This window comes from Amycolatopsis samaneae (assembly GCF_039541975.1).
Taxonomy (GTDB): domain Bacteria; phylum Actinomycetota; class Actinomycetes; order Mycobacteriales; family Pseudonocardiaceae; genus Amycolatopsis; species Amycolatopsis samaneae.
The window spans coordinates 57,081-152,693 of sequence record NZ_BAABHG010000021.1 but is presented as its reverse complement, the minus strand read 5'-3'; the positions used below and the strand labels follow the sequence as shown (position 1 = coordinate 152,693).

Genomic DNA, 95,613 nt, shown 5'->3' with positions numbered 1-95,613 from the left:
CGCCGCGCCCACCGCCGGAGCGTCTCGCGTTCCTCATCGGTCAACACCACAGCGGCCACCGGCCGACCCCTACCCGCCATCCGTCAACCCTACAATTAATCAACGAACTTCAGACGCAGGACACTAGGCATGTGGTTCGACCACGAAAAAGAGGCCGTCAGTGCGACGACCTCATTGCGAGTGAATAGTGCTGGTGTCCGAGGGGGGGATCGAACACCTCTTCGTCGCATCCATGCACAGGATGCGTATTCATGCGATAAACAGTAGCTCGGGCTGATATTGAGGCGCAAGGGTGTGGCGTACGAACCGCCTCGAGGCGGTTCGTACAGAATCCATACGGCCTAGTGCGGGACTGTGCAGTTGGTGTTTCCGGCCTGACACGCCGCACCAGCTGTCGCTCGCCGCGTTAGGGTGGGCAGCTTGCTGGTATCGACGGGTCTCGATGGTCGGGCCAGGTGGTCCTGAAGTCGGGCGTGGCGGAACTGGTAGGTGGCGTCTGCCTGGCGTAGCACGCCACGCTGGTGGGCGTCGTCCAGGAAATAATCCCGACGCTGCGGGTCGCTAGGACCCCGGGCGAGTTCAGGATCCCGTAGCCCAGACCACAGACCAGTCCAAGCACGGCACCCGCCACCAGGAACTGGAAGGTCACCGTTGTCCGATCAACGCGCTGTTCGTCTACGTGCCGATGGCCCTGTTCGTGTTGTTGATCATCCTGTTCTGGGCCTACCGCCTGGAACGGATCTACCCGGCCGTGGAACGGGACCTTGCCGCGCGGCGAGCCGCGGCCGCGGACCGGAGTTCCCTTCCCCTCGGCGACTAAACACACCTCATGCTCTGAAGGCCACCTTGAGGGACTCCAAGTCCCTCAAGGTGGCCTTCAGAGACTTTGTGGATCGCATGGTGGTGCGGTGACAGTGTACGTCCGCCGTCTCTCACCGTTCACTTACCTGGCTTCCAGGTAACACACACAAAGGCGCTCTACGGTCGCTGGGGTGTCAGCAGAATCGGAAGTCGTCGCCCTCGACGAGAATCGGAAGCGAACGCTCCGCCGCACGGGACTGGTGGCCGCCGCGGTCGTGCTCGCGGTCGCGGCCAGGGTCGCCCTCTTCGACCACGAGTCCTTCGACTACAAGGTGTTCTTCAAGAACTGGTACGAGTTCATTTCCGCGCATGGCGGGTTCAGTGCGCTCAAGTACCGCTTTTCGGACTACAACGTCCCCTACTTGTACCTGATCACGATCCTGACCTACCTGCCGATACCCGCGCTCGCCGGCGTCAAGATCATCTCGGTGCTGTTCGACCTGGTGCTGGCGTATTTCACCTACCGCATCGTCGCACTGCGCCATCCCGGCGGCCGGTTGCCACCGCTGGCGGCGCTGATCGTCCTGTTCCTCCCCACCGTGGCCACCAACAGCGGGATGTGGGGGCAGGCCGATTCCCTCTACGCCGCGTTCGGGCTCGGCGGCGTGTATTTCGCCCTCCGCAGGCGGCCGTGGCTCAGCGCCGTTTTCTTCGGGCTGTCACTGGCCTTCAAGTTGCAGGCGGTCTTCCTGTTCCCGCTGCTCCTGGTGCTACTCCTGAAAAGGTGGCTACCGTGGCGGGTGCTCCCGGTCGTGCCCGGCGTCGTCCTGCTGCTCGACGTGCCGGCGCTGCTGGCCGGAGCGCCCCTGGGACAGTTGCTGTCGGTCTACGTACAGCAGACGAGCTCGTATCCCGAGCTGTCCCTGCGCGCGCCGTCGATCTACCAGTTCTTCCCGGCGAGTGCCGACGCGGCGGTGATCCGGCCCATCGGTGTGGCCGTCACCGGGCTGGTGGTGCTCGGGTTGTGCCTCGGCGTTCTGCTCAGCCGAGTCCGGCTGACGACGACGAAGATCGTGCTCATGGGAGCGGCTTCGGCCCTTCTGGTGCCGTTTCTCCTGCCGTCGATGCACGAGCGCTATTTCTATCTGGCCGAGGTACTCACCGTGATCGCCGCGTTCCACCTGCCGCGCCGCCTCTGGTACGTGCCCGTGCTCGTGCAGGTGGCTTCGTTTCTGGCCTATCTCGAGGTGCTGGTCCCGGCGATGGGGCCGCGGTCTCCCGGCGGCGGACCGGGCGTGATCATCGGCGGGCCGCCGCCGGACGGCAGCGTCTTTCCCCTGCCGGGTGGCCGTCCCCCGCCAGGGGCCATGACGGACCTGATGTCGAACCTGTACGCGCCCACGCTGGAATTCCGGCTCCTCGCGGCGCTCATGGCCGTCGCGGTCGTATCCGTGCTGTGGACGACGATTCGCGAGTTCCGGCGGGACCCCGCGGCCGGGGCAGGGCCGTCCGTCGCTTCGCGTGTTCACCAGGGAAGCGAGCTGCCGTCGTAGTTGAAGCCGTCGAGGTCTTCGCCGGCTTCGGAGAGCCAGAGCCGACAGCTGCCCGGAAGGGTGTCCTTTCGGGCAGTTCTCGGCGCACCCGGGCCGGCCGCGGTGCCGCACACCGGCGGCCTCGGCACGCCACCTCGGCGCACCACGCGATCGGCTGGCGGCGACGTCCACGATCCTCGCGCGCGGTTCCCGTTGCACCGCCGGGAGCACCGGCCTGCGGAAACTCCACAAAGGACAGTCCGGCCGCATGCGGCACCGACCGCCGGGTCACCCGATAGCGCGGGGCCCCGGGACGAGTGCGGCGTCTGGCGGCTACACCGCACCGCGGGCCGCGGGTAGCCTCCTCGGTCGGGCCGCCACCTCGGCATGCGGGAAACCGGTGCGGCCACCGGAAAATCCGGGCGACAGGAGCGGCAGATGAGCGACAGTGAGCAATCCCCGTCCGCGAACGCTCCACGATCGCCGGACGAGCCGCCGGAACGCCGTGAGTTCGGCCGAAGACCGATCCTCGGTCTGTTGGCGTTCGGCAGCGGCGCCGCGCTGCTCGGCGCGGTCTCGGAGATGAACCCCGCCGGTGTCGTCGGCGACTTCCTCGGCGTCCTGCTCGGCGCCGGCGACCCCGCCGCTCCCCCGGCACCGCTGCTCGCGGTCCGCCCCGACGACGGCCTGTTCGCGACGCTGTCGTTCACGAACCTCGACGTCAAGACCAGCCTCGGACAGCCGCCGCGGCTGGCGTTGCGCGACGCGGCGTCCGACGGCCTGATCATCCTCGGCCTCACCCCGCAGAGTGTGTTCGAACAGACCACCTTCGACAACGGAACCGGCGCGCCCACACCGTCGCAGCCGATCCCGGCGCTGGTGTCCGGGCCGAGCCGGATAGTGCTACGGGTGCCCGCCGGGACCGCGCCGTTCCCCTACGACCTGCCGACACTGCTCGACCTCGCGCGCTATCCGCTCGCGGTGAGCCCGTCCGCCGACGGCACCGCCCCGCCCGCCGCGCCCCGGCCCGGCGAGACGGCGATCGAGGCGCCGTTCCGGCTCTTCCTCTCCCCGCCGTCCGCCGCGCTGTTCGCCGCGGCGAAGAACCCGGTGACCCGCAACGGCCGCACCGAGCTCTGGCACGCGAGGGCTGTTCCCCGCCTGCCCGGCGGCGGCCCGCAGCAGGACCCCACGCCCGTCCCGGTCCGCGCGATCTGGACGCCCGACATGCTTCTCCCGCCGGTCGACCTGCCCGACTGGGCGAAGGACCAGGCCAAGGTTTCGCTGCTCCCGCAGGACCGGCACGACATCGTCGTCAAGACGGCCGAAGCGCCGGCGCAGTCGGCCCTGCTGCTCGTCTCCCCGATGGGCGCGTCGCTCGACGTCGACGGGCGATGGACCTCGAACGGGCTGATCGGGTGGCGCCACCGGTCCTGGCTGGGCCGGGACACCTACGTCCGCGTCGAGCGCGCCGGATACCTGTTCCCGTTCGGCTTCCCCGCCGAGGCCGTCGACATCACCGAGCGGGTCATCCAGGACGGCGTCGCGTTCCTGCGCAAACGGCAGTTCGTCGTCGTGCGGCGGCCCCACGTCGACTACGCGCAGAGCACCGATCCCGCGATCAACCCGCAGCCGTTCTTCGGACGCAACCAGCCCTTCACCCGTGCCACGACCTCGACGCTCGTTTCGCCGCCACTGGCCAAACTCATCACCAGCGGCGACTTCGTCCAGATCGCCGGCCAGGACGGGAAGGCCACCGACCTCCGGTACCAGGTCACGTTGACCACCAAGGACGGCAGGACGGTCACCAGCGACGTCCCGTTGGTGTTCCTGTTCGACTCCGACGCGCTCACCATGAACGCCATCAAGCCGTTCGTCGCCAAGTACAGCGACGACACCCAGACGCCCGTGGCCCGCCGCACCCTCGCACTCGGCGGGCAGAAGGTCGCCTACGTCCCGCCCGCGCCACCGGCGGACCACTCGCTGCCCACCACCTCGATCGTGCTCGCCGCGGACCTCGCCACGAGGAATCGCGACGCCGCCGGCACCGACAAGGAACAGGCCGCGTTCCCGGTACTGAAGTTCGCCGACGTACGGGTCGAGGAACTCGACGCTCTCGGCGGTCCGCAGCAGGGCACCCGACTGTCCTATGAGGACAAGATTTACCTCGGGAACGGCCTCGGCGGCACGGCCAACAGTGGTGAGGTGTGGGCGAAACTCAGGCCCGTGCCCGCCGCGGCGACGAGCGGAACGCCGGCGGCCGGGCCCGGTGACGAAACGCTGAGGTTCGCGCTGTCCCAGGCGACCGGCGGCGGGATGGCCGCGCCGAGGTTCGCGGTGGATGCGCTGTCCCGGGTCCACGGGACGATCACCGACCTCGAGAACATCGCCACCAACCACTTCGACCCGCGGGCGTACTTCCAGGACGAGGCGATCAAGCTGTTCGGCGCGATCCCGCTCAGCAAGGTGATCGAGCCCGACAAGCTCACCGACATCATCCCGCCCACCGACGAGAACATCCCGAAGATCAAGACCAACCGGACCGGCGACCGGGTCGAAACGGTCGTCACCTGGAACCCGAAGCTCAAGCAGTTCCCCGACGGCGCGGGGAACCTGTTCACCTTCGTCCCGGCGACGACCGACCCGGACCGCCGGCTGCGCCTCGAAGTCCGCTTCACCACCACGCGTGACGGCGTGACCTCGTCGGTGGTGCGCGGGGAACTGCGCAACGCCTCGCTGGTGTTCCTCGACATGATCGCTCAGCCGATCGAGCGGTTGACCTTCGAAAGCCACAACGGAGCCAAACCGGCCATCGATCTCAAGCTCGGGCTCCCGAACTTCCGCGGCGACCTGCGTTTCCTCACCAAGCTCCAGGAGTTCCTGCCCGCGCTGCCCGGCGGGGTGAAGATCGACCGGCTGCCCACCGGGGTCAAGGCCGGGATGACCCTCGCGGTGCCCTCGGTGCCGATCGGCGTGGTGCTGGTACAGAACCTGTCCGTCGGTGTCCTGCTCGACCTGCCGTTCACCGGTGCCCCGGCGACGCTGAACTTCTCCTTCGGCACCCGCGAGCACCCGTTCCGGTGCACGGTGATGGCGCTGGGCGGTGGCGGGTTCCTGACCATCGGGCTGAGCACCGCGGGCGGTCCGCCCATGATCGAGGGCTCGCTCGAGTTCGGCGCCGCCGTCGCCCTCGACCTCGGCGTCGCCAGCGGATCGGTGTCGATCATGGCCGGGATCTACCTCGCCTACGGCCCGCGCCCGAGCGACCAGGGCCCGCCCGGCCCCAGCACGATCGTGATCACCGGCTACGTCCGGGCGATCGGCGAGCTTTCCGTGCTCGGCCTGATCCACGCGTCGCTGGAGTTCTACCTCGGGCTCACCTTCGAGAAGCAGGGCGGTGCCGAGGGCAGGGTCCAGGGCGAGGCGACGCTGCGGGTCCGCGTCGAGGTGTTCCTGTTCAGCACCACGGTCTCGGTGACCCTCCGCAAGGAGATCGGGTCCGGGGTCGACCCCAGCTTCGGCGACCAGATCTCCGCCGCCGACTGGTCCGCCTACTGCGCCGCGTTCGCCTGAGGGAGCCCGAACCATGCCGAAGTACTACGAAACCTTCCTCTGCACGGCCGTGCCGGAGTCGGCCGAGAGCACGAAGCTGCGGCTCGCCGTCGTCGTCAGCCCACGCCTCAGCGCCGAACCGGACGTCCCCGGCGGCGCCCCGGTCACCTCCGACCAGCTCGGGAAATGGCCGGACGCGCTGAACTGGGCGGCGATACTGCCGACCTGGACGGTCACGGTCACCCAGGGCACCACCACGGTGACCAGGCCCGCGCAGGAGATCGGCGGGCCCTACGACGTCCAGACGTGGAACGCGATCTTCCCGGCGACGATGGCCACGACGCCCTACGTCCCGCCCGTAGCCGAGGACGCGGGCACCAACCCCCGTGCCCTCCCCGGTGTCGCGACCTTCCCGGTCGGCGCGGTCCGGGACGCGGTCAAGAAGCTGCACGTCACCGTGCTGCGCGAGCATCGCACGGAGTTCCCGCCCGCGGCCCAGCTCGGCAACCTCGCCGAGTTCACCCCGATCAGGAACGCGCTGGCGCCGCCGCTGGTCCAGGAGGTACTGGACACCCAGCTGACCGGCGGCGTCGTCGGCACCGCCCTCGACAGGGTGTTCGCGCAGCTCGACCTCTTCCACGGCGCCCGCCCGGGATCGGCGCTCCCGCCCGCCACGATCACCGCCGTCGCCCCGCCGACCGGCTCGCCCTCGGGCGGCACGGCGGTGGCGCTCACCGGGACGTCGTTCGTCCAGAACGGTTCCGAGGTCTTCTTCGGCGGCAAGGCGGCGGGCTCGGTGCGCGTCGTGAGCCCGACGTCGATCACCTGCACCACGCCGCCCGGCACCTTCGGCGCCCAGGTCGACGTCCTGGTGCGGACTCCCGGCGGGATCAGCGCGGTCTCGCCCGCCGCGAGGTTCACCTACCTCGACCCACCCACGGTGTCCACAGTGGACAAGAACCGCGGGCCGTCGGCGGGCGGGACGACGGTCACCGTCACCGGCACGAACTTCGTCGCGGGCAACGGCCCCGACGGCAAGCCCAACACGAGCGTGAAGTTCGGCGACGCGGACGCCACCGCCGTCTCCGTCGGGAGCGACCCGACCTCGCTGACCTGCGTCACTCCCCCGGCCGGTACGGATCCGACCGTCGACGTCGTCGTGACCACGAAGGGCGGTTCGAGCGCGAAGACCGCCGCGAGCAGGTACACCTACGTCCCGCTCCCGGCGGTCACCGGCCTCACCCCGGCCAGCGGCCCGGTCGCGGGTGGGCAGGCGGTCACCGTCACCGGGACGCACCTGGCCGCGGCCACCGAGGTCCACTTCGGACCCGCGCGGGTCTCGCCCGCCCCCGGCGGTACCGACACGTCGCTCACCTGCACGAGCCCGGCGGGCACCGCGGGCGTCGTCGACGTCACCGTGGTGACCGACGGCGGCACGAGCGTCCGGTCGGACGCGGACCGGTACACCTACCTGGCCCGGCCGACCGTCACCGCGCTCACCCCGGCGAAGGGACCGGCCGCCGGGGGCACGACGGTGACCGTGACCGGCACGAACATGACCGGCGCCACCTCGGTCACCTTCGGCGGCGTCCCCGGGACGTCGCTCACCGGGGTCACCCCGACCTCGCTGACCGTCACCTCGCCCGCGGGCACCGCGGGCGGCTCCGTGCACGTCGTCGTCCACACGGCACCGGCCGGGGACAGCACCGAATCCGCCGCCGACCTGTTCACCTACACGGGATAAGCCATGGAACAGCCGAAGTTCGACCTGCACACCGCGCTCGCGGCGATGGCCGACTACCCGGTCATGCTGCGACGGCTCGGCGCGATCCGGATCGTCGAGATCGACCTCGCGGGCACCGGCATCGACCTGTCCGCCGCGGGGACGGTGACCGTCAGCGCCACGCCCGCCTGGACGGCGCGGATCGCGCCCAATCCCGGCGAAGAACCCGGCAAGAACCTCCGCGTGGCACCGGTCGCCGTCCCCGTGCACCTGGCACCCAGCCGGTTTTCCCTGCTGGCGAACGGACATCTCGACGCCGCGGTCGAAGGGCTCGGGATCGCCGAGATCGATGTCGACCACGCCGCGTCCCGCCTGCTCGGCCTCGCCCGGCAACTCGTCGGCGCGCCGCCACCCGGCGAATCCGCCGCACCGGGGGCGGGAGCACCGCTGCCCGAACGGCTTTCCCTGCCCTCGCTGCGCAACGCCGGGCTGAGCCTCACCCAGACCGACCGCGCGAGCAAGATGCGAGAGCGGCTCAAGACGGCGGGAAAGGTGTTCTCGGCAACGGAAGCCACGAAACTCGACGACCCCGGCCACGCGGTCAAGGGCTACCTCGTCGACGTCTGGGACGACCGGACGCAACGGTGGCACACGCTCTGCGCGCGGCGCGGCACCTACCGCCTCCCCGGCGGGCGGTCGTTCACCGCCGACGACGAGGGCGCCGTCTCCTCGGCCGCCACCGCGAGACCCGACGCGGGCACGGGCGCCATGATGTACCTGCACGAGTCGATGGCGCGCTGGCACGGCTGGAGCCTGGTGGCCCCGCCGGTCGGGAAGCCGGTGATCACCGAGCCCGAAGGCAGCAGACCGCGGCCTGCCACCACCCCCGCCCTGCCCGGGTTCGACGTCACCTTCGTCCCGCGGCCGGGGACGCTGCCGGTGCTGCGTTTCGGCCGCGGGTACCGGTTCCGGCTGCGCGCCGTCGACGTCGCGGGCCACGCCGACCCGTTCGACCCGGCGTCGACCGACTTCGGCGGCGCCGTCCCCGCCGCCGGCTCACCACCCGCGAAACACCTCCGGTTCGACCCGGTGCTGGCCCCGGTCATCGTGCCGACCGCGCCGATGACCGAGGGCGAGTCGATCGACACCCTCGTGGTACGTCCGGACCCGGGCCCCGGCGACGTCGTCTCGAACCTGCTCGCGCCGATCCTGGGCACCCAGCCCGCCCGGCATCTCGCCCCGCCGAAGGTCAGCGTCGCGCTGGTCGAAGAACACGGCATGGTGGACACCCCCTCCGGGAAACCCGATCCCGCGAAGTATCCGATGTTGGCCGAACGCGACCGTGCCGATCTGTCCACTGTGGGCACACCCGACCCGCGTCAGCCGAACCAGCGGTACGTCGGCGGCGGCCTGCGCGTCAGCTGGCTGCCGGATCCGATCTGCCGGGGCGCGGTGATCACCGGACTGCCCGGCGGCCCGGCGAAGTCCCGCTTCGACCCACCGTTGCTGGGATCCTGGCCCGACGTCCAGCCCACCCGCGTCCAGCTCGCCGACGGGGCCGCGGGCTGGAACCTGTTCCTCGGTGTGCTCACGCTTTTCGTGCCACGCGGGGAAACCAGGACCGTCCGGCTGTCGAGCTTCGTCGACGCCGACGACGTCGGACTGCTCGGACACGTCAGCTGGCTGACCGAGGCCGGCGCCTCGTCCACCGACCTCGCGGCGGCCTCCGCCGACGCCCAGGACGGGCAGGCGTGGCAGATGACGCCGCCACGGACCCTGACGCTGGTGAACGCCGTCCGCACGCCGACGACGGCGCCGTCGCTGCTGACCATCGGCAATGACTCCGCCCATCCGCGGGCCCTCGGCTCGACGACGCACAGTCTGGTGGGCAACGCCGAGGTCCACCGGCCCAGTACCGGGCTGCTCGCGCTCGCCGCGACGCGCACCGATCCGGTCGACGATCCGGCGGCGCCCGCGCCCACGACCGTCACCACGATCACCCGGCCACCGCTGCGGGAGAACTCCACCACCAGTACCGGGCAGTCCCCGGCCATCCCGGTCGGCTACGCCCCCGACCCGGTGACCGGGAGTCAGGTCAGCTTCGTGGCGAGTCACCTGCTCGGTGACACACGGCGCCATCAGGTGAGCTACACGGCCGAGGCGACCACGCGGTATCTGGAGCACTTCGTGCAGCGCGGCAAGGTCACCTTCACCGGGGTGACGCCGTTGCCGCTGTCCAGCGCCGGCATCGTCCCCGGCACCGCCGCCGTGCGGTCGCTGGACGGGAAGATCGCGTACCGGCCGGACACCGACTTCGTCGTCGACACCCAGGCCGGCACGATCACCCGCACCGCCGCGGGCGCGATCCCGGACGGGCAACCGGTCGAAGCGGCGATCGTCGCCCCGCCGGTCACGAGGACGGGCAACGCGGTCACCCTCGACCTGCCGAGCACCGCCCGCCCGGCACCGCCGCGGGTCGCCTGGGTGGTGCCGACCTTCGGCTGGACCGACGAGACCTCCGACCTCGGCCTGCGGCGGACCCGCACCCGCGGTGGCAGCGGGCTGCGGGTGTTCCTCGAACGACCGTGGTACTCCTCGGGCACCGGGGAGCAGCTCGCCGTCATCCTGGCCTCCGCGCCGGTCGCGGCCGGGGACTCCCAGCTCCTCGACCTGGTCACGCAACTCGGCACCGACCCGGTCGTCAAGACCGAAGCACTCCCGGCGACGTTCCCGGCGATCGGGCAGTTCCCGCTCGCCAAGGACAACAGGCAGGGCCTGACCGTGCCCGAGCTGGCCGCGCGCGGCACCGCGGGCGTGGTCGCCGCCGCGATCCACGACGTCGTGTGGGACGCCGAGCGCAGACGCTGGACGTGTGACATCGTGCTGCCGCCCGGTCGCGTGTACCAGCCGTTCGCCCACCTCGCGCTGGCCCGCTACCAGCCCAACTCCCTGGCAGGCGTGGAACTTTCGGCCGTCGCCCCGCTCGAATGGGCGCAGCTCGCCCCCGACCGCGCCGCCACGGTTCTGCTCGACGTGCTCGACCTGACCAAGGTCACCGTCACCGTCGCGGGCTGGTCTCCCTCGGGCACCGACAGCGCGAAGAACCGGCCGAACACGGTGTCGGTCATCCTGCAGACGACGTCGTCACTCCTCCCCGGCGATCTCGACTGGACGACCGTCGGCCCGGCCGACGGCCAGGAACTGACCGCCACCGGCCGCCCCGACGGCACCACCGCCTGGACCGGCGTCCTGCGGCTGCCGAAACCACGGCTGCTCACGCCGTTCCGGCTCGTGATCACCGAACGAGAGCTGTACGGCGCAGGTGGCAGGCTGGTCTACAGCGACGTCATCCGCATCTGACCGCCCCCGACATTCGCCGCGCTATCGGCACGGAGGGCGGTAGGGGGATTGGCCGAACCGTGCCGCCCATTCGGCTGTGGTGATCGTGGGTGCGGTCGAGTCGCAGATGTGGCGGGTGGCGTGGTCGGTGCTGGTTTCCCAGAGGTGGATGGCGCGGTCGCGGCCCGCGGAGGCCAGGGTGTGGCCGTCGGGGTGGAACGCCAGGGCGTAGATGAGATCGGTGTGTCCGGTGAGGATCGCCTGGGTCTGCGGTGTGTCGGGGTGACCGACGTCCCAGAGGCGGATGGTGGCGTCGTCACCGGCAGTGGCCAGGGTTCGACCGTCGGGGCTGAAGGCGGCGATGTTGACCTGACCGGTGTGTCCGGTGAGGGTGGCCAGTTCGCGAGGCTGGCGGTTGCTGGTGGTGTCCCAGAGCCGGGTCGTGCGGTCCCAGCTGCTCGTGGCCAGCGTACGGCCGTCCGGGCTGAAGGTCACCGCGCGGACCGCGTGAGCATGGCCGGTGAGCACGGCGGCCGGGATGGGGTGACGAAGGTCGGCGGTGTCCCAAAGCCGGGTCGTGCGGTCGTAGCTGGCGGTGGCCAGGGTGCGCCCGTCCGGGCTGAACGCCACGGCCATCACCCGGTCGGCGTGACCATCCATAGTAGACAGTCCGGCCGGCGCCCCGGGGTCGGTGACGTCCCAAAGTCGTGCGGTGTGGTCCTCGCCGCCGGAGAGCAGGGTGCGGCCGTCGGGGCTGAACGCGACCGAGCGCACCCAACCGGTATGGCCGGAGAGTTTCCCGAGGGGAACGGGCCGTGCCGGGTCGGTCAGGTTCCACAGGTGGATCCGGCCATCGCTGTCGGCCACGGCCAGAACGCGGCCATCCGGGCGCAGTGCGAGGGAGCGGAGCTTCGTCGCGTGGGGCAGGGTGGCGAGTACTGCGGGGTGGCTGAGGTCGGCGGTGTTCCAGATCCGCACGGTGCCGTCCCCGCCGGCCGAGGCCAGGACGCGGCCGTCGGGGCTGAGGGTCACCGACAGCACCAGCTCGGTGTGGCCGGTCAGGATCGGTCCTGGTAGCGGCCAGATCCGGGCGGAGTTGTCATAGCTGCCGGTGACCAGGGTGTGGCCGTCCGGGGCGAACGCGACCGCCTCGACGCTGTCGGTGTGTCCGGTTTGCCGGGCCAGCAGGCCGGGTTCGCGGAGGTTGGTGACGTCCCACAGGGCGGTGGTCCGATCAGCGCTGGCGGTGGCGACGGTGTGACCGTCGGGGCCGAATGCCACCGCGTAGAGCCGGTCGGTGTGCACAGTGAGAACCGACAACGGGCCCGGGTGGTGTGGCGTAGTGAGGTCCCACAGGCGAGCGGTGTTCTCCGTACCACCGGAGAGCAGGGTATGGCCGTCGGGGCTGAACGCGATCGTGCTGATGCCTTGTCCCTCACCCAGACCGGCCAATGGCCGGGCGTGGCCGGTGTCGGTGAGGTCCCACAGCCGAACGGTGCCGTCGGCGGTGGCGACGGTGTGTGCGTCGGCGAAGACCACCGCGGTCACCGGGCCGGTGTGCCCCTCCAACGTCCCTGTCGGACTCGGGCGTGCGGGATCGGCGACGTTCCACATCCTCGCGACGCGATCGTCGCCGCCGGCTACCAGAACGGCTCCGTCCCGGCTGAATGTCACCGACCGCACCGGTCCGCCCGCGCGCAGGACCGTAGGTGGGTTCCTCCTCGCGGCCAGGTCCCACAGCCGGATCGTGCCGTCCTCGCTGCCGGTGGCAAGCCATCTTCCGTCGCGGTGGAAGGCGGCGGAGGTCACGACCCCGGTGTGCCCGGCCAACAGCTCCGGATCGGCGAGCGTGGCGGTGTTCCACAAGCGGACCTGGCGATCGTCGTTGGTGGTGACCAACCAGTGTCCGTCCGGGCTGAACCCGGCCGAGGTGATCGTGTCCGGGTGCTCCAACCGAGTGAACCGGGGCCGGGCCACGGTGCTGAGCAGTCCGCTGCGGGTTTCGTTGTTGGGTACCAGTTGGTAGGCGGCCAGCACCAGTTGGGCCGCCAGGCCGGGGTTCGCCTCGTGCAACGCCGGCGCCTCGGCAACAACCTTCTGTGCGAGCGCGAGGTCACGCTGCTCTCGTTCACGTGCCTGGGCCCAGAACGCCGCACCCGCGGCGACACCGGCCAGCAGCGCGAGCACCGCGAACGCCGCGACGAGCCGCCGCAACCGACGGGTACCGCGGTGGGCCTCGCGGGTGCTGGCGGCGAGGAACTCGTGCTCGATCCCGGCGAGCTCACCGGGATGCTGGGTGGCCCATTCCCGCGTGTTCGCCAACGTGGCACCCCGATAGACCAGGTCGTTGCCCCGGCCCTGCCGATCCCATGTCTCGGCCGCGTCTGTCATCCGCTGGCGGGCCCGTAGCCCGCTACGGTCGGTTTCGACCCAGTCCCGCAGCCGTGGCCAGGCGCTCAACAACGCCTCGTGGGTGATCTCCACGGTGTCCCGGTCGAGGGTGAGCAGCCGGGCTTCGACCAGTGCTCGCAGCGCGACCGCGCCCGGCTTCCGGTCGTCCTCGCCGGCCAGAAGCCGGGCCCGGTCGACCCGTCGCCGGGTGTCCTCACCGTCTGCGCCGACCCGGACCAACCGCAGCAACAGGCGGCGGACGGCGTCCCTGGCCACCTCGTCCAGTGCGAGATACACCTGTTCGGCCGTGGTCGCCACAGCCCCGTGGATGCCGCCGGTGGCTTGGTACCCCGAGAGCGTCAGTGCGCTGTCGTGACGCTGCTGCCACGTGGTCAGCAATGCGTGCGACAACAGCGGCAGCGCACCCGGCTCGTAACCACGGCCGGTGGGGCCCATACCGAGGTCACGGAGCAGGACCTCGACCAGCCCGGGTTCGAGGGCGAGTTTCGCGGCGCGGGCGGGCTCGGTGATGGCCGTGACCAGTTCTTCGCGGCTCATCGCGCCGACGGCGAACTGGTTGTGCCGCACGGCGTACAACAGTTCCGGGTAGGCGAGGCAATGTCCGTAGTAGTCGGCCCGTACGCCGAGCAGCACCAGCGTGACAGCCGGAGCGCTGTCGTGCTCCGGCCGGGCCAGCGCGCACAGCTCCGTGATGAAGGCGTGTCGTTCGGCATCGTCCTCGCACAGCGTGAAAAGTTCTTCGAACTGGTCGACGATCAGCACCAGCCTGCGCTCGCCGTCTCCGAGGGCGGTTCGCAGCGCCGTGGTGAACCGCCCCGTTCGCCGGTCCTCGGGAGGCACCCCGGTGACGGTGGAGATCCCTTCGGTCAACGCGGTGATCGGACGCGCGGTCGGAGTGAGGGCCAGCACGGGCCACTTGGCCGCCGCTGGTGACAACGCGCCCCGGACCAACGCGGGACGCAGTCCTGCCGACAGTAACGAGGACTTGCCTGCTCCCGACGCGCCGAACACCATCAACGGGACATCGCGGTGCACCGTCGCGGCGACGCGGTCCAACAGTTCGGCGGTGAGCCGCTCCCGTCCGAAGAACCACTCGGCGTCCTCCGGGCGGAACGCCGCCAGACCGCGGTAGGGACACCGGGGTCGCTCGGACGCGGCGGCCAGGGCGATCAGTTCGCCGCCCGCCTCGAGTGCCTCATCGAGGCGCTGCGCCAAGTCCGCCGTCGCCGGCTTGCGCCCGTTCTCGACGTTGCTCAGGTATCCCTTGCTATAGTGCGCCATCGCGGACAGATCGGCCAGCGACAGACCCCGGTCCTGGCGCAAACGGCGCAACTCCGCCGCGAAACCCCGGCCCTCGTCCACCCCGATTTCCCCTGTTCAACGACCGTATCCCGATTTCCCGCCGAGTAAAGGATACCGCGCACCCCTATCGACACAGGTGGCGTCCGCACACACTTCTCCCATCGGTTGTCGGGGCCACGCACGAACGTGTAGCCGCCAGGGCGAGAATTGGGGACGGTAGTACGCGCGAGTCGGTCAAGACGACAGGCACCGGGTGCGCGGTCGCCGCGACGACGGGGTCTCCCCGGCCACGCACACCGCACCTGCCGCCCTGGTGGCGGAACAACCCCGCTCACCCCTCCCGCGGGCGCGGGACTGCGGCACACCGCGCACAGCGAAAGCCGAAGAACGACAAGGAGACGGAGCGAATCATGCGCAAACTCCTGGCAGCGACAGCCCTGCTCGCGGGCTGTCTCGCCATCGGGGCGGCACCGGCGAACGCCACCCCGGCCCGCACGACGGCGCTGGCGGACTGCCAAGTCGCGAACGTGCAGTTGACGTTCGACAACTGGGGCTCCACCGGTGGCTTCCACGCCTACTGCGGGCAGCCCCGGCATGTCTGGGCCGTCACCGCGTTCTATGACTCCGCCGGAGCACAGGTCGCGGGAGGCGGCGGCTCCAGCCTGGTCGCCGCCGACCACCAGTGGCACTGGTTGCACGCCGACACCGGTTGGGGCGGCGCCTGGAAACCGGTGTACCGCGGATGCGTCTCGATCACCCAGGACAGCCCCTCCCCCGGCGGCATATTTCTGTACAACTACTGCAAGAACAAATAGCAGAAGGTGACACTCGAAAACAGGAAAGGAAAAGCTATGCGCACCATGACAAGATCGGCGTTCGTAACCGGTTTCGCCGCACTTTCGATGCTCTGCGTCGGGACCATCGCCGAATCGGCACCGAACCCGGCCACGAACACGCGACCGGCGTCGACTCCGACGGCCGCGGACTGGAAATTCTACGATTACTACCCCAAAAAGGTGCAGTGCGTCGACGCTGGGGAAAACGGCAAGGCCATCGGCCTGTGGAACGAATATGAATGCCGGTTCGTCCTGATCGGATACAACTTGTACTACCGGTGACGCCGGCCGTCGGTACCGGCGAACACACCCGGTGTGAAGGCCACGCTGTCGCGCCTCGTGGTCTGCGCCACCCCCGACCGCCGGGGGTGGCGCAGCCCTTCGGACCACACGGCGCAGGTGCCGTCTCGACCGGGATACGTGGTCGCCGTGATGTCAGGGTTCTCCTCGAGCGACGCGTCGACCACTTCAAGCATCTCGCCGCCGCTCAGCTGGGAAAGGGTGTTCATGCGAATGACGTCTGCCGACCCCGCGAGCCTCCGGTGACCACGGTCCTCGCCGACTCGGGTGTCCTCCGCGCGCGGTTGCGGAGCGCGGGGTTCACCGTCGTCGAGCAGCGCCAGGACCGGCCGGACGTGGTCGCGGCCGACTTCCGCGAACGTGCCGAGATGGCGTCCGGCGCGCGGGTACTGGCCTGGGTGATCGCCGAGTCGTTTCCCGCCGCGATCCGCTCGGGCGCACGAGGATTCCTCCAGGAAGAAGTTCCCGTCGAGACCCTGCGGTGCGCGGTGCTGACGGTCGCCGCAGGCGGCGTGTTCTTCGGGCCGGGACTGCTCGGCACGGCACTGGAAACGACCGCGAGCGGACTGACCAGGCGGGAACACGAAATCCTGGGTTTGCTCGCGGCGGGCCGAACGACCGCGGACATGGCCCGGCACCTCGGGCTGGCGCCGAAAACCATCCGCAACCACCTCGCCACGATCGGCGCCAAGCTCGGCCTGCGCGGCCGGACAGAACTCGCCGTCTTCGCCCGCACGGAACGCGCGACCGGCACGCCACGCCTTAGCCCCGCCGGGGCCACACGCTCAGTGACATGGTGACGCCGGGACTGTGCGAGGCGACGATGAGCCCGCGTTGCCACAAGTTTCGCACTCCACAGCCGGGTCGTGCCCTCGACGTGATCAAGGTGTGGCCTATCCGGGCTACCGCACCACCTATGAGCTTCCCCGGTCGTCCGGAGATCCTGGCGTTGTGTGCCTGGCATGAGCCCATATGGGACATGTCATGCCAGACCCTCGCCGAGGCCGCACGCGAAGCCATCCCGGCACGGGCCGCCACCGAGTGATCGTGCGCCCCGCGACTGCCAGCACTTCGGCCGCAGAAGACCGCCCGCACAAGCCGATGTGCGGGCGTGTCTGGTTGTCGTGATCGCCCGTCCGACGCGAAGCCTGTTCCTGTCGCGATCTGCCGCCGCCACGGTTGTGCCGGGCCGCGATGGGTGTTGCGGAGACGATCATCTTGCTTGCTCATGTTTGAGTAATCACGTATGAATTACTCGTGAGCTCAGCAAGACTTTTCGTCCTTGGCGAACTGGCACGCCGCGGCCCCATGCACGGCCACCAGATCCGGCGAGTCGCGCAGCTCGACCACGTCGATCGGTGGACGAATATCAAGCCCGGATCGCTCTATGGCGCGCTGCAGCGGATGGAGACCGAAGGCCTCGTCCGCAGGGTCTGCACGGAGCAGGAAGGCGGCCGACCGCCACGCACGGTGTACGAAATCACCAAGGAAGGCCGGCACGAGCTGGTGGTTCAGCGCATGTCGGCCCTGCGCGAGGCGCGGCTGAGTCCGGATCCGATCGACCTCGCGCTCGGCCACGTCGCCGACATGACCGAGGACGCGGTCCGCTCGGCCCTCGAGGACCGCCGAGCGTCGCTCACCCATCAACACCAGGAGATGTGCCACCTTCGCGAGGAAGCCGACCCGTACCTCACCGCGATGGAAAAAATGATCTTCGAACACACCTTGCGCAGGCTGCGTCTCGAAATCGACTGGCACGACGAACTCCTCGACCAGCTGCCCACGCTGGTGGCCGCCCCGTCCCGCACCGCCGAGGAGTGAGCGATGACCGAACACGTCGTCATGACCGGTGCGACCGGACTCCTCGGTCAAGCCGTTGCCTCGGCGTTGATCGCCCGCCGCCACGAAGTCGTGGTGCTGGCCAGAGACCCGGAACGTGCTCGGGTCCTCGTGCCGGGCGCAGCCGGATACCTCGCCTACCGACAAGGTGAGAGCGGCGGCTGGGAGTCCGCGCTCGCCGGCACGGACCATGTCGTGAACCTGGCGGGTGCTCCCCTGTTCAAACCCTTCACCGGCCGAAGGTACCTGCGGAAGGTCACCGTCCAGCGCATCGAGGGTGCCCGGCAACTCGTCAGCGCGATCCACCGCGCGTCGCGGGGTCCCCGGACTCTGATCAGCGCGTCCTCCGTCGGTGTCTACGGGTTCGGCACGCCCTCGGCTGGGCAAGTCGACGAACACACCAGCCCTCTTCCCGGTGAGCACGCGGAAGGGTCACGTGCGTGGGAGGCCGCCGCGATCGCGGAGCCGAAGGCACGAACCGTGCTCCTGCGTCTCGGATTCGTGCTGGCCGCCAAGGGTGGCGGCGTGCGGTGGCAGCTCGAGCAGGCCCGCAAGGGCAAGGCCTCGTACTTCGCGCCAGGTTCGCAGTGGCTGCCGTGGATCCACCTCGACGACGTCGTCGCGTTCATCCTGCGGGTGATGGACGAGGACGGCTGGAACGGTGCCTACAACCTGGTCGCACCCGAGCAGGTCCGGAGCCGGGAGTTCGCCGAAACGCTGGCACACGTGGCCGGCGCCGATCGACCGCGCGCGTCCCGGACACTGCTCGCTCGGCTCTTCCTCGGCGCGGGCGCCGACATCGTGCTCGGCGGCCGCCGCGTCGCACCGGCCCGTCTGATCGAGGCCGGTTTCGCATTCCGGTATCCCCACCTCGCGGGCGCCCTCCAGGAGTGCGCCGGGGGAACGGAATGAGCCGAGACCGCGTCACCGCCTGGAAGTTCGAGCTCCAGACGATCCACCACCGCCTCGAGCGCGAACTCAAACGCGCCCGCAGAGCCACGAAAACGGCCTCCCTGTCCGACGATCTCCTCGCGCACTGCTACGGATTCTGCTCGGCACTGACCGACCACCACGTACGCGAAGACAAGGGCCTCTTCATACGCCTGCTCGCCGAGCACCCCGATCTGAAACCCACGATCGAACAACTCAAAGCCGACCACCTCGTCCTCGCCGGCCTGATCACCGAATTCGAACAGGCCCTCGACGCCTGCTCGGCAAGCGGTCGAACGACAAACGACGACCTCCACGCACACCTCGACCAGCTACACCTGCGTATGAGCGAACACTTCGGCCGGGAAGAAGCCACGCTCAACGCCGCGCTGGACAAGCTCGTGACCACCCGCGACGAGGCCCACGAACTAGTCGGCGATGGACAACCCAGACCACGGCGAACATCCCCCGGCACAGGACAGCAGCTCGAATAGCCACCTCACGATCAACGGGGAAAGCAGATCCCGTCACGTCATCTGAGGTTCCCCCGGTTGTCCGGACACCTTGGCGTTGCGCTACAAACGCAAAGGCGAACACTTCCTGGCCGTGCTCGGACAGGCGAGGCGCTGTTGCGCGGCGCGGTCGTCGAACCCGGCCAGGTGCTCGTAGTAGGTGGCGAACTGGGCCAGCTGGGCGCGCTGCTCGTCGGGGATCTTCGCGCCGAACGCGTCCAGTTCCACATCGGCCAGGAGGCGGCTGTAGCGCAGCATCTCCTGGTACGGGCCGCCTAGTGGCGGGAAACCGGTCACCGCCAGCGCCGTGACGCGGTCGGTGCGCAGTGCCAGCTGGAGTCCGACCACACCGCCCCACGAGTAGCCCCACCAGGCGAAGTCGTCGGCTCCGGCGGCGTCGGCGATGCGGCAAGCCCGCTCGGCGCAGACGGTTCACTTCATGCGTACTCGGCCAGGGTGAGGGTATTGCCGTTCCCAGGTATGGATAACGGGTGGTCAGCACCTTCGCCGGACAAAGCAGCATCGCCCTGCCTTCGGCGGGCCACCAACCGCCGCGGTGGCGGTGCCGGAATTCCTTCCATGTAAGGCAGGGAAACTACGGTAGCGGCGGTGATCAGAATTGAGGCCGCCACCGCTACCATGGATCTTTTTTTGGTTCCCAAGACGGCACACCCTTCAGGAAATCAACGAGGTAGTAGGAACCAGTTTGCCAGTCAGGAGCGCAGGGCTATCACCTCCTCGTGCGGCCACGTGTGCGCGCGGTTGTGCAGTTCGAGGCGGAACAGAACTGGCGCTACAACGAACGCGCCAGCCAGGAGGCGGTTATTTGATCGAAGCGAGCCGAGAGGCCAGATCGACGATGAAATCCGTGTCAGGCAGAGAACTCTTCAGTCGTTCGCCGCCCTTCCAGAACATCGACGAGCGTTGCTCAACGACGTCGGTGACGTGAACAGAGACAACTTGCGTGCGGTCCGGGCGGTACAACTCCACCATGACGATGCCCACGTCAGGAGACGGCTTGGCCCGGTGATCCATGATCACGGCCGTGCCACCCGGAACATCCTTGGTGTCACACGGCTTCATGTAGTCCGCACACTCGGCTTCAGCGCTGGTGATCGGGGGGTCATCGATGCGAACGGACACCGAGCCGTACCCACCACCATCACCTTTGATCAGGCCGGATGCCTGGTAACTGATCGACCTCCCCTGCGGGAGTCCCCGAGAAGCGACCTCCGCGACACGTGCTCCGCGCAAGCCTGTATCGACCGAGCGAAGCGCGGACTCCATACGCCGCAACCGGGCATCAGGTTGCGCCTCCTGTGCGACACGCTCCACAGTGGCCGGACGACTTGCCCGCGGCGCGGTCGTGCTCGGCGCGTGTCCACTGGCGTGCTCCGCCGGTGGCGAGCACGACACGACTATGACAGCGGAGGAAAGTGACAAACCGAGCGCACCGCGTCTCATTTCCTTGCCTCGTGCCGACACCACTTCCCCCTTCTGCTCAGCCCCTGAACCCCGTTCGTGGCCCCGCGGCGTTCATTACGCACGACAACCGGTTGCTGTGCAAGAGATTGCTGAGCCTATGCGCTCGCTCGCAGCCCTACCGAGGTGCGATCCGTACTCCCATCGTCGAAGCTACCAGGTCCGATTTGTATCGCATCGGGCCAAACAGGCGAAAGCATCAAGGTCGCTCGACAGTCGGTGGATCATTTACGACCTGCGGTGTGACGTGCGAACAACCAGCATCATCGATGGCCGCTACGGTTCCTCGTCCCGTAGAGACCGTCGATGTGCAGTCATCGTATCGAAGCAGCCAGGACTATGCGGTTTTCGGTTTGCTGTAACGACTTCGAGGGCATCGGAAGGGAGAGTTCATCGGTACGGCCGCGACGCCTCGGCGATCCAGTACTCACCGTCCCGGTTCCGGTGAGCGGCTTGCTGGCGTTGCAGCTCGGTTTCGGGGCCGTGCCCGTACTGGCCGGTCTCCAGGGCACGGCCGATCGCGGCCAGTTCCTGCCCGTAGAGGTAGGGGCGGGCGTTCGCGGCGACCCCGCTCGCGGCGGTGACGGTGGTTATGCGCTCGTCACCTCCATGACCCGGCCGGCGGGGTCCGGTCCGGGCTCGGGTGCCCAGCGGCCGGGGTGGTCGCGGTACCAGTCCACGGTCCCCGCGAGGCTGTCCGCGACCCTCCTCGTGGGCTGGAACCCGAGTTCGGCGATCTTGGTCCACTCCATCGCGTAGCGGATGTCGTTGGCGGTGCGGTCCGGGACGAAGGTGACCGCGTCCCAGTCGGCGCCGACCTCGGCCAGCAGGAGGCTGGTCAGCGCGGTGGTGGTCAGATCGGTGCTACCGCCGATGTTGTAGATCTCGCCGGGCACACCGGCGCGCAGCACCAGCTCGATGGCGCGGCAGTTGTCCTCGACGTGCGGCCGGAATCGGTGGGGATGAGGGTGCCGTCCAGGATGACGTGGGTGTCGCCCCGGGCGTGACGGTCGGCGAGGACCTGGTGCAGGTCGGGGGCGTGGGCGGCGAGCGCGGTGATGCCTTCGTGCAGGTAGCGGTAGGCGGTGGCGATGCTGATCTTGTGGTCGGTGGCGAGCCGGTGGACGGGGATGGCGTCGCGGAACCAGCGCAGCACCAGCACCGCCTGCCGAAACGGCGTTAAGACCCGCCGGTTTCGGCGGGTCTTGCGGCGACGGCGTTCGGTGCGTAGCACACCGGCGACGAACAGGGTCAACTCGCGCGCCACGTCAAGGGTGGCATCATGGGTAATCACGTGGGGCCCTCTGGATCCTCGGACTTGATCTTCGCAAATCCAGTCCTACCAGGGGCCCCACGCCCCAACCCAACACACCCCCACCCCACCACTACTGAGAAAACCTCAATGAGGCATTCACGGGTCTACTCGACGGCAAGCGCCGGGGACGCTGAGCGTCGCGAACGTGTCGTGTCGTTCAGGACGACCACTGTTCGGTCATCAGCCGGGCGAGGCTCGCCGGGCGCATATCCGTCCAATTCTCGGTGATGTACTCGAGGCAGGCCGCTCTGGTCCCGACACCGCGGGCTATCGTCCAGCCCACCGGAATATCCGCGAACTCCGGCCACAGTGAATGTTGTCCCTCGTTGTTCACGAGGACGAGATAGCTGCCTTCTTCGTTTTCGAACGGATTGCTCATGATCACCTCTTCGACCGAAGGTGGAATGCGCGACCTGACGGCGGGACACCGCCTCGCCGGGTCCGTCAGCAACACCCCCGCCTCGCAGTGTAGACCGGACACCCCTTTTGTGCCAACGAAATGACGTCGTCCGTCGCCGGGCAGCCGAATGGCCTTACTTGCCACGGGCCGCCGGGAGCGGTACCGTTTCCCCATATTCTGCGGAAAATGATCACGTTGGCACACCACTTTCGCAACCGTTGTCACGCGCGGCAGTAACGCTGAGAACAAGCACGCTGGGAATAGGATGCCATGACATATGAAGTTGGTTTGCTACGCACACCGGAAAGCCGCGAAAGCCCCGACGGCACGGCCACCCTCGCCGAACTGTGGGAGCGGACGGTACGAGCCTATCCCGACAACACCGCGATCGTGTCGGACGAGGAAACGCTCACCTACGCGGAGGCGAACGAGCGGGCGAACCGGCTCGCCCGGCTGCTGATCGGGCGCGGCGCCGGCCCGGAGCGTCTCGTGGCATTGGCGCTGCCCCGCTCGGTCCACATGGTGGTGAGCGTGCTCGCCGTCGCGAAGGCCGGGGCGGCCTTCCTGCCCGTCGACGTCCGATATCCGGCCGAGCGGATCAACGCGATGGTGTCCGATGCCGCGCCGGCCCTGTTGTGCACCAACACGTACTCCGCCGCCACGACCCTGCCCGCCGACACGCCGGTTCCCCGGGTCGTACTGGACTCCGCCGAAGCCATCGCCGAACTCGACACGCTGGAGGGCGGTGACATCCCCGCCCGCACCCCGTCGACGGCCAACCTCGCCTACGTCATCTACACGTCCGGGTCTACCGGCCGACCGAAAGGCGTTGCGGTCACGCATGCCGGCCTGCACGGGCTCGCGGCGGTGAAGGTCTCGACTATGCAGGTCACCCCGGACAGCCGGGTGTTGCAGTTCATGTCGCCGAGCTTCGACGCTTTCCTGACCGAGTTCCTGGGGACCTTCGCGGCAGGGGCGGCCCTCGTCATCCCTCCTGGCGCCACGTTGGTCGGCGAACCGCTGGCCAAAGCCTTGCGGGACAACGCCATCAGCCACGCCGTGCTGCCACCGGCCGCGGCCTCGACGGTGACCCCCTCGGCTGCGCCCGGTCTCCGGACGCTGGTGCTCGCCGGCGAAGCGTGCCCGCCCGATCTGCTCGCCCGCTGGGCGAAGGGGCGCCGGGTGCTCAACTCGTACGGCCCGACCGAGGCCACCGTGTGCGCGGCCTCGAGCGACGCTCTCAACGGCGACGACGAGATCACCATCGGCCACCCGATACCGGGTGCCTCGGTGTACATTCTCGACGAAGCCCTGCGCCCGGTGCCCCGCGGTGAACTCGGCGAGCTGTACATCGGCGGCGCAGGACTGGCCCGCGGTTACCTCGGCCAGCCGGGCCGAACCGCGGAACGGTTCGTGGCGAACCCGTTCGACGGGGAGGGCACCCGGATGTACCGCACCGGCGATCTCGCCGCGTGGCGGCCGGACGGCTCGATTCTTTTCCACGGCAGGCTGGACAACCAGGTCAAGCTGCGCGGCTACCGGATCGAACTCGGCGAGGTGGAGGCCGTGCTCGGCGCGCATCCGGACGTCGGCCACGCAGTGGCCGTTGTGCGCACCGAACAGGGCAGCACCAACGCCCAGCTGATGGCCTACGTCGTACCGATAAACGGCGCCACCCCGGCGCCGGACGATTTGCGCGATCATGCCGTCGAGCATCTTCCCGGATTCATGGTTCCCTCGACCTATACGACGATCGACGCCGTTCCCCTGACCCCGAACGGAAAGGTAGATCGCACCGCATTGCCCGATCCGGTGGTGCCCGCACCGCGGTCAGGCAGGCCGCCAGGCAACCCGGCGGAAGAAGCGTTGTGCGCGATTTTCCGTGAACTGTTTGACGACGCCGAAATCACCGTGGAGAGCAATTTCTACGAACTCGGCGGAACCAGTATTCGCGCCATGGATCTCATTCAGCGTGCTAAGGAAACCGCCGGGCTCAAGATACTGCCGTGCGCGGTGGTTCGGCACCCGACCGTTGAGGGCCTTGCCGAAGTCGCCACGCCGGTGGAAGACGCCTGACTTCTCCCCACGGCCGTGGGCCTGGTGGCGACGACGCCACCAGGCCCACGGCTGAGGAGTGCCCCATGGCTCCGGCTCCGCCGCGACCCTCGGCGGCCAGGAGGGCGATCAGGTGTCGAGCAACTGACAGGCCGCGTCGTCCAGCGTGAGCAGAATCCAGTCGTCAAGACTGTTGTTGACCTGTTCCGCGGCGGCGCGCCAGCGATCAACTCGGGTGCGATCGGCGCTGATCTTCCGCATCACCGGAGTGGCGTCCTCGGCGGCCGTCCCCAGACAACTCGCGTTCTTCACGCACTGCCGCAGCCGGCGCACGGACCAGCGTTCCCGGACGGCGCGATCCAGCCATCGTTCCTGTTCGACATCGGACAGCTTGGCCACCTCCATGTGGTGATAGAAGGTGAGCTTGTCTCGACGTCGAGACAGCGGAAACCGACGAGCGACCCAGGCGAAGTTTCGCAGGGTCTGATAGTTGAGGCCGACGGCTTCCGCTGCCCGCCGGTACTTGTTCTCGAACTGGGCTTCGCCGTAGGCAAGCCAATCTCCCATGTACCAAGCTGAGGAATCAGCCATGCGGGCTATCTTCAGGCCGGCCTGCTGCCACTCGGGAAATCCGATCGGCCGATCGGGGAACTGCAGGCCGAGCCGGGTCGCCCGGATCGAACTTCCGTTGACCGGCGCTACGGACGCCTGACTTGCCAAGGGAGAACTGTCGTCATTGTTCCGATACCTCTCACCCTGATTTTTCATGGAATAATCCCCAAGAACGTTATTAGGGCGGCTTCATCGCCTAGAAATGAACAGCCGCCCTGACCGGGTAAGATCGTTTCCTCCTCAGAACACGATTCACGGACAGGGCTGGTGCGCCGCCAGTCTACTTGGCCAGCACAAACTAACTGCCGGGCACGCATGGGCCACGGCACCGTCGTCCTCACCGAAAGTGGCGAGGCCTGGTCCGATGGGTTGAGGGTGGCTCTGCCAGATCGGTCATGCCCCGGGTCGGCTGCCGCCGCACCGGTCCGCGTCATGACTCAGCGAACCTGAACCAGGATGCTCACGCGTGCTCCGGGTACCCCCGAAGTCAGGAGAAGATGGTCGCCCGGCCGCAAGCCGTCCGCGCGCTGCCGGTCCACGAGGTTCACGATCGGGTCCGCGCTGAAGCAGTGTCCCCGGTTCGCGATGTTCGCGAGAAACAGCTGACCGGGCCGGAATCCCGCCTGGCCTTCGCTCATCCTGACGATCGGCGTGAACAGGTTCGGCGGCAGCACCGCGGCGATCTCCTCCGGACGCACACCGGACCGGCGGGTGATCGCCTCGGCCGCAGCACGGCCCAGCTGCCCGCTGAACCGCCCCGCCGCGTCGAGCGCGGCGGGGTCGAGCGCCGACGCGGTCGCGACAATGGCCAGGTCACCAGGTCGCGACGTGACAAGGCAGCTGGCCGCGCTGTCGCTGAAGATCGCGAACTGCTGGAACCGTTTTTCCTCGTCCTCGACCCGATCGGCCACGACGACAAGGACGTTGTCATAGGTCCCGGACGCCACCAGACGTTCGGCGAGGTGCACCGCGGACAGCAACGTGGTGCACCGCCCCAGTGTCACACCGAGTACGAACGCGTTTCCCAGCTTCAGCGCTTCGAGCACCGTCCGGCAGTACCGGGCATGGCTGTCCACGTCGGCGGGAAACTCCGCGGCGCCAAGGACGACCGCGTCCACGTCCCCACCGGTACATCCCGTCATCGCCAGCGTGCGGCGTGCCGCGGCCACCGCGAGTTCCGCGCGATCGCGTCCCGAGACGAAGAACCGGCCCCAGCCCCAGACCCCGGCCTCGTCCAGCATCTCGTACCGGGCGATCTTCTCCGCGAACCGAGGGGCCTCGCGGTAGCCCGCCTCGTACTCGCCGAGCTCATAGGCCGCCCCTCCCACCGACGCCCGGGCGCTCACGAACCGGCCTTGCTTTCCCCGCACTCGGCCAAAATCGTCCGGAGCCACGCCACCACGTCGGCCACCATGCCGGGAGTGACCTCGTGCGCGCCGCGATATTCGCGATACTCCAGCCGCGCCCCCATACGCGCGAGCGCGTCGCGGGCGTTTCTGCCCCGGTCGATCTTGACGATCGCGTCCGCGACGCCATGCCCGAGGAATACCGGCAGCCGGCCGAGGTCCGGCAGGCGCGGCAGCAGGGCCACCGTTTCGGGAAGGATGCGCCCGTTCACCACCGCGCAGCCGCTGATCAACCCTGGCCGCAGCAACGCGACGCTCAACGCCATCATCCCGCCCTGGCTGTGCCCGACCAGGAACAACGGCCGCTCCGGCTCGTCCCGGCGGCGTTCGTCCAGGTAGGAGAGGAGCGCCTCCCGGCTGCGCTGCTCCTCGTCTTCCGCGATCGCGACGCTGCCGTCCGGAAGGTCCTCGTAGGCAAACCACCGGTAGGCCGCCGGCCCCAGCCGGAAACGCGCCTGGACCGCCGTGACCGACCACTCGGCATCCGATTCCGGCCACAGATCGAGAAGATGGCCGTGATATCGGCCGAAGCCGTGCAGGAGCACGACAGCCGCCACGTGCTCGTTCGCCACCCTGTCGCCGACGCGCTCGACGACGGTCAGCCCGGTGGCCAGCCGCCGGACCCCGTGCGGGATCACTCGTCCCGCTCCGCCAGCATTTGTTCGACGAGGTCCACCACGGCGCCCACCGAACGCAGGTCCGCCTCGGCCACGGCCCGGTCACCGAAGGCGACGCCGAGATCGTCCTCGATCCGCACCAGCGCCTGGAGCATGTTCAGTGAGCTGATTCCCAGGCCGGCGCCGCCGATCGGCGTCTCGTCGTCGACGGTCGCCGCGGTGCCGGGAGGACCGGCCTTGGCCGACAGCAGCGCCGAGACCACCGTGGCGCGGAGGTCCGCCCTGCTCGGGTGTTTCGTCCGTGGTTCCACTATCGCACCGCCTGTCCGTCCAGTTGCGGGAGCTCGGCCAGCGACCGGCGGATGTCCTCTTCGGACACTGGCACGTCCGCCATGGTCCCGTTCAGGTATTCCTCGTACGAGGCGAGGTCGAACAGGCCGTGACCGCTGAGGCAGAACAGGATCGCCGGGGCCGTGCCCGCCTCGTCGGCCCGTTTCGCCGCTTCGATCGCACCGTGCACGGCGTGGGCCGATTCCGGCGCGGGCAGGATGCCCTCGGTCCTGGCGAAGAGCGCGCCGCTGGCGAAGATGTCCGGCTGGGGATAGGCGGCCGCCTCCACCACACCGTGGTGGTGCAGCGCGCTGATGATCTTCGAGCAGGCGTGGTAGCGGAGGCCGCCGATATGCCCGCCCGCCGTGGTGAACCGCGAGCCGAGGGTGTACATCTTCTGCAGCGGCGAAACGCCGGATCCGTCGGTGTAGTCGTAGCAGTACCGGCCACGCGTGAGCTTCGGGCAGCTCTCCGCCTCGACGGCGACGCAGCGCACGTCGGACTCCCCGCGCAGCTTCCGCCCGGCGAACGGCAGGGCGATACCGCCGAAATTGCTGCCGGCGCCGAGCGAGCCGATCACGATGTCGGGCTGGTCCGCCGGGCCCAACTGCTCGGCTGCCTCCAGACCGACCACAGTGGAATGAAGGATGGCGTATGCCTCTCCGCTGCCCACGCTCAGCTGCGTTCCCTCGTGGGTCAACGCGTCCTCGAAGGCCTCGGTCACCGCGAAGGCGATGTTCCCCGCGTGGACCTCGCCCCGGCCGGCGGCACGCCCGGCACGCGGGTCCGGGCTGGGGACGACCTCGGCGCCGTACAACCGCATGATCGTCTTGCGGTAGGGCTTTTCGTGGAAGCTCTTCGCGACCATGTAGACCTTGCAGGCCAGCCCGAACTCCCGGCACGCCACCGCCAGCGCGGTGCCCCACTGGCCGGCGCCCGTGCCGGTCACCAGCCGCCGGGCCCCGGCGGCCGCGTAGCACTGTGCCTGGGCCATCGCCGTGCAGAGCTTGTGACTGCCACTCGCGTTCCCGCCCTCGTACTTGTAGTAGATCCGGGCCCGAGTGCCGAGATGCCGCTCCAGCGCCCGCGCCCGCCGCAACGGTGTCGGGCGCCAGGACAGGTACTTCTCGAACACCGATTCCGGAATGGGAACCAGCGGATCGCGTGTCATACTCTGCCGGACCAGCGCGAGCGGCAGCTGTGGTTTCACCGCTTCCGGCCGGTCGGCGCGTACGGGCTGCGGAATGTCGGGGGGCAACTCGAACGGAATGTCGGCGAGAATGTTGTACCAGTTCTTCGGCACGTGGATCATGCTTGCGGAAGCTGTGATCATATGCGCCCCCACAGTATTGGGATCGGAGTATGGGGATCGGCGAGGATTCTTCGGTTTCCCGATATTCCGGTGCAACCGGCACGCGGGCGACCCAGTGAAGCACACCGCGCCAGCACCGGGCAATCCCGTTGTGCGACCGGCATCTTGGCAACACACCGGCCGCGTGACCCCGCGGCGAATGCCCGGTTCCTTCCGTAACAGTTGCGTGTCGTGGTACAGTCAAATCTCCCGCCCAGAGCGAAGACTCGGGCCGGGGACTGGTGGTATTTCCCTTCCCTTGGGGGATGTGCAGATGTTCACTGAACAATAGTCAGCCATCGAAGTACGCAGCCGAATAGCTTCCGGTGATCCACCGTGGGGCGATCGAGCACGCTCCCGATTGCGCCGCACATCCGGCGATCGGACACCACGAAGAAGCCTGGCGGCCGGGCAGTCCACTGTGGAGCACACCCGAGCCGCCCGCCGGGTTTTCCCAGCAGGTGCAAGTATTTCGTGCCCCGAACTGATCCTGTGAGCAGACCGTGATGGCTCCTCTCCCGACCACGTTCGAGCCCGAGTTGCTCGAACTCCCACTCTTCGACGACGCACATCGGGCGCTGGCCAGGCGGATCGAGCGCTGGTGCGCCGACCGGCACGGCACGCTGGCACCCCCCACGGGTGCCGATCCGGCCGCGCACTGCCGGGCCCTGCGCACCGAACTCGGCCACTCCGGCTGGCTCGGCCACCTCGGTCTCGAACCGGGCGAGGGCACCGATCTCCGCTCGGTGTGCGTCCGACGCCAGGCCCTCGCCTTCCACGAGGATCTCGCCGATTTCGTCTACTCCATCCAGGAACTCAGTGCCTCCGCCATCATCCGCCACGGCTCCGAGGAGCAGCACCGTCGCCACCTTCCCGGCCTCGCCGAGGGCACCCGCGCCGGAGCGCTGGCCTTCTCCGAGCCGGGGGCGGGCTCGGATCTCAGCGCGGTGGCACTCACGGCGACCGAGGACGGGGACGGATTCGTCCTCAACGGCAGCAAGACGTGGATCGCCCAGGGCGATATCGCCGACGTGCTCGTCGTGCTCGCCAGGACCGGGGACGGGCCGGGTCCCTTGGGGCTCACTGCTTTTCTCGTCGACGGCGACGCGGGTGGGCTGAAGGCCACGCCGATCCGCGCGATCGCGCCGCGCTCATGGGCGGAACTGACCTTCACCGACTGCCGGATCGGCCCGGACGCGATGCTCGGCGACCGCGGCCACGGCTACGTGGTCGCGCTGGATGTGCTCGAACGGGCCCGCGTCACCGTCGCGGCCGCCGCACTCGGGTTCGCCCGGCGTGCCTGCGCGTACGCGCTCGAACGGGCCCGTGCCCGGCGGGCCTACTCCCGCCGCCTCGCCGACCTCCAGCTCGTCAAGTCGGCGCTGGCCGCCATGGACGTCAAGATCGCCGCCGCCTCGCTGCTGACCGCGCGTGCCGCCTGGTCCGCCGACCACGGCGGGGAATACGGCAGGTACGCAGCCGCCGCCAAGCTACACGCCACCGAGGCGGCCGGCGAGATCGCCGACGCCGCCGTGCAGATCTTCGGCGCCGCCGGGCTGGTCGCGGACAGCCCGCTCGAACGGCTCTATCGCCAGGTCCGTTCCCTGCGCATCTACGAAGGACCGTCCGAAGTGCTCGAAATGATCATCGCCGACGCCCTATAACGACCGCCATCGACAGGAGGCCGATGATGTCCACACCGTCCAGCGCGATCGACCGCGGCCCCCGGCCCGCCCGGGCGCCGGAGGTGCGACCCCGGTGACCGGCCGGCATCTGTGGATACGCGCCGAAACTCGCCCGGACGAGTTCCGCGCCCCGCTCGTTCCCGCCGACGTCGCCACCCTTGTCGAGGCCGGAACCGAGGTCACAGTCGAGGAATCACCGTCGCGCTGCTTCGCGGCGGCGGACTACCTGGACGCGGGCGCGCACCTCGCCGCCCCAGGGTCGTGGGCCGGATGCCCACCTGAGGCGTTTGTCCTCGGGCTCAAAGAACTTCCCGAGGAGACCGGGCCGATCGCCGGGCGGCACTTGTATTTCGCCCACGCGTACAAGGGACAACGCGGTTCGGCCGCGGTGCTGGCGCGGTTCGCCGCCGGTGGCGGGGAAATCCTCGACCTCGAACACCTCACCGACGGATCCGGCCGCCGCCTCGCGGCCTTCGGTCACTGGGCCGGGTACGCCGGGGCCGCGCTGGCCCTCCGGCACTGGAACGGGACCCTCGGCCCGCTGCGGGCGACCACGAAGGACCGGCTCGACGCCTCGCTGCCGCGCACCTCCGCGCCGCCTCGCGTACTCGTCGTCGGCGCACTCGGCCGCTGCGGCCGCGGGGCCCGCGCCGCGCTGGCGCGTGCCGGGATCGAGCCGACCGCCTGGGACCTGGCGGAGACCGCCCGGCTCGACCGGGACGCGCTCCTCGGCCACGAAATCCTCCTCAACGCCGTCGCCCGCGACGAACCCGGGGAAATCCTCCTCGGTCCCGAACATCTCCGGTCCGGTCACCGGTTGTCGCTGATCGTCGACGTCACGTGCGACGTCGGCTCGCCCGCGCACCTGCTGCCGGTCTACGACGAGCTCACGAGCTGGCAAGAGCCCGCCCGCGCCGTCGCCGGCGGGCTCACGGTGATCGCGATCGGCAACCTCCCGGCGCTCCTTCCCCGCGAGGCCAGCACCGACTTCTCCGCCCAGCTGACGCCCTGGCTGCGGCAGCTGCCAGACGGCGACTGCTGGGCACGCAGCCGCCGCGCCTTCCGCGCCGCCGCACGCGGGGCGGGAGCGACCGTCCACGGGCCGGAACCGGCCCCAGCAGAGATGGAACCGCATCATGCCTGAGCACTCCGTTCCCCCGACCGGCACCGTGCACTGGGCGGGCACCGGGCTTTCGACCGGACGCACCGGGCTCGCCGTGCTCTGGCAGAGCGCCGACGTCGTCCTGTGGGGCCGGACCCGGCAGCGGGCCCGCGCCCGCCTCGACGCCCTCACGCCGGAGGCGACCGTCGAGATCCGGGGTCTCGACCGCGACGACCTGACCGAAACGTTGCGGCCCGGCGACATCCTCGTGTCGATGCTCCCGGCGGGCGAGCACGCCCGGCTGCTCCGTACCGCGATCGACGCCGGCGCGCACTTCGCCTGCACCAGCTACACCTCCCCCGAACTCGCCGAGCTGGCCCGGCAGGCACGGGAAAAGGGGCTGATCGTGCTCACCGAGGCCGGCCTCGATCCCGGCATCGATCACCTGATGGCCCACGCGCTCGTCGCGCGGGCCCGCCGCCACGTCGGCGACGGACCCGCGCGGGTCACACTGGCCTCGCACTGCGGCGGTGTCCCCGCCGAGCCCGACGAGTTCTGCTACCAGTTCAGCTGGGCCCCGTCGAGTGTGCTGACCGCACTCGCCACCCCGGCGCGCTACGTGCGAGACGGCGCGGTCCGCGAGATCCGCCATCCCTGGGAGGACTGCGAGGACCTGGTGCTCGACGGTGAGGTCTTCGAGGTCTACCCCAACCGCGACAGCGTCGGATTCATTGCCCAGTACGGCTTTCCCGAGCACTGGGCCGTCGAGTCCTTCGTACGCGGCACGCTCCGCTCGGCGGGTTGGAAGACGGCGTGGAAGTCCGTGTTCGACGTCGTCGCCACCGAGGACACGGGCCGGATCGCCGCGCTCGCTGACGAACTGGCCGCGAAGTATCCGACCACCGCGGCGCACCGTGACCGCGTCCTCCTCGCCGTCGCCCTCCACGCGGAATCCGACGGCGAACGCTGGGAAGGGCGCTACACCCTCGACGTTACCGGGGACGACACCGACACCGCGATGGCGCGCTGCGTTTCGACCGCACTGGCCACCGGTCTCGAACGCGTCCTCGCCGCGGCCTGGCCGCCGGGGCTCCACCGCGCCAGCGACGACCCGGACGAGGCACACACGTGGCTCGACCGGCTGGCCGCGCGGGGACTGCGCTGGACCTACCAGGCAGCCGATGGGAAGCGGAGCCATGAGAGCTGAACACCTCCGGCTGGCCGGAATCGGCGCCGGGCCCGCCAACCTCAGCCTGGCGGCCATGCTGTACGACCACGCCGAACTCCCGAACCTGTTCTTCGACCGCAAACCACATTTCCGCTGGCACGACGACCAGCTGATCACCGGCGCGACCCTGCAGGTGTCGATCTTCAAGGATCTGGTGAGCCTGTCCGATCCCACCAACCAGTTCTCGTTCCTGTCCTATCTGCATGAGCAAGGACGGCTGTATCACTTCCTCAACGCCCAGTTCACGAGCGTGCCGCGAAGCGAGTTCCGCAACTACCTGGCGTGGGCGGCCGGGAAGAACGACAACGTCGTCTTCTCGGAAACGGTCGAGTGCGTCGAATTCGACCGGGTCTTCCGCGTGGTCACCAATCGCCGCGAGGTCACCGCCGACAACATCGCCGTTGGCGTCGGCACGGTGCCCTGGGTTCCCGGATTCGCCCAGCCGTACCTGGGCCCCACCCAGTTCCACGTCAGCGAGTACCTGTCGCGGTCGAAGGATCTGCGGGGCAAGCGAGTCGCCGTCGTGGGTGGCGGCCAGTCCGGGGCCGAGACGTTCCTCGACCTGATCTCGCGACCCGCTTCGGAAGGACCGGCCTGGGTGGTGTGGATCTCCAAGCGGCGCAGCTACTTCCCACTGGACGACTCGACGTTCACCAACGACTTCTACATGCCGGACTACTCCGACTACTTCTATCAGCTCCCGGAGGGCAAGCGCACCGAGATCAACGCGGCCCACCTGCTGACTTCCGACGGCATCTCCGACTCCACGCTCCGGGCGATCTACCAGGAGCTGTACCGGATCCAGTTCATCGAAGGGGCGGCACACCGGTTCGGGCTGATGCCCAGCCGCACGGTCACCGCCGTCGACCGTGCCGACCCCGGCTGGGAACTTTCGCTCCGGCACAACGACGAAGCCGACCAGACCAAGTGCGTCGCGGTCGACGCGCTGGTGTGGGCGACCGGGTTCCGCCCGGCCGACAAGGGATTCCTCGCCCCGCTGGCGGGCCGTATCGAGACCGAGAACGGCGAGTTCCGCCTCGACGAGGACTTCGCCGCGATCTGGGACGGCCCACCGGACCGGCGGATCTTCCTGCAGAACGCCGCGCGTGGCCAGCGCGGGCTGCCGGACGTCAACCTGAGCCTCAACGCCTGGCGAGCGGGGCGCATCACCGACTGGCTGTGCGGCAGGCGGAGCGCGGAGCCGCTGACCTCGTTCATCGACTGGTCGGCCAAGAACGCCTGGGGCCCGCAGTGAACCGGGCGGACATCGCCGTCGTCGGGGGCGGCATCGTGGGCGCCGTAGTCACCCACGAACTCGCCGCGGCGTATCCCGGTGCGGACATTGTGGTGCTGGAACGGGGACTCGCCGGGCTGGGGGCGTCCAGCCGGTCCGCGGGCGTCCACTTCCCCCGCGGCGCGACCGAGCGGGTCCGGGCCATGACCGCGTACAGCCACCGCTACTGGCGGGAGTTGGCCGCGGAACTGGATCTGCCGTTGCGCGCGATCGACGCGGTCGTGGTGGCCCCTGCCGACCGCCGCGATGCCGTCCGGACCATCTACATCAGACTCGGGAGGGAAACGACCGCGGCCGATCCGGCCCGCGGTCGCCCCGCCCCGATTGGCATGACAGCCTGGACGCTGCCCGGCTGCCACTACGCCGATGTCGGGGCCGTCGCCCAGCGGATCCTCACCACGCTGCGCGGCCGCGTGGCCGTCTGGGAGGGCAGCGAGGTCGTCACTCTCCAGCGCGGAGAGGACACTTGCCTCGTGCTCCGCCACGGCGCCGAGCTGCGGGCCCGGCGGGTCGTGCTGTGCCCCGGCCCCTGGATCGCGCATCCGGCGTGGGCGAAGCTGCTCGCGCCGCTCGACCTGCGGGTCAAGAAGATCGTCGCCGCGCATCTGGAGGCGGTACCCGACGAGGACCATCCGCTCACCGTCTTCCACGACGAGGACGCCTTTCTGCTCCCCGTCCACCACCGCGGCCATCTGCTGTTCAGCTACACCTGCGACGTGTGGGACGTCTCCCCCGACACGGTCGCGCCCGGACTGGGCCCTGCGGATCTGGACGATGCCCGCACCGTGCTGGCGCGCTACGCACCCGAACTGGCGGAGCGCTGCCGATCCGGCCGGGCGTTCTGCGACGCCTACAGCCCCCAGCGCGAACCGGTCGTCGCCGAACTCGGCCCCGGCCTGGTCTTCGCCGGGGCCGCCGGTGGCTCGGGCTACCGGCTCGCGCCCGCGATCGCCGCCGACACGCTCGCCCGTCTCGATTCCGCGTCCGCCATCCCGTCGCTCCAGCGCCTTCCGCGGAGGTAGCCATGATCCTGAACTACTACAGCGAATCCGACCTGACCCGCGTCTTCGGCATCGAAATGTCCACTGTGGATGGCATCGGGGTCGGGGCGGGCTGGGGCCGGGTCGCCCCCGGCGTCAGCTCCCGGACCGACCGGCACGACGAAACCGAGTTCTTCGTCATCGTCGCCGGCGAGGGCGAGTTGCTCGTCGACGGCCGCCGCCGGCTTGCTCGGCCCGGCACCGTCGCCCTCTTCGAGCCGTTCGAGTCCCACGTCATCACCAACACCGGCCGCACGGATCTGGTCTTCTTCACCCAGTACTGGCGGGACGCCGCCCGTGCCCAGTTCTCCGCACGCTCCCGTGTCCGTCCACACGCGACAGACCGGCCCCAGTTCGTATTCTCCACACCACCGACCCCGAACGGCGATCTGCACCTCGGCCATCTTTCCGGCCCCTACCTCGGCGCCGACGTCTACGTGCGGTACCAGCGGCTCAACGGCAACCGGGCCTGGCATCTCACCGGGAGCGACGACTTCCAGAGCTACGTCGAGGCGCTCGCCGCCGACGAGGGCACCGGCCCCGCCGAGGTCGCCCGTCACTACTCGGCCGAGATCGCCGCGACGCTGGAGGCGATGGACATCGGAATCGACCAGTACTCCGTCACGAGCGCCGACGAGGGCTACACTGAAGGGCTGCGGCGGTACTTCACCCGGCTGGCCGACTCGGGCCGAGTCCGGCCACTGGCCACACCGGGACTGGTCGACGGCACGACCGGCGAGTATCTCTACGAGGTCAACGTCTCCGGCACCTGCCCCGGCTGCGCGAACGCCACCGCCGGCAACATCTGCGAGGAATGCGGGGAACCCAACCTCGTGGCCGACCTCGGCTCGCCGCGCTCGCGGCTGAGCGAAGCCGCCCCGCGCCGTACCGACGTCGAGCGCTACACGGTGCCGCTGCACGAGTTCGCCGCCTTCCTGACCGAGCACCACCGGCGTGGGCGGGTGCCCGCCCGGCTGCGTGAACTCGCGCACCGCGTCCTCGACCGTGACATCTTCGACCTGCCGCTGTCGCACCCCGCCGGGTGGGGCGTGCGGCCCGCCGGATCCGCCGCCGCGGACCAGGTGATCTGGGCCTGGCCCGAAATGAGCTACGGGTTCCTGCACGGCATCGAACGGCTCGGTGCCGAACGGGGAGAAAGCTGGTCGCGCGAGGCACCGGACCAGGACTGGAAGATCGTCCACTTCTTCGGGTACGACAACAGCTTCTACCACGCGATCCTCTACCCGGTCCTCTACCGCATCGCCTTCCCCGGCTGGAATCCGGACATCGACTACCACGTCAACGAGTTCTATCTCCTCGACGGCGAGAAGTTCTCCACCAGCCGCCGCCATGCCGTCTGGGGCAAGGAAATTCTCGGTCCCGACACGGTCGACGCGGTGCGCTACTACCTCTGCCGCACCCGGCCCGAGAGCGAGCGCACCGACTTCCGCCGGGCCGAATTCGACCGCGCCGTGGGCGACGTCCTGATCGGACAGTGGGAAACGTGGCTGAACGACGTCGCCGGTCGCGTCGGCCGCGACCATGACGGCACCGTGCCCGACGCCGGCACCTGGACCAGCGAGCACACCGCTTTCCTCGGCCGCTTATCCGGGCACCTCGAAGAGATCACCGCCGCCCTCAACCCCGAAGGGTTCTCGGTACGCCGGGCAGCGGCGGTCCTGGACGGCATCGTCGCCGACGCCCGCGAGTTCGCCCGCCAGCAGTCCTGCCTCGCCGGGCTCGACCGGTGGAGTTCCGAGGCACGCACCACGCTCGCACTGGAACTGGGGGCCGCCCGGCTCCTCGCCACCGTCTCGGCGCCGCTGATGCCGCGCTTCTCCGGACGCCTGGCTGCCGCCCTCGGCATCCCCGAGATCACCGCCTGGCCGGACACGGTCGAGCTCGTCGCCCCGGGAACCCGGTGCGCCCCGGCCGGGACCCGCTACTTCGCCGCCGTTCCCTGCCACGACGCGATTCCCACGCCACTGACCGCCGACGCGCGCTGAGCGAACGGAGCAGCCGTGACCGAATCCGTCCTCAACCGCGTCGTCGCCGACCGACCGGCGCACGCGGGCACCCTCACCGTCGCCGGCCTCGGCGGCAGCCGGACGATGCCACTCGCCGAGTTCCACGGTCGCGCCAGAGCCGTCGCGAACGCGTTGCGCCGTAAGGGAGTGGGTGCCGGGTCGCGGATCGGCGTGCTCGCCGGGAACAGTCTGGAATGGACACTGCTCGACCTCGCCGCGCTGATGCTCAAGGCACAGACGGCCGGTTTCGAGCCGGGCAAGTTCACCGCGGGCGCCGAGCTGATCGATCGCTACGACCTCGATCTGCTGTACTGCGACACGGCGGCCACCGACGCCATGACCGGCGAGGCGCCGTCCGGCGTGCGGCCGATCACGGAGATCTCCTCCTACGCGAGCGAACCGCCCGGCACGCTCGACCCGGTCGCGTACGCCCCCACGGACTGCACCACAGTCAAGTTCACCTCCGGTTCCACCGGGGTGCCCAAGGGGCTGGAGGCCACCGTCGGCAGCATCGACTCCTCTCTCCTCGCCGTGCAACGCATCTTCGATCACCGCCCCGGGGACAATCTGCTCGTCTTTCTCCCGCTTTCGCTGCTCCAGCAACGCTATTGGCTCTACTCGGCGCTGCGCTGGGGGCACGACCTCACCATCACCACCTATCAGTCGGTGTTCGCGGTGCTGCCCGCCGTGCGGCCGACCGTCGTCATGGGGGTGCCCGGTTTCTTCGACGCCGCCAAACGGCACATCGAAGGCAGCGCAGGCGAAGGGCTCGGCCCGGCCGAGGCCGCCGCCGAGCTGTTCGGCGACCGTATCCGGTACCTGTGGACCGGGTCCGCGCCCGCCGACCCGGCAGTGCTGCGATTCTTCACCGGCGCCGGGCTGCCGATCTTCGAGGGCTACGGCCTCAACGAAACCTGCATCACCACCAAGAACCATCCCGGCGCCCACCGCGAGGGTAGCGTCGGGAAACCCCTACCCGGCAAGGAAATCGTCATCGATGACGAGGGCGTGGTCTGCGTCCGCAGCGAGCACCCGGTCAACACCGCCTACACCTACGCCGCGCCCGGCGACAGCGCACGGATCTTCCAGCCCGGCGGAGTGGTCCGCACCGGTGACCTCGGCCGGCTCGACGAGGACGGTTTCCTCTACATCCTCGGCCGGGCCGACGACGTCATCGTCCTCGACAACGGCAAGAAGGTCATCGTCCGGCCGATCGAGGCCCGGTTCCGTGCCACGGGCGCCGTCACCGACTGCGTGGTGTTCTGTCCTAACCAGACAGATCTGGTCGCCGTGGTCGTGCCCGGCCCGGCCGGCGCGGCGGCCATCGCCGAAGCAGTGGAAACGGTCAACGCCACCGGCGAACCCGACGAGCGCGTCGCGCGGGTCGTCGTCGCCGACGAGCCCTTCACCGTCGGCAACGGGCTCAGCACCGCCCAGTTCAAACCGCTCCGGAACCGGATCCGGGACCGCTACCGCGACCGCCTCGCCGACCCCAAGGAGGGCATCCATGCCGGCCGACCTCGACACCCTGGCCCGCGAGCAGCTCGCGAAGGTGCTGCGTGACGGACCGGCGCCCGCCGCGATCGACCCCGCCCGCGACCTCGTCGAAGCCTATGGGCTCACCTCGCTCAACAAGGTCCTGTTCCTCACGTCCCTGTGCAAGGCCGCCGACATCGGCCTCGACCGCTTCACCGAAGACGACCTCGTCCGGATGCACACCCTCGGCGACGTGGTCGACGCCCTCCGAACGAACGCGCGGAAGTGAGACGCCATGAACGAGACCGCCTGGAGCGCAACCGCCTCCGCCAGCCTCGGCAACGACCATGTGGAGCTGCATCCCGTCGTGGAGGCCGACCGGGAACCGCTGCGCAAGATCGCGCTGGAGAAGAGCATCTGGACCTACTTTGTCTCCCGTGCCGAGGACGACGCCGGTTTCGACGCACTCTTCGACGTCATGCTCGCCGATCAGGCCGCCCGCAAGCGCGTCGTCTACATCATCGTCGATGCCCGCACCGGCGAGACGGCGGGCAGCTCCTGCTACGGCAACCTGGCCGAGGCCGACCAGCGGGTGGAGATCGGCTGGTCGTGGCTCGGCATCGGCTTCCAGGGCAAGGACATCAACCGCTGGGCGAAGTACCTGCTGCTGGAGCACGCCTTCGAACGAATGCTCGCCCAGCGTGTCGAGTTCAAGACCGACGTGCTCAACACGCAGGCGCGGGCAGGGCTCCGCAAGATCGGTGCCAGGGAGGAAGGCGTGTTGCGCAGCTACAACACCATGCCGTCCGGGCGGAGGCGGGACGCCGTCTACTACTCGATCCTCGCCGCCGAATGGCCGCCGGTGAAGGAGCAGCTCCGGACGCTGGGCCGGGCGGTCACCCTGTCATGACCGGGGCACCGCTGCTCGAACTCTCCGGGCCCGCCCGCGCCCGCGGGCACACCCACGGGCGGACCAGGGGTGATCGGCTGCGGGATTTCCTGGACGACTCTCTGGCCCGCCTCGGCTACCTGACCGACCGGCCAGTCAGCCTCGGCGCGGCGCGGGACGTCATCACCGCACACCGCGACGCGATGACGTCCGCGCTGCCGGATCTGGCCGAAGAGGTCGACGGGCTGGCGGCCGGTGCGGGGATCGACGGCGACGAGGCGTGGTTGCTGCAACTGCGCCGCGAAATACTCGGGTACAACCGCGTCACCGCGGGCGACTGCACCGGTTACGCCACGGCTCGCGGCGCACCGGTGCTGGCCCAGACCGTCGATCTGAACGGGAATCTCGACGACCAGATCGCGGTACTGGCCGTCTCGGGCCCGCGTCACCGCTCGCTGGTGCTGAGCTTCGCCGGGCTCCTCGGCTATCTGGGCGTCAACGACGCGGGGGTGGCCGTCGGGCTCAACCTCGTCCTCGGCGGGCAGTGGGGCCGGGGAGTGCCGGTCTACCTGGCGATCCGGCATCTGCTCGACACCGCCGACAGCGTCGAGCACGCGGTCGCGATCCTGCACGACCTCCCGTTGTCGAGCTCGCGGGCCTTCCTGCTCTGTGCCGCCGACCGGACCGTGTGCGTCGAGGCCCTCGGCACCGAGCGGCGCGTCCTGGAAGGAGAAAAACTGTTTCACACCAACCATTTCCTGCATCCGGACTTCGCGGCACGCGACGAGCTCAATGTGTTCGCCGGAAACTCCTCCCGGCGACGCCTCGAAGCGGTTCGCGCGTCGGACATCCCCGCCGCGCAGGACACCGCGGGGCACCACCGGGTGCTCTCGACGGCACCAGTCCGGGTCGTGGACAACGGGGACATCCGCCGGGAACGGACCGTGGCCGCCGTGGTGCTGCGGCCGGATCGGCGAGAACTGCGGCTGTGGCCGGGCAACCCGACGACCGCGCCGGAGCACGTGTTCACCCTCCACTGACCCCGTACAGCACCCAAGCCACAAAATGGCCTCTCGACTACGGCGACAATTGGACCTTGTTCAAGTCCACTTGGCGTGGAAACGTCGAGAACGACCACCGACGAGCCGCTCGGAAGGGAACTCCATGTTCACTGGTCTCAGTGTCTTTCCCCTCACGCCGTTCGACGATTCCGGCATCGACGAGAAACGGTTCACGCACCTTGTCTCCCGGGTGGCCGAGGCGGGCGTGGACCTGATCGGCGCGCTCGGCTCGACCGGCAACTACGCCTACCTCACACGGGAACACCGTGGCCTCGTGGCCAGGCTCGCGGTCGAGACCGCGGGCGACGTGCCGGTCATGATCGGCATCGGCGCCCTCACCACCGGCGAGGTTCTCGCACTGGCCGAGGACGCCCAGAACGCGGGCGCGTCGGCGGTGTTGCTTTCCCCGGTGTCGTACCAGACCCTCACCGACGAGGAGGTGTTCGGGCTCTACGAGGACGTCACCAAGGAGCTGTCCGTTCCGCTGTGCGTCTACGAGAACCCGCGCACCACGCAGTTCACCTTCAGCGACGAGTTGCACGGGCGGGTCGCCGCGCTGCCGAACGTCGGCGCGGTGAAGACCCCCGGTGCGCCCCTCGATCAGGCACCCGCCAGGATCGCCGCACTGCGGAACACACTGCCCGCCGACGTGGCGGTCGGCTTCAGCCTGGACGAGTTCGGCGCGGGCGGCCTCGGCGCGGGCGCGGACGTATGGTTCAGCGTCATCGGCGGCCTGTTGCCCGCGGAGTGCCTGGCGATCACCCGGGCCGTGGCGCAGGGCGACGTACCGCAGGCCCTCGCCCTGTCCGAGCGCATGGCGCCGTTCTGGGATCTGTTCCGCCGCTACGGCAGCATGCGCGTCATCACCGCCGCCGCCGCGCACCTCGGGCTCGTCGTCCCGCCGAACCTGCCCCGGCCGCTGCGCGAGATCCCCCCGGCCGCCCGGCAGGAGGTCGCCGCCGCGCTCGACGCCCTCGACGTCCGTGCATGACCGACGCACCTACCGGCGGCCGGCGACTCCTCACCACGGGCATGACCGCGCTGGCACCAGCGTCCTGGGGAACCACCTATCTGGTGACCACCGAATGGCTGCCCCCGGACCGTCCGCTGCTGGCCGCCACCGCGCGGGCGCTGCCCGCGGGCCTGATCCTGCTGGCCTGCACCCGCACGCTGCCGTCCGGGAGCTGGCTGTGGCGTTCGCTGATACTCGGCACGCTCAACATCGGCGCGTTCTTCTTCCTGCTGTTCGTCGCGGCCTATCGCCTGCCGGGCGGCATCGTGGCGGTGTTCATGGCGCTGCAGCCGACGTTCGTGCTGATACTGGCCGCGCTGTTCCTCGGTGACCGGATCCGGCGCACGCACGTGGTCGCCTGTGCCCTCGGCGCGGGCGGCGTCGTGCTGCTCGTGTTCAAGGGGACGGTGGCACTGGACGCCATCGGGGTGGCGGCGGCGTTGAGCGGGACGGCCTGCATGGCCACGGGCATCACGCTGACCAAACGCTGGGGCCGTCCCGGCGGCGTGGGCCTGCTTCCCTTCACTGGCTGGCAGCTCGTGGCGGGCGGGCTCGTGCTGCTGCCCTTCCTGCTGCTCTTCGAGGGACTCCCGGATCGCCTCACCGGACTCAACGTCGTCGGGTTCACCTATCTGATCTCCGTGGGCGCGGTCATCAGTTACGCGCTCTGGTTCCGGGGAATAGAGCGGTTGCCCGCACTGGCGGTCTCCTTTCTCTCCCTGTGCAGCCCGATCGTGGCGACCCTGCTCGGCTATGTGTTCCTGCACCAGACGTTGTCGCTTCCCCAGTTGCTCGGCATCCTCGTCATCATCTGCGCCGCACTTCTCGCCCAGCCCCGATCGGCCGCCCCACCTGCACCGGCCAGGAAACTTCGTGAAGATTCGCTCATCTCCGGCTCATCCGGGCCCCATCCGGACCGGCGAAGCTGAGCAGTATGAAGACCTCACGCCGTGCCCTGTTCCTGGCCGCGACCACCGGTTCCCTCTGCATCGCGCTCACCGCGTGCGCGGGCAGCCCCGCGCCGAACGCCTCACCTGTGGCAGGCAGGCCGCTGAAACTGCTGGATCGGGTGTCCTTCCCGCACACCGAACTGGACGCTGACGGCCATGGCGGCGACGGCACCCACATGCTGATCAAGGAAACCGACCTCCCGGTCGCCGTGTACGACCCGGCGGGCACCCTGCTCGGCTCCGCACCGTTGCGGCCGGGCCGGAACTTCGGCACCACGGTCACTCTCGCGGCCCCGCCCGCACCGGGCATCCACTCACTGCTCGCGGTGCTGACCGTCGACGACGGCGACGGCAAGTACGACCCCGCCCGCGACGCGCCGGGCTGGAACGACGGCAACGGCCGCGAACTCGAAGACGAAGGACTCCGTTACGCCGTGCGGTGACCCGCCGCGAAAGTCCATTGTAGACGACGCAGTCCCGGTGTCACAGGGTCGCGGCGTCCGGCACCTCCGGCAGCGCGCGGTGGCTGGTGAGCGGAGCCCAAACGCCGTCCATCGATGACCGGGTTTCCGTCTGTTTCTGAGATCCTGGAGTCATGAGCAACCTCCTCAGCGCGATACCGGCGCTGATCGGCGTAGTGGTCGGCGTCATCACCACTGGCTGGACCGATCGGCTCCGCTGGAAGCGAAACCAGGCGATTCGATGGGACGAACGTCGTATTGACGTCTACGCGGAGTACGCCTTGACAATCAATAAGGTCCATATGACCGCACTGGGGATGGTCAATCCATCCAGCGTCCACGGCCTAGCCGAGCCGATCAGTCACGAAGCCGGACTCGACCTGATTGCCCAAGCGGAAGCCCGGCGGACGGAAGCGTGGGAGAAGATGCTGCTTCTGGCAGACGGACCAACCGTGGAGGCCGCCCTACGCTGGCACAACACGGTCAAAATCGAAGCGGAGTTTGCCCAAAGCCGACCCCACGACGCTGGTTCAGTCGATTGGACAGCCGCTGTACAGAATGTCGATGAGGCGCGGGAACGCTATTACGAAGCCGCCCGCAACAGCGTAGGCGTGACCGGCCGGTTGACCGTCAGCACCATACGGCAGTTGCTGGCGAGAGATCAGGCGCAGCGAAACAGTGTGCAGGGCAACTAACTGCTGGACTTGTTCTGGGCAACGCCCGGCAGCGGCCAGGTTCTGACCTGGCGGTGTCAGTCACCTACGGCGGAGACCGACCTGTCGGGATGCCACATCATCCACTTCCGCTCGATCTGGTCCTCCAGGTCAACGCCGTGGTGCCGAGCGAGCAACAGCGCCTGGCACACCACATCGGCTACCTCGGCACCGAAGTTATCGTCCAGTTCCTGCGGCGAGTACCCCTTGCCTCGGGCCTGACCAGTCCGCATCAGGTACGCCTGGGTCAGCTCGCCGAGCTCCTCCTGAAGTTTGAGGACGAACCACTGCTCGGTCCGATCGATCCCGTGCTTGCGGGCATAGACCCGCGAAACCGCCTCGGCGTCGTCACTCACCTGCGCCAGATCCATGGGGCCAGCCTAGGGACAAGCATGCCCCAGCAGGCGCACCGGCCATGCTTATGACTGTGGAGCCCGTCCGCCCTCGGCCACCTGGCGGATTGCCCCGTCGACCGTGGCTTGCTTTGTCTGTCGGTCGGGACGTCGAGTGCGGGCACGCCGAGCTGGCCGCCGTCATTCCCGCCTTTCCGGGCAACCTCCCCACCACAGTGTCGACAGCGGACGTGCGAGAATCTGCGCTGTGTCCAACGGTAATGTGTGCGGAGCGATGTGGTGATCTGTCCCTCCACCTTCCCGGCCGCTGCGAACCCTCAGGTGGTCGCGGCGGACACGATCACCCATGACCTGGCACTGACCACAGTGGACAAGACCGCGCAGGACCGCAGGATGCGCGCGGCTGTGCACCGTTCCGGTCGAGGCGCCCCGAACCCGTCTCCGGCGGTCCGGCCTGGGGCAGCCTCGGCGCCGACCGGTACAGGGTGCTGTTGGGGGATGTGCGCGCACGACATTGACTAGGCTGATCCACCCCAGCCTTGTCAGTGCCGGTCGGTGTGCAGGATTTCCCCTGTCTACCAGCGGTTGTGAGGTCGTGTCGTGAAGATGGACAACAGCCCCGCCCGGGGCACCCGTGACCTGCTCCCGGATGTCGTGGCGACCCGGGATCGGGTTCTTGGCGTGATCCAGGACATCTACCGGCGTTTCGGGTACCAGCTGATCGAGACCCGGCACTGGAACGGATCGAGCGGTTGAGCTCCGGGCAGGGCGGGGACAACGAGAAACTGTTGTTCCAGATCCTGCGCCGCGGCCTCGACACGCACCTGCCCGCCGACACGGCGGTGACGGATCTGGTGGACCTGGGACTGCGGTACGACCTCACGGTCCCGCTGACCCGCTTCTACGCCCAGTACCGGGCGCAGCTGCCCGCACCGTTCCGGTCGTTCCAGTTCGGACCGGTGTGACGGGCCGAACGGCCACAGAAGGGCCGCTACCGGCAGTTCTACCAGTGCGACATCGACCTGGTCAGCGAACCGAGCGTGCTGGCCGAGGCCGAGCTGATCGAGGCCACCACCGCCGCGCTCGCCGCGGTCGGGCTGGCCGGGGCGACGGTGCGGTTGTCGGATCGGCGGTTCCTGGCCGCGCTCGCGACCGCCGCCGGTGTCCCGTCCGCCGCGCAGCCAGGGTTCTTCGTGACGGTGGACAAGCTCGACAAGATCGGCTGGGACGGCGTCACCGCCGAACTGGTCGGCCAGCGCGGCCTGCCCGCCGACGTCACGGCCGCGGCCCGGGACAAGATCGAGGCCCTGTCCGGGCTGCCCGCAGACCAAGTCGCCGACACGCTCACCAACGCTGTGCCCGGCCTGCCCGAACCTGGCTGTGTTGGTGTGAACTGACCGCGGATGTCCGTGGTTTGTGACCGCAGTCGGGGGCTGTTTCCATGATCGATGTCGGTGAGAAGTGACCGCACCTGGTTGCTGTGGTCAGGTGTTGTGGTTTTGGGCTCGGCGGCTGTGAGCGAGGCGGTAGGACTCGGTGCCGGTCTCGATGATGTTGCCGCCGAAGGTCAGCCGGTCGACGATGGCGGCGCAGAGCCGCGGGTCGGTGAACGTCTTCGTCCAGCCTGCGAACGACTCGTTAGACGCGATCGCGACCGAGGCTTTCTCCTCCCGTTCGGTCAGGACCTGAAACAGCAGCTCGGCGCCGCGGCGGTCGAGTTCCATGTGTTGGGTCGGAGACGGGACGCCGTGCACCCTTTCAGGTGTCGGTTTTCCCGTCCCCGCCCGCCGAACCGGACGTGCCCGTTGGCCGAGCATCCGGCTCTCCACGTGATCCAATGGGTCAGACGAGGTGTTCACTGACCTGGCCGACGAAGGCCATGTCGTCGTGGCCGGTCCGGCGGAAGCGTGCTCCGTCCGGGTCGACCTCGTCGACGTTGTATGGCGTGCTGATCTGTGCTCCGCGGAAGCGGTAGCGCTCGACCCGCATCTTCGCCGGGTTGTAGAGGACGACGCCGCCCTCGGCTATGCGGTCGGCCCCGTAGTAGCGGCGCCGCAGCTGTTTCCAGGTCAGTCGGCGGTGCTTGTAGCGGATCCAGCGAAGCACTCTCCACCACGCATACCAACCGAGGTAGGAGAACGTCTTCTTGGACACGCCGTAGCGGAAGTAGGCAGCCCAGCCCCGCAAGACCGGGTTCACCGCCCGCAGCACTGCTTCCAACGAGAGCGAGGTTGTGTCCCGCCCCGTCAGCTTCTTGATCTTGTGCGTCACCGAGGCCAAGGCTTGCTTGGACGGGATGCTGAGCACAACACGACGTCCGCCGCCCCAAGTTCTCCGCTGGATGTGGAAGCCCAGGAAGACGAACCCGTCGTCGATATGGGTGATGTGGGTCTTCTCGTCCGAGAGGGTCATCTTCAACGTGCTGGCCAGCAGCTGCCCGATCTCCAGCTTGAGTGCTTCGGCGTCGGACTTGGTGCCGTGCACGAGCACGACGAAGTCGTCGGCATAACGCACCAACCGGAAGTTCGGCAAACCCTTGCGCCGCCGACCTTGTCGGCGAGGTCCAGAGTTCATCTGCTCGTCCCAGATCCGCGAGAAATGCCGGTCCAGAACGGACAGATAGATGTTGGCCAGCAACGGAGAAGCGACTCCTCCTTGCGGAGTGCCCGTCAGGGTCTCCGCGAACCCACCATGCAACTCGACAACCCCGGCTCGCAGGAACCCGCTGACCAGGCGCAGAACCTTACGGTCCTTGACACGTTCGGCCACCAGTCCCATCAGGACATGGTGGTCGACGTTGTCGAAGCAAGCCTTGATGTCGCCCTCGATGACCCAGTCATAAGTCGACGGCTTGCAGGTGAAATGGTGGATCTCGGCGATGGCGTCCTGAGCCCGACGACCAGGCCGATACCCGTAGCTGGACGGGTAGAAGTCGGCCTCGAAGATCGGTTCCAGGACCAGCTTGAGCGCCATCTGCGCGACCCGGTCGCGCAAGGTCGGGATGCCCAGATAACGGACCTTGCCGTTCTTCTTGGGGATCACCGCCTGCTTGACCGGAAGCGCACTGAACGTCCCGTCCTTGAGAGAAGTACGCAGCTCCTCCAGGAACGGGATCACTCCCTGGCGCTCCTCAACGTAGTAGCGGGTCACCGCGTCCACGCCCGCTGTCCTGGCGCCCTGGTTGCCAGACACCCGCTCCCAGGCCACTAACAAAGTGGCCCGGTCGCAGATCAAGTTGAACACGTCCCCGAACCGCCGCTGCGGTTCAGACCTTGCCCATCGGTGCAGCTTGAGCTGGTGGTCGAGTACCCGTTGCTGGGCCGTGAAACTGCCCGGCCAAGCAGACGGCGCGTCGCTATTCAACAACGTTCCTTCCCGACAGCAGCACGCTGCTACCACGCTGTCGCCCTTCCCTCTATGACCGGCTTTCCCGGCCTCCGAGTGCTACGGCGACTCCGCCACGACCTGGCACCACCGACGGGCGTTGCGCCTGCCCGCCGTCCGGCTGGCCGCCGGACGGGAAGGGCGATGCCAGATCGCTTCCCACGTTCACTGAGGATCTCTGTGACGGCGTCGGTGCCCAGCTATATCCCGGTGGCATCGCCACGGACCGCACATCGCAGTCTTGGTCCAGGCCTCCCGCCGCCCATGGGATAGAGACGACGGGAGAGGAGAGGCCATCGGATAGGGCGCTCTCCAGCACCACAGCGCGGCCCATCCACCAGATTCGGCAGGCCGCTGACGACTCACGGGACGTCAACCACTGGTTCAGTTTCCTTGCACCCATTCCGTCTTCGCTTGCGAGCACGGACCGTCTGGTGGTGTCGGCCCGCCCCTACGTTGTCGAGGCTGCTCCCAGCCTCACCCCCAACCCGGGGATCGGCCTGCCTCCAGCTTCAACCGGTCACTGCGATGGCCGGCGGCGGACTCCTCCTTCCGCGAGATCCAACAGCGCCTCGTGGCGCACAGCCCAGCTCGTCGATGCAAAGCAGATCAACCCGGCCGTAACGGGCGATCGTCTTGGTCAGCACGAGATCGTCGGCGGCCTCGACCAGCTCGTTGACCAGCTTCGTCGCCAGGGTGTATCTGACCCGGAACCCGGCCATCACAGCCTCTGCGCCGAGTGCGATGAGCAGATGGGACTTGCCGGTGCCGGCGTCGCCGATGAGGCAGAGCGGCAGGCCTTTCTTGACCCAGTCGCAGGTGGCGAGGGTGTGGATGATAGCCGGGTCGACACTGGGGTTCTCGTCGAAGTCGAACCCGCGCAGCGACTTCTCCCGCGGAAACGCCGCAGCCTTGATCCGGCGCTCGGAACGGCGCCGGGCCCGGTCGTCGCGTTCGGCCATGAGAAGCTCGGCGAGGAACCCGCGGTAGGACATCTGGTCGCGGCCGGCGGCTTCGGCGATGTCGGGAAACTGGGCGCGGATGGTCGGCAGCCGCAGCGCCCGGCAGGCCTGGTCGACAGCGGCGTCGGCGGCTTGCTCGGTCAGTCCGCAGTGGCGTTTGGTGGTCATCGGCGTGTTCCTTCCGTGCGTCGGTGGCTGGGCAGAAGTTGGTCATAGACCGCAACCGACGGCAGCGGCCGGGTGTCGCCGGGCAGCTGCGCCAACCTGCGCAGGGCCAGCGACGTGACCTCGGCGGCCTGATCTTGGGCCGGCGCCGGATCCGATGCGGTGTCGTTCTCGGCGCTCTTGCGGGCCTCCAGGGCGACAGCGTCGGCGGTCAGCGCGCCAGCCCGCAGGGCGGCGGCTAGGCCGACGACGAGATGCTCATGGGCGAGGTGGCGGTGCAGGAGCAGGACTTCGATCAGTGCGCGGGTGCCGTCGGCTTCGCCGTGCGCATTGCGGGCCGCGGCCCACCAGGCATCGTGGGCCGGGGTGAACCTGCCCGCGGCGCGGGCCTGCTCGAGCGCGGTCGCGCCGGGCAGGGCACCGGGTTTGCGCAACAGCGCCTCGAGGTAGTGATCGAGTTCGAGGCGGGTGCCGCCCTTGGCCGGCAGCCGCTCGTGCCGGGCGACCTCGATTCGGCCGTCGAACACGACCAGCTCGGAAGCGTGCAACAGAACCCGAACCCGGCGGCCGATCAGCCGGACCGGGACCGAGTACTGGTTGGTGCGGACCGGGATCTGGGCGTAGCGATTGACCCGCGGGGTGAACCAGCGGCCGGTCTCGAACGACTCGTCGGGCAGCGATCGCAGCAGCGGGGCTTCGATCGCGAACATCTCCCCGACCGTGCGGGTCCTGGCGCCGATGCGGCGGTTGTCATCGACGGCGTCGAAGGCGTCGATCATCGTGTTGAGCTCAGCCAGCGCCTCGACTTCAGGGACGGGGACGAGGTGGTTGCGGCGGAACCAGCCGATCTGGCCTTCGACGCCGCCTTTCTCGTGGGCACCGGTCAGGCCGGGCTGGCAGTAGAACGGCTCGATGCCCCAGTGGGATCGGAAGGCGACCCAGCGATCGGTTTCCACTCGTTGCCGCGAGAATCCGATCACCCGGGCGACCGCCGCTCGCAGGTTGTCGTAGCGGATCTGCCCGGCTGGGACCCCGCCCAGGATCTGGAAGGCGTGTTCGTGGCCTTCGAAGAACGCTTCCTGCCCGCCGGAGGCGGATGCGCGGTGCACGGCTTTGCCGGAGAACGAGCAGCGCAACGCGAACAGGATGCAGGTCACCTGCTGGCCGCGCAGCCGCACCGCGATCTCGCCGAAGTCGACTTCGGCCTCCCTACCCGGGCGGTGGGTCTGCGAGATGAACGCAGCGGCAGGGCCGCGGCCGGCTTCGGTGCGGATCTGCGACGCCCGGGTGGCGACGTAGGTGCGGACGACTTGGTAGGACACGCCGGTCATGCCGTGTTCGTCGATCAGCCGGGCGAAGATCCGTTTCACGGTGTTCCGTTGTTTGCGTGGCGCGTCCAGGTCCTTGCGGAGGATTTCGTCGATCACCGGCTTGAACGGGTGCAGTTTCGACGGCCGGGGCGGCGGTTTCTTCCGTGGTTCCGGCCAGGCCGAGGCGATTGCCTTGATCACGGTGCGGCGACCGATGTTGTATTTGCGTTCCAGCGCCCGCGCAGACATTCCCGTTCGAGCGTCCCGGCGGATCGCGGCGTAGAGCTCTACCTTCGTCTGTGGAGGCATCCGTGCTCCTTGCTCTGAGGCACAGACATCTTCCCACCGTAACCCCCTCGGTGCGGTCAAAACTCACGGATACGCACATGGCAGCCACGCACGGTGCGGTCAGTAACCACGGACATCCGCGGTCACATCACACCGACAAAACCAGCCCCAACTGTTCTGAGCGAGCAGTACCTTAAGCGGCTGGCTCGGCACCGGGAGACGGTGCGGCAGCGGCTCGCCGGTCAAGACCGCCGACCGGTTGGTATGCGCGGCTCGCTGATGCCTCCGAAGGCGGTCCGCGTCCTGAATCCCCAACTACCCGAGTGGATGATGGGCCTGCCTGACGGCTGGATCACCGCAGTGCCGGGCCTCACCCGCTCCCAGCAACTCAAGCTCGCCGGAAACGGAGTCGTTCCCGCGCAAGCGGTCGCGGCATTCCGATACCTCCTTGGTGTGCTCGACCAGGGTACGAGCGCCGCCGTATGAAGGAGGCGCCCGTACTCCACATCGGACGTCCCGACACCGCGCCGATCGCGCGCGGGCACCTCCTCGCGGCGTGCCGCCGCGGAGACTTGCCGGCGGAGGCCTTTCCCGACCCTGCCGACCGTGAGCGCCTCGTGCGCGAACTCTGGCGGGCCGGATGGTCCGACGTCGAGATCGCCACGCACACCCACATGACCACCTACACCACCGGTCGCATCCAAGCCCGGCTCGGCCTTGCGGCGCACCCGAGCAAGACAGGGGCAGTTGCCTAATGGCAAACGACCGCACGTATATCCGCGTACACGACGAGATCGAGGACCACCGAAGATTCAACCCTTGGGGGACAAGGCTTTCCGACTCCTCGTCACCACGTGGGCGTGGTGCTCGAAGCACCGAACCAACGGGCACGTTCGCGCCGCCATATGGAAGAAGCGCGGCACCCCGGCGGCTCGCCGGGAGATCGAGCACGCCGGGTTGATCCACGCGCCCGGCCACAGCTGCCCCGTGTGTCCGCAACCGGTCGAGGAACACGTCGTGATGCACGACTACCTCGACTGGCAGCGCTCTGCCGAACTCATCGCCGAGAAGATCGAAGCCAAACGCCACGGTGCCCGGCTCGGCAACCACAACCGCTGGCACCGCGACACCGGCCGCTACGACCCCGAGTGCGACTTTTGCCTCGCCGAGGACCCACCACCTCCACCACCGGCGCGCAAGCGATCGCATAGCGATCGGTCAAGCGACTCGCATAAGCGATCAGAACACGATCGCACTTCATCGCCAGAGACAGAGGCAGAGACAGAGAAAAGAACCGAGAGACACCCCGAGGCCGCCTACGAAAGCCATCGCGCGCCCGCGCGCGGCGCGACCGGACCGCACAGCGCCGCCGCGTACCGACTCGTCGACACCCACATCGGGCGCGACGTCACCAGCGGCACCTGGACCGCGCTCGCCCTCGAAGTGGCCGCGCTGCTGCCCGAAGTCGACGACGAGACCCTCGTCGCCGCGCTCCAGCGCTGGAACACCCGCACCGGCATCGGTCCCCGCCTGCTCCCCAGCCTCGTCGACGACGTCTGCAAGGAAGCCCGCGGTGCCACCGCCCGCACCGCACCGCCCCCCCCGGCGCGAACCGACACGACGCCGAGATCGCCGCCTTCCTGTCCGGCGGCCGACCACCACTCCGAGGACTCCCGGGAGGTGCCACAGCCTGACCCTGCAGCCGATGGACGAAACGCAGATCCGCGCAGTTCTCGCCCTCGCCATGACCTACGACCACCGCAAACCGGGGCAGAGCGACATCGCCGCCTGGCTCGCCGCCGCCGAAGAGGGCCGATGGACCCTCGGCGAGGCCCAGCAAGCAGTGATCCACCACTACACGCACGAGGTCGAGTTTCTGAAACCCGGCCACGTGACCCGAAGAATCAAGGCCGAGCGCCGTCACGCGCCCTTACCTGCCGAGCGCCAGGTCGCCACCGCGCCACCCGCCGAACCCGAACGCGTCCGCCAGGCCGTAGCCGAGATCGCCGCCGACCTCGGTTGGCCCGAGCGCGCCACCAACGCCGACGACCCCGAGCTGCGCGTGCGATGCCCGCACGAACCGTGCTCCGCCGGAATCGGCCGACCATGTGGACGCCGCGTCGCCCGCGGCGTCCACCTCGGCGAATTCCACCCCATCCGCGGCTACCACCCCAGCCGCACCGAAACCGCCAACTGGGAGAAGTGATGGAGTTGCGAGCCAGCACTCCGAACAAGATCGATCCGGCAACCACGAACAACCGCTACTCTTAGGATGACTACATCCAACAAGACACCATAACCCACAGGACGGCGCTCATGAATTCATCTCCACTCCCCGGAAAAAAGGAAGTGGAAATCGTTACCAAAGTGGGTACAAGTGTCCTACAGGGACTACAAAAGGCAACTCAACCTCCACCATGGCCAGACGCGCGAAGCTCACTTCTAGAACTTCATGAAATTTTGCGCGAATGGTGCAGAATGGCAGACGGAACGAGTAAATATGCAGAAATTCTCTCTCATACACCCAAGGAATTGGCAACAAAAGAAAGGCTATCATTTCATCTCTACGACAAGCGGAGCAATATAGGCGACAGAAGGTATGTAGATCGCGCCATTCGCGACAGCAATGACCTCCTTGATGGACATGTCCCCTTTACGCAGAAGCTGCACAGGCCACGCAAACGACGAGCTTTGCGGCGCGGACTACGCACCATCCTAGGCGTATACTGCCCAGACCTGCTGAAACTGTTTGAGCAGGCCACCACCGAGCGTGTCAACTGGGTAAAAGAGTATCGAGAACACTTCGAAAAATGGTACGAAGTTCCTCACGAATTTGAGGAGCCCTTTGAAATCCGGGGAAAAATGGATGAAACACGAACTGCGCTGTTTGACGTAACGGAACAACTCCGCGAGTTTATTATTACAAATTTCCCACTTCGAGATGGAGACATAAGCACCTGAAATTAAGACTGTGCACAACACTCACCACCCCGTCAAATCGCTCAAAACGCAAAGGAGGGCCGCATGACCAGTACAACCAACCATCACGCCGACCGGTCGCGCGGCAGGCTCGCGCGTTCTGCCGCCGCCGGACGCTGCATCGTCTGCGACACCCGCGACGCACACCTCGGCTACGCCTGCCCCGAGTGCGTGAACGACGTCGCGCGGCTGCTGCACGAGATCGGCGGGTACTGGTCGCTGCTCCCGCACCTCGTCGAGCCGCTCCGCGGGCAGACCGGCCGCCGGAACCCGGGCTACGGCAGTAACGCGCCGGTCCGGCTCGCCGCGCTCGACCCGGCCACGCTGCCCACACCGGAAGACGACGTGTGGTCAATCCCGGGCACGCTCGGCCGGATCGCCGAGTGGATCGCCGAGCAGCGCGGCGGACCCGTACACCTCGGCGAGATCGGCGATCACCTTCGGTGGTGCGCCGAGCGGCCCGGGTTCGAGGTGCTCGCCGACGCCGTGCACGAGCTGCACCGCCGAGCACGTCAGCTTGCCCGCGATCGGCCGCAGGCCGCGCTCGGCCGCTGCCTCGACGTCACATGCGAAGGCCCGGTGCTCGAAGGCGGGCCCGGCAAACCCGCGCGGTGCAAGGATTGCGGGCGCCCGTATGTCGGGCTCGACCTCATCCGGCTCGGCGCCGCCGAGGATGCCGCGTGAACCGAGTGCGCGCGTCCGACGTGCTGCTGCTCCTCCAGGCCGAAGCGGACGCCCGCGGCGACGAGCGGTATCGCGTCACTGCGGGTGCGCTTCGCAACTGGAAGTACCGCGGGCACATCAGCGGCGGGTCCGGCTACGACCTCGGCGAGATCCTCGCGTACCTCGACCGCCGTGTCCGCCGGGCCGACGCCTCCGGGGAGCGTGCCAATTGACGCCTCGCGGCACGGCCTGTGACGCTACTGGCGGGCGGAGCTGTACCCGCACCCCATTGTCCCCCTGTTGATAGCGCCGTAACCCGGGGTCGGCTCCCGGACCGCGGCCCCCGCCGAGTCCCTCCGGTGGGGGCCGCACCCTCGACCGGCGCAGGTACCCACGACGCGGCCGAGAGCGCCAGGCACCCGGGTTCGAGTCCCGGCCGGCCGCGTCCCCGAACTCCCGCGGGCCATCAACACCCGCAGGGGGTTCCTGCAAAGATGGGTCGCCCGCCAAGAGGTCGACGGCCCATCGTGCACTACTTCGTGAGTCCGCCGAGCAGCGCCGCGGCCACGTCGCCCCGCACGAGCAGCACGGCGGTTGCCATGCCGAACGTCACGACGAGGACGCCGCTGAGCAGCGACAAGCACCACATCAGGCGCCGAAACACTTCATGGTCGGTGAGGACCGTGACCAGGGCCGCGGGCCATGTGTTCTCTTCGTGGTCAGACATGCAGGTAGTAGCCTTCAAGGTGCGACTCTCCTTCTTGGCGGGAACCGGGTTGGTTGTCGTGCCGGGCGCCTGACTGTTCCAGCAGTTCAGGCGCCCTTCGTGCCGAAGCTGACACTGGGCGGGAAGTACGACCCGCGCAACCCCTCGCACAAGATGCTGATGAGCGTGCTCGGCGGGATGAGTGAATCGGAGCGCCAGCACGTCCAGGCACAGGTGCGGGCTGCGATGGATGCCCAGGTCGTGAACGAGGGGCGGCACCAGGGTGGCCGGGCACCGTACGGCTACGTTGCGGTTGACGCGGGACCGCACCCGAACCCGCGCAAGGCGGCGGAAGGGTTCCGGCTGCGCGTGCTGGCAATCGAGGCCGAGACGGCCGAGGTCGTGCGGCGGATCTTCGCCGAGTACCTGGACGGGAAGGGGTGATCGGGCGATCGCGAACGGCCTGAACCGTGACGCGATTCCGTGCCCATCGATGAATCGGCCTGAACAGAACCGTCACCGGCTCGCCGACGGCTGGCAAGGGGGCACCGTCCGGGCGATCCTGGACAACCCGCGTTACACCGGTTACGCGTTCTTCGGACGGTGGGCGCGGCAAGAGACGCTGCTTGACCCCGACGACGTGGCGGCCGGGCACGTGGTGCGGTTCCGCCGCGCCGCGCCGGAACAGGTGGTGCGCTCGCGTCACGCCGCGCATCCGGCGATCGTCTCGGTGGAGGACTTCACCGAGGCCGCAGCTCAAGCGGAAGGCGAAGGCGGCTGGCGGGTTGCGAACCGCACGGAAGACCGAGCGAGCGGGACGGGCGACGAAGCGTGTCTACCTGTTCCGGGGGCTGCTGCGCTGTGCGGTCTGCAAACGCAAGATGGAGGCCAGCCCTCGCGCGCACGGCATGTACTACCGGTGCCCGGCACGAACACTCGCACCGGGATCACCCGCGCTGGCTTCACATCCGCCGACGGTCTACCTCCGGGAAGATCCGTTACGAGACGCGGTGAATGGGTGGATCGGCGAGTTGTTCCATCCGGACAATGTGGACCGGACAGTTGATCAGCTTGTCGAGCATCAACAGGTCGGCCGTTCCAGCGGCCAGCGTGACAAGGTACGTGAGCGGCTGACAGCGGCCGAGACCAAGCTTCACCGGTTGCAAGCCGCGATCGAGGCGGGCGCCGAACCGGTGGCGCTGGTCGACAGCCTCAACCGGGCGCAGGCCGAGAAGGCAGCCGCCGAGGCGGAGCTAGCGAACATGACGGAGCCCTCCGCACTCGACCGCGCCGAGATATACGCCATGGTCGACTCGCTCGGAGACGTCGGCGCCGCGCTCGGCGGGGCGAGTGTGGAGAAGCTTGCTCGGCTCTATCGCGACGTCCGGCTAGACATGTGGTTCGACTACGAAAAAGAGGCCGTCGATGCGACGACCTCACTGCGGGTGAATAGTGCTGGTGTCCGAGGACGGTCCTACACGTTAACCACAACGCTCAGGCTGAGCTGATCTGCCTGCGCAGTGATGTGTCGCCGGGGACTTGACCCCCAGAATGTCCGAAGGCGATTTTACACGCTAAATACACGACTCATGTTGTTCGCTTAACAAGACGCAAAGATCGACATATGCTTGATGCACGCTGCGGCCAGACGATCTCACGCGATGTTCTCGGGGATGGCGGGCGGCATTCGACAAGATGGTCTGTCGCCAAGCTATTCGGCCCAGGCTGTCGTTACCATGCTCGGTACAACGGGCAGGTGATCGAGCGGTTGCGCTGGCAACCGCTCGATCACCCTGCCCACTGGCTAGTACAGTCGGTCGCCTGTACCCCCCCTGCTCTCGCCGTTTGCCCTATTGCGGAAAACCGCGGGCACCTCAATCCGGTTCATACAATCACCTCTTTCTCTTCAACTACACGGTCCGCCCTTGAGTGGGTCAGACCTGGTACTTGAGCAGTCGACGGAAGGCCGACCGCAACAACGCGGAGGAGCGGTGTGGGGCGGACGTAATCTGGTGATATCGCGGCCTGGTACCGGTGATGGCGGCCAGCTGGGCATACAGCTTCTTGGACGGGTCCAGCACCGGGAGCCCATGCAGGACCGCATCGGTCGGCCACCGATCGGCGGGATGTGCGAGTAACACCGGTTTGCCCAGCGCGGCCGCGTAGCACGTGACGACCCCGTGGTCGCCCACGACGTAGTCTGCGGCGATCAGCGCGTCAAGCCAGTCGCGCCACGGTGGAACGATCACCAAGCCCGCCCGCCGCGCGGCGGCTGACCACGCCAACACCTGCCGACGACCGTGACCGACCCACACGTCCGGGTGTAATTGGCAGAACAGGCGGTCAGCTTGGCCCCGCCGACTGCGTCCGATACGCGCCAGCAGGTCGTGCGACCTGCCGAACAGAGACTCGGGACCACGCGACGACAGCACGACACCGACACGCCCGTGCGGCTGGACGCCGAGCTCCGCCCGTACCGCCTCGCGACGCCCGGCCATGTGCACCAGGCGATCGAAACTCGGGTCCCCGACGACGATCGCTTGCCGTCCGATGTCGGGGAAGTCCTCGCGCACTACCTCGACGTCGTCCCGATGCGGCAGACCGACCAGCAGTGGATCACCGCCGCGTCCCAGTAGCCGGCGGATCGCCGCGACCCCCGAGCGGCCCTGGTGATCGACCAGCCGACCACTAGCGGTGCCCCCAAGAAGCAGAAGAACCGGGGCGTCCAGCACGCCGATGCCGGTCGGTGAGGCCGACACGACGAGGTCGAACCGCTCCCTGACGGCCTGCTGCCACGACGTCTCCAGCACGGCCGCCGACCGGAGAAAATCGCCTACACCGTCGCCATGCGGTCCCGGCGGGCGGGTGAATACGACCTGGATGCTGGCGGCCTCCTCGACCGCGGAAACCGCATCGGCCAACCGCTGCCCCGCCGCGACACTGTGCACCACCACCAGGACCACGCGGTCTACGGCACGGGTGTATCCCACACCGCCGCCGTTTCCGTACGGTACGAGCCACTTGTCCTGTTCGATCATTTGCGCTCCGCCTCTCGATGTCTAGCAGTGAGCACAGCGTTGCCGGGCGGTGTTGGCCCGTTGTTGGACGAACGCTGGATGGAGCACCGCCCGTTTCGACAGGAGCCGGCGGTGCCGGATCTGCTTGACTGGTGTCGATGGATACCAGCCGGATTCGCATCGAGGTGCTCGGGACACCTCGTGTCCTGATGGACGGTGAGCCGGTCGCGATACGCCCCCGGCCGTTGGAGGTTCTCGCGGTCGTGGCGTTGTCCGATAGCCTGTTCGTCGGGTACCCGCAGTTGTACGGAACCTTCCCAAAGAACAAGCCCAGCACCGTCCGGGCGCACGTGTCCGACCTGCGTGGCCAGCTCGGCAGAGCGGTTGTTCCAGCGGACCGGGGCGGCGTGCGGCTAGGGGTCAACCGGGATCAAGTGGACGCCGTCCTCTTCGACGTACTGCTGGGCCGGGCGCGCGGTCTGCCTCACGATCGACGCGTGCCGCTGCTGCGGCAGGCCCGTGACCTGTGGGGTCCGGGTAAGCCGTTCCGCGAGCGCCCCGATCCGCTCGCCGACCGGCTCGACCGGCTCCGCAGGCGTCGGTACGCCATGTACCTGGACCTCATCGACTCCGAGTCGCACCTGGGCGAGTCGGACGAAGCCATTGCCGACGCCGAACGCGCTGCCGCACTGTGGCCGACTGACGAGGCGGTCTGGTCGCGTCTGGTGGACGCGGTCGTTGCGGCAGGCCGGGCTCACGAGGCCGAACACCACTTCGCCAGATACCAGGAAAACGCGGCCCGCGAACGAAAGAAAGTCTCCCCCGACCTGCGCGCCAAGGTACGCCGGGCGACCGCCGGCCGTCGGGTGCCCGCAGCCGACGACCTGGCTGGCCCCTATCAGCTTCCCCGGTACGACACAGTCGTGCGCGGCAGGGAAACGGATTTCGCCCGTCTCGACGAACTGCTCGGCAGCTCCCCGGAGGCACCCGGCCTGGCAGTGGTCACCGGGCCGCCGGGCGTCGGCAAGACCGCTCTTGCGCTGAAATGGGCCAACAAGGTTTCTGGCCGATTCCCGGGTGGCAACCTCCACGTCGACCTCGCCGGATTTGCTGGCCGCACGCCGGTGTCGCCGGAAGAAGTACTCGCTGGCTTCCTCCGCACGTTGCGGATCTCGCCGAACGGATTGACCCATGACGAACTCGTCACCGCCTACCGCACCGCTCTGGTCGGGAGATCGGTTCTTGTTGTGCTTGACAACGCCGCCGACCGCGCCCAAGTCGAGCAGCTGATCGCCATCGGAGAAGCCAGCAGGACCGTCATCACCAGCCGGTTCGCACTGCTGGTCTCCGACGTCGGCGGTCCTTCGTGCGCGATCGACCTCTCTCCCCTCCCGGCCGCCGCCGGATTGCAGGTGCTGTCCGACGCGATCGGCGACCGCCGGGTTCGTGATGAACCCGGTGCTGCCGCAGAGATCGTCGACCGGTGCAGTGGGCTGCCGCTGGCCATCGGGCTCGTGGCGGCGCGGGCGAGGTTGTGGAAGTCTCGCAGGCTGCGCACGATCGAGGCGGAACTGGAGGAAACCGGTGCGATCCTGGACGTGGGCGCGATGAGGGACCGTTCTGGCCTGCGGGAGTCTTTCACCTGGTCCTATAACGCCCTGGGTGCCGATGCCGCCCATGTGCTGCACGTCGTCGGCCTGCATCCCGGGCCGTCCGTCCGGCCCGAGGTGATCGCCCACCTCGCCAGTCTGAGCCGGCGGGACACATCACTGGCGTTGGACGAACTGCTCGCTGACAACCTGGTGTACTCCGCCCCGGACGATCGGATCGCGCTGCACGACGTGATCCGGGAATTCGCCGTGGACACCGCCACCCAGGCTGCGCCCGACGAGGCGGAACGCGTCCGGGAGAAGCTCCTCGAGTATCTGCTCTGGTCGGCAGTGCGCTGCGATCAGGCGCTTGACTCGGGACGTGACCTCCCAGTCGGCGAACCGGACGACGGCGCGCCGGTGCCGGCCCCGGCGACGAAGGAGGAAGCCGCGACCTGGCTGGCCGAGGAACACGAGGCTTACCTGGCGGTGCTGCGCTCCCCTGCGTTCGCGCGCTGGCCTTCCTACCGCTGGCTGCTACCCGCCGCGCTGTGCGCCTACCACAACCGGGCAGGCCACTGGGCAACGGCAGAACAGTTGCTGTGCGAGGCGCTGGACGTAGACAAGTCGGACCTGGGGTCCGAGCGAGCGCTGTACTTCCAGGCCGTGAACCTTCGCCTGGTCTGCCTGATTCAACGCAAGCTCGGCAAGCTCGATCCGGCGGCCCAGCACGCCAGACGCTCGATCCGCCTCTGCCAGGAGCACGGGTGGTCGCTGGACGAAGCTCATGCGCGACAACAGCTCTGCGTCGTCCACGAGGATGCAGAGCAGTGGGACGACGCGCTGGAACAGGCCACCGCCGCACAGGCGATCTACACCGCTTGCGACGACTACCGAGGCATCGCGCACACCTTCAACACCATGGTCGGCATCGACCTGAACGCTGGGCGCCCGGAGCACGCGGTCGCGAGCGGGTTGAAGGCAGCTGAGGCCACGAGACGGAGCACCGACGCCTACGGCCGGGCGTCGATCCACCGCAATCTGCAGCGTGCCTACGAAGCCCTCGAGGACTGGGAAAACGCGGTGGACCACGGTGAGGCCGCGGCCGCGCTCTACGTCGCCGACTCCCCGGCGAACGAGGCGCACGTCTTGCACTCGCTGCTGCTCGCCTACCGCAGGCTCGACCGGCCCGAAGACGAACGCCGCGCCGCGGCGCGCGCCCGAGACCTTCTACTCGACCTCCCCCACCGACGGGAACAGGACAAGGCCGTTCTCGCCGAGCTGAACGAACGGCTGGCCGGCTGATCACGACCGATCAGTCCTCCACGACCTCGGCCTGCACGACCTCCACCTCTTCCTGCACCTGGCCGAAGTCCTCGTCCCGCTCCTCGTCGGGCACCAGTACCGGCAGGACGTACTCCTGAGCGTGCCGCGCCAGGTGCAACGGCAGCGGCAGCCGCAACGCGTTGAGGTGATCAGGAGCCTGCCGGAGCTGGTGCAGGGCCATAGCCACGACCTCGGGGTGGTCGCCCTGGTCGCGGTGGCAGCCCAGCACCGCCAGCTCGACCAGCGCCGGGTTCCAGCCGGGAACCTCGGTGTCGATGGTCAGCTCCCCCTTGCGCTCGCCGGTCCGCAGCGGACGGGGCGCGAGCTTGTCGGCCGAGACGGCCGCGCCTCCGGCGGACGAGGCCTTGGCTGTGGTGCTGTAGAAGATCCGCAGATCGTCCGGTGCATGTTTCCCTGCCGTCCACAGGCCGGCCGAGATGCCGTTGATCCCGTCTGGGTGGCCGATCGCCCACCACGCCCCCGTTTCTCGCTGTTCGCCCGTGCGCACGCGGACCAACCGCAGGTCCGGGTCAACCCCGCGGATCGGAGCCAGCCCGGTGCGCACCAGATCACGGCGCACGACGCCGTCCTGGATCCAGGTCCAGTGCTGGCGAGCGTTCTGCGCGTGCACCAGCACAACTATCGGGTGATCGGTCGCTTCCCGCGACCACAGCACCTTCTGGATGAAGCCCTCCACCACCGCCTTCTGCTGTTCGAGGTCGCGGTGGTGCACCGACCACGGCACCCAGCGTTCCCCGGGGTCTTCGTCCAGCTCTTCCGGTTCGACGCGGGCCAACGCGGGAAGCCTGGTCAACAGCCTGGGATATGACGTCCACGCCCCGACACCGGCGAGCGCCTCGGGATCCCACCCGAGTACCCGTTCCCCCGTTACCGCGGACGGGCGGACGAGCACCGCGACCGGAAGCTTGTGCCGCGGACCGGCCGGACTGTCCCGCTGGGTGCTGGCCAGCCAGATCGCGAGGAACTGGGTACCCGCGGGCACTCCGGCGGGCAGATCCGGCATCGGGACGGTGCTCACGCCCAGTTGCCGCAGGCCGTCCAGCCACGCTGCCCGCGCCCTGTGGGCACGATGGGCCCCCCGGTCGACGATGAACTGCGTGACGACACCCGCGTCTGCACACCCCAGGCGCATGGGGAACTTGGGGTCGTTTCCGCGGTGGTCGAAGCTTCGTCGCCGGGGAATCTCGACCAAGGCGAGGCCGGGCTGGGCAACGCTCGCGCCGTCCGCCGCCAAGAACTTCGCCAGCTCTTGGCGGCGCAGGTCGATCGCGTTCGCCCGGTCGGCGCGTCTCGTACGAGACTTCGGATCCACGCCCAGGGTGCCTCCGAGCCCCGACCCCAAGCGCAGGCAGCTAAGCCGGACGACGACTTCCGGAGTATCCCAGGCAAGCACCACCGGACCACCGGGGACGCTGGACTCATGGGCGAGGTCGTCCACCTTTTCGGCGCCGCCGTCGCCGGAGAGCCCGAGAACCTCGGTCAGTGCCGTGATCGCGGCGTTGCGGACCCCGTGCGACTGCCACAACAGCCGCGCTTCGAAGACGGCCTCGCCGGACGCTGACCGGTGTGCGCACAGGACGCCGAGCAAAGAACGCAGCCGGTGCGCGGCCTCCTTCTCGGCGGCGGGACGTCGTTCCTTCGAAACCGCCCGGCGAACGTTCACGGGTGCGTCCGACGGAACCTGTGACCGCACCAGATCGGGGACCCGCACCAGATCGGGCTGTAACGCCTTCTCGGCCCATTCGAGGATCTCGGACCGCTGGTGGGACATCAGCCCGGCTCCCACGCCGTGCCCACCCATGGTGTTGGCGTGCACCACCAGAGCTTCCAGGCCACCTCCGCCGTGCAGCCACGAATCCGGTTCACGCAGCAGGGCGTCGACTTCGGGGAACGGCCGGCAACCGGCCAGTCTGCTGAGCAACTCCGCAGGTCCACCGCGTTTCCAAGAGTGCCGCCCGATGCCCCGGTCCCAGCCGAGCCGGGCTACGCCGAACCGCTCGCTCACCGGGGCGCCCGGTAGCCACGGACTGGTCGGCCTGAGGTAGACCGAGGTGCCGTGACCGTAGCCGAGCCGGAGCATCCCCTTCTCCGGATCCGGGTGTGTCGCCCAACGACGCAGGCCGGCGTGGAGGTGGATCTTGGGCCGCGGATCGAAGGGCACGGTGTGCAGGGTCACGGTGATGAGCACGGAGAACCACCAGACGCGGCCGTCCTCGTCCACGTGGTCGAGCGGCTGCGACATCAACTCGGCGCCCTGCTGGCGCGGACCGCGGGCGATCGCCCGGAACTTCAGCGTCCGCGACTTGTGTCTGAAGGGCTCCAGCCGTTGGATGCGGCGGGCGTAGTGGTCGGGGATCAGCGTGTACTGGAGGCTGTTCGGCGCCGCGGTCCCCCCGTCACCGACCCAGGTCCGCAGCAGCGGTACGTCGACCGGGGCCCATTGCGGCGGATCCTCGCGCAACTGCTCGCCCAGCCGCCGGGCCGCCCGCGCGTACCCCTCACCTGCTCCCAGCCCCGACGTCCAGTAGTCAAGCAGCCGGTGAAGCACCGGCTCAGGCAACGGATTCAGCGTTCCCCGCGGGTGGTACAGCCAGTTGTGACCGCGATAGTCCTCGGCAGCTCGTCCGCGACGCATCACCGAAACTTCCGACGCCAGCGCCTGCACCAGGCCGTTCAGCTGGTGGGTGGGCGCGGTCCGCAGGTTCTCCTTGCCCTCCCGATCGCGATTGAGCAAGTCCAGGATCCCGGATGCGAACTGCTCCGGGAAGGGCAGCGTCTCGTAACCGACGCCGCCCGGGTCCGAGTCCGGCGCCGGTTCGTACACGGCGCGGCGGATCTCGGCGTACTCGAATCCCATCGTCACTCACCATCCATCTGCCGTGCCATCAGCGCCCGCGCCTGGCGGTCGCGTTCGAAAAGCTGCTTCAACCCGTGGTAGACCGGTGCGTACAGCATGCGGACCAGCTCTGCGTCGGCGTCGCTCGCCGCGAAGTACGGATCCAGCACCTCCTTCATGTTGACCAGTAGGCTCGTCGCGGCGGTGTCGAAGGCGGGTTGCGCGCTGCTGGGCGCCCCAGGGGCGTGGGCCTCCGCCATCCGAGGCGCGAACTTCGCGTCGACGAACACAACCCGCGCGGGGACACCACCACGCACCAGCCTGCCGATCACCTGCCACATGGTCACCAGCTGATCCCAGGCGAACGACCTGCGCTCCGATTTGGACAGCTGCCGGTAGGAGTACCGGCGGGTGAGCAGCTTGCCCCAACGGTGCCGGGCGAGGTCACGGAACGCCTGCCCGGCGGCGTCCAGCGAGCCTGCACGGGAGACCAGCTCCCGGAAGCTCGCGGGTTCCTCCGGGTCGGCCGGCTTCTCAGCGGTCCCGTCCACGAACCGGCTGACCCAGTCGTTGATCGCGAACACCGCCAGCCCCAGGTCGTTGGGCACCGGGTGCGGCCGAGACAGGAACAGCACCACACCGAACGCGGCCTTCCCTTGGTTGAGGATGTTGTGCCCGCGCTCCACAGCCAGCAGCGGAGCCACCAGGACGATCGCGTGCGGGTCGTGGGCGAACGTGGCGACGTTGCCTCGCCGGATGGAGCCCACCGCGGCGTCCGGAGCGTCCCGCGTACCGGTCGCCGCTTCGTCCAAGTCGGCGTCGTCGGCGGTGAGCACGCGCACGTGGCCCTTCCACCGGCCGATGCCGTGCAGCTGCTCAGCCGCGATCTCAGCTTCCCGGTAGCTGCCGACCAGAACCAGGGCCCGTCGCCGGCTGTGCTCGACCTGGTCGAGTTCCTCGTCCAGTACGCTCGGCGCGCCGAGACGCTCCTCGCCCAGCTGCTGGACCATCAGCCGCAGCACTGCGGACCGCATGGCGACTGGCTGCCCGGACAGGCTGATCGGCCGGCCGCGGTTATACAGGAACCGGGGGGTGAAGGTGGATTTGCTCACCGCCTGCAAACGTTTGGGATCAGGCCGGAGGATGATGCCCACCGGCGCGGGGACGTGCGCCCTGGTGGACGTCCCCGCCCAGCTGGTACCCGACATCAGCAGCACATGCGGTCCCGACCGGCCGGCAGCTCGATCGGCGGCGAGGCCGGACAGCGTGACGAGCAGCTGGCGGCCGACTCCGGAACACCGGAAAAACCGGAGGGTGCCGGTCAGGTGGTCTCGGTTGGCCTCCGTCTCGACTTCGTCCGGGATGTATTGGAAACCCAGCAGGTTGCCCATCGGGGACTCCGGAACCAATGGCATGTAGTCCAGTGGGGGCCTTCGGACGAGCTCGTTGTCGGTCAGCTCGAGCCGCAGCGCGGCCTCCACCTCGGGCCACAAGAGGGTCAACAGGTCCAGCCGGTGGTGCAGCGCCGACAACAGCAGCAGGAACTCCAGCTTCCGGACGTCCAAGTCCGACGCGCCATCACCGAACAGGCTGGTGAAGACCGCTTCGACCTGCCGGCGTGCAACGGTGTGGTCGAGCGGGTGCAGGACCGCCCAGAGCGCGGCGACCAGCGGGGCGGCTTCGGTGTCCGTAGAACCCGAATCCCCTAGGGGGTCGTCCCGGAACAGGTCGAACACCTTCTCGGCGCGGGCCCGCCGGTCCGCACCGTCCGGGCTCGTCGCCTTGGCGGCGCGAGCGTGGCCGCGCTCGTCATAGTCGGGGTCCTCGATCGCCAGGTCCTCCTCCCGCAGCAACGGCGTGCTCTGCTCGGCCCTCGGCAGGAACTCGTTCAGCAGCCGCTCCTGGAGGGTCCAGGAGTTGAAGAACTCGATCCCGGCCCACTCGCGAATGTCCTGGTGGCCGATGAGTTCCCGGTACAGCCGGTTCGTCACGCTGGTCACGACCTCCAGCGAGGCCTCCCATTGCGTGACGTGCTCCTCGCGGAGCTGGAGGCGGCCTTCGCGCGAGAGTTCCCGGGAGTTGTGGATGTCCAGCACGTCCAGCCACGACTCCGGCCCCTTGACGACGAGGGTCGCCACCGGTGCGAAGACGTCGTCGAGGTTCATCATCACCCGGTCGGACTCGTCCACGACGACGATGTCGCTGCGCACGCACGCAAGTTCCAGGTGCCGCAACCGCGCGTCACTGATGTGCGGCGAGAGCGGGCTGGTCACCAGCGAGGCCATGTTGGCGATCCAGACCTGTGCGTCGACCAGGGTGCGCGCGGCGGCGTTGCGCGGGCAGTCGTGCCAGACAGGGCAACCGCGGGCCTTGGTCAAGGCCGGCAGGTCGTCTAGAGCGTCGGCCTCACCTTCGTCGCTCGGGTGGAGCCCGGTGCACGGGGCATCGATCAGCCGGGTCGGCTCGCCGGTGCCGTCCTCGCGGAGGGCGTCTATCGGGCAGGCTGTGCTCAGGTCACCGAACGCCACCTCGGTGCGGTGGTCGATCAGCGTCGCCCGCCCCTGCGCAGCCAGGCGACGGTGCAGGTTCTGAATGTGCCGTCCCCGGGTGGAGAACCCGATGACGGGCGACGCCGCGCCGAGACCGAGCACATCGCGGAGGTAAGCCGTCAGCCGCAGCTGTTCCGCGACGTCGCCGACCACGAGGGTCGTGCGCAGTGCAGGGTCGTTCCGCGCTGCCCACACGGCGATGAGCACCATGAGTGTGCTCTTGCCCGCCCCGACGATGCCCACGGCGTTGAGCAAGCCGTCGAGCGTGAACGACTGGCGCTCGGTGTACTTCGAGCCGTTCGGTTCCAGCACGTCGAAGTTGACGTCACCGAGATGTTCGAGCCAGTTTCTCGGCTCGATTTGCGGGAGTGCGCGTTCCCGGCCCATGAGCCACTTCGCCGCGTCCTTCAGGTCGTCCCGGGTGATCTCGATCGGCTTTCCGTTGAGCCGGGAATGCTCGTCGACGGGGTGTTTCACCGGCGGCCGGTGGCTCGCCGTCAGATCCTCGGGAATCTCGATCCAGGCGGGCTTGCCCCGGCGGAAAAAGTAGTGACGCCCCGGTTCCGCGGGACGCAGGGCGTTCCTGCTGAACTCGGGCAACTCGGTCAGTGCCCGGTCGTAGTGGGTCAACCGGTCCTTCGCCGCGCCGCCGGGACCGGTCAGCACCGCCGGGCCCAGGTCCTCCGGCACCGAATATGCCCTGACCTGCGCGGAGAGCTTCCGATACGTCGCGACGTGGTCGATCCACGACCGCCGGCGGCGCAGCGTCCACAGCCGGTGCCGTGCACAGGTCACCATCCACTCCTTTTCCGGGGTGGTCACGATGCCGGCCACCTGCCCGAACGGATACCCGCCGAACAACACCCAGGCTCCGGCCGCCGGCTGGTCTGGATCGAGGTGCTGGAGCAGCCGCAATCCCAGTTCCACCCGGCACAGCAGCGCTGGCGGAACCTTTGAGTCCTCCTCGGGCCAGTTCTTCCTCAGGCTCTTCACCAGGGGATGAAGCCAGGCGTCCGCTTTACGCACTCCCACCTCGATCGAATCGCCGTGCGTGTGGCCCACCTTGACGTCGCACGCGCGCGAGCAGTTCAGCATCGGACAGCAGCGGAACGCCGCTGTCCGGCTGGAACTGCTCAAAAGTCGCGATGTAGCCGGGTTCGCCGGCCAGGCGGTGTGCCGGCACCACCCGGAACGCCTGGCGGACCTGCGGCGAGTCGGCGATCGGTAACGCCACGTTCCCCGCCAGGACCGGGCTGCTCCAATCCACGACCTGGACCGCCCACACGACGTTGCCAGGGAAGGTGATCGTCAGGTCGTACGAGCCGTAATCTGCCCACCTAGCCACGTCGACGCCGCACTCCTCCAGGCGAGCGGCGAGGTCGAGCACCACCCGGCCTGGACGTGACACGAACTGGCGGTGCACGCGTGTGAGCTGGAACAGCAGACCCTCGTCGGCGAACCATTCCCGGCCGGTGCCCGCACCTGTGCAGCCGTCGCTTTCACACACCCACGTATCGACATCCAGTGGCACTGTGAGGTGTCCACACACTTCGCAGTCGCGGGCTTCGCCACTCTCGCGCCAGCGGCCACCAACCTCCTTGTAGATCTCGTTCGGAAGACCTTCGAGCGGTCCGAGGTGCCTGTCGAAGGCGATTGACGTGACGGCGTCGTTGTCCAGCACCGGGTTCTCAGCCAGCAGGCGACGGAATGCCTCGTAAGCCTGTGCGTCGCGCCGGTGGCGGCAGAGGTCTGCGGCGTGGTCCGGCATCCCGAGGATCTCGGCCCAAGGATCCGCCACACCGACGGTGAACGCCACCTCGTAGCACAGATTGGTCAGCAGGCCGTGCTCCTCGTCAAGCAGCAGGCTACGCTCGGTGAAAACGCCTCGCGGCAAGTTCAACGGCCAGTCAACCACCGGCCGTTCCTGGCAGAACTCGACCATTCCGGGAACGCTCGCGGGCGGCGTCGTACCCTCCCTGAGTGCCCGGAGCACCCAGCGGTTCAGCACGCGCTGGGCGCTCGCGGGGTAGGGTAGGCGAAAGGCCAGCAGCCCGTCCGCCTGGTCCAGGTCGACTAGTGCGCGCGCGACGTCCCCGACGAAGAGCATGTCCGGGTCATTCCACAACGCGATCGGCCTCCCCCAGGGCGTCCTGCCCGCCGCGCGCGGAGACGTAATCCGTACCGTCGGCACACCACCGGCGCACCGGGCAGTCGAGGCACCCGTCACCGGTCGCAGGCTCGTACCTGGTGTCCCGTAGCAGCGGCGCCAGCATCTCCCCAACTACATCGCGGGCCTCTGCCAAGACCTTGGGCATGTTCGGGTCGAACTCCTCGAACGCGCGATCGTCCACGCGAAGGTGTTCCAGTTCCACTCGCGAGTGCTTCGTGATCTCGCCGGCGGCGCTCGCCGCAAGCAGGACGACACCGACCGCCAACTGCGGAATCCGGCGCAGCAAGGACTGTCCCCGCCACAAGGGCTTCGCCGCAGTCTTGGTTTCCCTCCACATCCACCCGCCGTGCCGCCGGTACAGCAGATCCGGCGTAGCCAGCAGAATTACATCCAAGCGCGAGTCGTACGCCGAAACCAGTTCCTGGACGCGGGGCCGCGCCTCCGGGTCAGCCGTCACCGGGCAGAGACCGGTGTGCTGACGGACCATCCGGGTAGCTGCCTCGGCCATGTCCGTGGGTATCCCGGGGAACTCGAGCGGCTGAACGTCGTCCGGCTCGCACCTCGCCCGGGCAAGCCGATGTCGGTCGTTCAGCCAGGAATCCACTGCTCGCCCGAGGACGATTGGAGGTGACTCAGGCCGGGCCGAGCGGGGCAGGCCGACCTCACGATAGAGGTGGTACCGAGCCGGGCAGGCGGCGTAATTGCGCAGGTCGGTCGCGGAGATGCTGCGGCGGCCCCTCACCGCCATCCGGACGTTCGGCAGCAGGTCATGCGACGGCGCCGACGGGCACCTGTCGATCACCTTGCAGTCGGCGCAGCTGCCACCGGGAACCCTTCGCCTGCCATCGATGATGTCCACGGCCACGCGGAGGACGTCCGTCCCGAAGAGCTCCGGCGTCGCGGCCCGGCTCCAGCGTCCCAGCGGTTCGGCTCGGGCCGAACCCGCCCCGAAAGCAGCCAGCCTTACCTCCTGCGGGTGAACGCGGTCAGCCGGCCTGGGTTGCGCCAACCATGAGGTGCCCCGGCGGAGCCCTTCGACAGGATCGCCGTGCGCTGCCACGTGAGCCGCTGCCGCCAGCTCTGCCGCCGACTTCGGCTTGGGTTCGTCGAAGGACATCAACCACATCTCGCGGATCCGTCCGTCCGCCGAACGGTAACGCCTGCCCCAGCTGGTCCACTCGTACAGATCCACACTGCGGGAGTCGGAGGCCTCCAGCTCCTTTCGCACCACCCAAGTGAACGGCACCGGGACCACCGCCGGGGTATCGGCATCCGAGCGGGCTGCCAGGTAGTTGCGCAGCGCCCCGATCGTCCATTCCGCCAGCGCCGGATGCACCGGTTTGCGGCCACCGGCAAGACCGTAGTCCCGCCGGGCCAGCTCCACGATCACTTCCTCCGGAGATGCCCCGCCGAATTCCAGCCGATCAAGGGCGATCATCAACGGACCAAGGGTGAATGACTCCAGCGGCAGGTCGAACCTGCGCGCGTCCGGACTCCATTGGCGGATCTTTGCCGCCAACGACATCGGACAACCCCATTCGTCCGGGCGGAGGTCGCCCACACCGATTCGGATCGCTCGCGTACCATTGCGGGTCAACGTCGGCTACCCGCCGGTAATAAAGCTCCCACTGACAACCGAAACCACCCCGAAGATCGTTCGACACGCCGACACCATCCTACCGCTGGGCCCGATCAACCATCCACTACAGTTCACCCAGCCCTCCCCGAAGGGTCTAGAACCGAGGAGCAGTGGTGCAGAACGGCGATGTGGTGGAATTCCGCTATAGGGTCGAAGAACTTCTCGGCCGAGGCGGGATGGCCCTCACGTACAAAGCAGTGGAGTTCGACGGAAATCGCGCCGTGGTACTCAAGACACCGTCTTTTGGAACTTTCACACAAGAAGACAAGAAAACCGAAGAAAGGCGGCTCGATCGGTTCAGTCGGGAGGCTCGAATGCTGGCTAGAGTGCACCACGAGAGCATTCCCGATTTCTTCACGCAAGGGCTGCATAACGGTCGTCCTTACATCGCGATGCAATTCATCGACGGCATACACTTGAGGGGCTACCTGCGCCTCAATCGGCCGCGGGTGACCGAAGTCGCTTGCCTGGGGGTTTCGGTGGCCCGGGCACTGCGCGCCACTCACGAAAGCAAGATTCTCCACCGGGATATTAAGCCGGAAAACATCATGCTCACCCACGGCGGCCGGGTCTACGTGATCGACTTCGGAATCGCATTGCCAACCGACGGCGATCCCACCAGGTACACCCGGCTCGGTGTCGGCACCACTGGGTACCGGGCACCGGAACAAATCCTGCGCTCGCGGGACGTCGCGGCCTCCGACCTGTACAGCCTGGGCTGCGTTCTCTACCTGATGTTGAGCGGCCGCGAACCGTTCGACACCAGCGCAGGTATGGACACGGTGGAGGATCAGCACCTCAATGACACCCCGGATCGCCTGACCGGATGCGTACGCGATCTCCCGGCCGAACTCGACGAGCTCGTGCTCGGGCTACTTGAGAAGGACTTCTCCGACCGGCCTACGTGTGACGACGTGATCGACGTTCTGACTCGCCACCTGCCCACTGAGGGAGAACCCGAGCCGAACCCCGGGTTCGACATCGACCTCACGCTGCCTTTCCGTGACCCGGAACGGTCCCGGACGCACAACCGGCGACACCGCTCGAGCCGCGCGCCGAAGCCGAAATTCCGCCGATCCCGCCAGATCAATTACCTGACCCGCGAATCGATCAACGACCGGATCGTCAATGCCGAGCAACAGGCCGTAACCGGAGAGGCTGCAGCAGCTGGCTCAGACATGGAGATACTCCTTGAAGAGACCATTGAGGCATACGGCCGATCACATGAGATGACAGAGACAGTTCGGCAAGCGCTGGCCGATGTAAGGCAGCTCACTGGGCACCCACTGCAGTAACCGCGAATACTGTTATGAGTGGGTTGGCAAAGCACCGTCACGAAATCTTGTCCACACTATGTCTTCGTCAGGCAAGGTCGCCCCTGAAGCCTACCCACCAGGTTCATGTCCCTAAGGCATGAAATTCCCGTGTCCAGAGTGCGAGCTGCACACGACGCACAACGCTCAAGCTGGGCTAATCAGCATGCGCCGCGATGGTGTCGCCGGGGACTTGAACCCCTAGAGTGTCCGAGGGGGGACTTGAACCCCCACGCCCGTTAAGGGCACTAGCACCTCAAGCTAGCGCGTCTGCCATTCCGCCACTCGGACCTGCTGATCAAAGAGTATACGTCGTCCCGAGGCGAGCTTTCAGGGGGGGGTGCCGGTCAGCGGCTCCGAGAGCGGAGGGACGCGTCGCGCGGGGGCTTCGATAGCAGGAGGACCCCATCGTCCTTACTCTGTGTTATCGGCCGCGGGCAACTCGGGCGCACTTCACGGCAGCCTATCCATGGCGGATTCCGCTGATGATTGCCGTGAGTAGCTCTAAGGTCGCCGCCCTGACCCGCGAGTTCGTCGGATTCCGGGGCAGAGATTGGCGGTCGCGCGGGCGCATCCGGGCGGGGACGGAGGCCGTGGCGAGCAGGGCGGGAAACGCCCGCACTGCGCGGGCCGTCTCAAGCTTGCGCGCGGCCGCGTAGCACTGACGGGCGTGGTCGACGTAGCGTTCGGCCACGCCCGCCGCGAACGCCACGCCGAAGTCGAACGCCTCGGCCGACGGGACCGGCACGTCTCCCCCGCACTCCGGCGCCGCTTCACCACCGTGGAGGTCCCGCAGCAGGAGTGTCCCCGGAAGTGCTGCTCGTCTGCGCCCACAACGCCGGACGCTCCCAGACGGCCGCCGACGTCGTGATCACCATGGGCTGTGGCGACGGCCTTCCCCGGCAAACGCTACCTCGACTGGCAGCTTGAGGACCCCGCCGGAGAGGGCATCGCCGCCGTCCGCCCGATCCGGGACGAGATCGATCGTCGCGTCCAGGCCCTGCTCCCCGAACTCGTCCCGATGTGGACCTGACATCGTTCTCGGCGACCGGCAAGAACCAGATCGTCGTCAAGTACATCTACCGCCATCTGCTGGACTGAAATGCCAAGGAAAACTACGTAGATCCAGCAAAAAAAGAGGCTTCCAGTTACCTTCGGCAACTTCCGTTCTATGGAGTCCGGCGCGCCTTGATCCCGGCAACTTGCCCCACTAGCGCCTTGACCAGCATAAACACTCGATCGACACGGAGCTGACGCGCTCGGGGCTCGCCGCTGTCAACACTGGTGTTGTCAAATGCGCGTACTGGGGGCCGGATACGCTACTCACGAGGCCTTGAGGAGCCACTGCGGCGCAACCCGCCGAGCGGGCTCCAACCAGCCGGACGCGGCTGGACGACCGGACGAACGATCCCGGATTCGGGAGGACTCGCATGGCCGAACGGCCAGGTGCCGGCTGCGCGTGCACCCGGATACGTCGTCGGGCGAGGAGTGCGGTAGCAGCAACTACCGCACTCCTGATCGCCGCAACGGCGTTCGTGCACGAGCTGACCGCGCTCCTGCACTAGGTTCCCGCTGGAACCACGCGAGGGGGCTGGGCCGTCCGGCCCGGCTCCCTCGCCGTGCACGGCTTCCGTTCGAGGATGGGAGGCCGCGGATCGAACAGCGCATGCGCGCCTGCAGTATCGCACCCTGACCAGTGCAGGTCACGGTCGGGCAATCCACCGTGTCGGCGCACCTGAAGATCCTGACCGAAGCGAGATTCGTGCTTACCGACGTGGCCTGCGAGGCCGCCTCATGACCGACCACCAGCAGCAGCGGGACGCCGTACGCCACCGCCGCCCGATCCAACGCCGAATTCCACAAAGGAACCATCGAGAACATCCCGCTCCCGGACCACTCGATCGACGTGGTGATCTCCAACTGCGTCATCGCCCTCTCGCCCGACAAACCCGCCGGGTTGGTCGGTATCGACATCCAGGTCACCCACCCGTCGGCGACAAACTCCACTCCGCAATCATCCGTGCTACCACGCTCACCTACGCACAGCGTCGTGCCGGGCACGAGCTGGCCTGGGCTCACGCCCGGTCGTCGGCTCAGCTCCGTGTCGCGGGTTCGAACAGGCTGAACGGGGTTCCCTGGTCGTCGTGGCAGTGCGCGATCCGGCCGACGCCCGGGACCGCTTCGACCTCCTCGCCGCGGCCGCCGAGTTCGTGCAGACGTTTGACCGAGGCGTCGAGGTCCTCGGTGCCGAAGTAGACCCGCGGGTGAGTGAAACCCACGCTCGCCGGGGCGATCGCGCCGGCTGGGCCGTGGTCGATCACGTGGTAGTTCCCGCCGAACTCGGCGCTGCCCCAGCCGAACAACCCGCCGTAGAAGGCGCGGGCCTTGGCGGTGTCGGCGGCGGGGATCTCGATCCAGTCGATCTGTCCGGGCATGATCAGTCCTCTCGGTGGTCAACTTGCTGTCGCCTCGAGGACGAACGCCGCGACGGCTTCTCGACAGTTATTCCCCGATTGCTCGGAGTCCGGCGTCGTAGCTGGCCAAGGCCGCACCGACCGCCGCGGCGGCGGTCACTTCGAAGATCGCGTCCTCGCTGTAGCCGGCCGCGGTGAGCTCGTCGATGTCGGCGTCGGTGATCTTGTAGGACGCGTCGCGGACGGTGGTGGCATAGGCCTGCAGCGGCTGCGGCAGTTCGTCGGCGAGCAGGGCGGCAGAGCGGATCGCCTGGCCGGTCGCGCCCGGTGTGTGCAGGACGGAGTGGCGCAGGTTCTGCGCGACCTCGCCGAGATCGGTGTAGTGGCCTTCGGCGACCAGGAAGCCGGGGAAGCGGTAGCCGAACCGATGCAGTGACCGGGTTCCCGTCTCCAGTTGACCCTCGCGCAGCACAAAACCGAAGGCGTTGGCCAGGCGGTTGACGACGTTCCACACGAGATTTACCCGCAGCGCTTCAACGACCGCCTGCCGGGGCACGCCGGCCACCCCGGCCGCGTCGGCGCGGTCGGGGTCTTGGCTGACGGTCTCCAGGAACGCGCGGACGGCCTCGAGTTCGGGGCGTGCGGAGCGGGGGTCGTCCGGGTCGATCTCGCCGGTGGCGGCGATCCGGACGAGTTCGGCGTGGGTGACGGCGCAGAACGGGCACTCGTGCAGCTTCGCGGTGGACATGGCGAGGTACTCGCGTTCGCCGGCCGTCCAGTACGACGGGCCGCGCATCGCGTCAGCGGTCAAGGCCAACAGGGGACGCGCGAAGAGCCCGGGCCGGTACAGCAGCAGCTTCACGATGTCGGGGCTGGCCACACCCGACTTCCTGGACGTCAGCGCGAAGAACGCCTTGGCACGGCGGCGGTGGCCGTGATCGAGGATGGACAGTCTCATCAGGACTCCACGGGGTCGAGGGCGCGCAACCGGCCGGCGAGGTAGCGCCGGTCGGCGGGCTTGGCGGCAAGGTCGTAGGCACGCCGGTACGCGGACGCCGCCTCGGCAGTCCGGCCGAGGCGGCGCAGGAGGTCAGCTCGCGCGGCGTGCAGCAGGTGGTAGCGGTCGAGGCCGTCGATCCGGTCGATCAGCACCAGCCCGTCGGCCGGGGTGGTGGCCATGGCGACGGCGACGGCGTGGTTCAACGCGACCACCGGAGACGGGGCCAGCTCCAGCAGCTGGCGGTAGAGACCGGCGATGCCCGCCCAGTCCGTCAACTCGGCGGCCGGGGCTTGGACGTGCAGCACCGCGATGGCGGCCTGCAGCTGGTACGGCCCTGGCACGCCGAGCCGCAGTGCCCGGTCCAGCAGCCCGACCGCTTCGGTGATCGCGGTCTGGTCCCACCGCGACCGGTCCTGGTCCTGCAGCAGGACGACGTCACCGTCTGCGTCGTAGCGCGCCGCGGCCCGGGAGTCCTGCAGGAGCAGCAGCGCGGCCAGGCCGAGCGCCTCGGCCTCGTCGGGCATGAGGGCGGCGACGAGCTTGGCCAGCCGGATCGCTTCCTGCTGCAGCTCGCGGAACTCCGGCTGGTCGCCGTCGGCGATGTAGCCCTGGGTGAAGATCAGGTAGATCACCGCGAGGACGCCGGACAGCCGCTCGGGCAGCAGGTGGTCGGCGGGGACGTCCAGGCTGATCCGGGCGTCCCGGATCTTGCGCTTCGCCCGGACCAGGCGCTGGGCCAGCGCGGGTTCGGTGACCAGGAAGGTGCGGGCGATCTGCCCGGCGGTCATCCCGGCCACGGCCTGCAGTGTCAGGGCGACACGGGATTCCTCGGCCAGGGCGGGGTGGCAGCAGGTGAAGATGAGGCTGAGCCGCTCGTCGCCGACACCGAGCAGACGCTCGTCGCCGAGGTCCATGGTCGTCACCTCCGTCGGTGGCCGGAGTTCGACGAGCTTCTCCTGGCCCCGGCGGGCCCGGCGGAGCCGATCGATCGCGCTGTTGCGGGCCGCGGTCAGCAGCCAGGCGACGGGGTCATCCGGGGTGGTGTCCGCCCACTTGCGCAACGCGAGCGCGCAGGCCTCGTGCAGCGCGTCTTCGGCGAGTTCGAAGTCGCCCAGGGCACGAACCAGCGCGGCGAGCATCCGGGACCGGTGCTCGCGGTAGGTCTCCCGCAGAACCGGTGCGGCGGTCATACGCCGCTGGGGGCCCGGTGGTCGAGGCCCGGGACTCCGGCGATCGGGCGGACCTCGATGGTGCCGTTCGCGGCCATCGGGCACAGCGCGGCCAGTTCGAGCGCTTCGTCGAGCGTCGCGCAGTCCAGAACGTAGGCGCCGCCCAGGTGCTCGTGGGTCTCGGGAAACGGCCCGTCGGTGATCAGCGTCTTGCCTTCACGCACGGCCACCGTGGTCGCGGTGTGCTCGCCCTGCAGCGGGAGCCCGGCGACGAAGGCGCCCCGCCGGCGGCATTCGTCGGCAAAGGCATTCACGGCGGCCAGGGACTCGGGGAACCGCGGGTCGCCGGGTCCGGGGCGGTCGCAGTTGTAGATCAGCAGCATGTACTGCATGTGTCCTCCAGTTCGGGCTGCGAGATTCCGTCGAAGAGGATGACGAACAGACTGACCGTAACTCGACAGGCGGTCTCAAGCTTCCCGGAACTCATTCGGCTGGCGCTCGCCGCGGCGGCGGGCGCGATCGAGGACCCGGCCCGATCGCCAGCACGGTGGGTCCACTGCAGCTGTGGCGGGTTGCATGGGGCACTCGCTTCCTCGACGACCTGCCCTTCGCGAGTCGAAGCGGCGGACCTGTCGCACTTCAGGCATGCGCCGCAACAGCCACGCCTGATGCAAACCCGGGCGACTTCGTTCGTGTGGACCGCCAACGGCCAGTGATCGCTGACGGTTTGCCCGGCTCGACCGTCCCGCACGCACCTGCGGTCGAAGCCGGACACGACCGGCGCCGCGCCCGGGTGGGGGATGCTCCCCCACCCGGGCAGAGAACGCGCGGGGACCGGGAAACGCGAGCCGGGAGAAATACCGTATGCCCATGTGGCGCAGCGACTACCGGCTCCGGCCCACCGAAATCGACGGGCTCGGCCATCTCACCGCGACCTCGTATTTCGGCTTGCTGGCGGAAACGCGGGCCGTGTGGCTGCTCAAAAGCCTCGGCACGAGCTCCCCGTCTTGTGTCCTTCGGACCCAGCACATCGAGTACCTGCACGAAATCACCCGCGCCGCTCGCCCGATCACCGACCACGAACGCGCCGCCCTGGCACCCTTCATTCCACCGAATTTCCGACCCGGGCCTCGCGCCTGATGGAACAACACCGGATGTGTCGGTCTCGTTCGATACCAGTATCGATGGGGCGTACCGGATGCCGAAGTACCAGTAGTGGCTTATATAAGTCAGGTTTGGTATGTTCTGGTTCGTGCACGCGTTCGACATGCTCGGCGACCCGGTGCGTCGGCGGATTCTGGAGCTGCTCGCCGACGGTGAGCAGACCTCCGGGGCGATCACGGACGTGATCCGGGCCGAGTTCGCGCTGTCCCAGCCGGCCGTCTCCCAGCATCTTCGCGTTCTGCGTGAGAACGGGTTCGCGTCGGTCCGGGCTGAGGGTGCTCGCCGGTTCTATGCCGTCGACCCGAAGCCGCTCAGCGAGGTTGACGTGTGGTTGGACCGGTTTCGCGGGTTCTGGGATCAGCGGCTCGATGCCCTGGGCACCGAGCTGGCCCGAAGCAGGCGCACATCCCGGCCCCGGGCTGCCCAGCCCGGGACGACACCGACGTCGGCCAGGCCGGTCCGCGAACGAAAGGAACATGACATGAAGGACGTACTGGACGAACTGGCCGCTGCGCGCCGGACGATGGGAACAGCGACCTTACCCGCCGGCGACGCTTACACGATGGAGTTGCGACGTCGCTACGACGCGCCGGTCGACGACGTGTGGAACGCCATCACCGACCCCGAGCGGCTGGGCCGTTGGTTGAAGTCGGTCACCGGGGACCTGCGGCTGGGCGGGTCGTTCGAGTTGGACGGCGGTGAGCACGGGGAGATCCTCCGGTGTGACCCGCCGCGGCTGCTGCGGGTGTCCTGGCTCTTCGGACCGGAAGCCGACGAGTGGCCGGGTACGAGCGAGGTCGAGGTGCGGCTGTCCCCCGGCCCCGCCGGGGACACCGAGCTTGAACTGGTCCATGCGGCGGCCGTCGGGGAGCCCATGTTCCCGACCTACGGCCCCGGTGCCGGCGGTGTGGGCTGGGACCTGCACCTCCTCGCCCTGGCCCGGTTCCTGTCCGACGGTCAGACCCTCGACCACGAGGAGTTCCGGAGCTCGCCCGAGGGGCGCGAGTTCGCGCGGCGCAGCGCCGCGGCATGGGGCGAAGCTCACCTGGCCGCCGGCGGCGATCCGGATCACGTGGCGGCCGCGGTCGAGGCCACAACCGCGTTCTACGCCCCCGGAGGGAACGCTTGATGAAGTACACCACCTCGATCGAGATCTCCCTGCCGCGGGAGAAGGTGCTCCAGATGCTCGCCGACCCGGCGCACCTGCCGAAGTGGCTGCGGGGCTTGGTGCTGCACGAGCCGGTGAACGGCGTGCACGGCCAGCTCGGCACCACCTCGCGAGTCGTGTTTCAAACAGGGAAGCAGAGGATGGAGGCCACCGAGACCATCACGCGACTGGAACCTGAAGACCTGCACGCCATCCCCAGTTCGGTCGTCGTGCACTACGACCGCGAGATCGTCGGCGAAGGCATGTGGCAGGCGCAGCGCGACCGGCTCATCGACGCCGGTCCGGACACCACGCTGTGGGAGAGTGAAAGCGAGTTCCGGTTCGACGGATTGCTGATGCGACTGGTGGGACTCGTGATGCCTGGCTCTTTCCGCAAACAGTCGCGGCAGCACATGGAGGACTTCAAGGCGTTCGCCGAGCACGGGACCGACGTCCGCCAGGGCACGAACTGATCCCCGCAACCGGGGCCAACACGAACCGGGGCCTCGACCCGCACAACCTCACCGATTCGGTCTACGTCTTCTGCGAGCCCACGGCGTGACATGACTGCGAAGGACGCTGACGGCCTGGCTTCCGCACAGGACACCCAGCACAGGTCGTCACCGACAGAAGGCCATTCCAAGAGGGGTGTTTCTGCTGTTTCGAGTCCCCGCGCAACGCACTCTTCTACCGCCGAGCGGACGTTTCTCAGCGCTGCGCGGTCCGCAACGGGGAGAGCCGAGCGTGTTCGGACCGCTGTCGGCCGAGGTGTACACGCCCATGCAGACGCGGTTGGCCGAGCAGGGTCACGGTCGGCGTCTGGTCACGCTGTATGGAGTGCGAGCCGCCGATCGGGCGAGGTTGATCGACCCGACCGGCCGGTTCTTCACCACTTTGGACGACTTCCGCGACAACATCTCAGATGTACGACCGTTGCACGCGCCAAAAGCGCGCCGCCCGACGGCCAGAATCCAGGTATCCGGAACTCCTCACCCTACCGGTCGCCCGATAGGGAGCGTCCCGCTGCCGGACCACAACCGACAGGCCGTCGAGTCTTCCGTGCCGCACGTCCGCATAGCTCAGTTGGGTTCCGGAAGCATTGCCGCGGCCGAAGGGGAAAGAGGGGCAGCGCGTTGTCGTCCGCCCGAGTATCCCGGGCGCCCGTCGCCCATCTCCGGGTTCGGAGCCTCCATCTCGGCCAGCGCCTAACCTGGCGCCCCTATATCGCTCACCGCAGGAACGACTGAACGGCAGCGGGGCGATGTTCGGCGGCTCGTGTGCCACGCGCCGGAATGTCTTTCCCTGCTGGACGGCCGAAGTGTTCGGTCCGGCCATCCCTTCACGAGCAGCCAGGTCTCGCGGGATCAACAGAGATCGGCCGACAAGAGTATTGTTCTTGCCTGCTTCGTCCCCTATCGCTTCCGCATCGAGTGCCCGACGCGGCCACGAATGTCGCCGATGTGGCACGTCGCCACCGGACACCCGGTGCCGACCGGGCCACAAAGTTCATTGAAACCCCTTACATCGCAGCGCTGACCACCCCATCGCCATGGCTGACGCAGGAGCCGTCGCATCCCTGGCGCGGTCCGCGACGCAGGCGTGCCGGCAGTGGCACACGACGGCAGGCCCGGCCCAGTCAGAAGACGATCGTCGGCCGCCAGGCCGCGGTGGTCAAGGTCGACTACCAGCCGCAATACCCACGAGTTCGAGAAAAATGATCTTGAAAGGTGGTCGAAATATTAAGAAAGGCTTGACAACTTCATTCCGGAAGGTATCGTCGACGAGGTGGGGGTAAGCCAGAGTGCAGGCAGTAGCCCATAGGGGGCCAAATCCGCAACTGCCCGCACGTCACCATGAGTAAGTTCTGGCCGAGCGACACTTTCTGCACCAAATTCTTTCAATTCGGAAATGTCGTCAGCTTCCCCTACAATTTCAACAACTACATGTATCGCGAACATAATTTGCAATTATTCACCCAGTCCCTTGTGGTGCCGTGTTCTGCTGGCTCGGCCAGGTGCCGACGAGCGCGCCCAGCCGTCAGCACCGGGAAACCAGGATGTTTCCGGCAGATTCGTCCGCCGGTCGACTCGGCACCGAGACGTTGACGCTGCCCGGCAGCGGGAGCCGGGCACTCTGCTCCGCGGAACGCCTCGTTCCACGCACACTCGGAGAAGCGAACCCCATCGGATCGGCGCGGAACCGAACCGCCGCCGGCCTGGCCCGTCGTGACGACATCGGGCAGCTGTTGCCCGTCTGACAAGGGGTGTGGCATGACAACGACACAGGTATCCGGTACCACACTCGACGCGGGCGGCGCGCTGCCGCCGCTGACCATCGACGACGGCCAGCGCGCGCTGGCCGTCCGGTACGCCCTGCGGCGCACGGCGCGCTACCCTCTCGGTGAACCGGTGATCACGGCGGTGGAGCGGTTCGCGGCCACCACGCCCGAGCGCGTCGCGGTGTGCGACGAGCGCGAGACCATCGGCTACGCCGAGCTCGCCGCGCGCGCGAGGCGGATCGCCGGCCACCTCGAGCGCTCCGGCGTTCGGCACGGTGACGTCGTCGCAGTGGGCGGCGAACGCGGCGCGGACGTGATCGCCGCCTTCCTCGCGAGCGAGCTGCTCGGCGCCGTCTACCTGCCGGTCGATCACGGCTGGCCGGCTCTGCGGGTGCGCGAGGTGCTCGTCGACAGCGGTGCGGCGGCGCTGCTGGTGGCGGGTCCGGCCACTGAGGGGCTTGTCTCCGGCGCGAGCGCCGCGGGCCGCCCGCTGCTCGCCCCGCCCGCCGGCGACACCGCCCGCTTCACCGGTCGGCCCCGGCTGACCGGCGTCGACCAGGTCCGGTACGTGCTCTACACCTCCGGTTCCACCGGGAAGCCCAAGGGGGCGCTCGTGGAGCACCAGGGGATGCTGAATCATCTGTGGGCGAAGGTGGACGACCTCGAACTCGGCGAACGGGACCGTCTCGCGCAGACCGCGCCGCTGGTCTTCGACATCTCCGTCTGGCAGATGCTGGCGCCGCTGCTGGTCGGCGCCGAGGTGCACGTGCTCGGCGACGACCGGGCGCACGACGCGGGACGCCTGCTCGAGGCCGTGTCCCAACGAGAAATCACCGTGCTGGAGACGGTGCCGACGCTGATCCGGCTCATGCTGGACGAACTAGCCGAGGCACCGCCCGGCGCACTGGACACGCTGCGCTGGCTGATCGCCACCGGCGAGGAGCTGCCACCGGCGGTCGCGGCCAGGTGGCTACGCACCCGCGGCGACACCGCGTTGCTCAACGCCTACGGGCCCACCGAGTGCTCGGACGACGTCACGCACTACCGAGTCGCCCCGCCCGCGCCCGGCACGCACCACCTGCCCATCGGCGGGCCGATCGGCAACGTCTCGCTGTACGTGCTGCGCCAGGACGAGCAGACCGGCCACTGGCTGGCGTGCGCTCCCGGTGAGCCGGGCGAGCTGTACGTCGGCGGCGTGGCGGTCGGCCGGGGGTACCTCGGCGACCCGGAGCGCACCAGGGACAGCTACTTCACCGATCCGTTCGAGCCGGCAGGGACGGGCAGGCTCTACCGGACGGGAGACGCGGTCCGGCTGCTGCCCGACACCGGCGTGCTGGAGTATCTGGGGCGGGTGGACCGGCAGGTGAAGGTCGCCGGTGTGCGGATGGAGCTGCCGGAGATCGAGGCCGTGCTGCGCCAGCACCCCGCGGTCGCCGCCTGTACCGTGATCGCGCGGAAACCGGACGCGGCCGCGCTGGTGGCCAGGAAGACGGCGCTGGCGCCGGCGGACGCGGGCCCGGCCCGGCTGGTCGCCTACCTCACCTCGACCACGGCAGCCCGCCCGGACGAGCTGCGTGAGTTCCTCGCCGCCCGGCTTCCGCTGCCGATGGTCCCGGCGGTGTTCGTCGAGCTGCCCGAACTTCCCCTCACCCGGAACGGCAAGATCGACTACCAGGCGTTGCCCGCGCCGGAGGACCGGCCCGAGGACACGTCCGGACCCGGCGCGACGCCCGAGGATCCGACCGAGCGGCAGGTGGCTGACGTGCTGGCCGGCCTCCTGGGCGTACACCGGGTCGGCCGCGACGACTCCTTCACCGAGCTGGGCGGCGACTCGCTGCTGGCCATGCGGGCGGTCGCGCTGCTGCGGTCGCGCGGCTTCGCGGTGTCACTGCGGGACATGCTGCTGGCCGGCAGTCCCCGCGCGCTGGCCACACTGGCCAGTCCGTCCACATCGGATGGTCAGCTCGCCGTCGAGGACGCCGCCGGGCCGGCGGCATCCTCCCGGACCCGGCCGCTGACTCCGCAGCAGGCCGGGCTCTACTTCCACTGGCGCCTGGAACCGGACAACCCCTACTACCACTACCAGGGAACGCTTTCCCTGGCCGGTCCGCTGGATCGGGCCCGGCTGACCGCCGCCTGGGACGCGTTGCTGACGGAGAACCCGGCACTGCTCGCCCGGTTCCTGCGCCGGGACGACGAACTGTTGCATGAGTATCCACAGTGGAGCGTTCCGCTGCCGGAGTTCGAGGATCTCTCCGCCCTTCCACCGGCAGAGCGCGACCGGCGGTACCACGATGAGGCGTCGGCCGAGGCGACCAGGGCGTTCGACCTGGAGAACGAACCCGTCTTCCGGGTACGGGCCTTCACGCTGGACGAGCGGGAGCACCGGATCCTGGTGACCACCCACGAGGTGATGCTGGACGGGTGGGGCGCCACCGTGCTGTTCCGCCGGCTGGCCGAGTTGTACGGACAGCCGGAGCCGACGGCCGATGGCGCGCGGTGCCTACGCTACGACCGGTATCTGGACTGGCAGCAGGCACGGTTGGCCGAGCCCGCGACCGCCGAGGCCGGGGAGTTCTGGCGCCGGGAGCTGGCCGGGAATCTCCCTGTGCTCGGCCTGGAGGACCTGCCGCGGCCACGGCGGCGCTCTTACCGCGCCGGGCTGGTCGAGCGGGTGCTCGACGCCGGCGTGGTGACGCGGATGCGCGCGCTCGGCGCGCGCGACGGCCGCACGCCGTTCATGTACCTGCTCACCGCGTACGCGCTGGCGCTCGGCTACTACGGGGACACGGACGAGGTGGTGATCGGCGCGCCGATCGCGAACCGGGAACGGCCCGAACAGGCCGACGTCGCCTCGTTCCTGCTGAACATGCTGCCGTTCCGGATCCGCCTCGATCCGGCCGCCACCGTCGGCGAGTTGCTCGAGCGCACCAGCGACCAGATCGTCGCGGGGATCTCGGCGGCGCACTACCCGTTCGGCTGGATGGGCCGCGACCTGCCCTCGACGTCGGGAAACACACCGGTGTTCCAAACCATGCTGAACATGATCACCTACCCCGCGCAGCAGGTCACCGGCGGCGACGTGACATTCACCTTCACCGAGTTGGACACCGGATACGCGAAGTACGACTGTGAGCTGTACGTGCAGCGCCACGGCGCGAACGAACTGCTCGCCCAGTTCCCGTACCAGACCGACATCATCAGCGAGCAGACCGCGAACCGGGTGCTGGAGAGCACCGCGCTCGCACTGGACGCCGTCGTGTTCGCACCGGGGACACCGATCGTCGAACTCGATCTGCTCGGCGTCGCCGACCATGCCCTGCTCCGCCGTTTCGCGGGAGGAAACCGATCATGACGCGCACGGGCATCGAGCCGCTCCCCGGCCGGACGCCACCCACCGACCCCCGGGCCGCGCTGGCCACGCTGTTCGCCCACCAGGTGACCGCCGGCCCGGAGCGGATCGCGGTACGCCAGAACGGTTACGGGGTCAGCTACGCGCGGCTGGACCGGTGGAGCGACGGGATCGCCGGCCTGCTGACCGCGCACGGTGTCGGCACCGGCGACCTCGTCGCGCTCGCCGCGGCGCAGGGACCGTCCACTGTGGCCGCCGTACTCGCCCTGATCAAGATCGGCGCGGGCTACGTCGCGCTCGGCCCGGACGTCCCGGCGCACCGGCAGCGGCTGATCGTGGCCCAGAACGGCCCCGTGGCCGTGCTGGCCCAGCGGGCGCTCGACCCCGGGGCGGAGGTCACCGCGGCGCCGCGGGTGTGGCTGGACGACGAACCGGAGCCAGCCGCCCCACAGCCCCGGACTCCTCGCGACACCGACCTGGACACACTGGTGTTCCAGGTGGTGCACACCTCGGGCACCACGGGCACGCCGAAGGGTGTGCGGATCGGCTATGGCGCCGTGCTCAACCGGCTGCGCTGGATGTGGAACGCCCACCCGTTCCCCGACGGGTCGGTCGTCGGACTGCACAAGCCACCAGGACTGGTCGCGTCGGCGTGGGAGATGCTGGGCGGTCTGCTGCGGGGAATCCCCACCGAGGCGTTCACCCACGAGGAGGTGCGCGACCCCGAGTTGTCTGTGGACCGGGTGCTCACCGCGGGGGTCACGCACCTGTTCCTCACCCCACCACTGGTCGACGGCCTGCTGTCCGAACTGGACCGGCGCGGCCGGTGTACCCACCGGCTGCGGCTGGTCACCAGCGGCGCGGACATGCTGCCGGCCCAGGTCGCGCACCGGTTCCACACGCTGCTGCCGGACACGAAACTGCTCAACCTGTACGGGATGAGCGAGACCGCGTCGAACGTCGCGGCCTTCGACACCGTGGCCCTGTCCCCGGACGCGGTCACGGTGCCGGTCGGCTCGCCGGTCGCCGGCGCGGTGATCGAGATCAGGGACCGGCACCACCGGCCGCTGCCACCCGGGATGCGAGGCGAGATCTGGGTTTCCGGGCCGCCACTGGCCCTCGGCTATGCCGGCGACGAGCAACTGACCGCGGAACGGTTCGTCGCCGATCGGGAGGGCACGGTCTGGTACCGCACCGGCGACGTGGGCCGGTGGCTGCCCGGCGGTGCGCTGGAAATCGTCGGCCGGGCCGACAACCAGGTGAAGATCCGCGGCTACCGGGTCGAACTGGAGGAGATCGAAGCCGTTCTGCGGACCGTGCCCGGCGTGACCGGGGCCGGCGTGTTCGCCGAGTCACGCGGCGACGCACAGGAACTCGTCGCCTGCGTGACCGCTCCCGAGTCAGTGGACTCCGCAACGGTACGGGAGCACCTACGCGGGCAGCTTCCCGACTACATGGTGCCCGGCCACGTGCTCCGGGTACCGGCAATCCCCCTGTCCGGCAACGGAAAGCTCGACCGGCGCGCGCTGGCCGTCGCGGCCTCGGCCGCCGCGGCGGCCGAGGCCGCCCACGACACCTACCGGCCCACTGACGAGGTCGAGGCCGCGATCGTGTCGATCTGGACGGAACTGCTGGGCCGTCCACCGGCCGACGACCAGCAGCGTTTCCACGACGCAGGCGGCCATTCACTGCTCGCGGTGCAACTGGCCAACCAACTCGAGAAGACGTTCCACCAGCACTTCGCGCTGCGCGACGTACTGGCGGCGCAATGCGTCCAGGCGATCGCCGCGCTGGTTCGGCAGGACTGACCAAGGGAGACGACCGCAATGGCGTGGCTGCGCTACCTGACCCCCGCTCGGACCGACGAAGTCCTGCTCGTGTGTTTCCCGCCCACCGGTGGCTCGCCGGTGTCGTTCCACGCCTGGCGGAACCTCCTCGCCCAGGGCACCGCCCTCGCCGCGGTGGAACTGCCCGGCCGGGGCGACCGGATCGCGGAGCGACCGGTGACCGAACCGGCCGCGGTGGCCGGCGCGGTCGCCGCCGAGGTGACAGCGGCGCTCGACGAGCGACCCGGCACCGAGCTGGTCCTGGTAGGGGTGAGCCTCGGCGGCCTGCTCGCTTACGAGACCTGCCGGGCGCTGCGCCGGGACGGCATCGAGGTGGCCCGCCTGTGCGTGATCTCGGTGGCACCGGCGTCGCGGTTGCGACCCGTTCCCGGGACACGCTCGGCGGACGAGGTCCGCTCGATACTCGCCGACTGGGGACTCACCGCGCCGGAATTGCTGGCGCATCCCGAGTTCGACGAGCTGTACCTGCCGGTGTGCCAGGCCGATCTGGCCCTGTCCGACCGATACGACGGGCGTCTGGCGGCTCCGGTGGACGTGCCGATCACCGCGGTCGCCGGGACCGAGGACACGATCGTGGCCGCGGACGCCATGCGCGGCTGGCAGGAGCTGACCACCGCCGGGTTCCGCTACCGGAGCCTCCCCGGCTCCCACCTGCTGCACGAAACGCACGCCACGGAAGTGGTGCGCGAGGTCGTCACCGGCCACGGCGAGGGCGGGTCGGGGCTGTCCCGGCGCCGGATGTTGCGACTGGGGGTGACCGCGGGTGGCGTCGGCCTGCTCGGCGCGCGTGGTGGCGCGGGGGCCACCGCCTCGGCGGCCCCGGCGGTGACCGCCGTCTCCGATCCGACCGATCCGGTCGAGCTGGCGCGCCTGATGATCCGGTTCGACACCTCGCATCTCGGCGAGGGCGGCGTCACCCTGCCCTACGCGAAGGCCATGCGCGACATCTGGCAGGCCGCGGGGGTACCGGCCGAGATCGTTCCCACGCCCAAGCCCGACAACGTGCACTTCCTCGCCCGGGTCGCGGGAAGCGGCGGCTCGACGCCGCCGTTGCTGGTGCTGGGACATTCCGACGTGGTGACCGCCGGTGGCGAGCAGTGGAACGTGGACCCCTACGGCGGGGTGATCGCCGACGGCTTTCTCTACGGTCGCGGAGCACTGGACATGAAGGGCGCCAACGCCGCCTTCATGTCCGCACTGCTACGGCATCTCCGCGCGGGCGCCCGGTTCGACCGGGACATCATCTACCTCGCCGACTGCGACGAAGAGGGCGGCCCGTACGGCACCGCCTGGCTGGTGGAGCAGCACTGGGCGAAAGTCGCCGCGGGCGCGGTGCTCACCGAGGGCGGCTGGCTCATCAATCACCCCGACGGCAGCCCGATGCTGGCTTCCCTCGTCTGTGCGGACAAACGCTCGGTGGTGGTCGAGCTGGTCGCCCAGGCGAGGGCCACCCACTCGACCAAGCCCTATCCGGGCATGGCGATCACCCGGATCGCCAAGGCGATCGAGCTCATGCAGAACTTCCACACCCCGGTCAACCCGAACGCACTGGCGAAGAAGTACTTCACCGCGCTGGCCGCCGGCACGCGCGACCCCGCGTTCGCCGCGGCGATCCGCCAGATGCTCGCCGCACGGGACCAACGGACCAGGGACGACGCCGGCGCGGAAGTGGTCAAACGCAGCGACTACCCGCACCTGCACAACGCGCTGATGCGCTCCACCGTGTCGTTCGTCTCCGCCGGCGCGGGCTACTACTCCTCGATCATTCCCGGCCGGGCCACCGCGCAGGCACGCGTCGGCTTCCTGCCGGGCGGCGACGACCCCGTGCAGACCATCGCCGACCTCCGCAGGCTGGCCGCCAAGGCGGACGTCCAGCTGCGGGTGCTGGGCGCCACGGGACAGTCCGAACAGGAGGCGATCGACACGCTCCTCCGCAACCTGGCCATCCCGCCATCCACAGCGGACACCGACGTGTTCCGGTTCTGGGCCGACGCGGTGGGCACGGTGTATCCGAACGTGACCACGACCGCAGGTCAGTTCGAGGCGTCCACCAGCGGGAACCCATGGCGCTCGCGCGGAATCCCCGTCTACGGCATCTACCCGTACGCACTGGACAACGAGAGCATCAACCGTATGCACGGCGTAGACGAACGGGTCGGTGTCGCGCAACTGCGGCAGGGCACCGAGCTGCTGTACCGGATGTTCGAGCGGATGAAGGTCAGCTGATCGGATGAGCACCGTGCGCGAACGCGTCCGGCATTTTCTCCCATGGCTGCTGACAGCGTCCATGGTGGAGTGGATCGGCACGGGCGTGTTCGTCACGGCGTCCACCGTGTACTTCGTGCGCTTCATCGGACTGACCCCGACCTCGGTCGGTGTCGGTCTCTCGCTCGCCGGCGCGGTGGCCCTGCTGGCGGCGGTCCCGCTCGGCGCGCTGTCCGACGCGTGGGGAACCCGGCGCGTGCTGATCCTGATCAACGTCTGCCGCGCGGCGGCCACCCTGTGCTACCCGCTCGTCGGCGAGTGGTGGGGCTTCCTCGGACTGACCACCATCGTGATCGTCACCGAGACCGCCGCCATACCGCTTACCCAGGCCGCGGTGGGCGAGCGCACCACCGAGGAAACCCGCACCACGGTGATGGGCGCCCAGCGCACCGTGCTCAACATCGGGATGAGCATCGGCGGCCTCATCGCCGCCGCGGCGGTCGCCACCGGCAGCGAGGTCGTATACCACTGGCTGTTCGTGGCCGACGCCCTCACCTTCGGGGTCGCCGCGCTGTTGCTGAGCCGCCTGGCGCCGGTGCCGGGACGTGCCGGGGCGAAGCGGCCCTCCCGGCTGGCCGTGTTCCGCGACCGCCGGTTGCTCGCCATCGCCTGCTACGACGCGGTTCTCACCCTGTGGCTGCCGATCCTCAACGTGGCGCTGCCGGTGTGGCTGGCGACCCGCACCGACGCGCCGGTGGGGCTGTTCGGCGTGCTGTACGCGGTCAACACCATAACGTGCGTGCTGCTGCAGGTGCCGGTCAGCGCCCGCATACGATCCATAATGGACAGTTGGCGGTCATACGCGGCCTCCGGCGTCTTCCTCGCCACGGCCTGCGCGTGCTTCGCCATCGCTCCACTGGCACGAGGAACCGGCACCGTCGTACTGCTGGCGCTGTCCGTGCTCGCCACCACCGCGGGTGAGCTGTGCCAGGTAAGCGCCGCGTGGACGCTGTCGTTCAATCTGGCGCCACCGGCGGAGCGGGCCCAGTACCTGTCCGGCTTCGGGCTCGGCAGGGCCGCCGCGACCCGCCTGATCGGCCCGGTTCTGCTCACCGGCGCGGTGATCGCACTCGGCCCGGCCGGCTGGGTCCTGCTCGCCGCGGTATTCGCCGGCGCGACCGTCATCGCCGTAGTGGTACGACGCCGAGTCGCGCACACCGGTCCCGTCCCGAAGTCATCGGAGTAAGCCGGCGTATCCGTGCCCATCGGCTCCCTGGCTCGGTGTGCGACCGTCGACCGGAACGTTGTTCTCGGTCCCTGGACGACATAACCCCTCGATATGTCTTCCGCAATTCACGAAGGCGCCTTTCCCGCGGATTGTCTCGCCGGTGTGGACGGTCTTCAGGTGTAGGGCACCGGGGTTGTTCGATGTCCGGCCAGCGACTGATCAGACAAGGATTCACAGCCGGAGCCACGGCCACCTGACGGACGAACCCGATCCCGCCGAAGGCACGCACGGTCAGTGCCAGTGGGCGGCGACCAGTGCGGGATGGACTTTGCCGTTGTCGGCGTGGGTGCGCGGTTCGAAGGCGCGCAGCCGGTCGGCGCCGATCTTCTTCTTGAGCCTGTTGTCGCGGTCGCGGCGATTGGCCCCGAAGATGCCGGTCTCGATGAACCGGCGCAGCGCACCGGGTTCGGGGTCACGCAGCGCCGCCTCGGCGGCCGCGGCGACTTCCGTACCCGGAGCGGCCCGGTCCCACAGATCCAGGACGAAATTGTCCTCGGGTTCGATGAGCATCGCCGGGGTGACGAGGATGCCCAGCACCGCCGCGGCACGGGTGCGGGCGTCCTTCGCCGCGAGGGCGGCCTTTTCTTCTCTGCCGGTGCGTTCGTCAGCCTCGATCCTGTCCCGCTGATCCTGGGCGCGGGCACGGAAGATCCCGGTTTCGATGAATTCCCGGAGCCCGTCGGCGGTTCCCTCGAACGCGGCTCGTGCCGCGGACTTCACCCGCGGACCCGAGGCCCGTTCCCACATCACGTAGACGAAGTCGCGATCGGTCTGGATCAGCAACTCCGGGGTCGCCACGACCAGATTGACCGCGGCGGCACGCCGCTTGGCATCACGAGCCGCATTCGCGGTGTCCGCGTCGCGGATCTGGGCGGCCTGATTCCGGACGTGGGCTTCGTGCACGCCGGCTTCCGCGGAAAGCTCGGCGACCAGTGCGCGCCAGCGTTGTTCCCACTCGGCGTCGTTCCCGCCGCAGGCCTTCACGTACGCCAGTGCGACCGGCAGGCTGGGCAGTTTCCGGCCCGCCGCGGCCTCGGACAGGCTCGCCGCCGAGTAGTGCGTCCGCGCTCCCAGATCGCGGTAGGTCGGGCTCCCCGCCTCCGCTCGCAGCCGCCGCAGATCGGCCGCGAACCGCAGCAACGACGTCTCTTCCCCACCCAGTGGACGCTCCGGACGTGGCATGGTCGGCCCCCCTCCCCATGTGGTCATTGTTCAGAGGTTGTTGTTCAACGTCCAGCACGCCACATCGAACAACCCGGATGCACTACACCCGAAGATCGGAGAGCGTTTCCACACCGCGACGAACGCGAACACCGGGCCCCACGCGACGGCCCTTGACTGGGGAGGAACAAGTGCAGACCGCTGCGCACAGTGCGATACGAGAAACCGCGATCGACGAGCTTCCGGTGACGAGGGAAGTCGATTTCCAGCAGACGGTCCCGCGCAGCCTCGTGCACCGCGCGGCCGTCTCGGAGGTCTTCGTCACCGACCTGAACGTCCTCGGCGAAGGCCGGTTCGAAGTCGGCGCGCAGTGGCCGCGCCGGCACGGCTTCTTCGGGCCGCGGACACCGGAGTTCCACGACCCGATGTTGTACGCGGAAACCGTCCGGCAGGCGGTGCCGCTGATCGCGCACCGCGCCTACGGCGTCCCGCTCAGCCACAGCTTCCTTTCCGACCACAAGGCCTACACGGTCGGCGAGACGGGGCTGGCCACCCTGGGCCGCCCGGTCGACGTCGTGCTGCGGGTCGCCGCGCACGAGGTCGAGTATCGCGGCGGGAAGGTCGGCGGCATGCGGCTGGACTTCGAGTGCTTCCGCGACGACCGGCTGATCGGCACCGCCACCGAACGCTGGCGCTGCGTGGCCTCGGCGGTCTACCGCCGGGTGCGGGGCGACCACTTCGCGGCGACGCCGTTCCAGGCAACGATCCTGCCGCCAGTGAACCCGGCCGCCGTAGGCCGCGAACGCGCGGAAGACGTACTGGTGTCGGCGACGGCGACCGACGGCACGTGGTCGCTGCGGTTCGACCCGGACCACGCGGTGCTCTTCGACCACCCCGTCGACCACGTGCCGGGCATGGCGCTGATCGAAGGCGCGCGGCAGGCGGCCCTGCTGGCGGTCGGCGATCCGTACGCGCTCCCGGTGCGCGCGGACTTCGAATTCGGCACCTACGTCGAGTTCGACTCGGAGTGCCTGCTGGTCACCGATGCCGGCGCCGCCGACCCGGACCGCACCCGCACCGTCCGGGTCGAGCTGCGGCAGCGGGACGCCACGGCCGCGCGGGGCACCCTGGAGATGCGTCTGTCGTGAACGCCGACGGCGAAACGGATATCCTGCTGACCGGTGCCACCGGCTTCGTCGGCACCGCGGTGCTGAGGGAGCTGGTCGAGCGGGGCGCTGGCCCCCGGGTCCGCGCCCTCGCCCGGCGTCCGCTGCCGGCGCGGGCGTCCGAAGCGGGCGTGACGACGTGGCGAGGCGACCTCAGGGACCCGGCGAGCCTGACCGGAGCCGGCGCCGGGATCACGACGGTGCTCCACCTCGCCTCTCAGGTGGGCGGCGACCCGGCGCTGTGCACGGCGGTCAACGAGCAGGGCACGGCGAGACTTCTGGAGGAGGCGGGTACCGCGCGCACGCTGTACCTCAGCACGTGCGCGGTCTACCGCGACGGCGTCCACCGGGGTGAACGGGAACCGGTGGGCGGCTCCGGCCTCGAGACGGGCCCGGCGTCCCCGACGAGCCGCAGCAGACTGGCGGCCGAGCGCCTGGTGCTGGCCGCGGGAGGAGCGGTTCTACGACCGCACCTGATCTTCGGCCCTGGCGACCGCCATGTCGTCCCGACGCTGGTCCGCTGGGCTCGCGCGGTCCCGGCGTGGGCGGCGGGTGGCTCGGCGCGGACTTCCCTGGTGGCCGTGGCGGACCTGGCGGCGGTGATCGCGGTCCTGGCGCTCACCCCCGGGCTCGCCGCGGCGGGAGACGTCTTCCAGGTAGCCGATCCGGTGCCGGTCCCGATGCGCGAGCTGATCACGAAAGTGTGTTCGCTCCTCGACGTCCCCGTGCCGGTCGAGGATCTGCCGTGGGAGGAGCACCGCGCGCTCACCCGCGCGGCGCTCCCCGCGCTGACCGACCACCAGTACTCGTTGCTCACCCAGGACCACTGGTACGAGAGCAGCCGGATCTGGGCACGGACGGGCGTGTCACCCGGCCCGGGGTTCGCCACACGCCTGGCCGAAGCAGCGGGCTGGTACCGCGAGTCGCTCGGAGCCCGGAAAACCTGACGCTCCAAGCCGGACCCGCAGGTGCGTGGTCGTCCAGGTGTCCACGGCTCCCCCACCGATCTCGCCGCGTTCGTCGCCCACGAGCCGTGTCGCCCGGAACGCGGCCCGCTTCGCGGCCCTTTCGTGCAAGACCGTCGCGGACGTGATCGATAGCCTGGCACCGAGTGCGCCGTAGATCGAGCCGAGCCGGGGGGCAGGAAAGTGCGCCGAGGACCGAAGACACTGTGCCTGGCAACGGTCGTCACGATGACACTGTCCGGTGTGTACGGAACCGTTGCCGTTGCGGCTCCGATCGGCCCGCTGTCCGCGGGCGAGCAGTTGGGTGTCAACCACTACACACTGGGGTTCGGGTCGGCCGGCAGCGGAACCGACGCACTGGCGGGCAGCGGGATGGCTCTGCACGGAGCGTTCGCCTATCCGCCAGGTAAGAGCCTGCGCTTCTTCGACGGCGCGAATTCCCAGCGCGCGGGCACGTATGACATCGCGGTGAAAAACGGTGCCGGCCAGCCCCCGGAGCGGGTCACCGATGTCGTCGCCAGCAAGGCGCCCCCGACGACCGGCTCGTTCGACGGCAGCGCGTTGTGGTTGGGGCACAGCAGGTTCCGCGCCGGCGGAGCACCGCCCGTCGGGTCGGACAGCCCGCCCGTGTCCGGGACGCTGGCCGGTGGCACAGCCGGGACAGCGGAGACCGGCACCGACGTCCGGGCGGATGACTCGCGGCTGCTGGCCATCCCGGTGCGGACGAACCAGGTGACAACCACGAGCCTGCTCGTCTCCACCCAGGTCTACACCCCGTCACACGCCGGGACGTCCACCTACGGGATCAGGCCACAGCCCTACCTGGCCCGTGAGGGAGGCGGCAGCCAGTGGGGTCTTTCGGACCCCGGCGGCCTCGGCACGCACCAGGTGGACCTGTCCGGCGTGCTCGACCAATGGGCGTTGCTGCAGGTGCGCGCCGACATCACGACGGACGGTGGGACGCTGCCCGACCCGTCCGACGACAGTGGGCGGGCGACATTCCGGTACTTCCTGAACGGCGACCAGGTCGGCGCCGCGGTCACCGTGGACTTCCGGCCGAGCGCCATGCGCGATCCACGTAACACGGGTGCGGTGCTGTTCGGCCCCGGTTTCGGGCTCACGCGGGGCTGGCAGGGAGACGCGCCGGAAGTGTTCCTCGACAACATCGCCGTGGACTCGATCGTCCCGTCCGGTGGTGCTTTCCGGATCACCTCGCCCGCGCCAGGGGCGACGATAGGCGGGCCCACCGTGTTCCGGGTGGCCGGCGCGACGGGCAGTGTGGAATACCTGCTCAACGGCAGGCCGCTGTACGCCGACGGTGAGTTGATCCCGCCGCTGCCCGGCCCTGTCCACGACCTCGGATGGCACACCGCCAACTGGTACAACGGAACCGTCACCGTCGAAGCCGTCACGCGGGACGCGTCCGGCCGGATCACCGGCCGTACCGCTCCCGTCCCGTTCAAGATCGCGAACGAAACACCGGGGGTGGGCCTTACCGACGTCTCGCTGGTGTCCCCGAATCCGGCCACGACACTGCACGGGAACCAGGTCCCGTGGACCGTGCACACCGATCACAACCTCGGCCAGGGACAGAACCACATCTGGAACTTCTACGTGGACGGTACCCCCATTCCGCGGACCTTCGCCCCTGTCAACGACTTCACCTACACGCTCGACACCACCAAGCTGCGCAACGGGAAGCACGAGTTGTTCTTCGCGCTGACCCTCGAAGACGCCCGGTTCGCCCCGTTCCCGGCGCTCGGCGCCACCCAGGTGACGGTCGAGGTCGACAACGGCCACACCCTGATGGGTTTGCGGTCACAGTACAAGGATGTCTTCCTTGTCCCCCAGGAAACCCAGCGGCTGCAGGCGTCCGAGGTGTACACCGACGGCGTGTCCAACGACGTCACCGCGTCGTTCAGCAGTTCCGACCCGGCCATCGCCTCGGTGTCGCCGTCCGGCCTGGTCACCGCGAACAAGCCGGGTTTCGCCGAGGTCACCGCGACCCGCGACGGCCTCAGCTCGGTGACCCGGGTGGCGGTGCGCGAGCACCACGACGCCCCGCAGTTCACCAAGAGCGGGCAGATCGTCACCGCGTACCAGCCGGACTCGACGTTCATGCGGACCATGTTCAACCTCGGACAAGCGGAGTACACCAGCCCACGCAACCCCGCCCTCGGCGGGCTGGCGCAACAGGCCGGTATCAACACGATGACCACCGGCTTCTACGCCAATCCGGCCGACGGCGCGGCTCGGGATTTCACCCTGTGGGCGCAGGGCATGCAGCGCTTCCGCAAGGACATCACCGACGTGGCGTCCCAGAACAACATGAGCCTGTACCTCACCGGCGACGACATCGCGCGGACCAAGACGGAAGCGGCCGACAGCGTCTGCTCGGCCGCGGCGTGCCCCCAACCGACTTCCCAGGCGAAGATCCGGGATGCCTTGAGCTGGGCGGCGTCGACCGGACGGACCATCGGCATCGACATGGTCGACGAGGTCACCGCGGCCTGGGGCAGCACCCCGACACCGACCGACGGCCGGTGGCAGAGCCCACCGCCCAGTGTCGCGGACGATGCGTTCACCCAGCTGATGGCGACCATGAACTCCACCCCGCGCCCGCGAATCACGTGGACAGCGCTGGGAATCGCGAGTGCGGACGCCGTGCGGAACTGGACCGGCAACCCGAGCTTCTCCGACTACAACGGCATCTACCACAGCATACTGACAGCGCGTGGGACGTATCCGTCGGGCCAGTCGACCCATGAGTACATCGACGGCATCGACGCCGGAACCATCGGCCGCGGCGACGCCTTCCAGCCCGACAAGCCCAGCATCCTGCTTGTCAGCACGACCGGCCCGTTCTACACGAAACGCGGCCCGGGTTCCCACTACACCGCCGGCCAGGACACCCTGCAGGGCCCGGGCATGCGCCCGGCTTCCGTGGCCGCGGGAGTCGCCTATGCCGCGATCCGCGGCATGTCCGGTGTGCGGGCCTACGGATTCGACTCCACGGAGTGGAAAGACGTGCGCGCCAACGCGAACGTCGGCGCACGCGATCTGCAAACCGGCGCCGGGCCGACCGGGGTCGGAGCGGCACGCTGGCAGGCGATGTCAAACGTGTTCAACGTGGTCGCCGGACTGGAACCGTATCTGTTGCAACCGCAGGCCAACGTGATCGACCTCGGCGACTCCGTCCGGACGGGCGCCAAACGCGGGCCCAACGGGAACGCGCTGATCGCGGTGAACATCTCCGAGGTCCCCCAGCAGATCAACGCGAGCCTGACCCAGTACCGGACCGCCAGGCCCATCACCCGGACGCGACTGGTCGGTGACTCCAAGGTCCTCAGCGAGACGATCCCCGACACAGCGGCGGATTCACTGACCCTTCAACCCGGCGAAGTGATCTTCTGGACCTTCCCCCACTGAACAGCAGAAGATGCCGGTGCCGGCCCCGCGCACAGTGCGTGGTCGATCAGGGCGCCGGCCGCGTTCTCCTGGGCGAGAATGTGCTCGGCTGTGTCGCCGCGAGCCTCGGACATGGAGACCACGGCGCTTCGCCTGCCGTCGTCGGTGACGCCGTTGAGGTTGATGTAACCGCCG

78 protein-coding genes, 1 tRNA gene and 6 pseudogenes are annotated in these 95,613 nt (G+C 68.7%); 54 read left to right on the top strand and 31 right to left on the bottom strand.

Going from position 1 to position 95,613, the window contains the following annotated elements; genetic code table 11:
• Positions 1-685 precede the first annotated feature (685 nt).
• The 5 genes from ABD987_RS39930 (at position 686) to ABD987_RS39910 (ending at position 10,968) form a co-directional block, all read left to right on the top strand.
• Positions 686-820 (top strand): hypothetical protein, encoded by a 135-nt coding sequence (locus ABD987_RS39930; protein WP_345407153.1) that lies wholly within the window; start codon positions 686-688, stop codon positions 818-820.
• A gap of 172 nt (positions 821-992) precedes the next feature.
• Positions 993-2,354 carry a hypothetical protein gene (locus ABD987_RS39925; protein ID WP_345407150.1) on the top strand — a complete coding sequence of 454 codons (1,362 nt, stop codon included), beginning with the start codon at positions 993-995 and terminating at the stop codon, positions 2,352-2,354.
• Between the two features lie 417 nt (positions 2,355-2,771).
• Entirely contained in the window at positions 2,772-5,906 is a 3,135-nt protein-coding gene (locus ABD987_RS39920) for a hypothetical protein (protein ID WP_345407147.1), read from the top strand.
• 13 nt (positions 5,907-5,919) lie between these two features.
• On the top strand, positions 5,920-7,629 hold the full coding sequence (locus tag ABD987_RS39915) for an IPT/TIG domain-containing protein (RefSeq protein WP_345407144.1): 1,710 nt from the start codon (positions 5,920-5,922) through the stop codon (positions 7,627-7,629).
• A gap of 3 nt (positions 7,630-7,632) precedes the next feature.
• On the top strand, positions 7,633-10,968 hold the full coding sequence (locus ABD987_RS39910; RefSeq protein ID WP_345407141.1) for a hypothetical protein: 3,336 nt from the start codon (positions 7,633-7,635) through the stop codon (positions 10,966-10,968).
• Positions 10,969-10,989: 21 nt separating this feature from the next.
• Here ABD987_RS39910 and ABD987_RS39905 read toward each other — a convergent pair whose 3' ends face one another.
• Positions 10,990-14,721 (bottom strand): nSTAND1 domain-containing NTPase, encoded by a 3,732-nt coding sequence (locus ABD987_RS39905; RefSeq protein WP_345407139.1) that lies wholly within the window; start codon positions 14,719-14,721, stop codon positions 10,990-10,992.
• Positions 14,722-15,071: 350 nt separating this feature from the next.
• On the opposite strand from ABD987_RS39905, the gene ABD987_RS39900 reads away from it, so the two are divergent.
• Positions 15,072-15,476, top strand: a complete 405-nt coding sequence (locus ABD987_RS39900; RefSeq protein WP_345407137.1) for a hypothetical protein — start codon at positions 15,072-15,074, stop codon at positions 15,474-15,476.
• Between the two features lie 36 nt (positions 15,477-15,512).
• A complete protein-coding gene (locus tag ABD987_RS39895; RefSeq protein ID WP_345407134.1) occupies positions 15,513-15,779 on the top strand; it encodes a hypothetical protein in 267 nt (88 codons plus the stop codon).
• Here the strand turns inward: ABD987_RS39895 and ABD987_RS39890 are convergent.
• A complete protein-coding gene (locus ABD987_RS39890) occupies positions 15,770-16,006 on the bottom strand; it encodes a hypothetical protein (protein ID WP_345407131.1) in 237 nt (78 codons plus the stop codon). The two genes, ABD987_RS39895 and ABD987_RS39890, sit on opposite strands and share 10 nt — an antisense overlap.
• Positions 16,007-16,039: 33 nt before the next feature.
• Here ABD987_RS39890 and ABD987_RS39885 point away from each other — a divergent pair, with 33 nt between their 5' ends.
• The 4 genes from ABD987_RS39885 (at position 16,040) to ABD987_RS39870 (ending at position 19,060) form a co-directional block, all read left to right on the top strand.
• A complete protein-coding gene (locus ABD987_RS39885; RefSeq protein WP_345407128.1) occupies positions 16,040-16,597 on the top strand; it encodes a helix-turn-helix transcriptional regulator in 558 nt (185 codons plus the stop codon).
• 457 nt (positions 16,598-17,054) lie between these two features.
• Entirely contained in the window at positions 17,055-17,618 is a 564-nt protein-coding gene (locus ABD987_RS39880; RefSeq protein WP_345407126.1) for a PadR family transcriptional regulator, read from the top strand.
• 3 nt (positions 17,619-17,621) lie between these two features.
• Entirely contained in the window at positions 17,622-18,548 is a 927-nt protein-coding gene (locus ABD987_RS39875) for a TIGR01777 family oxidoreductase (RefSeq protein ID WP_345407125.1), read from the top strand.
• Complete coding sequence (locus ABD987_RS39870; protein WP_345407122.1) at positions 18,545-19,060, top strand: hemerythrin domain-containing protein; 516 nt, start codon at positions 18,545-18,547, stop codon at positions 19,058-19,060. Before ABD987_RS39875 ends, ABD987_RS39870 begins: the two co-directional genes overlap by 4 nt.
• Positions 19,061-19,141: 81 nt before the next feature.
• On the opposite strand, the gene ABD987_RS39865 is transcribed toward ABD987_RS39870, so the two are convergent.
• From ABD987_RS39865 to ABD987_RS39845, 5 genes are all read right to left on the bottom strand, one after another.
• Positions 19,142-19,426 carry a hypothetical protein gene (locus ABD987_RS39865; RefSeq protein ID WP_345407119.1) on the bottom strand — a complete coding sequence of 95 codons (285 nt, stop codon included), beginning with the start codon at positions 19,424-19,426 and terminating at the stop codon, positions 19,142-19,144.
• A 474-nt stretch (positions 19,427-19,900) separates the two neighbouring features.
• Positions 19,901-20,221 (bottom strand): hypothetical protein, encoded by a 321-nt coding sequence (locus tag ABD987_RS39860; RefSeq protein WP_345407116.1) that lies wholly within the window; start codon positions 20,219-20,221, stop codon positions 19,901-19,903.
• 929 nt (positions 20,222-21,150) lie between these two features.
• Positions 21,151-21,471 carry a hypothetical protein gene (locus ABD987_RS39855; protein WP_345407113.1) on the bottom strand — a complete coding sequence of 107 codons (321 nt, stop codon included), beginning with the start codon at positions 21,469-21,471 and terminating at the stop codon, positions 21,151-21,153.
• Positions 21,414-21,815: a hypothetical protein gene (locus ABD987_RS44680; protein WP_378214285.1), complete on the bottom strand. Its 402-nt coding sequence runs from the start codon at positions 21,813-21,815 to the stop codon at positions 21,414-21,416. Before ABD987_RS44680 ends, ABD987_RS39855 begins: the two co-directional genes overlap by 58 nt.
• A 217-nt stretch (positions 21,816-22,032) precedes the next feature.
• A complete protein-coding gene (locus tag ABD987_RS39845) occupies positions 22,033-22,254 on the bottom strand; it encodes an MbtH family protein (protein WP_345407110.1) in 222 nt (73 codons plus the stop codon).
• Positions 22,255-22,545: 291 nt separating this feature from the next.
• Between ABD987_RS39845 and ABD987_RS39840 the strand changes: the two genes are divergently transcribed.
• Positions 22,546-24,351, top strand: coding sequence for an amino acid adenylation domain-containing protein (locus ABD987_RS39840; RefSeq protein WP_345407107.1), 1,806 nt, complete (start codon positions 22,546-22,548; stop codon positions 24,349-24,351).
• 108 nt (positions 24,352-24,459) lie between these two features.
• Here ABD987_RS39840 and ABD987_RS39835 read toward each other — a convergent pair whose 3' ends face one another.
• The 5 genes from ABD987_RS39835 to ABD987_RS39815 all read right to left on the bottom strand — a co-directional run bounded on the left by ABD987_RS39835 (position 24,460) and on the right by ABD987_RS39815 (position 28,607).
• Positions 24,460-25,098: an LmbU family transcriptional regulator gene (locus ABD987_RS39835; protein ID WP_345407105.1), complete on the bottom strand. Its 639-nt coding sequence runs from the start codon at positions 25,096-25,098 to the stop codon at positions 24,460-24,462.
• Positions 25,099-25,379: 281 nt separating this feature from the next.
• Positions 25,380-26,288 carry a hypothetical protein gene (locus tag ABD987_RS39830; RefSeq protein ID WP_345407102.1) on the bottom strand — a complete coding sequence of 303 codons (909 nt, stop codon included), beginning with the start codon at positions 26,286-26,288 and terminating at the stop codon, positions 25,380-25,382.
• On the bottom strand, positions 26,285-26,986 hold the full coding sequence (locus ABD987_RS39825; RefSeq protein ID WP_345407099.1) for an alpha/beta hydrolase: 702 nt from the start codon (positions 26,984-26,986) through the stop codon (positions 26,285-26,287). The genes ABD987_RS39830 and ABD987_RS39825 overlap by 4 nt, the downstream gene beginning before the upstream one ends.
• Positions 26,983-27,276, bottom strand: a complete 294-nt coding sequence (locus tag ABD987_RS39820) for an acyl carrier protein (RefSeq protein ID WP_345407096.1) — start codon at positions 27,274-27,276, stop codon at positions 26,983-26,985. Before ABD987_RS39820 ends, ABD987_RS39825 begins: the two co-directional genes overlap by 4 nt.
• Positions 27,276-28,607 (bottom strand): TrpB-like pyridoxal phosphate-dependent enzyme, encoded by a 1,332-nt coding sequence (locus tag ABD987_RS39815; RefSeq protein WP_345407093.1) that lies wholly within the window; start codon positions 28,605-28,607, stop codon positions 27,276-27,278. Before ABD987_RS39815 ends, ABD987_RS39820 begins: the two co-directional genes overlap by 1 nt.
• 545 nt (positions 28,608-29,152) lie before the next feature.
• Here ABD987_RS39815 and ABD987_RS39810 point away from each other — a divergent pair.
• From ABD987_RS39810 to ABD987_RS39745, 14 genes are all read left to right on the top strand, one after another.
• Positions 29,153-30,310, top strand: coding sequence for an acyl-CoA dehydrogenase family protein (locus ABD987_RS39810; RefSeq protein WP_345407090.1), 1,158 nt, complete (start codon positions 29,153-29,155; stop codon positions 30,308-30,310).
• Between the two features lie 94 nt (positions 30,311-30,404).
• Positions 30,405-31,475 carry a Rossmann-fold NAD(P)-binding domain-containing protein gene (locus ABD987_RS39805; protein ID WP_345407087.1) on the top strand — a complete coding sequence of 357 codons (1,071 nt, stop codon included), beginning with the start codon at positions 30,405-30,407 and terminating at the stop codon, positions 31,473-31,475.
• The gene (locus ABD987_RS39800; protein WP_345407084.1) at positions 31,468-32,640 is read left to right on the top strand and encodes a saccharopine dehydrogenase family protein; all 1,173 of its coding nucleotides are present in this window, start codon (positions 31,468-31,470) and stop codon (positions 32,638-32,640) included. Before ABD987_RS39805 ends, ABD987_RS39800 begins: the two co-directional genes overlap by 8 nt.
• Positions 32,630-33,916, top strand: coding sequence for a lysine N(6)-hydroxylase/L-ornithine N(5)-oxygenase family protein (locus tag ABD987_RS39795; protein ID WP_345407081.1), 1,287 nt, complete (start codon positions 32,630-32,632; stop codon positions 33,914-33,916). The genes ABD987_RS39800 and ABD987_RS39795 overlap by 11 nt, the downstream gene beginning before the upstream one ends.
• Positions 33,913-34,977, top strand: coding sequence for an NAD(P)/FAD-dependent oxidoreductase (locus tag ABD987_RS39790; protein ID WP_345407078.1), 1,065 nt, complete (start codon positions 33,913-33,915; stop codon positions 34,975-34,977). Before ABD987_RS39795 ends, ABD987_RS39790 begins: the two co-directional genes overlap by 4 nt.
• Positions 34,978-34,979: 2 nt before the next feature.
• A complete protein-coding gene (locus ABD987_RS39785; RefSeq protein ID WP_345407075.1) occupies positions 34,980-37,001 on the top strand; it encodes a class I tRNA ligase family protein in 2,022 nt (673 codons plus the stop codon).
• A 15-nt stretch (positions 37,002-37,016) separates the two neighbouring features.
• Positions 37,017-38,585, top strand: a complete 1,569-nt coding sequence (locus ABD987_RS39780) for an AMP-binding protein (protein WP_345407072.1) — start codon at positions 37,017-37,019, stop codon at positions 38,583-38,585.
• Positions 38,530-38,787, top strand: coding sequence for a hypothetical protein (locus ABD987_RS39775; RefSeq protein WP_345407069.1), 258 nt, complete (start codon positions 38,530-38,532; stop codon positions 38,785-38,787). Before ABD987_RS39780 ends, ABD987_RS39775 begins: the two co-directional genes overlap by 56 nt.
• Positions 38,788-38,793: 6 nt before the next feature.
• A complete protein-coding gene (locus tag ABD987_RS39770; protein ID WP_345407066.1) occupies positions 38,794-39,408 on the top strand; it encodes a GNAT family N-acetyltransferase in 615 nt (204 codons plus the stop codon).
• Complete coding sequence (locus tag ABD987_RS39765) at positions 39,405-40,427, top strand: C45 family autoproteolytic acyltransferase/hydrolase (RefSeq protein WP_345407063.1); 1,023 nt, start codon at positions 39,405-39,407, stop codon at positions 40,425-40,427. Before ABD987_RS39770 ends, ABD987_RS39765 begins: the two co-directional genes overlap by 4 nt.
• A 124-nt stretch (positions 40,428-40,551) precedes the next feature.
• A complete protein-coding gene (locus ABD987_RS39760) occupies positions 40,552-41,439 on the top strand; it encodes a dihydrodipicolinate synthase family protein (protein ID WP_345407060.1) in 888 nt (295 codons plus the stop codon).
• Positions 41,436-42,389, top strand: coding sequence for an EamA family transporter (locus tag ABD987_RS39755; protein ID WP_345407057.1), 954 nt, complete (start codon positions 41,436-41,438; stop codon positions 42,387-42,389). Before ABD987_RS39760 ends, ABD987_RS39755 begins: the two co-directional genes overlap by 4 nt.
• A 5-nt stretch (positions 42,390-42,394) precedes the next feature.
• Positions 42,395-42,853, top strand: coding sequence for a hypothetical protein (locus ABD987_RS39750; RefSeq protein ID WP_345407054.1), 459 nt, complete (start codon positions 42,395-42,397; stop codon positions 42,851-42,853).
• Positions 42,854-43,005: 152 nt separating this feature from the next.
• Entirely contained in the window at positions 43,006-43,566 is a 561-nt protein-coding gene (locus ABD987_RS39745) for a hypothetical protein (protein WP_345407051.1), read from the top strand.
• Between the two features lie 56 nt (positions 43,567-43,622).
• Here ABD987_RS39745 and ABD987_RS39740 read toward each other — a convergent pair whose 3' ends face one another.
• Positions 43,623-43,955: a nucleoside triphosphate pyrophosphohydrolase family protein gene (locus tag ABD987_RS39740; RefSeq protein WP_345407048.1), complete on the bottom strand. Its 333-nt coding sequence runs from the start codon at positions 43,953-43,955 to the stop codon at positions 43,623-43,625.
• A 582-nt stretch (positions 43,956-44,537) separates the two neighbouring features.
• Between ABD987_RS39740 and ABD987_RS39735 the strand changes: the two genes are divergently transcribed.
• The 3 genes from ABD987_RS39735 to ABD987_RS39725 are packed head-to-tail and all read left to right on the top strand — an operon-like array spanning position 44,538 to position 45,334.
• Positions 44,538-44,693 carry a hypothetical protein gene (locus ABD987_RS39735; protein WP_345407045.1) on the top strand — a complete coding sequence of 52 codons (156 nt, stop codon included), beginning with the start codon at positions 44,538-44,540 and terminating at the stop codon, positions 44,691-44,693.
• On the top strand, positions 44,690-44,902 hold the full coding sequence (locus ABD987_RS39730) for a hypothetical protein (protein WP_345407043.1): 213 nt from the start codon (positions 44,690-44,692) through the stop codon (positions 44,900-44,902). Before ABD987_RS39735 ends, ABD987_RS39730 begins: the two co-directional genes overlap by 4 nt.
• 51 nt (positions 44,903-44,953) lie before the next feature.
• A complete protein-coding gene (locus ABD987_RS39725; RefSeq protein ID WP_345407165.1) occupies positions 44,954-45,334 on the top strand; it encodes a hypothetical protein in 381 nt (126 codons plus the stop codon).
• 87 nt (positions 45,335-45,421) lie between these two features.
• Here the strand turns inward: ABD987_RS39725 and ABD987_RS39720 are convergent.
• The 4 genes and pseudogenes from ABD987_RS39720 to istA form a co-directional block, all read right to left on the bottom strand.
• A pseudogene (locus tag ABD987_RS39720) lies at positions 45,422-45,664 on the bottom strand (ATP-binding protein); the annotation flags it as partial.
• 115 nt (positions 45,665-45,779) lie between these two features.
• Positions 45,780-47,300 (bottom strand): group II intron reverse transcriptase/maturase, encoded by a 1,521-nt coding sequence (gene ltrA, locus ABD987_RS39715; RefSeq protein ID WP_345407040.1) that lies wholly within the window; start codon positions 47,298-47,300, stop codon positions 45,780-45,782.
• 533 nt (positions 47,301-47,833) lie between these two features.
• Positions 47,834-48,451 (bottom strand): ATP-binding protein, encoded by a 618-nt coding sequence (locus ABD987_RS39710; protein ID WP_345407037.1) that lies wholly within the window; start codon positions 48,449-48,451, stop codon positions 47,834-47,836.
• Positions 48,448-50,067 carry an IS21 family transposase gene (istA, locus tag ABD987_RS39705; RefSeq protein WP_345407034.1) on the bottom strand — a complete coding sequence of 540 codons (1,620 nt, stop codon included), beginning with the start codon at positions 50,065-50,067 and terminating at the stop codon, positions 48,448-48,450. Before istA ends, ABD987_RS39710 begins: the two co-directional genes overlap by 4 nt.
• Positions 50,068-50,528: 461 nt before the next feature.
• On the opposite strand from istA, the gene ABD987_RS39700 reads away from it, so the two are divergent.
• On the top strand, positions 50,529-50,801 hold the full coding sequence (locus tag ABD987_RS39700; RefSeq protein ID WP_345407031.1) for a hypothetical protein: 273 nt from the start codon (positions 50,529-50,531) through the stop codon (positions 50,799-50,801).
• Between the two features lie 561 nt (positions 50,802-51,362).
• On the opposite strand, the gene ABD987_RS39695 is transcribed toward ABD987_RS39700, so the two are convergent.
• Positions 51,363-51,566, bottom strand: coding sequence for a hypothetical protein (locus ABD987_RS39695; RefSeq protein WP_345407028.1), 204 nt, complete (start codon positions 51,564-51,566; stop codon positions 51,363-51,365).
• A gap of 185 nt (positions 51,567-51,751) precedes the next feature.
• Between ABD987_RS39695 and ABD987_RS39690 the strand changes: the two genes are divergently transcribed.
• The 4 genes from ABD987_RS39690 (at position 51,752) to ABD987_RS39675 (ending at position 53,921) form a co-directional block, all read left to right on the top strand.
• Complete coding sequence (locus ABD987_RS39690) at positions 51,752-52,252, top strand: zinc finger domain-containing protein (protein ID WP_345407025.1); 501 nt, start codon at positions 51,752-51,754, stop codon at positions 52,250-52,252.
• A gap of 272 nt (positions 52,253-52,524) precedes the next feature.
• A complete protein-coding gene (locus ABD987_RS39685) occupies positions 52,525-53,007 on the top strand; it encodes a hypothetical protein (RefSeq protein ID WP_345407022.1) in 483 nt (160 codons plus the stop codon).
• 63 nt (positions 53,008-53,070) lie between these two features.
• The gene (locus tag ABD987_RS39680; protein WP_345407019.1) at positions 53,071-53,709 is read left to right on the top strand and encodes a hypothetical protein; all 639 of its coding nucleotides are present in this window, start codon (positions 53,071-53,073) and stop codon (positions 53,707-53,709) included.
• Entirely contained in the window at positions 53,706-53,921 is a 216-nt protein-coding gene (locus ABD987_RS39675) for a hypothetical protein (RefSeq protein ID WP_345407016.1), read from the top strand. Before ABD987_RS39680 ends, ABD987_RS39675 begins: the two co-directional genes overlap by 4 nt.
• A gap of 299 nt (positions 53,922-54,220) precedes the next feature.
• Here the strand turns inward: ABD987_RS39675 and ABD987_RS39670 are convergent, their stop codons facing one another.
• Positions 54,221-54,415: a hypothetical protein gene (locus ABD987_RS39670; protein ID WP_345407013.1), complete on the bottom strand. Its 195-nt coding sequence runs from the start codon at positions 54,413-54,415 to the stop codon at positions 54,221-54,223.
• A gap of 99 nt (positions 54,416-54,514) precedes the next feature.
• On the opposite strand from ABD987_RS39670, the gene ABD987_RS39665 reads away from it, so the two are divergent.
• From ABD987_RS39665 to ABD987_RS39650, 4 genes and pseudogenes are all read left to right on the top strand, one after another.
• The gene (locus ABD987_RS39665; protein ID WP_345407010.1) at positions 54,515-54,838 is read left to right on the top strand and encodes a serine integrase family protein; all 324 of its coding nucleotides are present in this window, start codon (positions 54,515-54,517) and stop codon (positions 54,836-54,838) included.
• Between the two features lie 49 nt (positions 54,839-54,887).
• A pseudogene (locus tag ABD987_RS39660) lies at positions 54,888-55,100 on the top strand (recombinase family protein); the annotation flags it as partial.
• 175 nt (positions 55,101-55,275) lie between these two features.
• Positions 55,276-55,347 (top strand): annotated as a pseudogene (locus tag ABD987_RS39655) (hypothetical protein); the annotation flags it as partial.
• 57 nt (positions 55,348-55,404) lie between these two features.
• On the top strand, positions 55,405-55,902 hold the full coding sequence (locus ABD987_RS39650) for a hypothetical protein (RefSeq protein WP_345407171.1): 498 nt from the start codon (positions 55,405-55,407) through the stop codon (positions 55,900-55,902).
• A gap of 426 nt (positions 55,903-56,328) precedes the next feature.
• Here ABD987_RS39650 and ABD987_RS39645 read toward each other — a convergent pair whose 3' ends face one another.
• The gene (locus ABD987_RS39645; protein ID WP_345407007.1) at positions 56,329-57,432 is read right to left on the bottom strand and encodes a hypothetical protein; all 1,104 of its coding nucleotides are present in this window, start codon (positions 57,430-57,432) and stop codon (positions 56,329-56,331) included.
• A 137-nt stretch (positions 57,433-57,569) separates the two neighbouring features.
• Between ABD987_RS39645 and ABD987_RS39640 the strand changes: the two genes are divergently transcribed.
• Complete coding sequence (locus ABD987_RS39640) at positions 57,570-60,305, top strand: ATP-binding protein (protein WP_345407004.1); 2,736 nt, start codon at positions 57,570-57,572, stop codon at positions 60,303-60,305.
• Positions 60,306-60,315: 10 nt separating this feature from the next.
• Here the strand turns inward: ABD987_RS39640 and ABD987_RS39635 are convergent, their stop codons facing one another.
• From ABD987_RS39635 to ABD987_RS39620, 4 genes are read right to left on the bottom strand one after another with little or no spacing between them, the layout of a single operon-like run.
• A complete protein-coding gene (locus ABD987_RS39635) occupies positions 60,316-63,204 on the bottom strand; it encodes a pPIWI_RE module domain-containing protein (RefSeq protein ID WP_345407162.1) in 2,889 nt (962 codons plus the stop codon).
• Between the two features lie 2 nt (positions 63,205-63,206).
• Positions 63,207-66,725 carry a pPIWI_RE_Z domain-containing protein gene (locus ABD987_RS39630; RefSeq protein WP_345407001.1) on the bottom strand — a complete coding sequence of 1,173 codons (3,519 nt, stop codon included), beginning with the start codon at positions 66,723-66,725 and terminating at the stop codon, positions 63,207-63,209.
• 25 nt (positions 66,726-66,750) lie between these two features.
• Positions 66,751-67,839 (bottom strand): pPIWI_RE_Y domain-containing protein, encoded by a 1,089-nt coding sequence (locus tag ABD987_RS39625; RefSeq protein WP_345406998.1) that lies wholly within the window; start codon positions 67,837-67,839, stop codon positions 66,751-66,753.
• 7 nt (positions 67,840-67,846) lie between these two features.
• Positions 67,847-69,427, bottom strand: a complete 1,581-nt coding sequence (locus ABD987_RS39620) for a PD-(D/E)XK nuclease family protein (protein WP_345406995.1) — start codon at positions 69,425-69,427, stop codon at positions 67,847-67,849.
• A 227-nt stretch (positions 69,428-69,654) separates the two neighbouring features.
• Here ABD987_RS39620 and ABD987_RS39615 point away from each other — a divergent pair, with 227 nt between their 5' ends.
• Positions 69,655-70,836, top strand: coding sequence for a serine/threonine protein kinase (locus tag ABD987_RS39615; protein WP_345406992.1), 1,182 nt, complete (start codon positions 69,655-69,657; stop codon positions 70,834-70,836).
• 225 nt (positions 70,837-71,061) lie between these two features.
• On the opposite strand, the gene ABD987_RS39610 is transcribed toward ABD987_RS39615, so the two are convergent.
• Together ABD987_RS39610 and ABD987_RS39605 are read right to left on the bottom strand one after the other, a co-directional pair.
• A tRNA-Leu gene (locus ABD987_RS39610) sits at positions 71,062-71,145 on the bottom strand.
• 172 nt (positions 71,146-71,317) lie between these two features.
• Entirely contained in the window at positions 71,318-71,602 is a 285-nt protein-coding gene (locus ABD987_RS39605) for a hypothetical protein (protein WP_345406989.1), read from the bottom strand.
• A 53-nt stretch (positions 71,603-71,655) separates the two neighbouring features.
• Between ABD987_RS39605 and ABD987_RS39600 the strand changes: the two are divergent.
• From ABD987_RS39600 to ABD987_RS44670, 3 genes and pseudogenes are all read left to right on the top strand, one after another.
• Positions 71,656-71,887 (top strand): annotated as a pseudogene (locus ABD987_RS39600) (low molecular weight phosphatase family protein).
• Between the two features lie 663 nt (positions 71,888-72,550).
• Complete coding sequence (locus ABD987_RS44675; protein ID WP_378214286.1) at positions 72,551-72,652, top strand: ArsR family transcriptional regulator; 102 nt, start codon at positions 72,551-72,553, stop codon at positions 72,650-72,652.
• A 36-nt stretch (positions 72,653-72,688) separates the two neighbouring features.
• Positions 72,689-72,808: pseudogene (locus ABD987_RS44670) on the top strand (methyltransferase domain-containing protein); the annotation flags it as partial.
• A gap of 139 nt (positions 72,809-72,947) precedes the next feature.
• Here the strand turns inward: ABD987_RS44670 and ABD987_RS39590 are convergent.
• The 4 genes from ABD987_RS39590 to ABD987_RS39575 form a co-directional block, all read right to left on the bottom strand.
• A complete protein-coding gene (locus ABD987_RS39590; protein ID WP_345406986.1) occupies positions 72,948-73,289 on the bottom strand; it encodes a VOC family protein in 342 nt (113 codons plus the stop codon).
• Between the two features lie 67 nt (positions 73,290-73,356).
• Entirely contained in the window at positions 73,357-74,226 is an 870-nt protein-coding gene (locus ABD987_RS39585; protein ID WP_345406983.1) for a carboxymuconolactone decarboxylase family protein, read from the bottom strand.
• A complete protein-coding gene (locus ABD987_RS39580; protein WP_345406980.1) occupies positions 74,226-75,458 on the bottom strand; it encodes an RNA polymerase sigma factor in 1,233 nt (410 codons plus the stop codon). Before ABD987_RS39580 ends, ABD987_RS39585 begins: the two co-directional genes overlap by 1 nt.
• On the bottom strand, positions 75,455-75,829 hold the full coding sequence (locus ABD987_RS39575) for a YciI family protein (protein WP_345406977.1): 375 nt from the start codon (positions 75,827-75,829) through the stop codon (positions 75,455-75,457). Before ABD987_RS39575 ends, ABD987_RS39580 begins: the two co-directional genes overlap by 4 nt.
• 478 nt (positions 75,830-76,307) lie before the next feature.
• On the opposite strand from ABD987_RS39575, the gene ABD987_RS39570 reads away from it, so the two are divergent.
• From ABD987_RS39570 to ABD987_RS39535, 8 genes and pseudogenes are all read left to right on the top strand, one after another.
• Positions 76,308-76,577: a hotdog family protein gene (locus ABD987_RS39570; RefSeq protein ID WP_345406974.1), complete on the top strand. Its 270-nt coding sequence runs from the start codon at positions 76,308-76,310 to the stop codon at positions 76,575-76,577.
• A 112-nt stretch (positions 76,578-76,689) separates the two neighbouring features.
• Positions 76,690-77,034: pseudogene (locus tag ABD987_RS39565) on the top strand (ArsR/SmtB family transcription factor); the annotation flags it as partial.
• Positions 77,035-77,082: 48 nt separating this feature from the next.
• Positions 77,083-77,730: an SRPBCC family protein gene (locus tag ABD987_RS39560; RefSeq protein ID WP_345407156.1), complete on the top strand. Its 648-nt coding sequence runs from the start codon at positions 77,083-77,085 to the stop codon at positions 77,728-77,730.
• On the top strand, positions 77,730-78,221 hold the full coding sequence (locus ABD987_RS39555) for an SRPBCC family protein (RefSeq protein WP_345406971.1): 492 nt from the start codon (positions 77,730-77,732) through the stop codon (positions 78,219-78,221). Before ABD987_RS39560 ends, ABD987_RS39555 begins: the two co-directional genes overlap by 1 nt.
• A gap of 1,797 nt (positions 78,222-80,018) precedes the next feature.
• On the top strand, positions 80,019-83,381 hold the full coding sequence (locus ABD987_RS39550; RefSeq protein ID WP_345406968.1) for an amino acid adenylation domain-containing protein: 3,363 nt from the start codon (positions 80,019-80,021) through the stop codon (positions 83,379-83,381).
• The gene (locus tag ABD987_RS39545) at positions 83,378-85,186 is read left to right on the top strand and encodes a non-ribosomal peptide synthetase (protein WP_345406965.1); all 1,809 of its coding nucleotides are present in this window, start codon (positions 83,378-83,380) and stop codon (positions 85,184-85,186) included. The genes ABD987_RS39550 and ABD987_RS39545 overlap by 4 nt, the downstream gene beginning before the upstream one ends.
• A gap of 18 nt (positions 85,187-85,204) precedes the next feature.
• Complete coding sequence (locus tag ABD987_RS39540; protein ID WP_345406962.1) at positions 85,205-87,451, top strand: M20/M25/M40 family metallo-hydrolase; 2,247 nt, start codon at positions 85,205-85,207, stop codon at positions 87,449-87,451.
• Between the two features lie 4 nt (positions 87,452-87,455).
• On the top strand, positions 87,456-88,676 hold the full coding sequence (locus tag ABD987_RS39535; protein ID WP_345406959.1) for an MFS transporter: 1,221 nt from the start codon (positions 87,456-87,458) through the stop codon (positions 88,674-88,676).
• Positions 88,677-88,949: 273 nt separating this feature from the next.
• Here ABD987_RS39535 and ABD987_RS39530 read toward each other — a convergent pair whose 3' ends face one another.
• Entirely contained in the window at positions 88,950-89,900 is a 951-nt protein-coding gene (locus tag ABD987_RS39530; protein WP_345406956.1) for an ALF repeat-containing protein, read from the bottom strand.
• 224 nt (positions 89,901-90,124) lie between these two features.
• Here ABD987_RS39530 and ABD987_RS39525 point away from each other — a divergent pair, with 224 nt between their 5' ends.
• From ABD987_RS39525 to ABD987_RS39515, 3 genes are all read left to right on the top strand, one after another.
• Positions 90,125-91,027, top strand: a complete 903-nt coding sequence (locus ABD987_RS39525) for a ScbA/BarX family gamma-butyrolactone biosynthesis protein (protein WP_345406953.1) — start codon at positions 90,125-90,127, stop codon at positions 91,025-91,027.
• Positions 91,024-91,992 (top strand): NAD-dependent epimerase/dehydratase family protein, encoded by a 969-nt coding sequence (locus tag ABD987_RS39520; RefSeq protein WP_345406950.1) that lies wholly within the window; start codon positions 91,024-91,026, stop codon positions 91,990-91,992. The genes ABD987_RS39525 and ABD987_RS39520 overlap by 4 nt, the downstream gene beginning before the upstream one ends.
• Positions 91,993-92,253: 261 nt before the next feature.
• Positions 92,254-95,439, top strand: a complete 3,186-nt coding sequence (locus ABD987_RS39515; RefSeq protein ID WP_345406946.1) for an Ig-like domain-containing protein — start codon at positions 92,254-92,256, stop codon at positions 95,437-95,439.
• Positions 95,440-95,613 lie beyond the last annotated feature (174 nt).

Coding starts and splice junctions, on each gene's coding strand:
- ABD987_RS39930 (WP_345407153.1), top strand. CDS start 686: ATGGCCCTGTTCGTGTTGTTGATCATCCTGTTCTGGGCCTACCGCCTG.
- ABD987_RS39920 (WP_345407147.1), top strand. CDS start 2,772: ATGAGCGACAGTGAGCAATCCCCGTCCGCGAACGCTCCACGATCGCCG.
- ABD987_RS39915 (WP_345407144.1), top strand. CDS start 5,920: ATGCCGAAGTACTACGAAACCTTCCTCTGCACGGCCGTGCCGGAGTCG.
- ABD987_RS39910 (WP_345407141.1), top strand. CDS start 7,633: ATGGAACAGCCGAAGTTCGACCTGCACACCGCGCTCGCGGCGATGGCC.
- ABD987_RS39900 (WP_345407137.1), top strand. CDS start 15,072: ATGCGCAAACTCCTGGCAGCGACAGCCCTGCTCGCGGGCTGTCTCGCC.
- ABD987_RS39895 (WP_345407134.1), top strand. CDS start 15,513: ATGCGCACCATGACAAGATCGGCGTTCGTAACCGGTTTCGCCGCACTT.
- ABD987_RS39890 (WP_345407131.1), bottom strand. CDS start 16,006: ATGAACACCCTTTCCCAGCTGAGCGGCGGCGAGATGCTTGAAGTGGTC.
- ABD987_RS39875 (WP_345407125.1), top strand. CDS start 17,622: ATGACCGAACACGTCGTCATGACCGGTGCGACCGGACTCCTCGGTCAA.
- ABD987_RS39870 (WP_345407122.1), top strand. CDS start 18,545: ATGAGCCGAGACCGCGTCACCGCCTGGAAGTTCGAGCTCCAGACGATC.
- ABD987_RS39845 (WP_345407110.1), bottom strand. CDS start 22,254: ATGAGCAATCCGTTCGAAAACGAAGAAGGCAGCTATCTCGTCCTCGTG.
- ABD987_RS39840 (WP_345407107.1), top strand. CDS start 22,546: ATGACATATGAAGTTGGTTTGCTACGCACACCGGAAAGCCGCGAAAGC.
- ABD987_RS39835 (WP_345407105.1), bottom strand. CDS start 25,098: ATGAAAAATCAGGGTGAGAGGTATCGGAACAATGACGACAGTTCTCCC.
- ABD987_RS39815 (WP_345407093.1), bottom strand. CDS start 28,607: ATGATCCACGTGCCGAAGAACTGGTACAACATTCTCGCCGACATTCCG.
- ABD987_RS39810 (WP_345407090.1), top strand. CDS start 29,153: ATGGCTCCTCTCCCGACCACGTTCGAGCCCGAGTTGCTCGAACTCCCA.
- ABD987_RS39800 (WP_345407084.1), top strand. CDS start 31,468: ATGCCTGAGCACTCCGTTCCCCCGACCGGCACCGTGCACTGGGCGGGC.
- ABD987_RS39795 (WP_345407081.1), top strand. CDS start 32,630: ATGAGAGCTGAACACCTCCGGCTGGCCGGAATCGGCGCCGGGCCCGCC.
- ABD987_RS39785 (WP_345407075.1), top strand. CDS start 34,980: ATGATCCTGAACTACTACAGCGAATCCGACCTGACCCGCGTCTTCGGC.
- ABD987_RS39775 (WP_345407069.1), top strand. CDS start 38,530: ATGCCGGCCGACCTCGACACCCTGGCCCGCGAGCAGCTCGCGAAGGTG.
- ABD987_RS39770 (WP_345407066.1), top strand. CDS start 38,794: ATGAACGAGACCGCCTGGAGCGCAACCGCCTCCGCCAGCCTCGGCAAC.
- ABD987_RS39765 (WP_345407063.1), top strand. CDS start 39,405: ATGACCGGGGCACCGCTGCTCGAACTCTCCGGGCCCGCCCGCGCCCGC.
- ABD987_RS39760 (WP_345407060.1), top strand. CDS start 40,552: ATGTTCACTGGTCTCAGTGTCTTTCCCCTCACGCCGTTCGACGATTCC.
- ABD987_RS39755 (WP_345407057.1), top strand. CDS start 41,436: ATGACCGACGCACCTACCGGCGGCCGGCGACTCCTCACCACGGGCATG.
- ABD987_RS39750 (WP_345407054.1), top strand. CDS start 42,395: ATGAAGACCTCACGCCGTGCCCTGTTCCTGGCCGCGACCACCGGTTCC.
- ABD987_RS39745 (WP_345407051.1), top strand. CDS start 43,006: ATGAGCAACCTCCTCAGCGCGATACCGGCGCTGATCGGCGTAGTGGTC.
- ABD987_RS39740 (WP_345407048.1), bottom strand. CDS start 43,955: ATGGATCTGGCGCAGGTGAGTGACGACGCCGAGGCGGTTTCGCGGGTC.
- ABD987_RS39710 (WP_345407037.1), bottom strand. CDS start 48,451: ATGACCACCAAACGCCACTGCGGACTGACCGAGCAAGCCGCCGACGCC.
- istA (WP_345407034.1), bottom strand. CDS start 50,067: ATGCCTCCACAGACGAAGGTAGAGCTCTACGCCGCGATCCGCCGGGAC.
- ABD987_RS39700 (WP_345407031.1), top strand. CDS start 50,529: ATGAAGGAGGCGCCCGTACTCCACATCGGACGTCCCGACACCGCGCCG.
- ABD987_RS39695 (WP_345407028.1), bottom strand. CDS start 51,566: ATGCCGGTGCGGGTGTTCCAGCGCTGGAGCGCGGCGACGAGGGTCTCG.
- ABD987_RS39690 (WP_345407025.1), top strand. CDS start 51,752: ATGGACGAAACGCAGATCCGCGCAGTTCTCGCCCTCGCCATGACCTAC.
- ABD987_RS39685 (WP_345407022.1), top strand. CDS start 52,525: ATGGCAGACGGAACGAGTAAATATGCAGAAATTCTCTCTCATACACCC.
- ABD987_RS39680 (WP_345407019.1), top strand. CDS start 53,071: ATGACCAGTACAACCAACCATCACGCCGACCGGTCGCGCGGCAGGCTC.
- ABD987_RS39670 (WP_345407013.1), bottom strand. CDS start 54,415: ATGTCTGACCACGAAGAGAACACATGGCCCGCGGCCCTGGTCACGGTC.
- ABD987_RS39645 (WP_345407007.1), bottom strand. CDS start 57,432: ATGATCGAACAGGACAAGTGGCTCGTACCGTACGGAAACGGCGGCGGT.
- ABD987_RS39640 (WP_345407004.1), top strand. CDS start 57,570: ATGGATACCAGCCGGATTCGCATCGAGGTGCTCGGGACACCTCGTGTC.
- ABD987_RS39635 (WP_345407162.1), bottom strand. CDS start 63,204: ATGGGATTCGAGTACGCCGAGATCCGCCGCGCCGTGTACGAACCGGCG.
- ABD987_RS39625 (WP_345406998.1), bottom strand. CDS start 67,839: ATGCTCTTCGTCGGGGACGTCGCGCGCGCACTAGTCGACCTGGACCAG.
- ABD987_RS39620 (WP_345406995.1), bottom strand. CDS start 69,427: ATGTCGTTGGCGGCAAAGATCCGCCAATGGAGTCCGGACGCGCGCAGG.
- ABD987_RS39590 (WP_345406986.1), bottom strand. CDS start 73,289: ATGCCCGGACAGATCGACTGGATCGAGATCCCCGCCGCCGACACCGCC.
- ABD987_RS39585 (WP_345406983.1), bottom strand. CDS start 74,226: ATGAGACTGTCCATCCTCGATCACGGCCACCGCCGCCGTGCCAAGGCG.
- ABD987_RS39580 (WP_345406980.1), bottom strand. CDS start 75,458: ATGACCGCCGCACCGGTTCTGCGGGAGACCTACCGCGAGCACCGGTCC.
- ABD987_RS39575 (WP_345406977.1), bottom strand. CDS start 75,829: ATGCAGTACATGCTGCTGATCTACAACTGCGACCGCCCCGGACCCGGC.
- ABD987_RS39570 (WP_345406974.1), top strand. CDS start 76,308: ATGTGGCGCAGCGACTACCGGCTCCGGCCCACCGAAATCGACGGGCTC.
- ABD987_RS39560 (WP_345407156.1), top strand. CDS start 77,083: ATGAAGGACGTACTGGACGAACTGGCCGCTGCGCGCCGGACGATGGGA.
- ABD987_RS39555 (WP_345406971.1), top strand. CDS start 77,730: ATGAAGTACACCACCTCGATCGAGATCTCCCTGCCGCGGGAGAAGGTG.
- ABD987_RS39550 (WP_345406968.1), top strand. CDS start 80,019: ATGACAACGACACAGGTATCCGGTACCACACTCGACGCGGGCGGCGCG.
- ABD987_RS39545 (WP_345406965.1), top strand. CDS start 83,378: ATGACGCGCACGGGCATCGAGCCGCTCCCCGGCCGGACGCCACCCACC.
- ABD987_RS39540 (WP_345406962.1), top strand. CDS start 85,205: ATGGCGTGGCTGCGCTACCTGACCCCCGCTCGGACCGACGAAGTCCTG.
- ABD987_RS39535 (WP_345406959.1), top strand. CDS start 87,456: ATGAGCACCGTGCGCGAACGCGTCCGGCATTTTCTCCCATGGCTGCTG.
- ABD987_RS39530 (WP_345406956.1), bottom strand. CDS start 89,900: ATGCCACGTCCGGAGCGTCCACTGGGTGGGGAAGAGACGTCGTTGCTG.